Raw genomic sequence first — 112,016 nt, 5'->3', positions numbered from 1 at the left:
GGTGTCGTCGACATAGCCCACGCCCCGCTCGTCGGCCAGACGCGTGAAGTAGGCGGCTAGTTTGTCGGCCAGCTCGATCAGCCGCGGGTCGTCGGCGCGGTCAAGAGCCTGGCTCAGGGTGAGGTAGAAGTCGGCCAGCCGCGGATCGTCGAGCTGCTCCCGCTTGCGTGTCATCCACTCCGGGACTCGCTCGGGTGAGTGCGCGGCCAGCGGGATCCAGCCGTCACGCTCGGCCTGGACGATCCGCTCGTCGACCCCGAGCGCCCGCAGCCGGTCGAGGTACTCGACCACTTGCGGGGGCAGGACCAGGCTGTCCCCGGAGGCGAGCCGGGCGATTCGCTCGCGGTGCCGCTGCCTGTCCCGGATCTCCGCCTGCAGCCGCCTGTCGATGTCCGCGACCGCCGCGGCGAACTCCTCCTCCCCGGCTCGCAGCAGCTCCCGCACCCGCGCCAGCGGAACCCCGGCCTCGGCGAGGGTCCGGATCTTGATCAGTTCGATCACGGCGCCGGCGTCGTATCTCCGGTAGCCGGAGTGATCCCGATCGGGTTCCGGCAGCAGCCCCTTGGCGTGGTAGTGCCGCACTGCGCGCACCGTCACTCCCGCGTACGACGCCAGCTCGCCGATGGTCAGCATCAGACCAGTCTCCAGGAGTTGCTCAAGGAATCGCCCGACCGGCTGGGCCTGGTGCGTCCAGGATGATCTGGGCGATCTGCGGGGCATGGGTGCAGACCAGCTGATGATCGGCGTCGAGCCAGTGGGTGGCAATGTGCGGATGCTCGCGGACAAGCCGCTCGACGCCGGCCCGCCAGTTCTCGTTGAACCGCGGCGCAGGCCCTTCGCTGCTATCGCCGGCCATCGAGGTCGACATGATCATGGTGATGGGCCGGTCGATCTTCCTGTACCGGTCGAGGATCCCGGACCGGATCACGTCGATCTCGAGGTTCAGGTCGAGAATCTCCTGGGCGCTGAGCAGCACCTGACGCGCGGTGCCCCGCTGGGCCTCCTGCTGCGTCGCCAAGTCCTCCCACATGGCGCGGAACGCCGGCAGGACGGCCTCGGTGATGAACGGTTCGGGCACCGGGTTCGCCCCGTCGATGAGAACAAGCTCGGCGATGGTGTCAGGGTGATCGCAGGCGTAGTGCACGGCCAGGTCGGCGCCCAGCGAGTAGCCCACCAGCACGGGTGCCGTTGGGAGGCCGAGGTTTCCCAGCTCCGCCATCACTGCGGCGAGATCGTTGCGGAAGTCCTCGAAGGAGTAGCGGTCGGCGGCCGAGGCGAGGCCATGCCCGCGCAGGTCGAAGGTCACCACGTCGTGATCGCGCCTCAGCAGCTCGGTCAGCTCGCGCAGGTCGGCCTGCGTCGAGCTTAGGCCAGGGCACAGGACCAGCGGTCTTCCCTGACCGCCGCGAGACACTGGGATCGTGACGCCGTCGTGGTGGATCGTGAAGTGCCGGATCGTCCTGTCGCCTCTGTCCGCCCGCTCTCCATCATTGTCGTGCTGGGCGACCTCGATCGCCTTGGTTTCCGTGGTCATGCCACCATGCTGAAAGCTTGACCCTGCGTCAGGGTCAAGCGGCGCGGCGACATGACGCCCATACATCCGCGATCGCCGATTTCTGGGCCACGCCTGTGAGAGGCGCCGGCGGGGGTGTTGTAAACCGTTCGATTCTCAACACCCTGGCCGGAGTCCCTTTCACGAACTGCCGACAGCCCGCCGGAGTGTCGGAGAACGGACGCTCCCCGACGATCCGGCCCCCGCCGCGATGATCCGCCAGGTCGCCGACGACCTCCTTGGCGCCGAACCTGCAGTCCTCACCGGAGCGCTCGTCGGCTACGCCAGGGTCTCCACCCGCGATCAGCGCCTCGACCGACAGACCCGCGCGCTCGAAGCCGCCGGCTGCATCCGCATCTTCGCTGACAAGCTGAGCGGCAAGAACACCGACCGCGAAGAGCTCACCAAGGCCCTGGACTACCTACGGCCCGGCGACACCCTCGTCGTCCCCTCGCTCGACCGGCTCGCCCGCTCTCTGGCCGACCTCATCACGATCGTCGCCGATCTGCGTCGCCGCGGCGTCGGCTTCCGGTCCCTGAAGGAAGCCCTCGACACCACCACCCCCGGCGGCCGTCTCGTCTTCCACGTCTTCGCGCCCTCGCTGAGTTCATCCGCGAGCTGATCGTGGAGGGCACCCACGAGGGTTTGGCCGCCGCCAAGGCTCGCGGCGTGCGACTCGGCCGCCCGCCCGCGATGACCCCCGAGCAGGTCCGGCACGCCCGCGCCTTGCTCACCCAGCCCGATGCCACCGTGTCCTCGATCGCCGGGTTGCTGAACGTCAGCCGCTCCACGATCTACAAGTACGTGCCCGAACTCGCCACGGGCCGCCCTGTCGTCGAACCGCCGGCAGCGCAAGCCGAGCTGGAGACTGGCGGCTGATGGCGCGTTGGTTAACGGCACCCCGAATTGCGGTCGCCCAAGGGCGCTGGCGTGTCTGTACGTGCTTCCCTGCGCGCCCGATACGGCCGTCGGAGAAGGCCTCTCCCCGGCCATGCCGCCCCGAGGGGCCTTTCGGCTTCTGAGCCTCAAAGAGCTCCCGCCCGTACGGCTACAGACCACACCGCCCCATCCAGCCCCAAAACCCACCTCACCCCCCAAACCATGCCGCCCCCAGAGCGAATTACGGTCCTCCCCTATCCCCATCTTGCAGAGACCGTAACTCAGGGAAATTCCACTTGTCAGATCCCAAACCGGGTCCCAGGCAGGGGATTACTAGACACTCGCACAATTAGCGACCGCGAGAGCCTTCATATCCGCTGAGCCCCTGCGTAGACTCCCGGCACCGGCCAAGGTGATCCAGAGGAACGCGGATTCAACCGGAAGCGGCACCCACAACCCGGATGGTGCCGCAACACCCGCCGAGGAAAACTGCAGCACCGCCCGGGCAGGACGACCGGTCTTGCCGAGGAGAACGATGAGCAGGCACATGCTGGCATCGGAGCCAGCGTCCAATCTGGCCCTGAGCGGAAACAATCTCACCATCGTGATCGTGGTCGCCGCGGTCGCACTGATCGCGCTGGCCGTCGCAGGCGGCCTGGTGCGCGAGGTGCTGGCCGCCGGCCAGGGCACCGAACGCATGCAGAACATCGCGCGCGCCGTCCAAGAGGGCGCCGCCGCCTACCTCACGCGCCAGTTCCGCACGTTGGCGATCTTCGTCGTCGTGATCCCCTTCCTGTTGCTGTTGCTACCTGCGGAAACAGACGTACGCATCGGCCGCTCCATCTTCTTCGTGGTCGGCGCGGTGTTCTCCGCGCTGACCGGGTTCATGGGCATGTGGCTGGCCGTGCGCGGGAACGTCCGCGTCGCGGCCGCCGCCCGGGAGGGCGGGGAGAAGCGCGCGATGCGCATCGCGTTCCGCACCGGCGGTGTGGCCGGGATGTTCACCGTGGGCCTCGGCCTGCTGGGCGCTGCCGTGGTGGTGTTCGTCTACCAGGGCAACGCGCCTGGTGTGCTCGAAGGGTTCGGGTTCGGCGCGGCGCTGCTGGCCATGTTCATGCGAGTCGGCGGCGGGATCTTCACCAAGGCCGCCGACGTGGGCGCCGACCTGGTCGGCAAGGTCGAGCAGGGCATCCCCGAGGACGACCCGCGCAACGCCGCCACCATCGCCGACAACGTGGGCGACAACGTCGGCGACTGCGCCGGCATGGCGGCCGACCTGTTCGAGTCGTACGCGGTCATGCTCGTGGCGAGCCTCATCCTGGGCCGCGCGGCCTTCGGCGAGGAGGGGCTGGTCTTCCCCCTCATCGTCCCGATGATCGGTGTGATCACAGCGATCATCGGCATCTTCGTCACCAGGCTCCGCGACCGCGACCGCAACGGCATGGCCGCGATCAACCGCAGCTTCTTCATCTCGGCCGCCATCTCGGCGGTGCTGGTGACGGTCGCCGCGTTCCTCTACCTGCCGAGCAGCTTCGGTGAGCTGACCGGCTCGACGATCACCGGCTTCAACGCCGACCCGCGGCTGATCGCCATCGGCGCCGTTCTCATCGGCCTGGTGCTGGCCAGCGCCATCCAGCTGCTCACCGGGTACTTCACCGAGACCAACCGCCGCCCGGTCAGGGAGATCGGCGAGAGCTCGGTCACCGGCCCCGCCACCGTCATCCTGTCGGGCATCAGCGTCGGCCTGGAGTCGGCGGTCTACTCGGCGCTGATCATCGGCGGCGCGGTCTACGGCGCGTTCCTGCTGGGCTTCGGGAACGTGACGATCGCGCTGTTCGCGGTGGCGCTGGCGGGCACCGGCCTGCTCACCACCGTCGGCGTCATCGTCTCCATGGACACCTTCGGCCCCGTCTCCGACAACGCCCAGGGCATCGCGGAGATGTCCGGCGACGTCGAGGGCGAGGGCGCCCGCGTGCTGACCAGCCTGGACGCCGTCGGCAACACCACGAAGGCCATCACCAAGGGCATCGCCATCGCCACGGCCGTGCTGGCCGCCACAGCGCTGTTCGGCGCGTTCCGCACGGCGGTGGAGACCGAGCTGGCCACGGCCTCGCAGGCGGTCAAGGACGCTCTGGGCAGCTTCTCGTCCTTCTCGCTCAGCCTCGATCAGCCGAACGTCCTCGTCGGCCTGATCATCGGCGCCGCGGTCGTGTTCCTGTTCTCCGGCCTGGCGATCATGGCGGTCGGGCGCGCGGCGATGCGGGTCGTCTTCGAGGTACGCGACCAGTTCCGCAACAAGCCCGGCATCATGGACGGCACCGAGAAGCCCGAGTACGGCCGGGTCGTCGACATCTGCACCCGCGACTCGCTCCGCGAACTGGCCACGCCTGGCCTGCTGGCGGTCATGACGCCGATCGCGGTCGGGTTCGCGCTGGGGTACGCGCCGCTGGGCGCCTTCCTGGCCGGAGCCATCGCCTGCGGCACCCTGATGGCCGTCTTCCTGTCGAACTCGGGCGGCGCCTGGGACAACGCCAAGAAGCTGGTCGAGGACGGGCACCACGGCGGCAAGGGCTCCGAGGCGCACGCCGCCACCGTCATCGGTGACACGGTCGGCGACCCGTTCAAGGACACTGCCGGTCCTGCCATCAACCCGCTGATCAAGGTGATGAACCTGGTGGCGTTGCTGGTTGCGCCCGCGGTGGTGCTGTACGCGGCCAACCCGGTGGTGCGGATCGGCATCACGGTGGTGGCGGTGGCCGTGGTGGTCGTCGCGATCGTCGTGTCCAAGCGGCGCTCGGTGACCAGCGAGCCGGAGGCCAGCAACAACAACCGCGAGCACGAGCCTGTGGCTTCGTAGGCGGCATGACGGACGAGCGCGCCCGTTCCCTCACGAAGAGGGGGCGGGCGCGTTTCACGTGGAGCCACGGAGAGAGGGCTGAGGCGGAGCTGTGGACGCAGGAGAGGGGCGGGCGTGTTGCGGCGTGGAGTCGCGGGGAGAGGGCTGGCGCGTGCGATGTGAAAGTCGCGGGCGCAGGGAAAGGAGCGGGCGGGTGCGGCGTGGAGTTGCGGGCGCGCGGAGAGGGTGGGTGCGGTTGAGGTGGAGCTGCGGGCGCAGGGAAGGGGCGGGTGTGTTTCGGGCGAGGTGGACGGACGCGCTCGCGGCACCCGCCCCCCGCAATGGGAAACTGGGCGCGTGAACGACGAAAACCGGCCCAGCGGCGGCAAGACCCTGGGCCTGATTCTCCTGGCGATGATCGCGATCCTCGCAGTGATCATCGCGTTGTCCCTCTGGGCCTCGAAGACGGGATGACTCCGTTGCGTACCTTGATCGTGCTGCGCCACGCCAAAGCCGCCCAGGTCCCTGGCCTGGCCGACCGCGAGCGTCCCCTGACGGACCGGGGCGAGCGGGACGCCAAGCGGGTGGGCGACGAGATCAGAGCGGCGGGCCTGGAGCCCGACGCGGTGCTCTGCTCGCCTGCGGTCAGAACCAGGCGCACGGCCGAGCTGGCGTTCCCCGAGGTGGAGATCAGCTACGAGCGCGAGATCTACGAGGCCTACCCGGACGAGCTGCTGGAGCTGGTCCGCCGGACCGACCCCGGCCTGAGCACTGTGGTGCTGTGCGGCCACAACCCGGGCGTGCACGAGCTCGCGCTGGGGCTGGCCGGGGGCGACTACGTGTTCAGGCCAGGGGCGTTCGCGGTCATCGGGGTGGAGTCGCCGTGGGAGGAGCTCTGGCCGGGCCAGGGCCGCCTCATCACCCAATGGGACCCCAAGGCGCCGTAAGCCTGAAGCGCCGTGAAGGCTACAGCGCCGTGAGCACCTCGTCCTCGGCGTCCGCGGCCTCCACCTCGTCCCGCGAGATCCCCAGCAGGTAGAGGATCGAGTCGAGGTACGGCGTGTTGACCGCGGTGTCGGCGGCCTGCCGCACCACGGGCTTGGCGTTGAACGCGATGCCGAGCCCGGCCGCGGCGATCATGTCGAGGTCGTTGGCGCCGTCGCCGATGGCCACGGTCTGCGAGATCGGGAGCTTGGCGGCGCGGGCGAAGCGCTCCAGCGCCCGCGCCTTGCCCGGCCTGTCGACGATCTCGCCGACGACCCGCCCGGTGAGGCGGCCGTCGGCGACTTCGAGGACGTTCGCGGCGGAGTAGTCGATGCCGAGCTCCTCGACGAGCCCGTCGGTGATCTGGGTGAAGCCGCCGCTGACGATGGCGAAGCGGTAGTCGAGCCGCTTGAGCGTGCGCACCAGCGTACGGGCGCCGGGGGTGAGGACGACCTCCTTGCGCACGTCCTCGAACACCTCGGCGGGCAGCCCTTCGAGCAGCGCCACCCGGCGGCGCAGCGACTCGGCGAAGTCGAGCTCGCCGCGCATGGCCTCCTCGGTGACCCTGGCGACCTCTTCCAGGCAGCCGGCGTGCGCCGCGAGCAGCTCGATGACCTCGCCCTGGATGAGGGTGGAGTCGACGTCCATGACGATGAGGCGCTTGGCGCGGCGTGAGAGGCCGGTGCGCTGGACGGCCACGTCCACTTCCTGCGCGGCGGCCTCGGCGGCCAGCTCGACGCGGAGAGCGGCGGGGTCGGCGCCGGAGACGGACAGCTCGATGCAGGTGACGGGCCACTGGGCGAGGCGTTCGATGCGGTCGATGTTCGCCCCGGCGGCGGCGATGCGGCCGGCGATGCCGGCGATGGCGGCGGGCTGCAGGGTGGCGCCGAGGACGCTGACCGACAGCCGGCCGCGGCGGCGCTGCTCCTTGGCCTGCGATCCGGTGGAGAGCTCCACCTCCATGCCGAGGTCCTCGGCCACGCGTTCGACGGCGGTCCACATGGCGCCGAGGGTGGTGCCGGTGCCGGTCGAGGGGCCGCCCGCGTACGCGACGAGCACGCCTAGCGTGAGCCGGCCTCGGATGACGACCTGCTCGATGTCGGCGACCGTGACCGGAAAGCGCGACAGAACGGAGAAAAGACGCGAGGTGACGCCCGGACGGTCAGGGCCGGTCAGTGTGATCAGGAGGGTGCGCTGGTCCACATCCAGCCACGGTACTGCGCCCGGTCCGATGCTCGTGAAGCAGGTACGGCATTCGGCCCGGGCGCGGCGGGTGAACTTTCAGCGAACGACCTTGGTCTTGACCGTCTTGGCGAACGCGTACTCGGGGATGCCGAGCCGGTCCAGCTCCTCCTTGCTCATGTTCTCCATGCCCTGGTCCACGTTGTAGGTGACCACACCGAGCGTCGCCGTCTGGGTGCCCTTGGCCTTCTTCGTGGTCTTGGCCTCGAACTTCATGGTGACGGCCTCGCCCACCTCGACGACCCGCGGGATGAAGCAGTAGAAGGCACGCCCGTCAAGGAAGCACTCGGTGTCCTTCTCCGCCCAGTACTTGATCTTGCGCAGGTCGACACCCTTGGGGAACTGGCCGCCGACGAACCACGAGTCCGCGTAGTGCGGGCCCTTGTTGACCGCGTTGATCGTGTACGTGATCTTTCCGCCCGGCTTGACGGTCTTGCTGGCCTTCACCTTCACGTCGAAGGTGGAGAACGGCTCGGCGGCGGTGCTCGCCGCGGTGGCGGTGGCCGTGGCCGAGGCCGGGACGGCCGGGAGGAGCAGGGCGCCGGCCGCAATTGCCAGCGCGGCACCCTTGAGGAGGGAGTTTCGCATTCACGTCTCCGTTACGAAGGGACACGGGGACGTCACAGAACTAAGCCCCCGTAAATGTCGGCTTTTCCTATCACAAACCTAAAATCTTAGTAAAGTCTATTACTTCAGAATCAGGTGCGTGTCGCCGAACTCGTGCCACAGATATCCCTTTCGCAACGCTTCCTCGTACGCCCGCGCCAGCGCCGCCTCCCCCGCGATCGCGGTCAGCATGAGCAGGTGACTGGAACGCGGCTCGTGCAGCCCCGTGATCAGCCCCGTGACCGCCCGCACCCCGACCTCGGGCGTGACGACGTGCCCGGTCCAGCCCGCCGACGCGGCGACCCGCCCGCCGGGGCCCGCGGCCGTCTCCAGCGCCCGCACCACCGTGGTGCCCGCCGCCACCACGCGCCCGCCGTTCTCCCTGGTCAGGTTGACGAGCCGGGCCGTGGCCGCCGGCACCTCATACCGCTCGGCGTAGGGCGGCTCGTCCTTCTCCGCCGAGGCCACCCCCGTGTGCAGGGTGATCGGCGCGATCCCGATCCCGCGCGCCACCAGCGCCGTCACCAGATCGGTGGTGAACGGCCGCGCCGCGCTCGGCATCTCGGCGCTGCCCGGGACGGTCGCGAACACGGTCTGGTACGCCTCGATCGGCCAGTCCCGCTCCACGTACGAGTAGCGGATCGGCACCCCGTGCACCCGCAGGTACGCCTCCACGTCCCGATCGAGCACCGCCCGCCACAGCCGCGGTGTCTCGCGCCCGACCAGCCGCAACGTGGCCCGTCCCGGCATCGGCAGCCACTCGCCCGGCTCGCCCCCGCCGTACGGCTCTGACCCCTTGGCGGTACGGCGGCGCAGCTCCACCAGCCACGTGCCGTCCGGCCTGACGGTCGAGAAGTGCACCGCCAGGCGGTCCAGCCGGACGGCGGCGGGCAGGGTGGCCGAGTTGTTCACCACGATCAGGTCGCCGGGGTCCAGCAGGGCCGGCAGGTCGCTGAAGTGGTGATGGGTCGGCTCCAGGTCGCCGCGCGAGACCATCAGCCGCACCGCGTCCCTGGCCATGCCCTTGGCCTCCGGCGGCTCGTGGGCCGACAGGCCGGGTGGCAGCGAGAAGTCCAGCGCGGCGGTCATTGCAGGCTCACCTTCCCGCTCGCCGGGCGCGAGCCGACCAGGTCGTACAGGGCCGCCGCGACCTTGGCGGGGTCCGCGGCGGCGGACGCCTCCTCCTCGCCGACGGCGTCGGCGAGCATGCGGGTGTTCATCTCGCCGGGGTCCACCCACCAGACCCGCAGCTCGGGCTCCTCGGCGGACAGCACGTTCGAGAGCTGCTCCAGCGCGGCCTTGGTGGCGCCGTAGCCGCCCCAGCCCTCGTACGCGCCGGTCGCGGCGTCGGAGGTGATGTTCACGATCGAGCCGCGCGACGCGCGCAGCGCCGGCAGCGTGGCCTGGACGAGGGCGAGCGGAGCCGTCACGTTCGTCTCCAGCAGCGCCCTGAACGCCTCCAGAGGATAGATCGACAGCGGCGGCAGCGGCGTCACACCCAGGTCGCTGGCGTTGTTGACCAGCAGGTCCAGCTCGGGCGCCGCCTCGGCCAGCCGCCGCACGTGGGCGGGGTCCGTCACGTCGCCGGGGATCGCGGTGGCGCCGAGCTCGCCGGCGGCCCGCTCCAGGTCGTCGGAGCCGCGCGCGGTGAGTACGAGGTTCCAGCCCGCGCCGGCCAGCGACCTGGCCAGGGCGAGACCGAGTCCGCGGGAGGCGCCGGTGATGATCGCGGTGTTCGTCATGTATCCGACGGTAGGAACGCGACGCGCGCGGGACATCGGGCTGAGGACCGGTCCCGGCCTGGGCACTTCGTCCTAGGACCTTAGAGTGGGGGCCGTGACCTCCGACCGGGACGAGATTTTGCAGGCGGTGAGCTCCGCGGTGCTCGCGGTCACCCGCCATCTGTCGGTCCGCGAGGTGCTGCAGGTCATCGTACGCTCCGCGCAGCGGCTGCTCGACGCCCGCTACGCCGCGCTGGGCGTGCCCGACGAGGACGGCTCGTTCGCCGAGTTCGTCGCCGAGGGCCTGACCGACAAGCAGTGGGACGCGATCGGGCCGCTGCCCAGGCAGCACGGCATGCTCGGGGCGATGCTGCGCGACGGCACCCCGGTCAGGCTGCCCGACCTGCGCAAGGACGAGCGCTTCGAGTGGTGGCCGAAGGCGCACCCGGTGATGAAGGACTTCCTCGGGGTGCCGATCCGCGACCGCGAGCAGGTGCTCGGCATCATCTTCCTGGCGAACAAGCGCACGGGCGGCGGCTTCGACCAGGCGGACGAGGAACTGCTCACGCTGTTCGCCGCGCACGCCGCGATCGCGCTGATCAACGCCAGGCTGTACGAGAACGGTCGCGAGCTGGCCATGCTGGAGGAGCGCAACCGGATGGCCAGGGAGCTGCACGACGCGGTCACCCAGAAGCTGTTCTCGCTGCGCCTGTCCGCGCAGGCCGCGGGCGCCATGCTGGACAAGGCCCCCGACAAGGCCGCCGCCGAGCTCGAACGCGTCCAGCGGCTGGCCGGTGAGGCCCTGTCCGAGCTGCGGGCGGTGATCGTCGAGCTGCGGCCCGCCGAGCTCGACCGGCACGGGCTGTCCGAGACGCTGCGCAAGCACGTGCGCCTGCTCGACCGGCTCCATCCGGTCGCGGTCACGTTCGAGTGCGGTGAGCTGCCGCCGCTCGACGCTGCGGTGGAGGTGGCGGTGCTGCGGGTGGCGCAGGAGGCGCTGCACAACGCGTTGCGGCACTCGGGGGCCGAGGCGGTGACGGTGCGTCTGGCGTACGCGAAGGGGAGGCTGGAGCTGGTCGTGCGGGACGACGGGAGCGGGTTCGAGCAGACGGACTCGCGCGGGCTCGGGCTGGCGTCGATGCGCGACAGGGCCGAGGCGGTCGGTGGGCGGATGTCGGTGGAGTCGGCGCCCGGCGCGGGGACCACCGTACGCGTGGAGGTGAGCGTGTGATCCGGGTGCTGATCGCCGACGATCATCCGGTGGTGCGGCAGGGGCTGCGGACCTTCCTCGACCTCCAGGACGACATCACGGTCGTCGGCGAGGCGGGCGACGGGGCGCAGGCCGTCGAGCTGGTCGCCGAGCTGGCGCCCGACGTGCTGCTGCTCGACCTGAAGATGCCGGTCATGGACGGGCTCGGCGCGCTGCAGCGGCTGTCCGGCGTCACCACCAGGATCGTGGTGCTGACCTCGATGAGCGACCCGTCCGACGTGGGCCCCGCGATGCGGGCGGGCGCCGCCGGGTTCCTCTACAAGGACGTCGATCCGACCGCTCTCGTCCAGGCCGTGCGGGCCGTGCACGGCGGGCAGGTGCTGCTGGCCCCCGAGGCGGCGGAGGCGATGCTGGCCACGGCGGCGGCCCAGGCCGCCGTGCCCGCGCCGGTGCCGCTGACCGAGCGCGAGCGCGAGGTGCTCGCGCTGATCGCGGCCGGCCGCTCCAACAGGGAGATCGCGCGGAGCCTGGCCGTCGCGGAGAAGACCGTCAAGACGCACGTCTCGAACGTGCTGATGAAGCTGGGCGTGCAGGACCGCACCCAGGCCGCGCTGTACGCCGTACGGCACGGCCTGGGCTGAAGGACGCTCTAGGTGTCCTTCTTCGTGTTCGACTCCTCGTGGCTGGCGGGCGGGTTGTAGTCCTTGACCGGAGGCGGCGGCGTCCAGCCCCTGCCCGGGTTGCGCGGCGGGCTGACGATCGTCGTTTTGACCGTCTTGAGGTCGTAGTGGTGCTTGATGCCCAGGCGCTTGAGCTCGGCCTCGCTCATGTTCTCCATGCCCTGGTCGACGTCGAACGAGATGACGCCGAGCCGGGCGGTGGCCGTGCCCTTGGTGCCGCTCTTGAGGGTGAGCTGGAAGTTCAGCCAGTCGGTCTTGCCCTTCTCCAGTGCCAGCGGGCCCCAGCACCAGAACCAGCGGCCCGCCCACTCGCACTTGGTGCCCTTGGGGCCGCCCCAGCGCAGGGTCGGCTTGACGCCCTTGGGCAGTTGGCCGCCGATGTAGTAATAGTCGGCGTAGTGCGGGCCGAGATTCTTGGCTCGCACGTAATACGTCATCTTTCCGCCGCGTTTGGTCCTTTTCGTGTACTTCACGGAGATCTTGAAGTTCGAATAAGGCGCGGCGGTGGGCCCCGTGGTGGCCACCGTGCTGGCGGCGCTGGCCTGGCCCGTTACGGTCAGGGGTGCGGCGGCCAGTCCACCGGCTAACAACAGGCTGAAGCTTCTGCGCATGCGACGGCTCCCCGTACGGTGCTGGAAATCCCCGATCTTCTCCATGATTATTGCGTAGGGCAAATTTTTCGCAAAGAGCGATGATCTTTCGTGACCTGGGATGGCTTGCGGGCTTCTGTGCAGGTTCATCACGCTTGCGAGCGGGGGTCAAGCACAAGGGGGAGGACCAGGTGCCGCAAACGCACCCCTTACAGTCCAGTGATCCGGTCACGCTGGGCGACTACCGGTTGATCGGACGGCTGGGCAAGGGTGCGCAGGGAATCGTCTACAAGGCCGAGTCGCCCGACGGCCGGCTCGTGGCGATCAAGCTGCTCAACACCCGGCTGGACAAACCCGGCATCGACTCAGAACGCTTCCTGCGCGAGGTGGCCGCCGCCCGCCGCGTCGCCCAGTTCTGCACCGCGCAGGTGCTCGGGGCGAACCTCGACGGCGAGCAGCCGTACATCGTCAGCGAGCTGGTGGACGGGGTGTCGCTGCAGGTCGTGGTGCAGCGCGACGGGCCGCGCGAAGGCGGCGCCCTCCACCGGCTGGCCGTCGGGACCGTCACCGCGCTGGCCGCCATCCACCGGGCGGGGATCGTCCACCGGGACTTCAAACCGAGCAACGTGCTGCTGGGGACCGACGGGCCGCGGGTGATCGACTTCGGCATCGCCAGGGCGCTGGACTCGGCTATGACGATCAGCAGCGGGGTGGTGGGGACGCCTGCGTACATGTCGCCTGAGCAGATCTCGGGGGAGCGGGTGGGGCCCGCCGGCGACATGTTCAGCTGGGCTCTCACCATGCTGTACGCCGCCACGGGGCGGCCCGCCTTCGGGCAGGACAGCTTGCCGGCGGTCATCTACCGGGTGATGCACGAGGAGCCCGATCTTTCGGTGTTGCCGGATGAGTTGCGGGCCATTGTGCAGGGGTGTCTGCGGAAGCGGGGGGAGGAGCGGCCTGCGGCGGCCGAGGTTCTGTTCTCGTTGCTGGAGAACCAGGGGGAGGCGGCCGGCGATGATGAGTCGGCGCTGACCACGGGGTCGCAGGTGGCCGCCGAGGCTGCGGCTGGTGCTGCGGTTGGTGGTTGGATCGCGCCTGACGGTCGGCCGGGCTTGGGCGCGCCTGCCGCTTCGACCTGGGTCAGCCCCACGGGATGGGTCAGCCCGTCGGGCGACGGCTACACACCCCCACCGGGCCCACCCGCCGGGCCACCACCCGCCGCCCAAGCACCGCACCCGCCCGCGCCTTCGCCAGGGCCGCCCGCCGGGCACGTTGGCGCGTCGCCGCAGGGCCCGCCTGCCGGGCATGCTGGCGGGCCGCCTGCCGCCTACGCGCCGCGCCCACCCGCGCCTTCGCATGGGTCGCCAACTGGGCACGTTGGCGCGTCGCCGCAGGGCCCGCCCGCCCAAGCGCCGCACCCGCCCGCGCCGCCGCACGGGTCGCCAGCCGGACGTGCCGCCGCGCCTTCGCAAGGCCCGGCCGCTGGGACACCGCCCGCCCGCCCGCCTGCGCCGCCGCATGGGTCGCCTGCACAACGCACTGGTGCGCCGCCGCCGCGTGCCGGGCAGCCTGCTGTGTTGCCGCAGGGAGCGCCGGTGTCGCCTCGCCAGCGTCCCGCGCCGCAGCCCTCGCCTGCCCAGAGCCCACCGTACGACAGGCGCGGCGACAGGCCGGGGGACGGGAACGACGCGTTCTTCAGGCATGCCCCCGCCGAGGAGAAGCCCGACGAGGCGAGAGCCAGAAGAAGGCGCGCGGCCCTGGTGGCGGGAACGCTGGTGGTGGCGCTGACCCTGGCAGGCGGTGTCCTGTACTTCGGTCCGAGGATGCTGGGCACGGAAGACGGAACGGTGGCGCAGGTGACCACGTCCGTGACCCCGCCGACGACACCACCGACGACACCGCCACCCACACCCACCCCCACGGTGGTGACGCCGACGCCCGCTGAGGTGGAGCGGGCGACGGTCCCGGTGCTGGGCAAGCAGGACGGCAAGTCGCTCAAGGGCCACACCAAGGGCGTCCAGACGCTCTCAGCCGTCCGCAACGGCGACAAGACCTGGCTGGTGACGGGCGGTCAGGACGGCCGGGTGCGTCTGTGGGACCTGGCCGGGCACAAGCCGCTGGCCACGATGAGGGGCCACAGCGAGGAGGTCTACGCGGTCGCCTGCGTGATGATGGGCAAGACCCCGATGGCGGTCTCCGGCGGTTACGACGGCAGCGTCCGCCTGTGGAATCTCAAGACCCGCAAGGGCAGGGTGCTCGGCTGGCACGGGGACGCGGTCTACGCGGTGGCGTTGACGAAGGTCAAGGGCAGGTACGTGGCGGTGACGGGCGACGCCGACGGTTACCTGAGGTTCTGGGACCTGAGCAGGCGCAGGGCGACGGGCAAGCTGATCAGGGCGCACCGCAAGCCGGTGAACTGGCTGAGCGCGAGCCACGTCGGCGACCGCGCGGTGGCGGTCTCGGCGAGTGAGGACGAGACGCTGCGCATGTGGGACATGTCCTCGCGCAAGCGGTACGGCACGACGTACAAGGGCCATTCGAAGGGCGTGTACGCGGTCGCGGTGAGCAAGATCGACGGCAAGGCGGTCGTCGCATCGGGTGGTAAAGACGGAAAAATCAGGCTCTGGGAGGCGAAGAGCGGCAAGACGCTCGGCACCATGTCCGGCCACAAGAAGATCGTCTACTCGCTGTCCTTCGGCACCATGGGCGAGCGCACGGTGCTGCTGTCCGGCGGCACCGACGGCACCATCCGCCTGTGGGACCCGCGAACCCGCAAGGCGCTGGGCAAGCCGGTCAAGGCCCACAAGAGCGGCGTGTACGCCGTCGGCGTCGTCCCCCTGGACGAGGGCGTGGCGATCGTCTCCGCCGGCAAGGACAAGCTGGTCAGGATCTGGAAGGCCGGGGACGGCGCTATTGGTTCCTGACGGGCTCGAAGATCGCGTGGTGCGCCGCCACGAGCGCGCGGCGTACCGCGTGGTCGAGGTCGCGCAGCGCGGTGGCGCGGGCGGCGAGTTGCCCCGAGGTGAGGCCGCGCTCGTCGGCCAGGCGCAGCACCGCCCCCAGCCGGGTGGCCAGCGTGGAGACGCGGTGCGCGCGGCCGGGGTAGCCGGGCGCGAGCTCGCCGCCGCGTCCGAGGCGCTCCGGGCGGTCCTGGGCGGGCCCGTCGATCGAGGTCAGGACCTCGGTGGCGGCGCGCATCGCGCCGGACAGCTCGCGTTCGGCCTCGGCGAGGGACGGCAGGTCGTGGCGTACGGGGCCGGCGTCGTGCACCTCCAGCCGTACACCGACATAGGAGGACCCGCGCCGGTCGGGCAGGGGCACGAAGCCGAGGTTGCGCTCGCGCAGCACGGCGATGGCCGCCTGGCCGGCGTCCACGGCGGCCGAGTTGAACGGCGGCGGGCCGGACAGCCCGAGCGGGTCGCCGGGCGCGGGCAGGGCCAGCCGCAGCTCGCTCAGGCCCTCGGCGCGGAGGTTTGCGAGGTATTTACGCAGGGGCACGTCGCCCGCGACGGCGGGCCCGCCGACGGCTTCCACGTGGTCAGCCGCCTCGTCGAGCCCCACGTGACCGGACAGCCACGCGTTGCCCCAGGCGACCAGGGATGGACAGACAGGCGATTCAGGGCGCACCGATCCACGATAAGCGCTCGCCCTGCAATAGGTTTGTCCCGAGGGTGACTCCTAAGGAGGTATCGGGGATGGGTGGTCAGGTGCTGCGGCTCCAGGACGTCGCCGTCAGGCGCGACGGAGCGGCCCTGCTGCGCGGCATCGACTGGACGGTCAACGGGGACGAGCGCTGGGCCGTCATCGGTCCGAACGGCGCGGGCAAGACGACGTTGCTGCAGGTGGCGGGCACGTTGTTGTACCCGAGCGAGGGTGTCGTCGAGGTGCTGGGGGAGCGGCTGGGGCAGGCGGACGTGTTCGACCTGCGTCCCAGGATCGGGCTGGCGAGCGCCGCGCTGGCCGAGCGCATCCCACCGGAGGAGAAGGTCATCGACCTTGTCCTGACCGCCTCGTACGGGATCATGGGCCGCTGGACGGAGGAGTACGACTCCAACGACGTGACCAGGGCCGTCGAGCTGATCGACATGATGGGCGCGGCCCATCTGATCAGGCGGCGGTTCGGCACCCTGTCGGAGGGCGAGCGCAAGCGCGTCCAGATCGCCCGCGCGTTGATGCCGGACCCCGAGATGCTGCTGCTCGACGAGCCCGCGGCCGGCCTCGACCTGGGCGGCAGGGAGGATCTGGTGCGCCGCCTGTCGGTGCTGGCCGGCGACTACCGCTCGCCGACGCTGGTGCTGGTGACGCACCACGTGGAGGAGGTGCCGGCCGGGTTCACGCACGCGCTGCTGCTGCGGCACGGCTCGGTGGTGGCGCAGGGGCCGCTGGAGCACGTCATGACCGCCGACAACCTCTCGCAGACGTTCGGGGTGCCGCTGACGCTCGATCGCAGCGCGGAGGGCCGCTGGTACGCCCGTGCGCACTGAAACCAGCCCGCGCGCTCGCTAGATCGCCATTTATGGTGATAAAAGACGCCGATACCTAAAACCAAATAGGATCTACGAAGTCGGTTCCCTCGACTCCGGAGCGTCGCCATGTCCGTCGAGCAGCTCATCGTCGCCCTGGTCGTGGTCGCGGCGGTGGGCTTCGGGGTGGCCCGCACGATCCGCATCATCCCCCAGGCCACGGCCGCCATCGTCGAGCGCCTCGGGCGCTACCACCGCACGCTCACACCGGGGCTGAACCTGGTGGTGCCCTTCATCGACCGCATCAAGGACATGATCGACCTGCGCGAGCAGGTGGTGTCGTTCCCGCCGCAGCCGGTGATCACCTCCGACAACCTCGTGGTCTCCATCGACACCGTCATCTACTTCCAGGTCACCAACCCGAAGGCGGCCACGTACGAGATCGCGAACTTCCTGATCGGCGTCGAGCAGCTCACCGTCACGACGCTGCGCAACGTGGTCGGCGGCATGGACCTGGAGCACACGCTGACCTCCCGCGAGGACATCAACACCGCGCTGCGCGGCGTGCTGGACGAGACGACCGGCAAGTGGGGCATCCGGGTCAACCGGGTCGAGCTGAAGGCCATCGACCCGCCCGCCTCCATCCAGGACTCGATGGAGAAGCAGATGCGCGCCGACCGCGACAAGCGCGCCGCCGTGCTGACCGCCGAGGGGCAGCGCCAGGCGGCGATCCTGGCCGCCGAGGGCGAGAAGCAGGCCTCGGTGCTGCGGGCGCGCGGCGAGGCGGAGGCCGCCGTGCTGCGCGCGCAGGCGGAGGCGGAGGCGCAGGCCATGCGCGCCAAGGGGCAGGCGGACGCGATCGGCATGGTGTTCAAGGCCATCCACGAGGGCAACCCGGACCAGCACCTGCTCGCCTACCAGTACCTCCAGACCCTGCCCGAGATCGCCAAGGGCGACGCCAATAAGATCTGGATCGTCCCCTCTGAGATGGGCAAGGTCCTGGAGAACCTGGGCGGCCTGTTCACACCCCCCAAGGGACAGGACAACCCGTAGGAACCCCGCCGACGCCGCGGCCCCCGACGGGGGCACTGCGCGGCGGCTGCTTGGAGGGTTTCGTGACGGGCTGGGAGCTGGCCGCGGTGTGCGCCGCCGGTGTGGTGGCCGGGGCCATCAACGCGGTGGTCGGATCGGGATCCCTGATCACCTTCCCCACCCTGGTGGCGCTGGGCGTCGACCCCGTCACCGCGAACGTCTCCAACACCGTCGGCCTCGTCCCCGGCTCCTTCAGCGCCGCCTTCGGCTACCGCACCGAGTTGCAGGGTCAGCGCGACCGCCTGCTGCGGCTGGGCGCGGCCTCCGCGCTGGGCGCGCTGATCGGCGGGATCCTGCTGCTGTTCCTCGATCCCGACGTGTTCGAGATCGTGGTCGTCGCCCTCATCGCGCTGGCCTGCGTGCTCGTCGTGACGCAGCCCAGGCTCAACACGTGGGTGGCCGCGCGGCGGCGGCAGCCGCACCCGCACGGCGGCGCGGCCCTGTGGCTGGGCGTGCTGGGCGCGGGCGTCTACGGCGGCTACTTCGGCGCGGCGCAGGGGGTGCTGCTGATCGGGCTGCTCGGCATCTTCCTCGACGACGGCCTCCAGCGGGTGAACGCCGCCAAGAACGTGCTCGCGATGATCGTCAACGGGGTGGCGGCCGCGTTCTTCATCGTGGCCGCCGACGTGGACTGGCAGGCCGCCGCGGGCGTGGCGGCGGGGGCCACCGTGGGCGGCTTCCTGGGGGCCAGGCTGGGGCGGCGCATCCCCGCCCCGGTGCTGCGCGGGGTCATCGTGTGCGTGGGCGTCGTGGCCATTATCGTACTGGTGTACGGATAATCGCCGGTGGGTAGGAACCCGGTATGAAAGGTGACCGGGTGGAGATCGTCATCGACGCCGGAGGCACGTCGCCGCGCACCTACGAGATCACGGCCACCCGCGCGGGCAGGCGGGTGGAGGTGGCCAACCGGCGGGGGCTCGTGGAGGTGAGCGAGGTCACGCGCAGCGGCACGCCGGTGCGCACGGCCCGTTTCATGTCCAGCCGCATCCTCGCCCTCGTCGAGCACCCCGCCGACGAGACCCCTGACGGGCGCGCCGCCGGCCCCGGGTAGCGATCAGCGGAAGTCCGCCGCGTGGTCCTCGGCCCACTGGCGGAAGCTCAGCGCGGGCCGCCCCAGCAGCCGCCGCACGGTGTCGGTGGCCCGCTCAGGGCGCTCGACGAAGCTCCCCCAGGCCTCCAGCGCGCTCTGGACGAACGCCTCGTCCCCCCAAGCCGCCAGCAGCCGCTCACGCGCCTCCTCGGGCGGCTGCTCCTCCCACCGCACCTCACGTCCCACGGCCTCGCCGATCACCCGCACCTGCTCCGCCTGGGTCAGCTCAGCGGGGCCTGTCATGGCGTACGCGGCCCCGTTGTGCCCCGCCGAGGTGAGCACGTGCACGGCCACCGCCGCGATGTCCTTCTCGTGGATCAGCGCTCGCGACGCCTGCCCGTACGGCCAGCGCACCACGCCCTGCCTGATCTGGTCCGCCCACCCCAGCGTGTTGGCAGCGAAGCCGCCAGGCCGCAGGAACGTCCAGCCGAGCCCGGAGCGCCTGATCAGCCCTTCGATCTCGCCGTAGTGGCCGCCGGCGTCCTCGTCGCCGGGCACGAGCGCCGACAGGTACACCACCCGCCGCGCGTGCCCGGCGATCCTCTCCACCGCCTCGGCCGCGTTGCCCGTAGAGAAGCCGGGCCAGAGCAGGAACACGCTCTCCACGTCCTTCAGCGCCGGTTCGAGCGTCTCGGGGGCGGTCAGATCGCCCTGCACGGCCTCCACGCCCGCCTGGACCCGCTCGGGCCGCCTGGCGAAGGCCCGCACGTCGAGGCCCGCCGCGGCGAGCTGGGACACCACATGGCTGCCGACATTTCCGGTCGCACCGGTCACAAGAATCTTGCTCATGACCTCGACGGTAGGACCTCAACCAAACTTCAGGTCAACCCCGGGCGTACCTGGATGGTGCCGTCACGCCTGATCCGCGTCTCGAACACGGGCGCGGGCGCGGTCGCGGGCCCGTGCTTGACCGAACCGTCGGCCAGCCGGAACGTGCTGCTGTGCCACGGGCACACCACGCACGCCTCGCCGTCCTCCATGACCAGCCTGCCCTGGTGCAGCGGCCCCGCCAGGTGCGGGCAACGATCGGCCAGCACGGTGACGCCGTCGCCCTGGCGCAGCACGAAGAGCTGGATGTAGCCCAGCCGCCTGGCCACCGGACGCCCGTCGGGCAGGTCCTTGAGCGGGCACAGGTCGTGCCAGCCCAGCGGCACCAGATGCGTCACCTGCGGCGCGTGGTTGGCCCCCGCGGCCTGCCGGTAGGCCAGGTGCCCGCCGAGGTAGGCGCCGAGCCCGCCCACGGCCAGCCCCGCGTAGGAGAGCATCCGGCCGGGCCGCTCACGGCCGCGCATCCGGGCCATGAGGGAGGCGGTCAGGAGGCCGACCGCGGTCAGGTTCGCGGCCATGTGCACGAAACCCACCCGCTGCTGCTCGCGGTGCAGCGAGGACCAGTCGGTCAGCCCCGCCGCCACCGTGGGCAGGGCGTTGACCAGGCCGGTGGCCAGCAGCAGGCGGGCCGCCCGCGGGTCGGCCTTCGCCAGGTCCAGCACGGCGGTGGAGAGCCAGCAGCCCAGGCTGACCGTCGCCAGGGGCGGATGCACCGGCTCTCCGATGGGGACGCCGTGCAACAGGTCGCGCAGGCGGCCCTGGCGCAGCCGCTGCCGCACGGCCTTGGCCAGCCCCCTGATCGGCGTGTCCATGGCCTTCGACTTCTCGAGCCGATCGGCGATGGCGACCGGCCCGGCGAAACCCCGCAACTGCCGACGTCTCGCGCGTACTGTCTCTTTCACGACAAGTCCCCTACCCTGGCCATGTGGGGATCACTCGGACAGGTGTCCCCTGGCCACCGAGAGTTCGACCAGTTCCGACGCGTACGCGCCGAGCGAGGGCGAGCCCTCCTCGATGATCCGGATCTTCTCCTTCACCTGCCCGGCCGTCACCTTGAACAGCGGCCAGGTGCCGCCCTCGGTGTGATGGTTGGCCAGGATCGGGGCGAAACGGTCGAGCGCCTTGGCGAACCTCGACTCCGGCGTCTTCCTGGCCTCGAACTCGTCCCACAGCTCCCTCAGCCACACCCCCTGCTCGTCCGGCAGCAGGCCGAAGATGCGGTCGGCGGCGGCCCGCTCGGCCTCGGCCTGGGCCTCGACCGCCACCGTGTCGTAGACGAACGTGTCACCCGCGTCGATCTCCACCAGGTCGTGCACCAACAACATGGCCACCACCCGTTGGAGGTCCGTTCCGGGTGGGGCGTGCTCCCCGAGGACCATCGCCAGCGTGCCCACGTACCAGGAGTGCTCGGCGGAGTTCTCCCGCCGCGAACCGTCGATGAGATGGTTGCGACGGATGATCCGCTTCAACTTGTCGATCTCGATGGCGAAGGCGATCTGGGCGTTCAGGCGGTCCTCTTCTGGCGCGATAGTCACGCGCGACACCCTAATGTGCGATGATCACCCCGGTTGGTGAAATCGTGACCGGAACTCCGTTGAACACTGCGTTACCACTCGGAACGTCCAGGGTCGTCTCGTCGGTGAGCGTGTTCGCGCTGACGCCCGCGTGCTCGGCCGCCACGTTCTGGGCACTGCCCGCGTGACCCCATCCGTGCGGCAGGCTGACGACGCCCGGCATGATCGTGTCCGTCGCCTCGACGGGCACCGTGACCTGGCCCTTCGCCGAGCGCACCACGGCCTCGCCGTCCAGGCCCAGACGGGCCACGTCGGAGGGGTGGATCTGCAGCGTGCACCTGTTGCTGCCGCCCACCAGCGGGCCCACGTTGTGCATCCAGCTGTTGTTGGAGCGCAGGTGCCGCCGCCCGATGAGGACGATCTCCGGCGGCTCCTCCTCCAGCTTGCCGCGCAGCCGCTCGACGTCCTCCATGAGCTGCGGCGGCGCCAGCTCGATCAGCCCGGAGGCCGTCTTGAGCACCTCGCCCAGCCGGGGCTCCAGCGCGCCGAGGTCGAGGCCGTGCGGGTTGTCGAGCAGCTTGCGCAGCGACAGGTCGCCCTTGCCGGCCCATTCGCCGTACGGGCCGAGCCGCAGCATGAGGTCCAGCCGCCGCTCGCTGCCCGACTCGCCCTCCAGCAGGTCGCGCAGCTCCGCCACGTCCCGCCCCTCGACGCCCGAGCCCGGCGTCCCGGTGGCCTTGCGCAGCAGCTCGTCGATGACGAACGCGTCGAGGTCCCCCTCCAGGCCCGAGGCGATCATCGCCAGCCTGGCCAGGATCTGCGCCTCCGACGGCCGCTCGTCCAGCGGCAGCAGCGGCGGCGAGTAACGCGCGTAGTTGCGCACGGCGAACCCGAGCAGCGCGAAGTCGTAGTGCCCCGACTGCAGGACCCGCGGCGGAGGCAGGATGACGTTGGCGTGCCTGGTGGTCTCGTTCAGATATGGGTCCACGCTCACCATGAAGTCCAGCTCGCGGAAGGCCGCGTCGAGCCGGTCGCCGTGCGGCGCCGACAGCACGGGGTTGCCCGCGATCGTCAGCAGGAACCTGATCTGCCCCTCGCCCGGCGTCTCGATCTCGTCGGCCAGCGTGGCCACGGGCAGCTCGCCGTTCGTCTCGGGCAGGCCTCTGACGCGGCTCTTCCACCGGCCCACCGCGTACGGCCTGCGCCGCCCGGCGAACTCGGTCGCGGGCTTGGGGAACATCGCGCCACCGGGCCTGTCGAGGTTGCCGGTGAGCACGTTGAGCACGTCCACCAGCCACTGGGCCAGCGTGCCGAACTCGGCCGTGCACGTGCCGATCCTGGCGTAGACGGCGGCTGTGGGCGCCGCGGCCAGCTCCCTGGCCAGCCGGACGATCGTCTCGGCGGGCACGCCGGTGCGCCGCGCCACCACCTCGGGCGGGAACTGCTTGGCCGCCTGGCGCACCTCCTCCAGCCCGTTGAGCCCGTACCCGTCGGGGCTGGTCAGCCCCTCGGCGAACAGCGTGTGGACGAGGCCGAACAGCAGGTACGCGTCCGCGCCCGGCCGGATGAAGACGTGCTCGTCGGCCAGCGCGGCGGTGCGCGTGCGGCGCGGATCGACCACGACGAACCGGCCGCCGCGCCCGCGCAGGGCCTTGAGGCGGCCGGGGAAGTCGGGCGCGGTGCACAGGGAGCCGTTGGACTCCAGCGGGTTGGCGCCCAGCATCAGCAGGAAGTCGGTTCTGTCCAGGTCGGGCACCGGGATGGCCAGCGGATGGCCGAACATGAGCCCGCTGGCCACGTGCTTGGGCATCTGGTCGGCGGTGCTGGCGGAGAAGACGTTGCGGGTGCCCAGGGCCTTGATCAGCGGGGCGGCGTACAGGGCGCCCGCCATGGTGTGGGCGTTGGGGTTGCCGAGGTAGACGGCGGCCGAGCGGCGGTCGGCGAGCCGGTCGAGGCCGGCCCGCACGGCGGCGAACGCCTCGTCCCAGCCGACCTCGCGCCAGAGGTCGCCCTCCCTGATCAGCGGCTTGCGCAGCCGGTCGGGGTCCTCGTCGAGGCGGCCGAGGCTGGCCCCCTTGGGGCAGATGAACCCCTTGCTGAACGGGTCGTCCTTGTCGCCGCGGACGCCGGTCACGTGCCCGCCGTCGTCGAGGGTGAGAGTCAGGCCGCAGACGGCCTCGCACAGGGGACAGGTCCGGTGGACGGTCGACGTCATCACGACTCCTGAGTTCGTCAGATGAACTCATCTTGGCGCGGACCGGGCGCATGGGGAAGCCCCGGAGCCCCCGCGGTCTCCGGGGCTTGCACCCCTAGGGACGGCCCCGTTCCCTAGGTCTTCAGCCTGCCTGGGGCAGTGCCACCAGATCAGGCGGCTCCTCTAGCTCGGATCTCAGCGGGATCCAGGCTCTGCGGCCGTACAGGCGGTCCAGCCCGGGGGAGGTGGCGCCGGGCGCCTCGTCACGCCTGACGATCTCCACGGTGAGGAACTGGGCCCGCTTGCGGTGCCGGTAGACGTTCACGCTGCGGGCCCAGCAGGCCGCCGCGATCTCGTCGCCGAACGCCTCGAACGTCTCGGCGCTGATGCCCGCCCTGATCATGACCAGCGCCTTCTCGCCCGTGGTCGTCGGCGTGATCCAGAGCACCAGCGGGATGCGGCCCGCCCTCGTGTGCAGGGTGGTCTCCAGGCAGGTCCGCTGCAGGCGGTGCCGGGAGACCACGCACCAGAAGTGCGCCACGACCCAGTTGCGGCCGAACCTGGTGGCCGCGGGCACCGAGACGGCCCCGGCCACCAGGACGAAGGGCACCCACCGGCCCTGCTGCGCGGCGCCCAGCAGGGTCATGACGAGCAGCGCCAGCCCGCCGAGCAGCAGCAGCTCGGTGCGCGCCCGCCAGAGCCTGGCCAGGACGGATCCGCCACGCGCGGCGGGAAGGTCCTCACTGGCCGGGTACATCTGGTTGCGCGGGTTCCTCGCCATGTCAGGACACCTCCTCTGTCACCTTGCGCGGCTGGCGGAGCTGGTCGAACCGTGGGTCCCGGTACCTGCGCGAACCGAAGCCGGTCCTGGCGACGGTCCAGCCCATCCGGAAGGCGAATTCGTCGGGCTCCACACAGATTTCGTAGTCGGCGGAAGCGATGAGATCCTGGATCCAGGACTTGATTCGGCTGACCCCCTTGGTACCTTGTGAGTACATAGAAGACCCCTTTCGCGGCATTTAGAGGTGGCTTCTTGCCGGTCCGAAGGCTGGTGACCGAGTTTCGCCGCAGGGTGGCAGCCCGTATGCGGCGCTCGGTGATCAGCCTCGGCCCGGTTTTTTTCGTGCTCGAATGAGCGGATTCGCGCTGTGCGATTCAGGCGATGACGAGATCCTTCCGGCAAGTGGCCTCCCTGTTTCGGATGTTCTTTTCCGGGACGGCGACGTTGCCGGAGATGCGGCCCTCGTGCGGGCGCGCGACGGTGGGCGAAAGGCTCGTTGCGCTGGGCCGTATCGTCATGTCCGGCCTCCCTCGCGACTCGAGAACCCTCCTGGTTCTGATCGTCCCCCGCTGCCGTCAATGCTGCAAGACTTCCAGCAAGGGAAGATTTACTTTTCTTCGCTTCTTGCGGTGCAACTTGCACGACAACCGTCATGGGGCTGCTCAGGGCCGGAAGATCTCGCCCGTCTCCTGCCAGTTCACGGAGCTTGTCCTTGCTCCTACGCTCCACCCATGAAAGCCTTCTTGGCAAGGCTGTGCGGCACAACACATGCAACTTGCAGTGTAAGATTGGGCGAACGGCCCAAAAAGCCGGGCTCCAAACGGTCCCATCCGGCTACACCTTCATTCCTGAGAAGGAGCGTGGACGGTGCCATCGCAGCAGGGCAGTCCAACAGTTCGACGGCTCCGGCTGGGTCAGGAGCTACGCCTCCTCCGTGAGCGACGGAAGTACACCGGGGCCAAGGCCGCCAGAGAGCTGGGCTGGTCGGCGAGCAAGGTGAGCCGCATCGAGGCCGCCAAGACCATGCCGTCCGCCGAGGACATCAAGTCCATGGCGAAGTTGTACCGCGCCGACGGTGACAAACTTGACGAGCTCGTCGGCCTGTTGCGTGACGCGGAGCAGCGCGGGTGGTGGGAGGATTACGAGGACACCCTCCCCGAGGAGTACACAAGATTCCTCGGCCTGGAGGCGGAGGCCATCCACCAGCGCAACTGGGAACCCCAGGCTGTGCCGGGTCTCCTGCAGACCGAGGACTACGCCCGGGAGGTCATCCTCGCCACGCGGGGCATCGCGCGCATCACGCACAGCGGCGTCCGCAGCAGGGTCGAGGCCCGGCTCGACCGGCAGCAACGGGTGCTGCACAGACCCGACCCCTGCCGGATGAGCGTCATTCTGGACGAAGCAGCGCTTATGCGCCGTTTCGGGGAGCCTTCGGTCATGCGTGAGCAGATGGAACATCTGTTGGAGGTGTCCCTACTGTCACACGTCGGCGTTCAGGTCCTACCATTGGACTCGCTTCACCCGGTCAACACCGGTGCGTTCATTCATCTCAAGTTCGCGGAATTCGACGATGTGGTGTACCTGGAGCAGCTCTATTCGGCCCACTTCGTGGAAGACCTCGAGCGGGTGGCCGGCTACGAGACGGCCTTCGACCACATGAGGTCGGAGGCTCTGGACGAGGACGAATCTCGTGTGCTCATCCAGCGGAAGGCCATGCTCTGGCGGCGTTGACGACGTCGTCACCTCAATACACAGGCAACGGAGCCTAGGGAAGAAAATGCACAACGACATCACGAAGGTGGCCTGGCGCAAGGCCAGCTACTGCAACGGCGCAACGGCATGCGTCGAGGTGGCGCCTCTGGCGGACGGCAACGTCGCCCTGCGGGACAGCAAGCAGGAGGACGGCCCGGTCCTGGTGTTCACGCCGTCGGAGTGGGCAGCCTTTGTGGCGGGCGTCCAAGATCATCAGTTCGACCTGGCCACTCTCGCGGCCAGCGCCTGACGACTCCGGAAAATTGTCGGCACAGTTTTCCGGAGTCGTTCTCTTTTTTTCTGGCTCCGGTGCGCTGAGCCGTTTTTCTTGATATTCAGCATGGCAGAAGAACGCGGCGTGCCCGGGAGCCGGGCACGCCGCGTCCTGCTGGCTCAGGCCAGGCCCAGGCCCTGGGCGACGCCCTGGCCGAGGTCCTTGTGCACGTTGTTCCAGTACTGCACGACCCGCTGCTTCATCTCGGCGGTCACCTCGGGGGCCGAGGCGTGGCCGACGATGTTGCTCACCAGGTGGGCGCGGTCGGTGCCGGACAGCACGTTCTCCCACAGCGCGCGCGGCTGACGGTGGTCGTCGTCCTCGGCGTGCAGCGTGTACGCCGAGCGGATCACCTCGCCCGCCACGTGGTAGCTCTCGCCGGAGTACAGCGAGGGGTCGGCGGCCGGGCCGCCCACGGTGTTGGGCGTGTAGACCGGGTCCTGCGGGTTGCGGTAGGCCATCGGGCCGTCGAAGTTGTAGGAGTGGACCGGCACGCGCGGCTGGTTGATCGGGAGCTGCAGATAGTTGGGGCCGATCCGGTAGCGGTGCGCGTCGGGGTAGGAGAAGAGCCGGCCCTGGAGCATCTTGTCGGGTGAGGCGCCGATGCCGGGCACCAGGTTGGCCGGCTCGAAGCCCGACTGCTCGACCTCGGCGAAGTAGTTGGCCGGGTTGCGGTTCAGGACGAACTGGCCGATGGTGATCTCGGGGTAGTCGCTGTGCGGCCACACCTTGGTCAGGTCGAACGGGTTGAACCGGTAGTCGGCCGCCGCCTCGAACGGCATGATCTGCACGTTGACCGTCCACGACGGGTGCTCGCCGCGCTTGATCGCCTCGAACAGGTCGCGGGTGTGGTAGTCGGGGTCGGTGGCCGTGAGGGCCTGGGCCTCGGCGGCGGTGAAGTTCTGGATGCCCTGGTCGGTCTTGAAGTGGTACTTCACCCAGTACTTCTCGCCGGCGGCGTTGTACCACAGGAAGGTGTGGCTGCCGAAGCCGTGCATGTGCCGCCAGGAGGCGGGGGTGCCGCGGTCGGTCATCAGGAAGGTGACCTGGTGGGCCGACTCGGGCTGCAGGGTCCAGAAGTCCCACTGCATGTTGTGGTCGTGCAGGTGGTTGTCGGCGCGGCGCTTCTGGCTGTGGATGAAGTCGGAGAACTTCTGCGGGTCGCGGATGAAGAAGACCGGCGTGTTGTTGCCGACGATGTCGTAGTTGCCGTCCTCGGTGTAGAACTTCAGCGCGAAGCCGCGCGGGTCGCGGGCGGTGTCGGCGCTGCCGTTCTCGCCCGCGACCGTGGAGAAGCGCAGGAACAGCGGCGTCTCCGCGCCCTTCTGGAACAGCTTGGCCTTGGTGAACTGGCTGACGTCCTCGGTGATCCGCAGGAAGCCGTGGGCGCCGCCGCCCTTGGCGTGCACCACCCGCTCGGGCACGCGCTCCCGGTTGAAGTGGGCCATCTTCTGGATCAGGTAGTGGTCCTGAAGCAGCAGCGGGCCGTTCGGGCCGACGGAGAGCGAGTGGTGGTCGCTCGGCGCGGGGACGCCCGCGTCGTCGGTCGTGAAAGTCATGGCGCGATCCTTCGGTCGGTCGTGGGTGCCGAACTCAAGGTATGCGCTAAACCTGAATGATTCAAGTAAAGGAATTTCTCCAGTTCAGGCGGTGACCGGCACGCGCCGGCGTACCAGGAACAGCGAGCTCAGCCCGGCCAGGACGGCCAGGGACGCCATCGCGACGGACGTGGCCAGCGACGCGGAGGCCGAGGACGCGGCGCCCTGGTCGAGGGTGATGAACAGGGTGCCCACGGTGGAGACGCCGATGACCTGGCCGAGCTGCATCACGGTGAGCAGCGCGCCGCTGGCGTCGGCCGCGTACGCGCCGTCCACCTGCTCGGTGGCCATGTTCGTGACCGCGACCTGCACGCCGAGACCGGCGCCGATGAGGGCGCTCATGACCGCGTAGCCGGCGCCGCCGCCGGAGGCGAGGCCGAGGCCGAGGTAGGCGGGGGCGGCCACCACGTAGCCGAACGGCACCAGCGGCCGCTGCAGCCGCGCGGGCAGGCGCGGCCAGGCGAGCCCGACCAGGCCGAAGGCCAGGGCGCAGGGCACCATCATCATGCCGGAGGCCAGCGGCGACAGGTGCAGGTCGCCTTGCAGGTGCAGGGCGGAGGTGAACAGGAACGCGCCCCACGTGGCCGGGCCGAACAGCAGGATCGCCAGCCCGGGCCGCATGCCGGGCGCGCGCAGCACCCGGGCGTCCACCAGCGGGCGCCCGCCGCGCGCGGTGACCCAGCGCTCGACGCGGACGAACGCGACGAACGTCACCACGCTCAGCCCCATCGAGACCCAGCCCCACGCGGGCCAGCCGAGGTCGCGGCCGAGCACCAGCGGCACCACGAACAGCAGCACGGCCGCCGACAGGCTCACCAGGCCGAGCGGGTCGAGCCCGGTACGGCCGCCGCCCTGGTCGGCGGGCAGCACCCGGAGCCCGGCGATCAGCAGCAGCACGGCGATGGGCACCAGCGTCAGGAACACCACCCGCCAGCCCAGGCCGAGACCCAGCAGGATCCCGCCCAGCGCCTGGCCCACCACGATGCCACCGCTGATCACCAGCGACCACAGGCCGATCGCCCGGCCTCTGGCCGCGCCGTGGTAGTTGCGCTGGATCAACGTCAGCACCTGCGGCATCATCATCGCGGCCCCGGCGCCCTGCAGCAGCCGGGAGGCGACCAGCCAGGTCGTCGAGGGGGCCAAGCCGGCGGCGAGCGTGGTGATCGCGAAGACCGCCAGGCCGCCCAGGAAAGCCTTGCGATAGCCGAACAGGTCGCCGACCCTGGCCCCGGTGATGAGCAGGACGGCGTAGACGATCGTGTAACCGGCGACGATCATCTGCAGCCCGGCCCCCGACGAGTGCAGGTCGGCCTCGATGGTGGGGGTGGCCACGTTGACGATGTTGACGTTCAGGATGGCCAGGAACTGCCCCACGAGGATGATCGCCAGGAGCAGGCCGCTGACCTTGGGAACGGCTTCCTGCGGTTGGGTGTTCACAGGAGGGGAGAAAGCGGCAGTTTGCGACATGTCGTACAGTCTGCCGTCATCCTGATACCAGTAACGAGAGCCCCTTTATACTGGTACTGACGCTAACTGGCTAAGCCGTGCTCTGTGCCCCCATAGTGGAGAAATGACGGTGGCTGAGGGAAGACGTACCGATCTGTCGGCGTTCCTGCGCTCGCGGCGGGAGCGGATCACGCCGGACATGGTCGATCTGGCTCCCGGCCTGCGCAGGCGCACGCCGGGGCTGCGCCGCGAGGAGGTCGCCCAGCTCGCCGGGGTGGGCGTCACCTGGTACACGTGGCTGGAGCAGGGGCGGCCGATCAACGCCAGCCCGCAGGTGCTCGACGCGATCTCCCGCACGCTCAAGCTCGACACCGCCGAGCGCCACCACCTCTACCGGCTGGCCGGGCAGGCGGACGACCCGGTCCCCGTGGACTCCGGGCAGGTGACGCCCGAGATGCAGGGCATACTCGACCGGCTCGGCGACATGCCCGCCTGCGTGTCCAACAGCCGGTGCGACGTCCTGGCCTGGAACGACGCGTACGCCGCCGTGTTCCCCGAGCTGGTCGGGGCGCCCGAGGGGGAGCGCAACTCGCTCTGGCAGGCGTGCCTGTACCCGGCGCCCGTCACGCGGATGCTCGACCGCGACCACGAGCTGGGGCGGGCGGTGGCCGTCTTCAGAGGCGCCTACAGCCGGCACGCCGACTCGCCGTGCTGGCAGGACTTCGTCCGCAGGCTCAGCGCCGAGAGCGCCGAGTTCGCCCGGTTGTGGGCCCGCCAGGACGTGGCCGATCCGGGGCCGCGGGTGAAGCGGTACAAGCACCGCGAACTCGGCGCCATGCGCTTCAGCACGACCAGTCTGACGGCGATGCCGGAGATCCGGCTCATCGTCTACACCCCCATGGATGACAAGACTCGACTGGCTATGTCCAGGTTGATGAGCATGGAGGAGTCTGCGCGGTAGTCCGCCCTGCATGGCATGCTCGATCCCTGTAAGTCAGGTTTCGAGCGGAAGTGGCGGCAGATGAGACTCCCCCGTGCCCTTTCGGTGATCGCCGTCGCCGGGTTATTGGCCGCGTGCTCGGCTGCGCCCGAGCGGCAGCTCCAGAGCAAGGAGGTCGCCGCCACGCCGGACGAGCCGCAGGAGACGGCGAAGCCGACCCCGCAGCGTGAGCCGTTCACCATCGCCTTCGGCGGCGACGTGCACTTCGAGGGCATGCTGCGGCCCCGGCTGAACAACCCGCGCACGGCGCTCGGGCCGATCGCGAGCGTGCTGCGCAGGGCCGACCTGGCGATGGTGAACCTGGAGACGGCCATCACCACGGGAGGCACCCCCGCGCCCGGCAAGCAGTTCACCTTCAGGGCGCCGTCGAGCGCGCTGACGGCGTTGAAGGCCGCCGGGGTGGACGTCGCCTCCATGGCCAACAACCACGGCATGGACTACATGGAGACCGGGCTGGCCGACTCGCTGGCGGCGGTCAAGCGCGCCAAGTTCCCCGTGGTGGGGATCGGCGAGAACGCGACGGAGGCGTACCGGCCGTTCCGCAAGACGGTGAACGGCAACCGGGTGGCGATCATCGGGGCCACGCAGGTGCTGGACGCGGAGTTCATCCAGGCGTGGACGGCCACGGCCGACAAGGGCGGCCTCGCCTCGGCGAAGAACGAGACGGCCCTGCTGCGCGCGGTGCGCCAGGCCCGCAAGAACTCCGACACCGTGATCGTCCACCTGCACTGGGGCACCGAGATGCAGAAGTGCCCCAACGAGGCGCAGCTCTCGCTGGCGCCCAAGCTGGTCAAGGCGGGGGCGGACGTGGTGGTGGGCGGGCACGCGCACATCCTGCTCGGCTCCGGCTACCTCGACGACGCCTACGTCAACTACGGCATGGGCAACTTCGTCTTCTACAACTCCAACCCGGCCACCACCGGCCGGACGGGCGTGCTGACCCTGACCATCAACGGACGCAAGATCTTGAAGGACTCGTGGACTCCGGCCACGATCCAGGGGGGTATCCCCATACCGATGACGGGGTCGGCCAGAACCGGCGCGGTGGCCTCCTGGAAGGCGCTGCGCGGTTGCACGGGGCTGGCCGCTCGACCCTGATCGATCTATTCTACTGGACATCATGTCCAATAGGAGGTCGCGATGCGGATGGTCGAGTCCGGTGACGTGCGGCTGGCGGTGTTCGAGGAGGGCGATCCCGGCAGGCCGGCGGTGCTGCTCCTGCACGGGTACCCCGACACGCACCGCGTCTGGGACGAGGTGGCCGCGCTGCTGCGCGACCGCTTCCACGTGGTGCGCTACGACGTGCGCGGGGCCGGGGCGTCCACCGAGCCCGCGGACCGGCGCGACTACGGGTTCGACCGGCTGATGGCGGACCTGGGTGCCGTCCTCGACGCCGTGGGCAGGCCCCGGGTGCACCTCGTCGGGCACGACTGGGGCTCGCTGCAGGGCTGGGAGGCGCTCAGCCGGGCCGGCCTCAGTGACCGGCTGGCCTCGTTCACCAGCCTCGGCGGGCCCGGGCTGCGGCAGGCGGCGGACTTCACCCGGCACGGCCCGCGCCGCGACGTCGCGGCGCAGCGGCTCAAGTCCTGGTACATCGGCGCCTTCAGGCTCCCCGTGCTGCCCGAGCTGGCCTGGCGGTCCGTCATGCCGGGGCTGGTGACGCGCGCCCTGCGCGGCGACGGCATCGCCCCGCGCCCGGGGCATCCCGCCGGGACCCTGGTGAGGGACGGGGTCAACGGGCTCGCGCTCTACCGGTGCAACATGCCGGGCTCAGAGAGCGATCCGCGCCTGCCCGGCCTGCCCGTGCAGATCGTCGAGGCCACCGGGGACGCGTTCGTCACCCCCGCGCTGCTGGAGGCGGTGGGCCGGTGGGCGCCCAGGCTGTGGCACCGCAGGATCGCGGCCGGGCACTGGATGCACCGCAGCAGGCCGGAGACCGTGGCCGGGATGATCGCCGAGTTCGTCGAGCACGCCGAGGGCGGGCCGGCGAGCGGGGAGCTGCGGCGGGCGCGCGGGGAGGGGGCGTTCGGCGGGCGGCTGGTGGTGGTCACCGGCGCGGGGTCCGGGATCGGGCGGGCGACGGCGCGGGCGTTCGCGGCGCACGGGGCGGAAGTGGTGTGTGCGGATATCGACGGTGACGCGGCTCAGCGGGTGGCCGACGGAATTGCGAAAGACCTTCGTATTGCGGCGTACGGCGTGCAGGTCGATGTAGCGAATACGCAAGAGATGGAGGACTTTTCGCGAAATATCATCTCTGAATATGGCGTGCCGGACATTGTGGTCAACAATGCGGGGATCGCCGTCGCGGGGGGCTTCCTCGACCACACACTCGACGACTGGCGCAGGACCATCGACGTCAATCTGTGGGGCGTCATCCACGGCTGCCGCCTCTTCGGCGCCGCCATGGCCGAGCGCGGCGCCGGCGGGCACATCGTCAACGTCGCCTCCCTGGCCGCCTTCGTGCCCTCCAGGCTGCTGCCCGCGTACTCGACCTCCAAGGCCGCCGTGAAGATGCTCAGCGACTGTCTCAGGGCCGAACTGGCGGGCCACGGGATCGGGGTCAGCGCCATCTGCCCCGGATTCGTCTCCACGGGCATCGCGAGCCACGCCACGTACACGAAGGAGAGCCTGCGCGCGGACGCCGTCAGCGGGCTGGCGCGGCGCGGATACCCGCCGGAACGCGTGGCCGCGCACATTCTGCGAGCCGTGCACAGAAACCAGGCCGTCGTCCCCGTGAACGCCGAGGGAAAATCGGCTACGCGTTGTCCCGGATTTCGCCCCGCGCCATGCGAGGGCTGGCCCGATTGAGCAAATTGGCGGGTAACGATCGCCCATACAGGAGAAGATGAATCCGTGTCTTCGCCGCAAATGGACGACGAGTGCGTCCACCCCAAAGCCCTCAGGCGGCAGCCCGCACAGCGCCGCAGCGCCCGGCGCGTCGAGCGGATGCTCGACGCGTGTGCCGAGCTTCTCGACGAGTCCGGTGACGAGGCCCTGTCCACCACCCGCATAGCCGAACGGGCGGGCGTGGCCATCGGGTCGGTCTACCAGTTCTTCCCCGACAAACGAGCCATCACCCAGGAGCTCACCCGGCGCAACGTCGAGGAGTTCGTCCGCAGAGTCGATCGCAGGTTCCTCGATGAGGACTATCGCGGCTGGTGGGAGGCCGTCGATGCGATCATCGACATCTACGTCGACATGCACAGGACGGTCTCCGGGTTCAAGAGCCTGCACTTCGGCGACGCCGTCGACCTCAACCTGCTCGACTCCGACTCCGACAACAACACGGTGATCGCGGGGCGGCTGCGCGGCCTGTTCCTCAAGGAGTTCGGGCTGGCCGACAGCCCCGCGCTCGACCTGGCCGTGCTGGTGGCGGTCGAGGCGGGCGACGCCGTGCTGAAGATGGCCTTCCGCCGCGATCCCGAGGGGCAGCCCGAGATGATCGACGCGGCCAAACAGCTCATCAGAGGCTTCCTGACCCGTCAGCTCAGATCCTGGTCCCCGCTCTAGCGAGTGGCTTCGCGGACGACGACGGTCACGGTCGCCCGGCGGCCCGCGAGAAAGTTGCCCGCCCTACTGCTCCGCGGTGTCCTGCATCTCCCTGAGCGGCTCGGCCAGCCAGGCGGGCACGTCACGCAGCCAGCGCTTGTCGTGGTCGCCGAGCGCGGTCGCGGGCGCCTGGTGCAGGCGCGGCGGCGTCGTCGGCGTGCGCAGGCACGGGGCGGGCAGCGAGACCGGGCGCGCGTCTCTGGCCTCGCGCACGTTGAGCCGGGTCTCCAGCGCCCGCAGGTTGCGCTCGGCGGTCTCGATGGCCTCCAGACGGGCCGACAGGTAGCCGGCGACACCGGGCACGAGAGCCGACAGCACGACGGCACAGGCCAGCGTGAAGGTCGTCTGCTTGGACAAGCCCATCACAGTCCCTCCGCTCGCACGGCGGCAAAGTGACGGTTATATGCCCGATGAGCTGCGCTTACACGCGCACTGTGAGCAGGCTTGAACGGGACGTTACCGAATCCGAAGCTGACCGGCGATGCGAATTGACCGGGCAAAGGCCTGGGTGGCTCGGTAGTCTCGCGGTGTGGCGCATGTGACCCGTGAGCACCTTGATCGTCTGCTTGAGCAGGCGCTGTTGGCCGACGACCACGACTCCCTGGCCAGTCGGCTGTACGACGTCGCGCTCGACTATTCGTCCGGCGACGTGTCCAGGGCTTCGATCCTGGTTCTGGCCGCCGAGGAGTGGCGAGCGGCGGGGCAGCCCGCGCGCGCGATGGAGTGTTTCCAGCGCGCCGTCGAGGACGGTGGGGAGGCGGGTTTCGACCCGCGTGCCGGCATCGCCGACACGCTCTTCGAGCTCGACAGGCCTGACGAGGCGAGGGAGGTCATCGAGACGATACGCGCGGAGGGCAACGTCTCCACGGCGACCGCTCACACGATCGCCGAGACGCTGGTCGCCTACGGCGACCTCCAAGGGGGGCTCGACTGGGCCACCCAGGCCGCCCTGCGGTGTGACGAGAACGATCCTGAGCAGGTGGCGCTGCTGCGCACCCGCTATCGCATCAGGGTCGATCTCGGGCTGCCGGAGGACGAGCTCGACGAGCTCGTCTCCTAAGGGACGGCCGCGCGTCCGCCGAGCCCGCCCGATGGGGCAGGGCTCGCGTCGGCATGCCCGCACACCAAAACCCTCTCGCGGGAGGGGCCGCGGTCCCCCATGGTCCGTTCGCGGGGACCGCGACCCCTCCGCCAGGGGAAGCCGGGCGTGGCAGGCACGGTCCACGCCCGGACAGGGTGGCTCACTTCAGCCCGAGACCGCCCACGGCGTCGGCGAGGCCGGCCGCTCCCGACCCGCCGCCCGGCAGGATCGCGACGCCTTCGAGGCTGTCCATCGCCTTCGGCAGCACCTGGCCGACCAGCTCGGCGCTGACCTCGCTGACCGGCTTCTGCAGGCCGAGCGGGGTGTCGACCCCGGTGCCGACGACGCGGTTGTTGTACGGGCCGTCGCCGATCGTCATCTGGTCGGGCAGCCTGCTGTCCAGCGGCGTCCCCGGCACCTCGGGCAGCGCGGAGAGCGGCGGCAGCGGCGGCAGGTCCGCCATGGTCGCCAGCTCCGACACCCCCGCCGGGCCCGGCATCATCGGGAACAGCGCGGGAGAGGCCGAGAACAGCGACGCCAGGCCCCACGTGGCACCCACGCCGCTCAGGTCGGCCATGTTCAGCACCTCCTTGCCGGTCGCCAGGCCGGTGAAGCCGAAGTGCCTGGCCATCTCCCCGGCCGCCATGGCCACCTTGTTGCTCTCGCTGGTGATCATGCGGCTGCCGGCCGTGCCGTTCTCCTCGATGTGCAGCGAGGAGGGGTTGTCACAGCTCGCGACGGCCGAGGCGGGCGAGAGCACCGCCGTCTCCGCGCAGCTATCCGCCATGGAGGAGCCGGCGAACAGCCAGCTGACGCCCGCGGTCAGAGCAGCCACCGCGATCATGCTCCGGAACTTCTGGAATGACACCGCACGTCCCCCTGAGTCGATGTCGGTGATCTGACGAACGCTGAACGTAGTCGGCCGCCGGCGCCGGGGAGTGCGGCTTGTCCTAAGAGTGGGGCGAACCTTACCGAGCGGGCGGCCCGATGACCCAGCCATGACACGCCGGAGCCCGGGGATCGCCTGGATCCCCGGGCTCCTTCGGTGCGGGGCTCTCAGGCCGCCCGCTGGATGAGCAGCTCGTCGTCGCCCAGCTCGACCACGACCTTGTCGCCGTCGGCCACCTCGCCGGACAGCACCGCCTTGGCCAGCTTGTCGCCGATGGCCGACTGCACCAGGCGGCGCAGCGGGCGGGCGCCGTACAGCGGGTCGTAGCCCGTCAGCGCCAGCCACTCGCGGGCCGCGGCCGTGACCTCCAGCGTCAGCCTGCGGTCGGCCAGGCGCCTGGCCAGGCGCTCGACCTGCAGGTCGACGATCTGCGCCAGCTCCTCGGAGCCGAGCGCGTCGAAGAGGATCACGTCGTCGAGCCGGTTGAGGAACTCCGGCTTGAACGAGCTGCGCACCGCCCCCATGACCGCCTCGCGCTTGGCGCCGTTCTCCAGCGACGGATCGACGAGGAACTGCGAGCCGATGTTGGAGGTCAGGATCAGGATCGTGTTGCGGAAGTCGACCGTGCGGCCCTGCCCGTCGGTCAGCCGCCCGTCGTCGAGCACCTGCAGCAGGATGTCGAACACCTCGGGATGGGCCTTCTCGACCTCGTCGAGCAGCACCACGGTGTACGGGCGCCGCCTGACGGCCTCGGTGAGCTGGCCGCCCTCCTCGTAGCCGACGTAGCCGGGAGGCGCGCCGACGAGCCTGGCCACGCTGTGCTTCTCGGAGTACTCGCTCATGTCGATGCGGGTCATCGCCCGCTCGTCGTCGAACAGGAACTCCGCCAGCGCCTTGGCCAGCTCGGTCTTGCCCACCCCCGTGGGGCCGAGGAACAGGAACGAGCCCGTCGGCCTGTCGGGGTCGGCGATGCCCGCGCGGCTGCGGCGTACGGCGTCGGAGACCGCCTGTACGGCCTGCTGCTGGCCGATGAGGCGCCTGCCCAGCTCCTCCTCCATGCGCAGCAGCTTGGTCGTCTCCGCCTCCAGCAGGCGCCCGGCGGGGATGCCGGTCCACGACGAGATCACCTCGGCGATGTCGTCGGCCCCGACCTCCTCCTTGACCATGGCGTTGTCGGGCGGCGCGGCCTCGGAGGCGGCCTTGAGCGCCTGCTCCAGCTTGGGCACCTCGGCGTACATGAGCCGCGAGGCCGCCTCGAAGTCGCCGTCGCGCTGGGCCCGCTCGGCCGCGCCCCGCGTGTCGTCGAGCTGCTTCTTCAGCTCGCCGACCTTGTTGAGCCCGGCCTTCTCGTGCTCCCAGCGGCCGACGAGGGCGTTGAGCTCCTCCTGCCGGTCGGCCAGCTCCTGGCGGAGCCGTTCGAGGCGCTGGACGCTCGCCTCGTCGGTCTCCTTCGACAGGGCCAGCTCCTCCATCTTCATGCGGTCGACGTTGCGCTGGAGCTGGTCGATCTCCACAGGGCGGGAGTCGATCTCCATGCGCAGCCGCGAGGCGGCCTCGTCGACCAGGTCGATGGCCTTGTCGGGCAGGAAGCGGTTGGTGATGTAGCGATCGGACAGCGCGGCGGCGGCCACCAGCGCGCTGTCGGCGATCTGCACCTGGTGGTGGGCCTCGTAGCGGCCCTTGAGCCCGCGCAGGATCGCGATGGTGTCCTCGACGGTGGGCTCGCCGACGTACACCTGCTGGAAGCGGCGCTCCAGCGCCGGGTCCTTCTCGATGCGCTCGCGGTACTCGTCGAGCGTCGTCGCGCCGATCATGCGCAGCTCGCCGCGGGCCAGCATGGGCTTGAGCATGTTGCCGGCGTCCATCGCGCCCTCGGCGGCTCCCGCGCCGACGACGGTGTGCAGCTCGTCGATGAACGTGACGATCTGCCCGTTGCTCTCCTTGATCTCGGAGAGCACGGCCTTGAGCCGCTCCTCGAACTCGCCGCGGTACTTCGCGCCGGCCACCATCGCGCCCAGGTCGAGCGAGATGAGCCGCTTGTTGCGCAGCGACTCGGGCACGTCGCCGGCCACGATGCGCTGGGCCAGGCCCTCGACGACGGCGGTCTTGCCGACGCCGGGCTCGCCGATGAGCACCGGGTTGTTCTTGGTGCGGCGGCTGAGCACCTGGACCACGCGGCGGATCTCGGAGTCGCGGCCGATGACCGGGTCGAGCTTGCCCCCGCGCGCCCGCTCGGTCAGGTCGACGCCGTACTTCTCCAGCGCCTGGTAGGTGTCCTCAGGCGTCTCGCTGGTGACGCGGGCGTTGCCGCGCACCTTCTCGAACGCGTCGAGCAGCGCCTGCGGCGTCGCCCCCTGCGACTTGAGCAGCTCGGCCGACTGGCCCCCGTCGGCGGCCAGACCGACCAGCAGGTGCTCGGTCGAGACGTAGAGGTCTTCGAGGCGGTTGGCGTGCTGGGCGGCGGTGTTGAGCACCGTCAGGAGCTGGCGGGAGCTGGACGGCGCCCCCACCGTCGAGCCCTGCGCCTTCGGCAGCGCCGCGAGCTGCTCCTCGGTGCGCGCCCGCATCGTGCGCCAGTCGGCGCCGACGGCTTCGAGCAGCGGCACGGCGGTGCCGCCCGTCTGCGAGAGCAGCGTGGTCAGCAGGTGAGCCGGGGAGATCTCCGGGTTGCCCTCGGCGGCGGCGCGCCGCATGGCACCCGAGAGCGCTTCCTGGCTCTTCTGGGTGAGCTTGTAGTCCATGACTTTCTAGGCCCCCGGTGGCAGCTCGTAGCGGATCAAGGCTCTGACCATGCGCATCTCGGCGCGCAGGCGGTGAACCTCCTCACGCAGCCGCAGAGCTTCGTTCTCGAGCTCGAGAATCCGCTTGATCCCCGCGAGGTTGATGCCCTCTTCCTGGGAGAGCCGCTGCACCTCGCGGAGCTGGATGATGTCTCTGGTGGAGTAGAGGCGGCCGCGGCCCGCCGTGCGCCCAGGACTGACCAGGCCGAGCCGGTCGTACTGCCGCAACGTCTGCGGGTGGAGCCCGGAGAGCTGCGCGGCCACCGAGATCACATAGACAGGGGTGTCGTCTGAAAGGTCGAAATAGTTGGCGTCCATCGGCTACTCGCTTCTGGCTCGCTGAATGAGCTCTGCGCGCGGGTCGTCGCTCGCGTGCGCGGTGTTGAACTCGTTGAGCAGCTCACGCGACTTGTCGTCGAGCGTCTTGGGCACGACCACCTCGACGCTCGCGAGCAGGTCGCCCTTGCTGCCGTCCTTCCTCGTGACGCCCCTGCCGCGGACGCGGAACGTGCGCCCGTTGGGGGTGCCCGCGGGAATGCGCAGCGTGACCGGCATGCCCTTGAGGATCGGCACCTTGATCTCGGCCCCGAGCGCGGCCTCCGTGAACGTCACGGGAACCGTGATCGTGAGGTTGTCGGCCGCTCTGCCGAACACGGGGTGCGGCTTGACGTGCGTCTGGATGTAGAGATCGCCCGCCGGGCCGCCGTTCTCGCCCGGCGCCCCCTTGCCCTTGAGCTTGACCCGCTGGCCGTCGGCCACCCCCGCGGGAATGCGCGCCTGGATGGTGCGGGTGCTCTTGGCGCGGCCGCTGCCCTCGCACACGGGGCAGGGGTCGTCCACGATCAGCCCGCGGCCCTTGCAGTCGCGGCAGGGCTCGGAGAAGGCGAAGTTGCCGAGGTTGCGGCTGGCCGCGCCGGTGCCCTCACAGGTGGGGCAGACCCTGGGGGTCGTGCCCGCCTTGGCGCCGGTGCCGCTGCACGCGGTGCAGGCGGCGGAGCTGGTCAGCCTGAGTGACACGGTGGTGCCCTCGACGGCTTCGGTGAACGTCAGCGTCACCTCGGACTCGATGTCCTGGCCACGCCGCGGGCGGGTCGCGCCGGTGGTGCGGCCGGCGCCGCCGCTCCCGCGGTTGAACAGCCCGCCGAACAGGTCGCCGAGCCGCTCGCCCGCGCTGCCGCTCTGCCCGGTCTGCTGGCTGGTGCCGCCGAACAGGTCGCCGAAGTCGAACGGGAAACCGCCACCGCCGGGGCGCTGACCGCCCACCCCGGACCCGAACAGCGTGCGCGCGTCGTCGTACTCCTTGCGGCGCTTGCCGTCGGACAGGACGTCGTAGGCCTCGGAGACCTCCTTGAACTTGGTCTCCTTGGTGACGTCGCCCTGGTTGGTGTCCGGGTGGTACTGCCTGGCCAGCTTCCGGTACGCCTTCTTGATCTCGTCGGCGGTGGCGGTCTTGGGCACACCAAGGACGGCGTAGTAGTCCTTTTCCAGGTAGTCCTTGGTGCTCATCTACGGCCCTTCGTCCTTCGCTTAGTTTTCGTCGTCATCGGACGCGGCGGGGGCGTCCTCAGGCTCGGCGACGGCCACCCGCGCCGGGCGCAGCACCCTGTCACCCATCCGGTATCCAGGCTGCAACACTTCGACGGCCGTCGGCTCGGTGACGTCCGGCGAATAACTGTGCATCAGCGCCTCGTGGACGGTCGGGTCGAACGGCTCGCCCTTCTGCCCGAAGGCGCTGAGGCCCAGCTTGGTGAGAGCCGACTCCAGCGACTCGGCCACCTTCGCGAAGCCGCCCGTCAGCTCACCGTGGTCACGGGCCCTGCCGATGTCGTCGAGCACGGGCAGGAGCTCCGTCAGCGCCCCCGCGACGGCCTGCTCCCGCACCGCGGCGCGGTCGCGCTCGACCCGCCTGCGGTAGTTGACGTACTCGGCCTGGAGGCGCTGCAGGTCCGCGGTCCGCTCGGCGAGCTGGGCCTCCAGCTCGCCGTTGCCGGTGCCGGCAGGCGTCTCGGACGCCTGCTCGGCCCACTGGTCGGCGGGGACGGAGTCCCTGACCTGACCCGTCTCCGGGTCGATCTTGCGGTTGTCGCGGATCACCGGCTCCTCGTGCCCGTTGTCGCGCGGCGGCATCACTGGTCCTTCTTCGGCTGGTCGTCGTCGACGATCTCGGCCTCGACCACGTCGTCATCGGCCTTCTGGCCCTGCTGGTCGGTCGTGGCGTCCTGCGGGGCGCCCTCGCCGCCGGCCTGCTGGCCCTGGCTCTGCGCGTAGATGGCCGAGCCCATCTTCTGGCTGACCGTGGCGAGCTTCTCCGCGGAGGTGCGGATGACGTCGGTGTCGGTGCCCTCCAGAGCCTTCTTCAGCTCGGTCAGGGCGTCGTTGACCTCGGTCTTGATCTCGCCGGGGACCTTGTCGTCGTTCTCGCGGAGGAACTTCTCCGTCTGGTAGGCCAGACCGTCCGCGTTGTTGCGGACCTCGGCCTCCTCGCGGCGCTTCTTGTCCTCCTCGGCGTACGACTCCGCCTCGCGCATCATGCGCTCGATGTCGTCCTTCGGCAGCGCGGAGCCGCCGGTGATCGTCATCGTCTGCTCCTTGCCCGTGCCCAGGTCCTTGGCGGAGACGTTGACGATGCCGTTGGCGTCGATGTCGAAGGTGACCTCGATCTGCGGGATGCCGCGCGGGGCCGGCGCGATGCCGGTCAGCTCGAAGGTCGCCAGCTTCTTGTTGTACGAGGCGATCTCGCGCTCGCCCTGGTAGACCTGGATCTGCACCGACGGCTGGTTGTCCTCGGCCGTGGTGAAGACCTCGGAGCGCTTGGTCGGGATCGTCGTGTTGCGCTCGATGATCTTGGTGAAGATGCCGCCCTTGGTCTCGATGCCCAGCGACAGCGGGGTCACGTCGAGCAGCAGGACATCCTTGACCTCACCCTTGAGCACACCGGCCTGGAGCGCGGCGCCGATGGCCACGACCTCGTCCGGGTTGACGCCCTTGTTGGGCTCCTTGCCGCCGGTCAGCTCCTTGACGAGCTCGGAGACGGCGGGCATACGGGTCGAGCCGCCGACGAGCACCACGTGCGCGATGTCGGAGACCTTGATGCCGGCGTCCTTGATGACCTGGTGGAACGGGCCCTTGGTCCGCTCGAGCAGGTCGGCCGTCAGGCGCTGGAACTCCGAGCGCGTCAGCTTCTCGTCGAGGTGCAGCGGGCCCTCGGAGGAAGCCGTGATGTAGGGGAGGTTGATGTTGGTCTCGGACTGGCTGGACAGCTCGATCTTGGCCTTCTCGGCCGCCTCGCGCAGGCGCTGGAGCGCCATCTTGTCCTTGGCCAGGTCGACGCCGTGCGCGTTCTGGAAGCGCTTGACCAGCTCGTCCACGACGCGCTGGTCCCAGTCGTCGCCGCCGAGGTGGTTGTCACCGGAGGTGGCCTTGACCTCGACGAAGCCGTGGCCGTCCTCCTGGCCGACGTCGAGCAGCGACACGTCGAAGGTGCCGCCACCGAGGTCGAAGACCAGGATCGTCTGGTCCTGCTCCTTGTCGAGGCCGTAGGCGAGGGCCGCCGCGGTCGGCTCGTTGATGATGCGCAGCACGTTCAGGCCCGCGACCGTGCCGGCCTCCTTGGTGGCCTGGCGCTGGGCGTCGTTGAAGTAGGCCGGGACGGTGACCACCGCGTCGGTGATCTTCTCGCCCAGGTAGGCCTCGGCGTCCTGCTTGAGCTTCTGCAGCACGAAGGCGCTGATCTGCTGTGGCGAGAACTTCTTCCCGTCGATCTCCTGCGACCAGTTGGTGCCCATCTCGCGCTTGACGGAGCGGATCGTCCTGTCCACGTTGGTGACGGCCTGCCGCTTGGCGACCTCACCGACGAGGACCTCGCCGTTCTTCGCGAAGGCGACCACGGACGGCGTGGTCCGCGAGCCCTGCGCGTTGGCGATGACGGTGGGCTCACCGCCCTCGAGGATCGAGACGACGGAGTTGGTCGTCCCAAGGTCGATACCTACCGCACGTGCCATGAGTACGTCCTTGTAGTCAAAGTTGAGTCTGGTGGACTCAAGCTACGGATGCGTGTCGTCTTTGTCAAACGACTTGAGCCTACCCGACTCAACCTCAATGAGCGTGAAAGCATTCCCACCGAACGGGCAAGAACGGGCGAGAGATCGCACACCACGCGTAACGGACTCGGAGGGGCCGGGGTTCCTGCCCCGGACAGGCGCGGACCCCCGAGACGGTGGGCACGTCGCCGGGGGTCCGCCTTTCTGGGGATGGCTCAGAGCGGGGTGCTCATGTCGGTCTGGATCTCGGTGGCGTTGAGCGCGCGGTCGTAGATGCGGACTTCGTCGATGAGGCCGTTGAAGTACTCGCCCCAGAGGCTGTTGCCGCCGATGCGCAGGACGCCGTTGTCGGTGCGGATGGGTCCGCCCGCGGTGCGCTGGCTGGCGAGGGTGCCGTTGACGTAGAGGCGGAGTGTGGTGCCGTCGTAGGTGGCGGCGAGGTGTGACCAGGTGTTGAGGGGGAGCGATGCGGTGCCGCCGGTGCCGACCTCGCCGGTGGTGTGGATGACGGTGTAGGGGCGGTTGCTGTCGCTTCCCGCTGACAGCACGTAGGCGAGGTCGCCGGTGTACTGCTTCATGATCACGGTGCGCCAGCTCGTGACGTTGGCCGGGTTGACCCAGGCTTCCAACGTCATGCCGGTGGTCAGGCGGAGGCTGGGGGCGTCGTTGACGGTGACCCAGCTCGATGTGCCGTTGAAGGAGAGTGCCGGGCCGTACTTGCCGGTGGCCGTCCAGGCCGTGTTGGTGAGCGTGCCCGTGTTGCCCAGGACGTCGGCGACCGTGGAGCCCGCGTTCTCGTTCATCCCGTACGCCGCCACCAGGCCCGGGTTCGACGGGGGCGCGGTGACGGTGGCCGAGACCTCGGCCGAGGACGGGCTCTGATTGCTGGCCGCGTCGAACGCGCGGATCCGGTAGTAGTACGTCCCCGCCGCCAGGCCCGCGTCGGTGAACGAGGTGGCCTGCGCCGAGCCCACCTGGTTCGCCCCCGAGGGCGTGAACCCCGGCGTGGCGGACCGGTGCACCGTGTACCCCTCGACGCCGACGTTGTCCGTGGCGGCGGTCCAGGTGAGCTGCGCGCTGCCGGCGCCGCCGGTCGCGGCGGGCGAGCCGGGCGCGGTCGGGGCCTGCGTGTCGGGCTCCGGCGCCGCGCCGATCGGGGTGGTCATGTCGGTCTGGATCTGGACGGCGTTGAGCGCGCGGTCGTAGATGCGGACTTCGTCGATGAGGCCGTTGAAGTACTCGCCCCAGAGGCTGTTGCCGCCGATGCGCAGGACACCGTTGTCGGTGCGGATGGGTCCGCCCGCGGTGCGCTGGCTGGCGAGGGTGCCGTTGACGTAGAGGCGGAGTGTGGTGCCGTCGTAGGTGGCGGCGAGGTGTGACCAGGTGTTGAGGGGGAGCGAGGCGGTGCCGCCGGTGCCGACTTCGCCGGTGGTGTGGATGACGGTGTGCGGGCGGTTGCTGTCGCTTCCCGCGGACAGGGCGTAGGCGAGGTCGCCGGTGTACTGCTTCATGATGACCGTGCGCCAGCTCGTGACGTTGGCCGGGTTGACCCAGGCTTCCAACGTCATTCCGGTGGTGAGGCGGAGGCTGGGGGCGTCGGCCACGGTGACCCAGCTTGAGCTGCCGTTGAAGGAGAGGGCGGGGCCGTACTTGCCGGTGGCCGTCCAGGTGGTGTTGGTGAGGGTGCCGGTGTTGCCCAGGACGTCGGCGACCGTGGAGCCCGCGTTCTCGTTCATGCTGTAGGCGGCCACCAGGCCCGGCGGCGCCTGCACGGCCTCGTACGTGGCCGTGTACGTCGTCGCCGTGGCAGGCGCGACCAGGTTGTGCGTGGCCGCGCCGCCGTCCGACCAGGCCTCGAACGCGTGCTCACCCTGTGGCGACGGCGCCGTCACCGAGTTGCTCGAGCCCGCGATCACCGTCCTGGTGAACGGCGCCACCGTCTGCTCCTGGTCGAAGCCGAGCTGGAGGCCGGGAGGGTCGGTCTGGAAGGTGAGGTTCACGGTCCTCGGCTGCAGCAGCACGCTCTCGCTGTCGGTCAGGCCGTGCTCGTCCGTGACCGTCAGGCGCAGCTCCAGGTGCGACGGGTACTCGTGGTCGGGGGCCTGGAAGGAGCCGGACGCGCCGGTGTACCTGGTGATCTCGTGCTCGTGGCAGGCTCCCGGGCAGTGGTGCATGATCAGCGCCCAGGTCATGCGGGCGCCGGGGATCGCGCCCTCCTCGGGGTCGGCGCCGGTGCCGGAGAAGCCGATCGTGTCGCCGACCGCCCAGGTGGTGGCGGACGTCGGTGTGGTGATGGCCGCCGTGGGCGCGGTGTTGCCGACGTTGATGGTGACCGTGGCGTCTCCCTGGCCGCCCTTGTCGTCCTTGACGCGCAGCGCGACCACGTACGAGCCGATCTGCGTGTACGTGCGGGACGGCGTGGCCGAGGCGGAGTCGTCGAGCTCTCCGTCGCCGTCGAGGTCCCAGGCGTAGGTGAGGGGGTCGCCGTCGGCGTCCGTCGAGCCGGCGGCGGAGAAGCTCACCGCCAGCGGGGCGGCGCCCGAGGTGGGGGTGGCGCTGATGACGGCCGTGGGCGGCGCGTTGTTGTAGAGGTAGCGGACGATCGTGCCGTTGTCGTAGTCGACCGCGAACAGGTCGCCGTTCGGGCCGGTCTCCAGCTCGACCGTGCCGATGCCGGTGTCGAACGTGGTCAGCGTCGCCGGGTCGGGCTGGCCGTTCGCGCCCTCCGTCATCACCCAGACGCACTTGCGGCTGTAGTCGGAGAAGAACAGGGCGCCGTCGTACGACTCCGGGTACGTGCCGCCCTCGTAGAAGGCGACGCCGCTGGAGGAGGACTGGCCGCCGGGCGTGCAGGTGTCGCCGGGGTAGAGGCGCTGGCCGTGGTTCCAGGCGAAGAACGGCTGCGCGTGCGCGGCGGTCCCGGCCGTGTAGAGGTTCTCGCAGAGGGTCAGGTTGAGTGCGTCGTAGCCGTCTTCCCTGGTGGGGCCCTCGTAGCAGGGCCAGCCGAAGTTGGCCACGCCGCCGGTGGGGTTGGCGATCCTGTTGATCTCCTCGTAGGTGCCCCAGCCGACCTCGCCGGACCAGATCTCGTCGGTGCCGGGGCGGTGGGTGATGCGGAACGGGTTGCGCAGGCCGTGGGCGACGATCCTGGCGAGGTTGGGGTCGGCGCTGCCGGCGTTCGGGTTCCCGGCAGCAGCAGCCCCCGTGTCCGGATTTATCCGGATGATGGAGCCGGCGAGCCCGGCCGGGTCGCCGTTCGTCCGCACGTCCTGCGAGCGCAGCGCCCCGCCCTCGGCGGCGGGCGGGCTGAGCGCGGTGCCGACCGCGTTCGGCGGGTCGCCGCACGGGTTGTCCGGCACCACGTCCGAGCTGGTCAGGTTGTCCTGGCCGTAGTCGGCGAACTGGAAGCTGGCGCCGTCACCGGCCGAGGCGTACAGCGCGCCGTCGCGGCCGAACTGCAGGTCGCCCACCGAGTGGCTCGGATACTGCTGGCACCAGTCGGTGATCAGCGGCGTCTCCGCGCCCGAGGTGGAGATGACGGACAGGCGGCCGGTGATGCGGCAGCCGTCCCCGGTCGGCCCGGGCGGCGAGGGACACTCGTCAAAGTCGTCGTTGGCCAGACCCCAGCGCGGAGCGGCGCCGCCCGGCTCGGCGTCGTAGGAGTAGAGCACGTAGACGCGCGGGTCGGCGGGGAAGTCCGGGTGCAGCGCCAGGCCCAGCAGGCCGCGGTCCCAGAAGTCGTGCACCCGGGTGCGCAGGTCGGCGTAGACGGTGGGGGTGGTGTCCGTCAGCGAGTCGAACACCTTGATGTAGCCGCCCTTCTCGGCCACGAACACGCGGCCGTCGGCGGCGAACTCCACGTTGGTCGGGCTGGTCAGCCCGCTGAAGACGGTCTGCTTCTGGAAGCGCTGGGGCAGGGCCACCGCTTGGGGGGCCAGCGCGACGAGGCCGGTCAGGATCAGGGCAGCGGAAACTAGGCAGCGTAAGAGACGTCTCACGGGTTCCCCCATTGGAGCGTGACATCACCCGGGCGCCCCCACGCCTGTGGTGCTCTGATCGATGTATCGCAAGCCATCGATCATTTGTCACTGGGGTTGTCCGTTTGTGGACAGATCAGGACTTCGCGCCGTCCACGATCTTGCGCTTGCCCAGCGATTTCTTAAGCTTGACGGTCGTCGTCTTCTCGACCGCGATCATGATGCACGACACGTTCTTCGCCTTGGGCGAGGCGCCCTCGTACAGGGTGATCGTGACCTTCTTGGCGGTCTCCTTGACCTTGACGCGGTCCAGCACCGTGCACGGCTCCACCCCCGACCACCAGGTGAGCTGAACCTTCTTGCCCTTCGAGACCCCCTTGGCCTTGGTCCAGCGGATCTTGTGGACGTTGATGGCGTCGCCCGTCGGCTTGACCGGCTTCGGATCGCTGCCGGGAGTGTTGGTGACCGGGGCCGAGACCACCGGGTTCGCCGCCGGGGGCTTCTGCGGGACCGAGGTGGAGGCCCGCTCGGCCGGTGGGGCGTTCGTGCCGCAGCCCGTGGCGAGCACCAGACATCCGGCCAGGAGAGTCGCTGTCATTGTCCGCATACCCATACGACGGATCACAGCGCCCGGCGGTTCAGGTGACTAGTGTGGTGCGCGTGCTCCGACAGGCCATGCTCGCCCTTTCGAAGAGCCGGCGCGCCGAGCGGCTCGTCACCACCTCGCCGTTGACCGCCGACGTGGTCAGGCGCTACGTCGCCGACGACATCGGGGCCGTGGTCGGCGAGCTGACCCGTGACGGGCTGCTGGTCAGCGCCGATCACCTCGGCGAGGAGGTGAGCGACCCGGCCCAGGCCGAGACCGCCGTCGCCACCTACGTCTCGCTGCTCGACCTGCTGCCCGCCGGCTCCGACGTGTCGGTCAAGCTCACCGCGCTGGGGCTGCGGCAGTCGCAGCGGCTCGCGCTCACCCACGCCGCCACCATCTGCGCCGCCGCCGAGGGCAAGGGCGTCACGGTCACGCTCGACGCCGAGGAGCACGACACGATCCCCGGGCTGCACGCCGTGCACGCCGCCCTGCGCAAGGACCACCCCGAGGTGGGGGTGGTCGTGCAGGCGTACCTGCCCGACTCGCTCGACCGCTGCGACAAGCTCGGCGGGGCGCGCGTGCGGCTGTGCAAGGGCGCCTACACCGCGCCCGGCGCCTACGGCAGGCCCGCCGACATCGACCGCTCGTTCGTCCGCTGCCTGCGGGTCCTCATGGCCGGCACCGGCTACCCGATGGTCGCCACCCACGACCCGCGCCTGCTGCGCATCGCCTCCGCGCTCGCCGTGCTCGACGGCCGCGACCTGACCGGCTTCGAATACCAGATGCTGTACGGCGTGCGCCCCGACGAGCAGGCCCGCCTGGCCGGGCTCGGCGCCCGCGTGCGCGTCTACGTGCCCTTCGGCTCCGACTGGTACCCCTACCTGATGCGCCGCCTCGCCGAACGCCCCCGCAACCTGGCCTTCTTCCTGCGCTCGCTGATGTCGCGCCACTGATCGGCGGCTCCTCCCGGCCAGCCGATAGGCTGCCAGGCCAGCGTTGACTTCCTCCGAGGGGCCGAAATGATCGCGATTCTGGGCACCGGCAAGATGGGCGAGGCTCTGCTGTCCGGGCTGCTGCGCGCCGGTTTCAAACCGGGCGACATCATGGCGACCACCCGCAGGGCCGAGCGGGCCGAGGCGCTGCGCGAGACGTACGGCGTGCGCACCGTCTCCAACGCCGAGGCCGCCAAGGCCGCCGACACGCTCATCCTGGCGGTCAAACCGCAGGACATGGGGACGCTGCTGGCCGAGATCGCCCCCTACGTGCCCGCCGAGCGGCTGGTGATCTCCGCCGCGGCCGGCATCACCACGGCGTTCGTGGAGCAGCGGCTGGGGGTGGAGGTGCCGGTGGTGCGGGTCATGTCGAACACGCCCATCCGCTTCGACGAGGCGATGAGCGTGATCTCGGCGGGCGCGTACGCGGGCGAGGAGCACCTGAAGCTCACCGAGGGGCTGCTCAAGCCCGTCGGCAAGGTGCTGCGCATCCCCGAGTCGCAGCAGGACGCGGCCACCGCGCTGTCCGGCAGCGGGCCCGCCTACTTCTTCTACCTGGTCGAGGCCATGGTGGACGCCGGGATCCTGCTCGGCATGCCGCGGGCCGCCGCGCTCGACATGGTCACCCAGTCGATCGTGGGGGCGGCGGTGATGCTGCGCGACTCCGGTGAGCACCCCGTCATCCTGCGCGAGGCCGTCACCTCGCCGGGCGGCACGACGATCGCGGCCATCGCGGAGCTGGAGCGGCACAGCGTGCGCGCCGCCTTCCTGGCCGCCATCGAGGCCGCCCGCGACCGCGGCCGTCAGCTCGCCTCCGGCTGACTCCCGCCCCGCGTCGTCCGCTCGCCTCCGGGCGACTTCCGCCTGGGCCGCCCGCTCGCCTCCGGGTGACTTCCGCCTGGGCCGCCCGCTCGCCTCCGGGTGACTTCCGCCTGGGCCGTCCGCTCGCTCCCGGATGACTCCCGCCCAGGGGGTGCCTGCTCGCCTCCGCGTGATCCCGCCCCGAGGTGGACGGCCCGAGCGGGCGCTTGTGCGGGTGAGCGGGGTGGCTCCACGATGGGTCGGGTGACGATTCGTTACGGGGCCGCCCCGTTGCTCGTCCTTCTGGCTCTGACCGGCTGCACCTCCCAGGAGCCGCCGACCGTCCAGGTCGCCGACGTCCGGCGGGGCCCGGTCACCGAGGTCGTCGAGGCGCCCGCCACCATCGGCGCGCGGGCCTCCGCGACACTGCGCTCGCCCGCCACGGGCACCGTCGCCAAGCTGTACGTCCGCGACGGCGACCGCGTCCGCAAGGGGCAGATCGTCGCCAGGATCCGCTCGCCCCAGGCCGAGGATCAGCTCCGCCAGGCCCGCCAGGCGTCCGAGATGGCCACCCCCGCCCGCATCAGCGCCCCCAGCGTGCGGCTGCCGTCGCTCGACACCGGCGCCTTCGACCGCAAGGTCGCGCGGCACTTCGCCAAGGCCCGCGCGGAGGCCCGCAAGGTCGAGGACAAACGCACCCGCAAGCAACTGCTGAACGCCATCGACCTGGCCAGATCCCAGTACAGGGCCCAGACCAGGGCGCTGGCCTCCATCACCACCCAGCTCAACCGCTCGATCAGCGGCCTCGTGACCGGCGTCACCAGCGGACTGTCCAGCTCCATGGCCTCGCTGCAGGCCGCCTCGGCGTCGCAGGCCAAGGCCGCGGTCAAGACGGCCGAGCGGACGGTGACCTCGCTGACCGTCAAGGCGCCGTTCGCCGGGGTCGTCACGCTCGGCAGGGTGTCGGGCGGCGGCGGCGTGCCCGGCGGCGTCGAGAGCCTGCTCGGCCAGCTCCCCGGCGGCGGGCAGCAGCTCCCCTCCGTGCCCTCGGGCGGGTCCGGGCAGGGCACGCCCGTGGCGGCCGGGGTGCCGGTCTCGGCGGGAGACGCGATCGTCACCGTGACCGACGTGTCCGAGCTGACTCTGGACGCCGACGTGGACGAGACGGACGTGCTGCTCGTGGAGGAGGGCGTCGAGGCGGAGGTCGAGCTGGACGCGGTGCCCGGCGCCACGTACCAGGCCAAGGTGACCGGCATCGGCGTCACGCCCATGGAGGGCACCACCGGCGGCGTCAGCTATCCCGTACGGCTCAAGCTCGGCGACGGGACCTTCGACGACGGCTCGCAGGCCCCGACGCCCAAGCCCGGCATGAGCGCGGTCGCGCGGCTGACCGTGCGCGAGTCGCCGTCCGCCATCGCCGCGCCCGCCTCCGCCGTCGTCTCCAGCGGGCGCGAGAGCGTGGTGTGGGCCGTCAGGAACGGCGTGGCCCAGCGGCGCGTGGTCAAGCTCGGCGCCCAGGGGGACGCCGTGGTGGAGGTGCTGAGCGGGCTGTCCGTGGGGGAGCGGATCGTGGTGCGGGGCGCGGACTCCGTACGGGAAGGGCAGTCGCTGCCATGACGAGCCCCGCAGCCATGACAGGCCCGCAGCCGTGACGGGCCCCGCGGCCATCGAGGCGGTCGAGCTGACCCGCCGCTACCAGCTCGACGGCGTGGCCGTCGAGGCGTTGCGCGGGGTGTCGCTGCGGATCGGGCGGGGCGAGTTCGCGGCCGTCGTCGGGCCGTCGGGGTCCGGCAAATCCACGCTCATGCACCTGCTCGGCTGCCTTGACCGCCCCTCCTCCGGCGTGCTGAAGGTGAACGGGGTGGACATCTCGCGGCTGTCGGACGGGGAGCTGGCCGAGCTGCGTAACCGGACGATCGGGTTCGTCTTCCAGTCCTTCCACCTGCTGGCCAGGACGACCGCGCTGGACAACGTGGCGCTGCCGCTGGTCTACCGGGGGCTGGGCAGGGCCGAGCGGCGGGCCAGGGCGCGCGCGGCGCTGGAGTCCGTGGGGCTCGGGCACCGCCTGCACCACCGGCCGTCGCAGATGTCCGGCGGGGAGCAGCAGCGGGTGGCCATCGCCAGGGCGCTGGTCGGCGAGCCCAAGGTGCTGCTGGCCGACGAGCCCACCGGGAACCTCGACACCAGCAACGGGGCCGAGGTGATGGCCATACTCGACCGGCTGAACGAGGCGGGCGGCATGGCGGTGGTGCTGGTCACGCACGAGGCCGAGGTGGCCGCCCACGCCAGGCGGCAGATCCACGTACGGGACGGTGTGATCGAACGGGACGACGGCCCGAACGAGCGGGGTGGTGGCTCATGAGGGGTGGTGAGGCGCTGGCCATGGCGCTGGAGGCGCTGCGCGTGAACCGGCTGCGCAGCGTGCTGACCATGCTGGGCGTGATCATCGGGGTGCTGGCCGTCGTCATCCTGGTCGCCATCGGCACCGGCGCGAAGGACGAGATCGAGCGGCAGATCTCCGGCCTGGGCACCAACATCATCCTGGTCGTCCCCGGCCGCATCAGCCTCGGCGCCGCCCCCACGCAGAGCAAGCTGGGCCTGGCCGACGTGGCGTACGTGCGGCGGGTGGTGGGCGACCCGTCGAAGGTGACGGTGTCGCTGCAGTCGGGCGAGACCGTACGGGTGGGCAGGACCGAGGCGTTCGTCACCGTGATCGGCACCGACCAGAACCTGGTCAACATCTTCGAGCGGCCGGTCGGCAAGGGCCGCCCGCTGAGCGAGACCGACGTGGACACCCGGCGCAGGGTGGCGGTGCTCGGCTCGGAGGTGGCCGACCGGCTGTTCGGCGAGCTGGACCCGATCGGGCGGCAGGTGACGGTGGCGGGGGCGCGGTTCCGGGTGGTCGGCGTGTACGCGACGGTGGGGCAGACGTTCGGGCTCTCGCGCGACCAGGAGATCCACATCCCGGTGACGACCGCGCAGCGGCTGCTGGGGATCGAGCGGATCAACGGCCTGGCGGTGGGCGCGTCAGGGCCGGAGGAGATCGACCCGCTGTCGGACCGGGTGACGGCGGCGCTGCGGGACCGGTATCCGGGCGAGCAGTTCTCGGCGGTCACGCAGACCGCGCTGCTCGGGACCGTCGGCAGCGTGCTGGGCATGCTCACCGGCGTGCTGGCGGCCATCGCGGGCATCTCGTTGCTGGTCGGCGGGGTCGGCGTGTCGAACATCATGCTGGTCAGCGTGCGCGAGCGGACCAGGGAGATCGGGCTGCGCAAGGCGCTGGGGGCCAGGCAGCGCGACATCCTGGCGCAGTTCCTCATCGAGGCGGTGCTGCTGACGACGATCGGCGGGCTGATCGGGATCGTGCTGGGGGTGGGCGGCTCGCTGACGATCGCGGCGCTGACGGAGGTGCCGGCGTCGATCACGTGGTGGTCGATCGCGCTGGCGTTCGGGGTGTCGGCGGCGGTCGGGGTGTTCTTCGGCGTGGCGCCGGCGCGCAGGGCGGGCCGGTTGGACCCGGTCATCGCCCTGCGCGCCGAATAGGGGGCAGGACCTGCCGTCAGGCGTCGCGGCGCTGCATGAGGATCGCGCCGGCGATCGTGGCGACGGCGATCCAGGCCACGTACACGCCGAACCCGCCCCACGGCGACAGCGAGTCGCTGCTCTGCCCGGCGACCAGCAACTGGCCGGCGTTGGTGGTGAAGTGCTCGGCGACCGTCCGACCCCACTGCCCGGGAAGCTGGTTGACCACCTGGGGCAGCACCAGCATGAGCGCGATGGCCGCCACGATCGCGCCGGGCGTGTGCCGTACGAGCGTCCCGAGCCCCAGCCCGAAGACCCCGCAGGCGGTCAGGTACAGGGAGGACCCGATCAGCGCCCTGACGACCTCGCCCGCCGCGAGGTCCGGTGGCTGGGTGAAGGCGAGCCCGACGCCGATCGCGGCGGCGGAGGCGAGCGCGGAGACGACCAGCGACGTCGCGCCGAACACGACGAGCTTGCCGGTCAGCAGCCTCATCCGGCGGGGCACGCTCATCAGCGAGGTGCGGATGCCGCCGGTGCGGTACTCGCTGGAGATGACCAGCACGCCCAGCGTGGCGATGGCGAGCTGCGCGAACATGACCCCGAGCAGGCTCGCGGCGACCGCCTGCCCGGCCGGGACGGGCCCGTCGGCGGTGCCCTTGACGGAGGCGCTGAGCAGCGCGGACAGGCCCACCATCAGCACGACGGTGGCCGCCAGCGTCCACACCGTGGAGCGCACCGAGCGGATCTTGGTCCATTCGGACCTGAGGATGTCGATCATGCCGAGAACTCCAGACTGTCCTTGGTCAGCTCCATGTAGGCCGCCTCCAGCGAGGGCTGCACGAACGTCAGCTCCTCCAGCGGGATGCCGGCCCTGGCCGTCAGGTTGCCGATCTCCAGCGTGCTCATCGCGGTCACCCGCAGGTGGTCGGGGTGCAGCTCGCCGACCTTGACCAGCTCGGCCACCTCGGCCAGCCGGGGTGAGCGGACCCGCACGTACCCCTGGGAGCTGCGGCCGATGAACTCGCGCACGCTCGTGTCGGCGATCAGCCGTCCCTTGCCGATGACGATCAGGTGGTCGGCGGTCTGCGCCATCTCGCTCATCAGGTGGCTGGAGACGAACACCGTCCGCCCCTCGGCCGCCAGCTCGCGCATGAACGTGCGGATCCACAGGATGCCGTCGGGGTCGAGCCCGTTGACGGGCTCGTCGAACAGCAGGATCTCCGGGTCGCCGAGCAGCGCGGCGGCGATGCCGAGGCGCTGCGACATGCCCAGCGAGAAGCCGCCGACCCGCCGCCTGGCCACCTCGCGCAGCCCGACGACCTCCAGCACCTCCTCGACGCGGGAGGCCGGGATGCCGTTGCTCTGCGCGATGGCGAGCAGGTGGTTGCGCGCGCTGCGCCCGCCGTGCACGGCCTTGGCGTCCAGCAGCGCGCCCACCTTGCGCAGGGGGTGCCGCAGCTCCGCGTACGGGTGCCCGTCCACCAGCACGGACCCGCCGGAGGGGCGGTCGAGGCCGAGGATCATGCGCATGGTGGTCGACTTGCCCGCGCCGTTGGGGCCGAGGAAGCCGGTCACCTGACCGGGCTCGACGTCGAACGACAGGTCGGCGACGGCCGTGGTGCCGCCGTAGCGCTTGCTCAGGTTCGTTGCTCGAATCGCGGTCATGATCCCAGCGTGCCGCCGCGCGCGCCGGTTCTCTTCCTGCCAGGGAACCGTTCGCCGGGCGGCGGGGTAGGACCGTGGTCCTACTCTCCTGGGTGGATCAGCGCCGCCTCGTACGCGATGATCACGGCCTGCGCGCGGTCCCGGACACCGAGCTTGGCGAACAGGCTCGTCACGTGGTTCTTCACGGTGGAGGGGGAGACGGCCAGGCCGGCGGCGATCTCCGCGTTGGACCGGCCGCGGGCGATCAGCACGAGGATCTCCCGCTCGCGCTCCGTCAGCCCGGACAGCTCGGCGGGCGCCGTACGCGGCGGCGTGGTGCGGACGAACGTGCCGATGAGCCGGGTGAGCAGGCGCGGGGCGACGGCAGACTCGCCGCGGTGCACGACGCGGACGCCCTCGATCAGCTCCTCGGGGGAGACGTCCTTGGGCAGGAACCCGTCGGCGCCCGCCCGCAGCGCCGCCACCACGTTCTCGTCCAGGTCGAACGTGCTCAGCGCGAGCACCCGCACGCCGGGCAGCTCCGTGGTGATCAGCTCGGTCGCGCGGACCCCGTCCATGCCGGGCATGTGCAGGTCCATCAGCACCACGTCGGGGCGCAGCCGCCTGCTCAGCTCGACCGCCTGCTCGCCGTCCGCGGCCTCGCCGACGACGGCGAGGTCGGGCTGCGCGTCGAGCATCAGCTTGAAGCCCGTGCGCACGAGCGCGTGGTCGTCGGCCAGCAGGACTGCGATCATGCCTTCTCCAGTGGTAGCCGGGCGTGCACGCGAAATCCTCCCTCGGCGCGGGGGCCGGTGGAGAGCTGGCCGCCGCACAGCGCCACCCGCTCGGCCATGCCGCCGAGGCCGAAGCCCGGCGTGCCGCCGTCCTTGGGCACGCCGTCGTCGAGCACCTCCACCTCGACGGCGGAGCCCGCGTAGGCCAGGCGGACGCTGGCCCTGGCGCCGACGGCGTGCTTGCGGGTGTTGGTGAGGGCCTCCTGGACGATCCGGTAGACGGCGTGGTCCACGGCGGCGGGCAGCTCGACGGCCTCCCCCGTCACGGTCAGGTGGGCGGGCAGGCCCGCTGACCTGGCCTCCTTGATCAGCGCGGGCAGGCGGTCGGCGCCCACGCCGGTGGAGGCGTCGGGGCCGTCGTTGCCGTCGGCTCTGAGCACGTCCAGGAGGCGGCGCATCTCCGACATGGCCTGGCGGGCGGTCTGCTCGGCGCTCTCCAGGGCGTCCCTGGTGACCTGCTGCTCCGGCGGCAGCGTGGCGCGGGCGCCGCCGACCAGCGCGTTGATGACGGTGATGTGGTGCGCGACCACGTCGTGCAGCTCCCTGGCGATGCGCCGCCGCTCGTCGCGCACGGCGGCGTCGGCGGCCTCGCGCCTGCCGCGCTCGGCCAGTTCGGCCCTGAGCCTGACGACCTGGCCGAGGCCGACGGGCAGGACGACCATGAACAGGGCGGCCAGCCAGCCCGCCTGCATGGCGGCGCCGAGCTCCAGCAGGAGGGCGTAGAAGAGCCAGGCCGCCGCCGAGGCGACGGCGGTGGCGCGGCCGGGCGTGTAGCGGCTGAGGCTGTAGAGGGCGACGGTCGTGGCGACGTTGACACCGTCCACGAGGCCGGTCAGGATGCACACCGCGTCCACGGCCGCCACCAGGGCCATCGTGGCGATCGGCCGGCGGCGGCGCATGAGCAGGGGTAAGACGGTCAGCACGTAGTGCACGTTGCCGAGGGCGAGCCGCGCGTCGCCCAGGGTCATCACGCCGATGACGCCCACGATCGACGGGATGATGAGCACGATCACCAGCGTCCGGTCGGAGACCTTGGGACGCTGAAAGAAACGAACGATCTTCATGAAGGTCCGTGCCACGCGCACGCTCAAACCCTAGTTCAGGAAATGTCGGTGTTTGCGGCGCTGAGCCTGGGCTACAAGGAGGCGTCTGCCCTGCGGTAACGTCGGCGCAAGGCGAGGGACGCACGGAGGGGTTGGCATGAGCCGGTCGGCACGGGTGATCTGGGACGACGCTCTCACCTCCTACAACTTCGGCCCGAGCCATCCCCTGCACCCCGTGCGGGTGGAGCTCACCATGGCGCTGGCCCGCGACCTCGGCGTGCTCGACAAGGTCGAGATGAGCGGCTGCGACCCGGCGGGCGACGACGAGCTGGCCCTGGTGCACGACCGCGGCTACATCGAGGCCGTCAAGCGGGTCTCGGCCAGCGGCAGGCCCGACCTGTCGGCCGGGCTCGGCACCACCGACAATCCGGCGTTCGCGGGCGTGCACGAGGCGTCCGCGCTGATCGCCGGGGCCTCGCTGGCCGCCGCCCGCGCGGTGTGGGAGGGCGCGGCCGAGCACGCGATCAACGTCGCGGGCGGGCTGCACCACGCGATGCCCGCCGCGGCCAGCGGGTTCTGCGTCTACAACGACCCGGCGCTGGCCATCGCGTGGCTGCTGGAGCAGGGTGTGAGCCGCGTCGCGTACGTGGACGTGGACGTGCACCACGGCGACGGCGTCCAGACGGTCTTCTACGACGACCCCAGGGTGCTGACGATCAGCCTGCACGAGAGCCCGCGCACGCTGTTCCCCGGCACCGGCTTCCCCGAGGAGACCGGGGCCGACGGCACGGCCGTCAACGTGGCGCTCCCGGCCGGCACGGGCGACTCAGGCTGGCTGCGGGCCTTCCACGCGGTGGTGCCGCCGCTGCTGCACGAGTTCGGGCCGGAGATCCTGGTGACGCAGCACGGCTGCGACAGCCACGCGCTCGACCCGCTGGCCAACCTCATGCTCAGCGTGGACGGCCAGCGGGCCGCGTACGCGGCGCTGCACCGGCTGGCCCACGAGACGGCGGGCGGCCGGTGGATCGCCACCGGCGGCGGCGGTTACGAGCTGGTGCAGGTGGTGCCGCGGGCGTGGACGCACCTCATCGCCGAGGTGTCGGGGCACCCGGTCGATCCGGCCACGCCGACGGGGCAGAACTGGCGGCAGTTCGTCCGCGAGCGGACGGGCGAGACGCCCCCGCTGACCATGACGGACGGCCGAAACTCGGAATTTCGCGACCTGTCCGGTGGTTATGATCCAGCGGACCCCATTGACCGTGCGGTCATGGCGACCCGAAACGCGGTGTTCCCCCTGCACGGCCTCGATCCGATGCCCTGACTGAGGCCGCACGGCCTCGCTCCTGAAGCCTGACGAGGAAGAACCAGTGCTGAGCCGCGACGAACTCCGAGATCATCTTGTCTACAGCCGCATCGCCGGCGATGTCGCGACCCCCCGCGAGAACAACCTGGACCACTACAGCTCGCTGGCCAACGGTGATCCGTACTACGCGCTGGGCCTGACCTTCGACCAGCCGTGGCCGTACCGCGACATCCTGGCGCTGATGGCCAAGTCCGCGGGCGTGGTCGCCGATCCCGGCCACCGCTGGGGCCAGGACACCATCGACCCCGACCTGACGATCGACGCGATCGACGCGATGGCCGAGCGCATCGCCGCGGTGCTGTCGCGGCCCCAGCCGCGCGTTCTGTTCGCCACCGGGCACCCCACCGGCATCCTGGCCATCCACCTGCCGCTGGCCGCCTTCTGCGCGGCGCGGGGCGCGCGGCTGCTGTCGCCGGCCGAGGGATGGACGTACGCGGGGTCGGGTTTCGGCCGGGCCAGAAGGATCCGTTATCTCCAGGACGTCGCCATGCTCGACGACAGGGGCGCGCTGGTCCACACGCACGACGCCGCGCCGATGCGGCACATGCTGCACGAGTTGCACGACGAGCTTCCCGACCTCGTGATCGCCGACCACGGCTGGGCGGGAGCGGCGGGTGAGGCGGGTGTGCCTACGGTGGCGTTCGCCGACTGCAACGACCCCGGGCTGTTCGTCGGAGAGGCGGAAGGCAAGCTTGACGTGGTCGTGCCACTCGACGACAACGTGCTACCCCGCTACTACGCTCCGTTGACCGACAGATTGGTCACAGGAGTCTCACAAGCCCTTTGAGTCTAATTCGGTCATCCGCATACCGTCTTTTCGCGCCTGCATTCCAAGAGGCTCGCTGTCCCTTTGCCAACTTTTGATGGGGCTCCGGCGACTCTTATGTGTGGCAACTTGGACAGTTCCAACGTCCAGGTGCGGTGCTCGGCCAGGCTGCTAACCAGCGATTTCGCTGGTTCGGCTGACAGGTGGCTCCGTCGATTGAGAAACTAGGGGGTTTGCGCACTCGGAGTCCCGACTTACGCTGACGGCAGTACACGTGCGTGAGCAATGGCACCAGTGGGGATAACCCGGAAACACGTGCGGAAGAGGCGTCCGATGGGTGCAGGCGAAAGACCTCTCAGCGAGGTGAAGTTCCTGACCGTCGCAGAAGTGGCGACGGTCATGAGGGTGTCCAAGATGACGGTGTACCGGCTCGTCCACTCGGGTGAGCTGCCGGCCATCAGAGTCGGCCGATCGTTCAGGGTGCCTGAGCAGGCGGTACACGACTATCTGCGGGAGGCCTACATCGAGGCAGGTTGACGTAGCGACACGCCCAGGCGTGTCGTGAGTGCTCTCGCGGGAGAGGCCCGGTCGCCGCAGGTGCGACCGGGCTCTCACCCCCCGAGGGGCGATCCACAGTGGATCGCCGGTAGTCTGTGAGCCGGTGTGCGCTCGCACTCCGTTCATACTTGCTATCAGTACCTGGGGGTCCCGTGGGCTCTGTGATCAAGAAGCGCCGCAAGCGGATGGCTAAGAAGAAGCACCGCAAGCTGCTCAAGAAGACGCGCATCCAGCGGCGCAACAAGAAGTAATCGACGCAGCTGCGAGGCGCTGATGACCCACACCGTGCTTGTCACCGGGGTCTCGCGCCACATAGGCGCCCGGGTGGCGAGTGCCCTGGCGGCAGACCCGGACATCAGCCGTGTCATAGGAGTGGACACCGTGCCGCCCCCCTCGCTGACGCGAGACGGCGGCATCTCTCTCGGCCGGACGGAGTTCGTCCGGGTCGATCTGCGCAGCCCCGACATCGCTCAGGTGATCGCGGCCGCGGACATCGACACCGTTGTGCACATGAGCCTGGTCAGCGCTCCGACGAGGAGCGGTGGCAGGGCCGCCATGAAGGAGCACAACGTCATCGGCACCATGCAACTGCTCGGTGCCTGCCAGCGGTCGGCGACCGTGCGGCGCGTGGTGGTGCGCTCCACCACCGCCGTCTACGGCTCGTCGCCCCGCGACCCCGCGGTGTTCACCGAAGGCCTGGAGCCGCACGACGGCCCCATCCACGGCTACGCCAAGGACGCGGCCGAGGTCGAGGGCTACGTGCGGGGCTTCGCCCGGCGCCGCCCCGACGTGGTCGTCTCGCTGCTGCGCTTCGCCAACTTCATGGGCCCAGGCGTCGACTCGCCGCTGACCCGATACTTCACCCAGCCGGTGCTGCCGACCGTGTTCGGCTTCGACCCGCGGCTGCAGTTCGTCCACGAGGACGACGCGGTCGAGGTGCTGCGCCGGATGGCGACGGAGAACCACCCCGGCACGTACAACGTGGCCGGGTCAGGAGTGCTGCTCCTGTCGCAGTGCGCCAGGAGGGCCGGGCGGCCGACGCTGCCGCTCTTCTCGCCCGCGTTCAAGGTGCTGGGCGGCGCCGTGCGCCGGATCGGGCTCGTGGAGTACTCCCCTGAGCAGGTCCGCCTGATGTGCCACGGGCGCGCGGTCGACATCGCGATGCTGGAGGCAGAGCTGGGCTGGAAGCCCAAGTTCACCACCGGGGCGGCCTTCGACGACTTCCTGCGCTCTCGCGGCCTGCGGCCGCTCGGAGGTGTGCGCGCGTGAGCGTCCCCCACGAGGAAGAGGCCCGCGTGATCCCGATCAGCGCGGCCCCGTCCTTCGAACAACCCCCTTCGGCCGACGAGCTGGCCGACCACCTCGCCAGGCTGCTGTCCTTCCTGCGCAGGCGGATCGCCGGCGACTACGAGGTAGACGAGTTCGGCTACGACGCCGAGCTGACCGACAAGGTCGTGCTGGAGCTCATCAGGCCGCTCTACCACCACTGGTTCAGGGTCGAGACGGTCGCGCTGAAGAACATCCCCGACGACAGCGGCGCGCTGATGGTCGCCAACCACTCGGGCACGCTGCCGCTCGACGCGCTGATGCTGCAGGTGGCGCTGCACGACGAGGCCGGCAGGCCGCTGCGGCTGCTCGGCGCCGACCTGGTCTACCAGCTTCCGCTGCTCAGCCACCTGGCCCGCAAGACCGGCCACACGCTGGCCTGCCGCGAGGACGCCGACCGGCTGCTGCGCAAGGGCGAGCTGGTCGGGGTGTTCCCCGAGGGCTTCAAGGGCGTCGGCAAGCCGTTCTCCGAGCGCTACAAGCTGCAGCGCTTCGGCCGCGGCGGCTTCGTGGCCTCGGCCATCCGCGCGGGGGTGCCCATCGTGCCCACCGCGATCGTCGGGGCCGAGGAGATCTACCCCAAGATCGGCGACCTGAAGTTCGTGGCCAGGATGCTGGGGCTGCCCTACCTGCCGATCACCCCGTTCTTCCCGCTGCTGGGGCCGCTCGGGCTGGTGCCGCTGCCGTCCAAGTGGATGATCGAGTTCGGTGAGCCGATCCGCACCGACGAGTACGAGCCGTCCGCCGCCGACGACCCCATGCTGGTCTTCAACATCACCGACCACGTGCGCGAGGTCATCCAGCAGTTGCTCAACGAGCTGCGGCTGCGCAGAGGGCACGCCTTCCCGCCGTTCCTGTGACGATCGGGGTGCAACCACCCCGGGCCCGCCGGTGTTCTCCGCCCGGAACAACACCGAAGGGAAACTCATGGATCTGCAGCTTTCCGGCCGGGTCGCCGTCGTCACCGGCGCGTCCAAGGGCATCGGCCTGGCCGTCGCTCGCACCCTGGCCGACGAGGGCGCCCACGTGGTCGCCGCCTCCCGCACGCCCGCCGACGTCAAGGGGGTGCACGTGGCGGTGGACCTCATGGACCCCGGCGCGCCCGCTCAGGTCGTCGCGCGGGCGGTCGAGGAGTTCGGCGGGGTGGACATCCTGGTGAACAACGCCGGCGGCCCGCCCCCCGGGGTGACGCTGCCCCGCGCCGGGTTCATGGCGCCCGGCGACGCGGACTGGGCGTCGATGTTCGAGTTCAACGTGTTCGCGGTCGTCCGCATGGTCCGCGCCGCCGTGCCGGTCATGCTGGAGCGGGGCGGCGGCTCGATCGTCAACGTGTCCTCGACGATGGCCAGGCAGGCCGGCGCCGTGAACGTCGACTACAGCGCCGCCAAGGCGGCCGTGCTGGCCCTCGGCAAGTCGCTGTCCGAGGAGTACGGCCCGCAGGGCATCAGGGTCAACACCGTAACGCCCGGCGCGACGCTGACCGACTGGTGGACCAAGGACGGCGGCGCGGCCGACGTCTTCGCCGGCATGGTCGGCGCCGACAGGGACAAGGTCGTCGCCGAGGTGGCGCCTGCCATGATGGGCCTGGTCACCGGCCGGCTCGTCGAGCCGCAGGAGGTCGCCGACGCGATCGCCCTGCTCGTCTCGCCCCGCTCGGGCAGCACGACCGGCGCCGAGTTCGTCATCGACGGGGGTCAGCTCAAGGGCGTCTGAACCCATTCGGCGGGATGTGGCAAGACATCGGTGACCGATCCCCCACAGAAGGGCGGAGATGATCACGCAACCCGCCGTCAGGGGTGCGGACGCCGACCTCGTCAGGGCCTCGTGGACGGAACCCGAGGCCTTCGCCGAGCTCTTCGACCGCTACTCCGCCATGCTCTACAGGTACGTCTCCCGCCGCCTGGGCCCCGAGCCCGCCGAGGACCTCGTCGGCGAGACGTTCCTGGTGGCCTTCTCCCGCAGGAAGAGCTACGACCTGGCGTACACGGACGCCAGGCCGTGGCTCTTCGGCATTCTCACCAAGCTCGTCTCCCGCCACCACCGCACCGAGGCGGCCCGCTACCGGGCCCTGCTGCGCGCCCCTGTGGAGTCTGAGGTGGAGTCGCCCGCCGACCGGGTCGCGGCCGGGGTGACCGCCCAGGCCGTGCGCGGCGAGCTGGCCGGCGCCCTGGCCGCGCTGCCCGCCAAGGACCGCGACGTGCTGCTGCTGATCGCCTGGGGCGATCTGACGTACGAGGAGGCCGCGCGGGCGCTCGGCATCCCCGTGGGAACCGTGCGCTCCCGCCTCAACAGGGGCAGGCGGAAGGTACGTGCCGCGCTCGGCGACGCCAACCCGATGGAGGAGGAGTGACGATGGACGACCTGAAGCTGCTCCGCGACCTCGGGGCGCGACTGGAGCACCAGCCGCCGTCCACCCTGGTCAGGCAGCGGGAGCGCCTGCTGAGCGGCGCCCGCCCCCGGCGCAGGTGGTCGGCATGGTGGACGGCCGGTCTGGTGGCCGCCGCCACGGCCGCCGCCGTCGGGATGCCCATGGCGTTCGTCGCCGCCCAGTACACCGCCGCCCCGCCCGCCGGGACGGACACCGTGGACATGAGCGGCACCAGGAACGTGCTGGTGATCGGCTCCGACACGCGCGAGGGCGCGGGCAACGAGCAGTACGGCCCCGAGTCGGCCAGGCAGAACGTCGGCCAGCGGTCCGACACCATCATGATCGTGCACGTCCCCGCGGACCGGGGCAGGGCCACCGCGGTCAGCGTCTCGCGCGACACCATCGCCAGGATCCCGCGCTGCGGCTCGGAGCCCGCCAGGACCGACATGATCAACTCGGCGTACGCCAAGGGCGGCGCGTCCTGCCTCAGGGCGACGCTGGAGAAGCTGACGGGGCTGCGGCTGCACCACACGGTGGACGTGGACTTCACCGGGTTCAAGAAGATGGTGGACGCCATCGGCGGCGTGACCGTCAAGCTTCCACAGCCTGTGGACGACCCTGCCGCGAAGCTGAAGCTGCCCGCGGGCGAGAGCCTGCTCGACGGGGAGCAGGCGCTGGGCTACGTGCGCATGCGCCGCTACGGCGACGGCTCCGACTCCGCGCGGATCGAGCGGCAGCAGGAGGTGGTGCTGGCGATGCTGCGCAAGGCGCAGCAGCAGGTGACCGCCGACCCGGGGCGGCTCGGCGCCTTCCTGGACGAGCTGCGCCAGGGTGTGCGGACGGATCTGAGCCCTGAGGAGGTGTACGAGCTGGCCAGGCAGCTCCAGGAGGTCAGGATGACCGTGGTGGCGGTGCCGTGGGAGCCCTATCCGGGTGACCCCAACCGCGTCCGGTGGAAGCAGCCGGAGGCCGGGAAGCTCTTCGCCTCGCTGAAGTAGGGGCGTCTGCGGAGGTTCGCCGACCCCGTACAGCCCCGGCAGACGTCAGCGGCGGTAGTGGCGGCGCAGGGCGATGCCCGCCGCCACGCCGCCCGCCACTGCCCCCACGCCGGCCGCGATCGGCAGGGCCGTCATCGTGGCCTTGCGGCCGGTGCGGAAGTCCCTGATCTGCCAGTCGTGCTTCCTGGCGTGCTCGCGCAGCTCGCTGTCGGGGTTGATCGCCACGGCGGTGCCGACCAGCGACAGCATGGGCAAGTCGTTGGCGGAGTCGCTGTAGGCGGTGCAGCGGGTGAGGTCGAGGCCCTCCCTGCGGGCCAGCGCGCGCACCGCCTCGGCCTTGGCGGGCCCGTGGAGCAGGTCGCCGACCAGCCGCCCGGTGTAGACGCCGTTGCTGGTCTCGGCGACGGTGCCGAGCGCGCCGGTGAGGCCGAGCCGCTGCGCGATCACCCTGGCCAGCTCGATCGGGGTGGCGGTGACCAGCCAGACCCGCTGGCCGGCGTCGAGGTGGTGCTGGGCGAGCGCGCGGGTGCCGCCCCAGATGCGGTCGGCCATGACCTCGTCGTAGATCTCCTCGCCGAGGCGCACGACGTCGTCGACCTTGGCGCCGGCCACGAACGCCAGCGCCGTCTCCCTGGCCACCGCGATGTGCTCGGGGTTCTCGTTGCCGCGCAGCCGGAACACCGCCTGCCCCACCGCGAACTTGAACAGGTCGGAGGTGGTGAACAGCCCGCGCGTGGCCAGCCCCCTGGCGAAGTGGTAGATCGAGGCGCCGCGCATCATCGTGTTGTCGACGTCGAAGAAGGCCGCCGCGTCAAGATCCGGCTCGACGGGGGCGACGGTGACCGCAGCCTGCGCCGCGACCTCGCCGGCGACCTCCGGCTGTGTGTCCTGTCGTCGTCGCATAAGCCGCCACATGGGCTTCAGCTTACTTTCCTACTCAGGGGCGACCAGCCCCTCGATGTAGTCGAGATAGCCCTCGGCCTGGGCGAGCTGGTCGTCGTCGAGCTCCTGGAGCATGGGCGTGACGGCCTCCTCCTGCTCCCGTGCGAACTTCTTGATCTTCGGGGAGCGGGGCTCGGCCCGTTCGAGCCTGTCGATGCCCGCGCGAGTGGACTCCTCCATGTCCTTGAGCGTCTTGTTGACCAGCGGGCCGTCGGCGGAGGAGCCGAGCAGGCTGGCGACCTCCCTGGCCCGGGTCTTGGCGGAGTCCAGCTCGCGCTCGCCGCGTTCTGCCTCGTCGGAGCTGAGGTGCACGAGCGTGGTCTCCGCGGCGCGCTTGAGCGGGTACAGCGAGTCGCCGGGCACGGCCTGGTAGGTCGCGAAGGAGGAGATCATCAGCGCCGCAGCCAGCCCCACGGCGGCGAGCTGGGACAGCAGCGGCCGGTGCCGCGCCCGCCGCCGGCGACCGCGCGCGGGGGCGGGCTCCGCCTCGGCCTCCAGCGCGCCGGCCAGCAGCTCGGCGCGCAGCCGCTCCTTGAACGCGGTGCCCGGAGCGCCGCCGAGAGGCAGCTCCCGCAGCTCGGTGAGCTGCTCCAGCACGCGTTCGCGCCGCCTGCGCGCCCTACTCATGACGGCTCCCTGACCGACACGGCCATGACACCTGCTTAACGAGGGGCGGATGGTGGAGGTTACGCCAGGTCGTGCTTGAGAGCCCTGGCCAGCGCTCGTACGGCACGGAACTGCAGCGCTTTGATCGCTCCACTCTTCTTCCCCATGATCAGCGCGGTTTCCGCGAGCGAGAGGCCGTGCAGGAAGCGCAGGACGACGCATTCCTGTTGTTCGGGATTGAGGTCGCGCACGGCACGCAGGACCCGGTCGTTGATGATGGCCGTGACCACGGCGTTCTCGGGGATGTGCGAGCCGTCGAGCGGAACGTCGATGACCTCCCCCGTCGGGATCTCCAGCCGGTAGCGCCCCGACTTGAAGTGGTCGGTCACCAGGTTTCTGGCGATGGTCACCAGCCAGGCGCCGAAGTCGCGGCCCTGCCAGGTGAAGTCGCTGATCCTGCGCAGTGCCCGCAGGAACGTCTCGCTGGTGAGGTCCTCGGCCAGCGGGTGCGAGCCGACGCGGAAGTAGATGTAGCGGTAGACGAGGTCCACGTAGCGGTCGTAGAGCGTGCCAAAGGACTGCGTGCAGCCGTTCTTGGCGTGCATGACGAGCGTGCGGAGGTCGTCCTGGGCGTCTTCGTGCCCGGCGTCGCGCGCGTCTTCGCGCACGGCGAACTCGCCCGTCCGGGCAGGTCCAGCTACCGCTGGCGCCAGCAGCCCGGCGAACGGCGACGAGTCAGGCATCCGGTATCCCTAGGGGTAAGGGGTGCGGCGTGCTCGAACACTCTAGAAATCAACCGGAAAATCCACAATCCACGGAAGTCATGCATGACTAGGCGTAATCGGCGGATACCGTGGTGGACCGACCCGTTCCCTCTTCGGCTACCGGCTGGGAGGCATCGTCCGGCAGCATTGGAGTCACCATGGAGATCCTCGTTGCTGTCATAGCTCTCGCCGGTGCGCTCCTGGCCGCCGTCACGACCGTCGCCCTGATTCAACGACTGCGTGACGAGCCCGAGGGGTGGTTGATCGCCTGGACCGTTGCAGTCGTCGGCCTGTGCCTGTCACTGGCTGTGATCGCCATCGGCTACCTGCTCGGGTTCGGCGGCGTCACGTTCCGGATCTACCAGGTCACGGGAGCGCTGGTGGCGCCGCTCTGGCTGGCGATCGGCCTGGTGCAGCTCCTGTCGGAGAAGGTGCCGCCCAGGTTCCTGGCGTGGCTGCTCGGCATCGCGCTGACGTTCGTCTCCGTCGTCATCATGGTGTGGGACCCGCTGAAGTCGAACGACATGGGCAAGTCCCTGCCCTCGGCCTCGGCGCACTGGAACGTCTTCCCCGGCTACCTGCTGACCGGCGCGCACGTGGTCGCGCTGATCGTCATGCTGGCGATGCTGGTGGTGGCCGGGATCAAGTGGCGCAACGGCGACGAGTACGACACCGACAACCTGCACGCGACCGTGGTCATCGTCCCGTCGGGGCTGGCGCTCGTGGGCGCGATGAGGTTCTCCGTGCCGCCGCTGTTCACCACGGCGCTGCTGGCCGTGGCCGCCGCCGCGGTCTGGTACACCGTGCTGCGGCCGCTGGCGCCGTACGAGGACGACGACGAGGACGATTTCGACCACGACCGCGACGAGCGCCCCTCGCGCCGGGAGGAGCGCTCTCAGCGCCGCGAGGAGCGTCCGGCGGCGCTGGACGAGCGCCAGATGACGCCGGGCGGGGGCCCCATGGGTCCTGGCGGGGGCCGCATGGGGCCGGACGCGCGTCAGATGGCGCCGGCCGAGCGCCCGATGTTCCGCGACGAGCTGCCGCAGCAGGGCGGCCGCAGAGGCGAGCCGGTGCCCACCGCCGACCTGCCGCCCGCGCCGCGCCGCGCGTCGGGCCTCGGCGACCTCGTGGCCGAGTACCGGGCGGGCGACGAGGGCTTCCGCCAGCGGGAGGTCGACTACGCGGCCCGCATGTCGGGGCAGCTCGACGACGGCCCCTCGACCGGCTACATCATGAACGGCGCCCCCCCGATGAGCCCGCCGATGACGCCGCCCGCCCCCGCGACGGGCGCGGTCTTCCCCGGCGCCGACCTGTTCTCACCCGCCCAGCAGCAGCCGGGCTCCGGCCGGCCCTCGCCGACCATCTACGGCCTGCTCACCGTCTTCACGATCGTCGACGGCGCGGGCGACGCGTTCGACCGGCTGGCCGAGGCCACCGTCGAGGCCGTGCGCCGCGGCGAGCCCGACACGCTCGTCTACGCCTGCCACGCGGTCAAGTCGGCGCCGCTGCAGCGCATCGTCTACGAGCTCTACCGCGACGAGGTCGCCTACCGCGACCACCAGCGCCAGCCGCACGTGGAGCGGTTCGTCAACGAGCGTCAGGCGATGGTGCTGGCCACCAACGTCATCGAGCTCAACGTCAACGCCGCGAAGGTGGTGCCGCTGCCCACCGTCACGTACTGAGTGCGGCCCTCAGCCTGACCTCGTCCACTCGCCAGTAGTCGTGCTGCACCCCGTCGATCAGCGTGACGGGGATCATCTCCCAGTACTTGTCACGCAACTCGTCGGAGGACTCGATGCTGATCTCCTCCCACGGCACGCCGAGCTCGCCCGCGACCCTGGCGATGACCTCGCGCGCGTCGTCACACAAGTGACAGCCGGGTTTGCCGAGCAACGTGATGCGATGCATACCGCAACCGTACCCCGCCGACTTTGTGCATCGGTTCACAAAGGGATTAACCTGAAAGACGGTTCCATTCCGTATACGCGGTCCCCAAGCCGCCCCTACCCTGGAGCACCGGCACGTGAAGAGCCCGTCCCAGCCCCGTGACCGCGGTATCCCCGAGGCGACGGTCGCCAGGCTTCCGCTGTACCTCAGGGCGCTGCACGGGATGGCCGAGCGGGGCATCGCGACCGTCAGCTCCGAGGACCTGGCCGTCGCCGCCGGGGTCAATTCCGCGAAGTTGCGCAAGGACCTGTCACATCTCGGCTCGTACGGCACGCGCGGCGTAGGCTATGACGTCGAGTACCTCGTCTATCAGATCTCCCGTGAGCTCGGTCTGACGCAAGACTGGGCGGTCGCGATCGTCGGAGTCGGTAACCTCGGCCGTGCGCTGGCCAACTACGGCGGCTTCGTCTCCCGGGGCTTCCGGGTCGCGGCGCTCGTGGACGCCGACCCCGAAGTGGTGGGCGACACCATCGCGGGATTGAATGTGGAGCACATCGACGACCTGGAAGCCGTGATCAAACGGCGTGGAGTATCGATCGTGGTTCTGGCGACACCGGCGGCAGCGGCGCAGGAAGTGTGCGATCGCGTGATCGCCGTGGGCGTCACCAGCATCCTGAACTTCGCTCCCGTGGTGCTCACCGTGCCCGACGGCGTCGATGTCCGTAAGGTCGATCTATCCATAGAACTGCAGATTCTCGCGTTCCACGAGCAACGCAAAGCTGGGGGGCCACTCATGGCGGTGGACAGTCAATGAGTGTTCTGGCTATCGGACTGAGCCACCGCACCGCGCCGGTGGCGCTGCTGGAGCGCGTCTCGGTGACGGGCGACGCTCTCGTCAAGCTTCTGCACGACGTGCAGCAGGATCCCTGCGTCGCGGAGGCCATGGTGGTCTCGACCTGCAACCGGGTCGAGGTCTACGTCACGGTCGACCGCTTCCACGCCGCCGTCACGGCCATCAGCAACCTCCTGGGCGTGCACTCCGGCGTCCCGGTCGAGGAGCTGACGCCGCACTTCTACGTGCACTACGAGGAGCGGGCGGTCGAGCACCTGTTCTCCGTGGTGTGCGGGCTCGACTCGATGGTGGTCGGCGAGGGCCAGATCCTCGGCCAGGTCCGCCAGGCGCTCAAGCTGGCGCAGCGGCAGGGCACCGTCGGCGCCACCCTCAACGAGCTGGTCCAGCAGGCCCTGCGGGTCGGCAAGCGGGCCCAGACCGACACCGGCATCGACAAGCACGGCGCCTCCCTCGTCACCGCCGGCCTCGCGCTGGCGGGCGAGCTGGCCGGGCGGCGCGCCCTGGTGATCGGCGCGGGCTCGATGAGCTCGCTGGCCGCCGCCACGCTGGCGCGCGCGGGGGTGAGCGACATCGTCGTGGCCAACCGCACGTACGAGCGGGGCGCCCGGCTGGCCGAGTCCGTCGGCGGGCGGGCCGTCGAGTTCGCCGCCGTGGCCGACGAGCTGGCCGGCGCCGACCTCGTCATCACCTGCACAGGCGCCGGGCGGCACGTCATCACGCCCGGCATGCTCACCAGGCCCGCGTTCCTGCTCGACCTGGCGCTGCCGCACGACATCGACCCCGCCGTGCGCGCCGTGCCCGGCGTCACGCTGGTCGACCTGGAGACGATCCAGGAGTCCGGCATCGGCTTGCGCGAGGGCGACGCCGTGCAGTCCGTACGCGCCCTCGTCTCCGACGAGCTGCGCGCCTACCTCGACGCCGAGCGGGCCGCCAAGGTCACCCCGACCGTGGTGGCGCTGCGCAGCAAGGCGGCCGGCGTGGTCGAGTCCGAGCTGGGCCGCCTGCTGATGCGCGTGCCCGACCTCGACGAGCGGGCCAGGGACGAGGTCGCGATGACCGTCCAGCGGGTGGTCGACAAGCTGCTTCACGAGCCCACTGTGCGTGTCAAGCAGCTCGCCGCCTGCCCAGGGGGCGATCATTATGCGGAAGCCCTGCGTGAGCTGTTCGATCTGGATCCGAAGGTGCCCGAGGCCGTGAGGGAGGTGGAGCTGTGACGTCGCGGTCCGGCGCGCTGCGGCTCGGGACCCGCCGCAGCCTCCTGGCGACCACGCAGTCCGGGATGGTGGCCGACGCCTACGTCGCGCGCACCGGCCGGGCGGTCGAGCTCGTCGGCGTCACGACGTTCGGCGACGTCACCAAGGCGCACCTGGCGCAGCTCGGCGGCACGGGCGTGTTCGTCAGCGCGCTGCGCGACAAGCTCCTGGAGTACGAGGTCGACTTCGCCGTCCACTCGCTGAAGGACCTGCCGACCAAGCAGGACCCGCGCTTCACGCTGGCCGCCCTTCCGGCCCGCCACGACCACCGCGACGCGCTGGTGGGCACGCACAAGTTCGCCGACCTGGCCCCCGGGGCCAAGGTCGGCACCGGCTCGCCGCGCCGCGTCGCCATGCTCAGCGCGCTCCGTCCCGACCTCGAGTACGTCCCGATCCGCGGCAACGCCGACACGCGCATCGGCAAAGTCAATTCCGGCGAGCTCGACGCGGTCGTGCTGGCGACCGCCGGGCTCGACCGGCTCGGCCGCGACGCGGAGATCTCACAGATCTTCGAGGTCGACGAGCTGCTGCCCGCGCCAGGCCAGGGCGCGCTGGCCGTGGAGTGCCGCGCCGACCGCGCCGACGTCGTCGACTTCCTGCGCGTGCTCGACGACCCGCGGACCCGCTCCGCGGTGACCGCCGAACGGGCCCTGCTGGCCGCCCTGGAGGCCGGGTGCGCCGCTCCGGTGGGTGCGTTCGCGGTCGATGACGGGCAAACTCTGAACCTGACCGCCGTGGTCGTCTCCATCGACGGCCGCGAATCGGTCCGCAAGTCCGCCGCCGGCTCTCCTTCGGAGGCTGCGAACCTGGGCCGCCTCCTAGCGGCCGAGATGATCGCCGAAGGGGCCGACAGATTGATGGGGGAGCATTCCCATTGAGCTCCGATAGTCCAACCTCCGGTTTCGTCGCGTTCGTGGGCGCGGGTCCCGGCGACCCCAACCTGCTGACGCTCCGCGCCGCCGAGCTGCTCGCCAAGGCCGACGTGGTCGTGCTCGACGTCGAGACGCAATCCCCGCTGCTGCGCCACTGCCGTGAAGACGTCGAGGTCGCCGAGGCGCCCGGCGCCGACTACGTGCGGCGCGCCGCACAGGGGAAGCTCGTCGTGCGCCTGTGCGAGGGCGACCCGATGCTGTTCTCCTCGATCACGGAGGAGGCCGCGGCCTGCACCGCGGCGGAGGTGGACTTCGAGATCGTGCCCGGCGTGCCGCCCGCGACCGCGGTGCTCGCCTACGCGGGCATCCCGCCGGCGACGGCGGTGCCCGAGTTCCGCGTCGTGGACGCCGCCCAGGAGCAGGACTGGGCCGCCCACGCCGCCTGCCGCGGCACGCTGGTCGTCTACAACGGCATCGGCGACGCCGTGGCCATCGGCAAGGCGCTGATCGCCGGCGGCAAGCCCGACACCACGCCCGTCGCCGTCAGCAGCGGCGGCACCACCACCGAGCAGTACACCGTCGTGTCCTCGCTCGGCCGGCTCCAGGCCGACCTCAAGCACGCCGGCTTCACCGAGCCCGCGCTGATCGTGGTCGGCGACGCCGTGGGGCAGCGCGACAAGCTGTCGTGGTTCGAGACCAAGCCGCTGTTCGGCTGGCGGGTGCTGGTGCCCCGCACCAAGGAGCAGTCGCGCGCCATGTCCGAGCAGCTCGTCGCCTACGGCGCGGTGCCCGAGGAGGTGCCGACCATCTCGGTCGAGCCGCCCCGCACGCCGCAGCAGATGGACCGCGCGATCAAGGGCCTGGTCACGGGCCGCTACGAGTGGGTGGCCTTCACCAGCGCGAACGCGGTCAAGGCGGTGCGCGAGAAGTTCGAGGAGTACGGCCTCGACGCCCGCGCCTTCGCCGGGCTGAAGGTGGCCGCCGTGGGCGACGCCACCGCGCGGGCCCTGGTCGAGTTCGGCGTCAAGCCTGACCTGCTGCCCTCCGGCGAGCAGTCGTCCGAGGGGCTGGTGGCCGAGTGGCCGCCGTACGACTCGATGCTCGACCCGATCAACCGGGTGCTGCTCCCCAGGGCCGACATCTCCACCGACACGCTCGTGGCCGGGCTCACCGAGCTGGGCTGGGAGTGCGACGACGTCACCGCGTACCGCACCGTGCGGGCCGCCCCGCCGCCCGCGCCCATCCGCGAGGCCATCAAGGGCGGCGGCTTCGACGCCGTGCTCTTCACGTCCTCCTCCACGGTGCGCAACCTCGTGGGCATCGCGGGCAAGCCGCACAACGTCACCGTGATCGCGGTCATCGGGCCGCAGACGGCCAAGACGGCCGAGGAGTTCGGGCTCCGGGTGGACGTCATGGCCGACAAGCCCTCAGCCTCCGCCCTGGCCGCCGCGGTGGCCGAGTTCGGAGCCAAGCAGCGCCAGGCGGCCCTGGCGGCGGGAGACACCCCGCGCAGGCCCTCCCAGAACCGCCGCGGCGCCAGAAGGAGAGCCAAATGAGCGCGCAATTCCCGGTCGCCCGTCCCAGGCGGCTGCGCCGTGATCCCGCGCTGCGCCGGATGGTGGCGGGCACCAGGCTGCACGCCGCCGACCTGATCCTGCCGATGTTCGCCAAGGAAGGCATCACCGAGCCGCAGCCCGTGGCCTCGATGCCGGGGGTCTACCAGCACACCCGCGACTCGCTGCGCAAGGCCGCCCACGACGCCGCCGAGGCGGGCGTGGGCGGCGTCATCCTGTTCGGCATCCCGGCGGTGAAGGACGCCCGCGGCTCGGCCGCCGACGACCCCGACGGGGTGCTCCAGGTGGCGCTGCGCGACGTGGCCGCCGAGGTGGGCGACTCGATCGTGGTGATGGCCGACACGTGCCTCGACGAGTTCACCGACAACGGGCACTGCGGGATCCTCACCCCGTCCGGCGACGTGGACAACGACCTGACGCTGGAGCGCTACGCCTCGATCGCGGTCGCCCAGGTGGAGGCCGGGTCGCAGGTGGTGGCGCCGAGCGGGATGATGGACGGCCAGGTGGGCGCGATCAGGTCGGCGCTCGACGCCGCCGGTCACGGCGGCGTGCCCATCCTGGCCTACTCCGCCAAGTACGCCTCCGCCTTCTTCGGCCCGTTCCGCGACGCCGCCGAGTGCGCGCCGCAGTTCGGCGACCGCAGCACCCACCAGCAGGACCCGGCCGGGCCGCTGCGGGAGGCGCTGCGCGAGGTCCGCCTCGACCTGGCGGAGGGCGCCGACATGGTGATGGTCAAGCCGGCGCTGGCCTACCTGGACGTCATCGCCCAGTTCCGCGCCGAGGTGGACGTGCCGGTGGCCGCCTACCAGGTCAGCGGCGAGTACGCGATGGTCGAGGCCGCCGCGGCCAACGGCTGGGTGGACCGGGAGCGAATGATCATGGAGTCGCTGGTCGCGATCAAGCGGGCGGGCGCCGACATGATCTTGACATACTGGGCTACAGAAGTGGCACGACGGCTCTAACCAAGGGGTTTCCCGTCAACTCATGGGGCCCGTGGGTTAGAGTTGCATGACAAGTGCTGGTGTGTCCCGCGTGTGCGTAGGTGCTTGCGGCAGGCCGTTCGACGCGGCTGCCGTCCGTCCGGTGTCGGGGCCTCCTCAGGCGCTGTGAGTCGAACGGGAGACACCATGGTGGGGGTACCACTGGCTCGGCGTACCAAAAAGCGGGCCCAGAAGCAGGCACGGCCGACACGCATCACGGCCGTGCTGGAGTACGCCGCCCTGGGGTGGCCCGTCGTGCCGGGAGCCCATCCGCTGCGTCACGGGCCGCGCGCGTGCTCCTGTGACCGCGTCGGCTGTCCCGACCCCGGCGCTCATCCGCTCTCGCCCGCCTGGCACATGCAGGCCACCACCGACACCACGCTGCTCACGCGCTGGTGGCAGGCCGATCCGGATGCCAATGTGATCCTGCCCACGGGGCGCGTGTTCGACGTCTTCGACGTACCACTCACCTCCGGTCTGTCGGCCCTCACCCGGATCGACGCCGCCGACGCCCACTCAGGCCCGGTCGCCGCCAACGGCGACCGGGTCTTGTTCTACGTGGCCACCCGCGGCAACCCGGAGGACGAGGACGAGTGGTGGTCGTGCCAGCTCGACTGCGACCCCGCCACCATCGACGACACGCCGGGCCTGCGCTGGCACTGCCGCGACAGCTACGTCCTGGCCCCGCCCTCGACCCTGCCGAGCGGGCAGCCCGTCTCCTGGCTGCGCCCGCCGGACGGCCGCCCGCTGCCCGACCCGCTGCGCATCCTGGAGTGGCTGGCCGACTGAGCGGGGAGGCGTCCTGGAGTGGCTGGCCGACCGAGCGCGAACCCGGCCGGATAACCTGTTCCGGTGAGCCGTACGCAGACTTCTGAGGCCCTGTTCGCCCGCGCCCGCCAGATCGTGCCGGGAGGCGTCAACTCGCCGGTGCGCGCGTTCAACTCGGTGGGCGGCACGCCGCGTTTCATGGCCTCGGGGCAGGGGCCGTACATCACCGACGTCGACGGCAACCGCTACGTCGATCTCGTGTGCTCATGGGGCCCGATGATCCTCGGGCACCGCCATCCCGCCGTCGTGGAGGCCGTCGAGCGCGCCGTCGCCAGCGGGTTCTCCTACGGCACCGCCACGCGGGGCGAGGTGGAGCTGGCCGAGGAGCTCGTCTCGCGGGTGGCCCCTGTGGAGAAGGTGCGGCTGGTCAGCTCGGGCACCGAGGCGACGATGAGCGCGGTGCGGCTGGCCAGGGGGTTCACCGGCCGGTCCAAGGTGATCAAGTTCGCGGGCTGCTACCACGGGCACGTGGACGCGCTGCTGGCCTCGGCCGGGTCGGGGGTGGCGACGTTCGGGCTGCCCGACACGCCCGGGGTGACCGGGGCGTCGGCCGCCGACACGATCGTGCTGCCGTACAACGACCTCGCGGCCGTCGAGGAGGCGTTCGCCGCCGCGGAGATCGCCTGCGTGATCACCGAGGCGTGCCCCGCCAACATGGGCGTCGTGCCGCCGCGCGACGGCTTCAACGCGCGCCTGCGCGAGCTGTGCACCGCCAACGGCGCGCTGCTCATCGTGGACGAGGTGCTGACCGGCTTCCGGGTCTCCCCGGCGGGCTGGTACGGCCTCGACCCTGTCGACGCCGACCTGATGACGTTCGGCAAGGTCATGGGCGGCGGCCTGCCGGCGGCCGCGTTCGGCGGCCGGGCGGACGTGATGGCCAACCTCGCGCCCGAGGGGCCCGTCTACCAGGCGGGCACGCTGTCGGGCAACCCGCTGGCCTGCGCCGCCGGGCTGGCCACGCTGCGGGCGCTGGACGCCGAGGCGTACGCCCGCGTGGACGCGGCGGCGCTCAAGGTGGGCGACCTGGCCGCCGAGGCGCTGACCAAGGCGGGGGTGCCGCACCGGCTGCAGCGGGCGGGCAGCCTGTTCTCGATCTTCTTCACCGACACCGAGGTGACGAGCTTCGCCGAGGCCAAGACGCAGAACACCGCGGCCTTCACCGCGTTCTTCCACTCGATGCTCGACCAGGGCGTCTACCTGCCGCCGTCGGCGTACGAGGCGTGGTTCCTGTCGGCCTCGCACGATGACGAGGCGCTGGGCCTGGTGGCGGAGGCGCTGCCCGCCGCCGCGGAGGCGGCCGCCGCCACCCTGTGAACGACGAGGCGGGGACGTCGTCTCAGCGGGCGGGCTTCTGGTAACGGATGCGCTGCTCGCGAGCCTGCTCGGCAAGGGTCTTGAGGTACGACACGGAGCTGGTCTGCTGCTTCTTCGTCTTCAGGATTCTCATGCATCTATTTTCATCTGCTACACATTCAACGACAAGCGAGACTTTCTACGCTAAACCGTTTAGGCTGACTTACATGTTGGACCTGAACCGGCTCAAGGCTCTTCACGCCGTGCACGTCTACGGTTCGGTCGGCGCGGCGGCCGACGCTCTCATGGTCACGCCCTCGGCCGTCTCGCAGCAGATCGCCAAGCTGGAGCGCGAGACCGGGGCCCGCCTGATGGAGCGCAACGGGCGCGGCGTGCGCCTGACGGACGCCGCCGGCCTGCTGGCCGAGCACGCCGAGCGCATCCTCGCCCTGGTCGAGACCGCCGAGGCCGACTTCGAGGCGCTGCGCGGCGAGGTCGTCGGCCGCCTCAACGTCGCAGCCTTCGCCACCGCCACGCGCGGCCTCATGCCCGGCGCGCTGGTCTCGCTCAAGCAGCGCCATCCCGACCTGTGGGTGCAGCTCACCGAGCGCGAGCCCGAGCGGGTCGTGCGCGAGGTCGCCAGGGGCGAGCTGGACCTGGGCGTGATCCAGGACTGGATGAACCGCCCCATGGCCATCCCCGACGGCCTGTCCAAGGCCACTCTGCTCGACGACGTGGCCGACGTCGCCGTGCCTGCGGACCATCCGATGGCGGGCGAGCGGGAGATCGAGCTGTCCGCGCTGCGCGGCGAACAGTGGATCAGCGGCTCGCCCGGCACCGTCTGCCACGACTGGCTGGTCTTCACCCTTCGCAGCGCCTCGCTGGAGCCGGTGATCGCCTGCATGGCCGACGAGTACCCGACCCAGCTCGCGCTGGTCGCGGCCGGTCTCGGCTGCGCCATCGTGCCGCGGCTCGGCCGCGACTGCGTTCCCGACGGCGCGCGGCTCGTCCCGCTGCTGCCGCGCCAGTCGCGGCGCATCTACGCGGTGTGGCGCACGGACGCGGCCCGCCGCCCCGCCATCAGGGCCATGGTGGAGGCGCTGGTGGAGTCGAGCAGGAAACAGGAGAACGCCTGGGCGGTCAACTGAGCGACCGGGGGCGTCACGCCGCACGGCTCGGGCGAGCGGATAGGCTGTGCCCACCATGGCTGAAACCACCGTCGTCCACCTGCTGCGCCACGGTGAGGTGCACAATCCCGGCGGCATCCTGTACGGCAGGCTGCCCGATTTCCACCTGTCCGAGACAGGTCAGCTCATGGCCGAGACGGTCGCCAAGGCCGTCGGCGGTCGCGACATCGTCAAGCTGTTCAGCTCGCCGCTCGAACGCGCCCTGGAGACGGCGGCGCCGCTCGCCGACAAGCTCGGCCTGGAGATCGTCCAGGACACCCGCCTGATCGAGGCCGGCAACCTGCTGCAGGGCCGCACCGTGGGCCAGGGCCTGGGCGTGCTGCGCGACTGGCGCAACTACCGCTACTTCTGGAACCCGCTGCGCCCGTCGTGGGGCGAGGCGTACCCGATCATCGTCAGGCGGATGAAGTCGATGATCGACGAGGCCAGGGCGGCGGCGCGCGGGCACGAGACCGTGCTCGTCAGCCACCAGCTGCCCATCTGGGCCATCAGGTGCGCCGCCGAGGGCCGCAGGCTCTGGCACGACCCGCGGCGCAGGCAGTGCGCGCTGGCCAGCCTGACCACCCTCACCTTCGACGGCGACCGGCTGATCAGCATCGGCTACAGCGAGCCCGCCGGATCACTGGAGACGGGGCCCTCGCTCCCCGGGGCCTGATGTCCGGAGCGTGGGGTCACCCCGGTAGAGTTGCAAGCTCTACCGGTTGTAGTACAAGGAGATCTTCCTCCGTGCGCGCCAAGTCCATCTCCCTCCTTCTCCCGCTGGCCGTACTGGTCGCGGGCTGCGCCGGCAACCAGGGCGGTCAGCCCCAGGCAGGCGACACCCGGTTCGTCGCGGGCGACGGGAAGATGCAGGTCTTCGAGGCCGCCGCGCGCAAGCCCGCGCCCGCCGTCGAAGGGCCGACCCTCGACGGGGCCACCGCCTCGCTGGCCGCGCACAAGGGCAAGGTCGTCGTGCTGAACTTCTGGGCCTCCTGGTGCGGCCCCTGCCGGGCCGAGGCGCCCGTGCTCAAGGAGGTCGCCGCCAAGACCAAGGACACCGGCGTGCAGTTCCTCGGCGTCGACTTCAAGGACCGCCAGGCCGACGCCAAGGCGTTCGAGCGCACCGAGCAGACCGGCTACCCGCACATCTTCGACCAGCCCGGCAAGGTCGCACTGGCCTTCCAGGGCACGGTGCCGCCCGCGGCCATCCCGTCCACGCTGATCATCGACAAGCAGGGCAGGATCGCGGCCAGGGCGCTGGGCGCCGTCAAGTACACCGACCTGATGAACACGGTGACCAAGGTGCGCGATGAGTGACGTCGTCGCCTCCGGCTCGCTGCTGCTGGCCGTGCCGATCGCGGTGCTGGCAGGGGTGGTGTCGTTCCTGTCGCCGTGCGTGCTGCCGCTCGTGCCGGGCTACCTGTCGTACGTCACGGGCATGAGCGCCGACCCCAAGCGGGGGCGGCTGGTGCTCGGGACCTCGCTGTTCGTGGCCGGGTTCGGGCTGGTGTTCCTGCTCAGCGGAGCGCTGTTCGGCAGCATCGGCTACGTCCTGCTGGGCAACGCCGAGGTCATCACGCGCGTGCTGGGCGCGCTCACCATCGTGCTCGGGCTCGCCTTCCTGGGCGTGCTGCCCGGCCTGATGCGCGACGTGCGCATCCACCGCCTGCCGGCCGCGGGTCTGGCGGGCGCGCCCCTGCTCGGGGTGGTGTTCGGCCTCGGCTGGACGCCGTGCATCGGCCCCACGCTGGCCGTGGTCCTGATGCTCGGGGCCAACGAAGGCAGCGCCGGCCGCGGCGCCCTCCTGGCCGTCGCGTACGCCCTCGGCCTCGGCCTGCCCTTCGTGGGCGCGGCGCTGGCCTACAGCAGGGCGCTGCGCACGTTCCGGGCCATCCGCAAGCACTCGCGCCTGATCACCAGGATCGGCGGCGGCATGCTGGTGGCCGTCGGCGTGCTGCTGGTGACCGGGCTCTGGGGAGAGATGATCGCCGCCATGCAGGGTTTGATCGGCGCTTTCGAGCCGGTGATCTGATGAGCGTCCAGGAGCTGGAGAAGGAGCAGGCGCCCAAGCAGGGCGGCTTCGGCCTGGTCGCCTGGGTGCGCTGGGCCTGGCGCACGCTCACCTCGATGAAGACGGCGCTCATCCTGCTGTTCCTGCTGGCCCTGGGCTCGGTGCCCGGCTCGCTGGTGCCGCAGCGCAGCGTCGAGCCCGACAAGGTCGCCCAGATCTACGAGCAGAGCCCGGCCCTGGCCGAGTGGTACGACCGCCTCCAGCTCTTCGAGGTGTTCAGCTCGACCTGGTTCGCGGCCGTCTACCTGCTGCTGTTCACCTCGCTGATCGGCTGCATCATCCCGCGCACCGCCACCTACCTGCGCGAGCTGCGCCGCAAGCCGCCCGCCGCCCCCAAGAACCTGTCCCGCCTGCCCCACTCCGCCTCCTTCGAGAGCGAGCTGAGTGTGGACGAGGCCGCCGCGAAGCTGCGCAAGCTGCGCTTCCGCGTCGTGACCGGCGACGGCTGGGTGTCGGCGGAGAAGGGCTTCCTGCGCGAGACCGGCAACCTGTTCTTCCACGTCGCCCTGCTCGGCGTCCTGCTCGCCATCGGCGCGGGCTCCCTGTTCGGCTACCGCGGCAACGTGCTGGTCGTCGAGGGCGACGGGTTCGCCAACACCGTGGCCGCCTACGACCGGTTCATGCCGGGCAACCAGGTGTCGGCCGAGTCGCTGGAGCCGTTCTCCTTCACGCTGTCGGAGTTCAAGGTGGCCTACCAGCTCGCCGGCGACAAGCGCGGGCAGGCGCTCGACTACTCCGCGCACCTCAAGGTGAGCGACACGCCCACCTCCGCGCCCCGCGACTACGAGCTCAAGGTCAACGAGCCGCTGGAGGTCGACGGCACGCAGCTCTACCTGATCGGCAACGGCTACGCGCCCGTCTTCAAGGTCACCGACGGCAAGGGGCAGGTGGCCTTCGAAGGGCCCGTGCCCTGCCTGATCGAGCAGAAGACCACGATGACCTCGGGCTGCGTCGTCAAGGTGCCCGACGCGCAGCCGTCGCAGCTCGGGTTCCTGCTGCGGTTCCTGCCGACCAGCGTGCCGCTGACCAACGGCGACTACGCCTCCGCCTTCCCCGGCGAGCTCAACCCCGAGGTGAAGCTCCTCGGTGCCTTCTCCGGCGACCTGGGCGTGCGCTCCGGCAAGCCGCAGTCGGTCTACGAGCTGGCCGAGCCCGAGGTGCTGAAGAAGCTCAAGCCTCTCGTCATGGGCACCGCCGCGCCCAAGCCGCTGGCCGTGGGGCAGTCGGTGGAGCTGCCCGACGGGCTGGGCAAGCTCGAGTTCACCGGGGTCAAGGAGTGGATCACGCTCCAGACGTCCTACGACCCGGGGCGCTTCCCCGCGCTGCTGGCCGCCGGCACCGCCGTCGTCGCCATCGCGCTCTCGCTCATGATCCGCCGCCGGCGGGTCTTCGTACGGATCTCCGGGGGCAGGGTCGAGGTGGGCGGCCTGACCCGTACCGAGGGCTCCGCGGCGGGCTTCGCCGAGGAGTTCTCCGACATCGTCAAGGTTCTATCAGCAGGAGAGAGAGATGTCCGCTGAGCAACTCGCCGAGCTGAGCGACCTTTTCGTCGTCGCAGCCGTCCTGCTCTACGTGGTGGCCATGGTGGGCTTCGCGATAGAGCTGGCCTTCGGCCGGGCCAGGCCCGGCAAGGCGGAGGCCGTCAAACCGGTGGAGGCCAAGCAGCCGGTCACGGTCGGGGCCACGGCCTCCGGCGCGGTGTCCGGTGCCGAGGCCACCTCTGAGGCCGTCACAGCGACCGTCTCAGGGGCCGACGCAGCGACCGCCTCAGAGACCGCCTCGGCCGGAGGCGCCGCCGACGCGGCGGCCATGCCTTCCGGGCCCGTCAAGCCGTCGGGTCCCGCCGAGTCTTCCGGCAAGGCGTCGAGCAGCGGCAGCGTCAAGGCGGGCACGGTGGCTCTGGTGCTCGCCTGGCTCGGCTGGGCCGCCAACTTCGGCGCCATCGTCACCCGTGGCCTGGCCGTCGACCGGTGGCCGTGGGGCAACATGTACGAGTTCGTGGTGGCGATCTGCTTCGCCGCCGTCACCGCGTTCCTCGGCACCCAGCTCCGCCACAACGTGCGTTTCCTGGGCGGCTTCGTCATGGTGACGGCCGCGCTCGGGCTGGGGCTGGCCGTCAAGGTCTTCTACACGGCCGCGGGGCCGGTGGTTCCGGCGCTGGACTCGTACTGGATCGCCATCCACGTCACCGCGGCGATCATCGCCAGCGGCCTGCTGACGCTGGCCGGCGTCTCCGGTGTGCTCTACCTGATTCGCGGTGACGGGGTCTCGCGCCTGCCGTCGCGCGACGACCTGGAGAAGGTGGCGCACCGGGCGATCGTGTTCGCCTTTCCGCTGTGGACGTTCGCCGTGATCGCGGGCGCGCTCTGGGCCGACAGGGCGTGGGGCCGCTACTGGGGCTGGGACCCCAAGGAGGTGTGGTCGTTCATCACGTGGGTGGCCTACGCCGCCTACCTGCACGCGAAGGTGACGGCGGGCTGGCGGGGGAGGGCCGCGACGATCGTGCAGCTCGTGGCGTTCGGCTGCCTCCTGTTCAACCTGATCGGGGTCAACATCTTCATCGACGGTCTGCACAGCTACGCCGACGTGGACTAGAGGGGTCAGGCGACGTCGTCGCCGCGCATCCGCCGGTCGAGGTCACGCAGGAAGTCGGGGTCGTCGTCCGGCCCCTTCGGCACGCCCGGGCCCGGGGGGACGGGCCAGGCCGCCCTCGGCGCGCGCGGACGGCCGCGCGCCATCCACACCACGCCGCCGAGCAGCGGGATGAGCACGACGATGATGATCCAAAGAGGCTTTGGTACGTTCCGTACCTCGTCTTCGGGTGTGGTGACCACGTCGAACAGTGAGAAGAGCCAGAAGGCCAGCAGCGCCAGGCCGATCAGAACACCTGCCATGTCCCGAACTGTAAGCCATGTTTCGGCGTGATCGTGCTGCCTGATGTCCCATTTCGGGTGACTAGCGGAAGATCGGCGTCGTACGGTGGAACCCGATGCGTCGGTGTCCATGGGGCTCCACGTGGCGTTGAGGGGTGCGATGGCCTTTTCTTCCGACAGGGGACCCAACGACAGAGGACGGCATCGGCGTGGCCGTTGGTGGCGGCGCGGCTCGTACCTCTTCTCGCGCCGTGGTGAGGCGCACCCCGACGCTGATCGTTCCTTCTGGTCCGACACCCGCACCGACGGCGGTGAGCCGCGCAGGGCGGGGCGGCGCGGTGAGACGGGGAGGCCGTCCGGAGCGCAGGACAGGATGATGTGGCCCGGAGGTGACGGGCTGGAGCGCCCGATGTGGCCGCTCGACGGCCGCCTGAGCCCTCACACGGACGGGCCTCACGACGGCAGACGCGCGAACGGGTCGTCCGGCGGTCGCCCGGGCACGCGCCGGGACGGGCCGGGAGCACGCACGGACGGCCCGGGCGCACGCATGGACGGTCCGGCCGGACACGCGGATGGGCTGGGCGGCTACGCGAACGGACCCGGTGGGTACGCGGATGGGCCGAGCGGCTACGCGAACGGGCCGGGTACACGTGCGGAGGGGCGAGCGGTGAGCTGGGACGCCTTCACGGTGCGCGAGCGCGGCGAACGCCTGCCCGCCGCCGTGGTGGTGGACCGCCCCCGCTACACCTGGGACGACTTCGAACTGATCGACGACCCCCTCAGAGCCCGCCCCCACCGCCCCGACGCCCCCTCGCTGGGCGACGGCCTGCGGCACTGCGGCAGGCTGGAGACGATCCTGCACCGTCAGTGGGACGCCAGGCTGGGCCCGCCGCCGGCGGACGTCATCAGGGCGGTGGAGAGCCTGGCCAGGCTGCCCGAGCGGCTGAAGGAACTGCTCGTGTCGGGCCTGGAGGGCATCTACGTCGGCCCGGGCGGCGTGCCCGACCTCGACGACATGGGCTACCTGCGCGGGGCGCCGCTCCCGTCGAGCCGGGCGACGTGGGACATCTGCGCCGGCGCGTACGGCGACAGGAAGATCGTGGTGGGCGACCGGCCCTCACCCACTCCCGACGTGATGATGCACGAGGTCGGCCACGCCATCGACGACATCGACTCGCCGTACGGCGACTGGGTGTCGGACTCGCCGGAGTTCGTGCGCCTGTACGACTGCGCCGTGCCGCTCCTGGCCTCCACCTTCCACCGTCAGGACGGCGGGCTGGGCCGCAAGGAGTTCTTCGCCGACGCCTTCGCCGCCATCGCCTCGCGTCAGCGCCCGGCTCTGGTGGACATGCTCGGGGGCGATACGCGGGCGGCGCTCGACATCATGCTGTTCTTCAACCGGCGCTACGGAATCTAGGTGATCGGCCATGTACGTGATCCGGCTCGCGGACGGGACCTTGCGCGTACCGCAGAGCCTGACCAGCCAGGACGGGCGGCTGCTGGGCAACGCCTACGTGGAGGTCCAGCCTGGTGATCCCGACTACGAGCAGTGGCTGACGGAGTCGCTGACCGAGGAGGAGGCGCAGTCGCGCCGCCGGCGCTGGGAAGAGGAGAACGACGAGCTGGAGCGGGAGTTCCTGGCCTTCAAGGCGCGGCAGGAAGACGCCTGACGACGGGCCCGGTCCGGTGAGCAGGCAAGGTCCGGACGGACGGACAGGCGCCAGCCACGGTCGGCGGTTGGCGCCGCCCCGTGCCTTCCCCGTACGGAAGTGTGGCCGGGAGGGCACGCGAAACAGTGGGTTCCGCCAGCGGTGATCCTGGCGGGAAGGACCGCTGTTCAGGCGGCCTGCCGTGCAGGATCACCGACTAGACGGAACGTCAGACGCGCGGGGACTCACCTGCTGGCCTGTCGGCCGTGAGAACGTCCTCGCCTCGGAGAAGGGCGTGGACTTCCGACTCGCGGAAGCGCCGGTGCCCTCCGGGGGTGCGGATACTGCTGATGCGGCCTGCCGCTGCCCAGCGTGTAACCGTCTTTGGGTCTACCCGGAAGAGGGCGGCAACCTCTCCTGGGGTCAGCAGACGCTCGCTGCTACTCTCCACCAATCTCTCCCCCTCGCATCCCGCTTCCTGCCAGCGGGCGGACAGGTAACCAGTGTGTCGAGCGAAGCCTGATTTATCCGTGGTTTTCTAAGAAGATCACGGGTTGTTATCAGCTGACTGCCCGATTGTTATATGATAGAGCCTCTTTGGGGCTCTCGTGGGTGTTTCTTTACGAAACTCCCTAACTGGGAACAGTAGCAGTGCTCGCGCCCGATGCGAAGAGCGACCGCTGTGCAGGTCCGAGTAACCTCGAACCTGTGCGTCCCGTTCTCGTTTACACCGCGTCGCGGATCGGCTTGTTTCTCGTGACCCTGGGTGTCCTGTACCTGCTCGGACTCCAAAACCCACTGATCCTCATCGCCGCTGCTTTCTTGATCAGCGGCATAGCGAGCTACGTCTTGCTGTCCAAGCAGCGTGACGCCGTCAGTGCGCGTCTCAGCGACAGGATCGACCGGCCGAAGCCGCACAACGACTAGGGCAGGGGGAACATGCCAATCCGGGCATGGTACTCCCGTCCGAGTCTCGTTGTGTCGCTACCGACAAGTAGTCCACTGGCGTGCGCGTAAAACGCCTTCACCCCGATCCCGCGCTCCCGCGTGGGATTCCAACTGAGGGCCTTTCCGGTGCTCGGATGAATGGCGCCGATCCCCGGCCGTGACACCGCGCCGGGGCCCGCCGAGTCACGGCCGCGCGGATTGTCCAGCCAGCGCTGGTGCCCGCCCACGTACACCGCCGCGCCGGTCACCGCGACCGCGTAGAGAGAGTCGCCTCCGGTACTGTTCACCCAGGTCGGAGCGACGGCGGAGCCCCTGGCCCAGGTCTCGAACCTGGCCGCCGTGTCGCAGATGCCGCCCCTGGCGCCGCCCGTGGTCACCACCACGAAGTAGCGGCCGTCGGGGGAGAAGTCGAGGCCGCGTACGTAGGAGGGGAAGGCGCTGCTGCACCGGCGCGCGTACGCGTCCGTCCGCCACGGGGCCACTCTGGCGCTCGCCCCGCCGACGTCGATCAGCCCGAGCTGCGGCCGGGAATGGCCGTCGAGCGTGGTGAACGAGCCGTCCACCGCGAGCCTGCGGCCGGAGACGGCCAGCGCGTACACCTTCACCCGCGACGTCAGCGGCGCGCCCGGCTCGATGGCGAAGCCCGCGTCGGGCGCGCCGGTGGTGGCGTCCAGCCGGGCCAGCGCCGTGCGCGGGCTGCTGAAGTCGCCGCCGACGTAGAGGTGGGAGCCCTGCCTGGCCAGCGAGGTCACCATGCCGCCGCCGATGCGCGGCTGGAAGCCGGGCACCAGCGCGCCGTCGGCCAGGTTGAGCCTGGCCAGGCCGCGCGCCCTGCGGTTGTCCACGCCGTGGAACTCGCCGCCGGCGTAGACGGTGCCGTGGTCGCCGGCCGTCAGCCCGTAGACGGGGCCGGCCACGCTGGGCGCGAAGCCCGGCAGGATGCGTCCGGTCACCAGGTCGTAGGCGAACAGGTTGTCGCGCGCGTGGACCGTGGACCTGGACGCGTCGCTGACTTCGCTGAACGACCCGCCGACGACGACGGTGCGGCCGACGACGGTGATGGCGTTGACGATGCCGTCGAGCACGTGCGGGGTGTTGTCGACCGGGTCGGCCGCCACGACGCGCTGCTGCGCGACGGGGGACGAGGCGATGATCGCCGCAAGGGCGACACGGGCAAGCATTCGCCAATATCTAGCAGACTGTGGGTAGCACTGTGGCTACTTTCCGTTGATTGTCCTGGATGGGCATGACCGCGTACCCGCAGGCCGGGCCCAATAAGGTGTGAGCATGACGCGCGCTCAGTTGGACAAACAGCCGGACGAGGTCGCCGCGATGTTCGATCGCACCGCCCGGCGCTACGACCTGGTCAATGACGTGATCTCCTTGGGGCAGGTGCGGCTCTGGCGCAAGGCGGTGGCCGCCGCCGTGGACGCCGGGCCCGGGGAGCTGGTGCTCGACCTGGGGGCGGGCACGGGCACGTCCACCGACGCGTTCACCACGCTGGGCGCGCGGGCGATCGCCTCCGATTTCTCCTTCGGCATGCTCAGCACAGGGGTGCGGCGGCACGGCGGCAACGCGTTGTCGGGGCCGGGGGTGCCGTTCATCGCGGGTGACGCGCTGCGGCTGCCGTTCGCCGACGACGCCTTCGACGCGGTGACGATCTCGGTGGCGTTGCGCAACGTGCACGACACCGCGCAGGCGCTGCGGGAGATGCTGCGGGTGACCAAGCCGGGCGGGCGCCTGGTGATCCTGGAGTTCTCGCACGTGACGGTCGGCGCGTTCGACGTGGTCTACCGCGAGTACCTGATGCGGCTGCTGCCGAAGGTGGCCAGGGTGTTCGGCTCCAACGACGACTCCTACGAGTATCTCGCCGAGTCGATCAGAGACTGGCCCGACCAGCCGACGCTGGCCCGGACGATCCAGGACGCCGGCTGGGAACGGGTGGCCTGGCGCAATCTCACGATGGGGATCGTCGCCATGCACAGGGGGTTCAAGCCCGCCTGAGCTCGATGGTCAGCAGGTGGGCCCAGTGGGGATGGCGGTGCAGTGTGACCTCCTTGACGAAGCAGGCGACCCTGATCTCGGGGATGTAGTCCTCGAACAGCTCGGGGCTCATGCCCGACCTGCACCAGATCACGATCGCGGTCCCGCCGGGGATCGACTGGGTGCGGATGACGAGGGGCAGGCGCCCCTCCGGGGTGCGCATCGAGGTGCGCAGGCAGAGCCCCTGGAAACGGTGACGGACGACCAGCCGCCCCGCGGCCCTGCGTACGGCCGGGATCGCGCCGCCGGCGAGCACCGCCCCCGCGAGCAGCAGTGCCGCCACCGGCCCTTGCCAGGCGACCCCTTGCCAGACCAGCAGCGTGACCGTGCCGGCGAGCGCGGCCTCGCTGCGCCATCGCCAGGCCAGCCCCATGACGGCGGCGGGCCCGTGCGCTCTGGCGATCTTCGGATGTTTCCTGGGGAACCCGTCCCCTGGGCTGAACTTGCGCGGCGGCGGCTCGGTGACCGGCTCATCCTGGGGCGGCGACTCCAGGATCTCCTTCTTGCGCTGCTCGAACCGGGGGTCGCGGTACGTCCGCCCGCCCCAGGCCGACCTGTCGATCTCCCAGCCGTGCTCCTTCGCGAAACCGTTGGGCCGGCGCCAGAACCACCTGTTGACGGCGACGGCTAATCGCCGCCATCCGCCCTTGCGATCTCCGGCGCCACGTGTAGCGTCGTTCATGCCGCGGCTCCCAATTTCCGCTCTTCGGTCAGAGTCGGGTGCTGCGCGGTTCCGGGCGGATGGGTCCCACCATCCGCCCGCTCGCGTCTGGCGAAAACCTCATTTCGATCTGGCCCGCTTTCTCCGCTGCGGGCTACCCTGAGGGTGTGCCATCGGGCGGCCCCGTGCAATTCCCGCTGGGATGAGTGAAGGGATTCCTCGCGGAACGTGAGTCATTCTTCCCGGCGACGATTGCGCGGAAGCGGGGCGGGCATATTCAGAAGAATGTCCGAGAGGAGGCTGAGTGATCGGGGAGATCAATCCGACACTCCGCCGCCGGAAACTCGCCTCTGAGCTGCGGCGGCTCCGCGAAGAGGCGGGGCTCAACGGGGTCCAGGTGTCGCAGGCGCTGCACTGGTCGACCTCCAAGCTCTCCCGGCTGGAGACCGGGCAGGTCGCTCCGTCGGCCAAGGACGTGGCCAGGTTGCTCAAGCACTACGACGCGCTGGGCGAGGAGTCCGACCTGCTGCTGGAGCTGGCCGGCAACCATGTGCCCAAGGGCTGGTGGGAGTCCTACTCCGACATTCTGGCCGAGGTGGCGCTGGAGTACATCGGCCTGGAGGACGGCGCCCGGGTGATCAGCGCGTGGCACAACAACGTGGTGCCCGGTCTGCTGCAGACGCGGGCGTACGCCATGGAGCTGGCGCGGCTGTACCGCGCGGTGGAGCTGGCCACGCCGACCCAGATCGAGCGCAGGACCCGGGTGCGGATGCGCCGCCAGCAACTGCTCACCGACGACCGGGTGACCTACACGGCGGTGGTGGAGGAGGCCACTCTGCGCCGCCGCTTCGGCGAGGCCGACGCGGCGATGATGCGCGAGCAGTTACGCCATCTTCTGGAGCTTTCCGACCTGCCGAATATCACGATTCACGTGATGTTGCTGGAGCAGCAGCATCCGATCGACTTATCGAGTTTCGTGCATCTGAGATTTCCCTCGATGCGGCTGCTCGGCCCGATCTCCGGCGACGTGGTCTACACCGAGGACTATCCGGGGCTGGAGCTGATCGAGGCGGAGGAGCGGGTCTACCGGTATTCGCTGCTGTTCGACGTGCTGCGGGAGGCGGCGCTCGACGAGCAAGCGTCTCGAGACTGCATCGCCTCACTGGCCGGGCTCTGACCGCCCGGGGGCCTGCTGCTAGCGTGACGATCATGACTGCGCGGCCCCAGGCGACACGCCGTCCTCATGGATCACAGAACCGCACCCCGACTGCCACTATGTACAGGAAAAGCAGTAGACTGCGGGCCGGTAAGTTTGTGAAGGGGTTCACAAAGGAACGAAGGCGCGACACCCCACGGCCTTCGAGCGTGTAGGGACAGGATCAGTCCAGTGACCGTGCCAACAGCCAATCAGGCTGACGCCGACATCATTGTGGTCGGCGCCGGTCCCGCCGGTTCCGCAACCGCCTTTTATCTCGCTCAGGCCGGCCTCGACGTGTTGCTCCTGGAGAAGACCAGGTTCCCCCGCGAGAAGGTCTGCGGCGACGGCCTGACCCCGCGAGCGGTCAAGCAGTTGCAGAACATGGGCGTCGACATCGACGCACCCGGCTGGGTCAGGAACAAGGGCCTGCGCGTCGTCGGCGGCGGCCTGCGCTTCGAGCTCGACTGGCCGCAGCTGGAGCGCTTCCCCGACTTCGGGCTCGTCCGCACCCGCCAGGACTTCGACCAGATCGTCGCCGCCAACGCCGTCAAGAACGGCGTGCGCCTCATGGAGGGCGTCAACGTCACCGGTCCCATCCTTGACGACCGCAGCGGCCACATCGTCGGCGTGACCACCAAGGACGGCCGGGAGTTCCGCAGCCGCGTGGTCGTGGCGGCCGACGGCAACAGCACCCGCCTGGCCCTGGGCATGGGCCTGCACAAGCGGGAGGACCGCCCGATGGGCGTGGCCGTGCGGACCTACTTCCAGAGCCCGCGCCACGACGACGACTACCTCGAGACCTGGCTGGAGCTGTGGGACGAGGACACGCTGCTGCCCGGCTACGGCTGGGTGTTCGGCGTCGGCGACGGCACGTCCAACGTGGGGCTCGGCCTGCTCAACACCAGCTCACAGTTCGGCAACATCGACTACCGCGACCTCCTGCGCCGCTGGTGCCGTTCGATGCCGCAGGACTGGGGCTTCACCGAGGAGAACATGACGGCCCCGATCCGCGGCGCCGCGCTCCCGATGGCCTTCAACAGGCAGCCCCACTACACCCGCGGCCTGCTGCTCGTGGGAGACTCCGGCGGGTCGATCAACCCGTTCAACGGCGAGGGCATCGCGTACGCCATGGAGACAGGGGAGATCGCCGCCGAGATCATCGCCAAGGCCTTAAGGGGCACCACCCCCGCGCAACGCGAGCGGATCCTGCGGACCTATCCTCAGGTGCTGAAGGACGCCTACGGCGGTTATTTCACGCTCGGGAGGTTGTTCGTCGAGGCGATTGGGAAGCCGGGTGTGATGAGCTTCGGCACCAGGCACGGGCTCCCTCACCCGAGGCTGATGCGCTTCGCGCTCAAACTCCTTGGTAATCTCACCGACCGGCGAGGCGATGCGTCAGACATGATCATCAACGCACTCTCAAAGGTCGCGCCATCAGCATGAATCTCGCAATCAACAGATCCGGCTGCGCGCCCGCGCGCGCGGCGACTCCAGAGGAGGCGTAGCGATGGACCTTTACGTGCCCATCCTGGTGCTCGCCGTTCTCGCGGGGGGCTTCGCGATCTTCTCGGTCGCCATCGCTCCCTTCACCGGTCCCAAGCGCTGGAACCGCGCCAAGCTCGACGCCTACGAATGCGGCATCGAGCCCACGCCCCAGCCTGTCGGTGGTGGACGGTTCCCGCTCAAATACATGATCACGGCGATGCTCTTCATCGTCTTCGACATCGAGATCATCTTCCTATACCCGTGGGCCGTCTCGTTCGCTCCGCAGACGGACGACCTCGGCCGCGTGCTCTCCTCGGGCCTCGGCCTGTTCGCGCTCGTCGAGATGCTGCTGTTCATCGTCACCGTGCTCGTCGCCTACGCGTACGTGTGGCGCCGCAAGGGTCTGGACTGGGACTGAAAATGGGACTTGAAGAGAAACTCCCCAGCGGGTTCATCCTCAGCACGGTCGAAGCGGCCGCGGGATGGGCGCGGAAGAACTCCGTGTGGCCGGCCACGTTCGGCCTCGCGTGTTGCGCCATCGAGCTGATGGCCACCGGTGGCCCCCACTACGACCTGGCGCGCTTCGGTATGGAGCGCGCTTCGGCGTCTCCCCGGCAGGCCGACCTGATGATCGTGGCCGGCCGCGTGTCGCAGAAGATGGCGCCCGTCCTGCGCCAGATCTACGACCAGATGGCCGAGCCCAAGTGGGTCATCTCCATGGGCGTGTGCGCCTCCAGCGGCGGCATGTTCAACAACTACGCCATCGTGCAGGGCGTCGACCACGTCGTCCCGGTGGACATCTACCTGCCGGGCTGCCCGCCGCGGCCCGAGATGCTGATCGACGCGATCGTGAAGCTGCACGACAAGATTCAGAACATGAAGTTCGGCGCGCACCGTGCCAAGCAGATCGAGGAGCTCGAGCTGCAGGCGCTGCGCACGCTGCCGCTGATCGACCAGGGGGCCGGAAAGTGACCTCGCCCGACAACCTGCCCGAGGTCCCCGACGCGCAGGTCCCCGAGACGCCCATGGCGCAGGAGCCGCCGGTCGCCCGCCTCGGCATGTTCGGCGCCCACGACAGCGGCGACACCTCCGGTTACGGCGGCCTCGTCGTGCGCCGGGCGCCGCAGATCTCGACGCCGCGCCCGTACGGGAGCTACTTCGACGAGATCGTCGACGCCCTCGCGCTCGACGACGCGATCGAGCGCGTGGTCGTGGACCGCGGCGAGCTGACCCTGCACGTCAAGCGGGAGCGGCTGGTCGAGGTCGCGCAGAAGCTGCGCGACGACCCCGCCCTGCGCTTCGAACTGTCGACCGGCGTGTCGGGCGTGCACTACCCGCACCTGGCGGGCGAGGAGCTGCACGTGGTCATGCACCTGGTCTCGCTCACCTACAACCGGCGCGTGCGCGTCGAGGTGAGCGCGCCGGACTCCGACCCGCACATCCCCTCCACGGTCGGCGTTTACCCTGGTCACGACTGGCACGAGCGCGAGACGTACGACTTCTTCGGGATCATCTTCGACGGTCACCCCGCGCTCACCCGGATCATGATGCCGGACGACTGGGACGGTCACCCGCAGCGGAAGGACTACCCGCTCGGCGGCATCCCGGTCGAGTACCGCGGCGCCACCATCCCCTCGCCTGACCAGAGAAGGAGCTACTCATGAGCACCGCTTATGACGAGGCGACCGAGGGCAAGGTCTATTCGGTCAACGGTGCTGACTGGGACCAGGTCGTCACCGGCGTGCGCGACTCCGAGGAGGAGCGCCTGGTCGTCAACATGGGCCCGCAGCACCCCTCCACGCACGGCGTGCTCCGGCTGGTGCTGACGCTCGACGGCGAGACGGTGACCGAGGCGCGCGGCGTCATCGGCTACCTGCACACCGGCATCGAGAAGAACATGGAGTACCGGACGTGGACCCAGGGGACCACGTTCGTGACCCGCATGGACTACCTCTCGCCGATCTTCAACGAGACCGCGTACTGCCTCGGCGTGGAGAAGCTGCTCGGCATCACCGACCGCGTGCCCGAGCGGGCGCAGGCCATCCGCGTGATGATGATGGAGCTCAACCGCATCGCCTCGCACCTGGTAGCGATGGGCACGTTCGGCATGGAGCTGGGCGCGACCACGCCGTTCCTGTTCGGGTACCGCGATCGTGAAATGATCATGGACCTGTTCGAGTACATCACCGGCCTGCGCATGAACCACGCCTACATCCGCCCCGGCGGCGTCAGCGTGGACCTGCCCGCCGGCGCGGTGGACAAGGTCGGCGAGTTCCTCAAGGAGATGCCCAAGCGGATCAAGGACATCCGCAAGCTTCTCGACGAGAACCCCGTCTACACCCGCCGCACCAAGGACGTGGCCTACCTCGACCTGACCGGCTGCATGGCGCTCGGCGTCACCGGCCCGATCCTGCGCGCCGCCGGCCTCCCGTGGGACCTGCGCAAGTCGCAGCCCTACTGCGGTTACGAGACCTACGAGTTCGACGTCGCCACCGAGCGCGGCTGCGACGTGTTCTCGCGCTACCTCGTCCGCATGAAGGAGATGGAGGAGTCCCTCAAGATCATCGAGCAGGCGCTGGACCGCATCGCCGGTCCGCTCAAGGGCGACCCTGTCATGATCGAGGACAAGAAGATCGGCTGGCCCGCGCAGCTCGCGCTCGGCCCCGACGGGTTCGGCAACTCGCCCGACCACATCGCCCACATCATGGGCACCTCCATGGAGGCCCTCATCCACCACTTCAAGCTGGTGACCGAGGGCTTCAGGGTGCCGGCCGGCCAGGCGTACGCCAGCATCGAGTCGCCCAAGGGCGAGCTCGGCGCGCACGTGGTCAGCGACGGCGGCACGAGGCCGTACCGCGTGCACTTCCGCGAGCCGTCCTTCTGCAACCTGCAGAGCTTCCCCGCGATGGCGGAGGGCGGCCAGATCGCCGACGTGATCGCCGCGGTGGCTTCTATCGACCCCGTCATGGGAGGTGTGGACCGGTGACATATTCACCGGAGATCCGTGAGCGTCTGGAGCGGGACGCCAAGGAGATCATCGGGCGGTACCCCAAGACCCGCTCTGCCCTGCTCCCGCTGCTCCACCTCGTGCAGTCCGAGGACGGCTACGTCTCGGACGACGGGCAGGAGTTCTGCGCGGAGCTGCTCGGCATCAGCAAGGCCGAGGTCACGGGCGTCGCGACCTTCTACACCATGTACAAGCGCAAGCCCGCCGGCGAGTACCACGTCGGCGTGTGCATCAACGCGCTGTGCGCGGTCATGGGCGGCGACCAGATCTGGGAGGAGCTCTCCGAGCACGTCGGCGTCGGTCACGAAGAGGCGACCGCCGACGGCAAGATCTCGCTGGAGCGCCTGGAGTGCAACGCGGCCTGCGACTTCGCCCCCGTCATGATGGTCAACTGGGAGTTCTTCGACAACCAGACCCCCGCGTCGGCCAAGCAGCTCGTGGACGACCTGCGTGACGGCAAGGACGTGGCGCCCACGCGCGGCCCGAAGAAGCTGTGCACGTTCAAGCAGGCCTCGCGGGTGCTCTCCGGCCTGCCCGACGAGCTCGCGGGCGAGGGCCCGTCGGCCGCCGGCGCCTCGCTGGAGGGCCTGAAGGTCGCCAAGGCCAAGGGATGGAAGGCACCGGAGGCATGAGCACGACTTTGACACCGGTCCTGACCGCGAACTGGGACCAGCCCAACTCCTTCACCCTCGACTCCTACGGTGAGTACGAGGCGGCCAAGAAGGCGCTGGGCATGGACCCCGACGCGGTCATCCAGGCCGTCAAGGACTCGGGCCTGCGCGGCCGCGGCGGCGCGGGCTTCCCCACCGGCATGAAGTGGGGCTTCATCCCGCAGGGCGACGGCAAGCCGCACTACCTCGTCGTCAACGCCGACGAGTCGGAGCCGGGCACCTGCAAGGACATCCCGCTCATGATGGCCAACCCGCACGCGCTGGTCGAGGGCATCATCATCACCTCGTACGCGATCCGGGCCAACCACGCCTTCATCTACGTGCGGGGCGAGGTGCTGCACGTCATCCGGCGGCTGCACGCGGCCGTGCGCGAGGCGTACGAGAAGGGCTACCTGGGCACGGACGTCTTCGGCTCCGGCTACGACCTGGAACTCGTCGTGCACAGCGGCGCGGGCGCCTACATCTGCGGCGAGGAGACGGCACTGCTGGACTCGCTCGAAGGCTTCAGAGGTCAACCGCGGCTCAAGCCCCCGTTCCCGGCCGTGGCGGGCCTGTACGCCTCGCCTACTGTGGTCAACAACGTCGAGTCGATCGCGTCTGTTCCCTCGATCATCGCCAACGGCGCCGAGTGGTTCGCCGGGATGGGCACCGAGAAGTCCAAGGGCTTCGGCATCTTCTCCCTCAGCGGCCACGTCACCAGGCCCGGCCAGTACGAGGCTCCGCTCGGCATCACGCTGCGCGAGCTGCTCGACATGGCCGGCGGCATCCGCGAGGGGCACCAGCTCAAGTTCTGGACCCCGGGCGGCTCCTCCACGCCGATCTTCACCGACGAGCACCTCGACGTGCCGCTCGACTTCGAGGCGGTCGGCGCCAAGGGCTCCATGCTCGGCACCCGCGCGCTGCAGATCTTCGACGAGACCACCTGCGTGGTCCGCACGGTGCTGCGCTGGACCGAGTTCTACGCCCACGAGTCCTGCGGCAAGTGCACGCCCTGCCGCGAGGGCACGTACTGGCTCAAGCAGGTGCTCAAGCGCCTGGACAAGGGCCAGGGCACCGAGGAGGACCTGGCCACGATCACCGACATCGCGGACAACATCCTGGGCCGCTCGTTCTGCGCGCTGGGTGACGGCGCGACGAGCCCGATCCACTCCTCGGTGAAGTACTTCCGCGAGGAGTACCTCAAGCACTTCGAGATCGGCGGTTGTCCGTTCGACCCGAAGAAGTCCACTCTCTGGGGTGAGCAGTGACCGTCGTAGAGACAGAAGTGAACCTGGTGACCCTGACCATCGACGGGTTCCAGGTCAGTGTCCCCAAGGGCACGTTGATCATCAGGGCCGCCGAGCTGCTGGGCATCCAGATCCCCAGGTTCTGCGACCACCCGCTGCTCGACCCGGCCGCCAACTGCCGGCAGTGCCTGGTCGACATCCCCGACGCGGGCAACGGCCGCGGCTTCCCCAAGCCGCAGCCGTCGTGCGCGATCGAGGTCGCCGAGGGCATGGTGGTGCAGACCCAGCTCACCTCGCCGGTCGCCGAGAAGGCGCAGCGCGGGGCCATGGAGCTGCTGCTCATGAACCACCCGCTGGACTGCCCGGTCTGCGACAAGGGCGGCGAGTGCCCCCTGCAGAACCAGGCCATGTCCAACGGCCAGGGCGAGTCCCGCTTCCAGGAGCAGAAGCGCACCTTCCCCAAGCCGCTGCCGCTGTCGACGCAGGTGCTGCTCGACCGCGAGCGCTGCGTCCAGTGCGCCCGCTGCATCCGCTTCTCCGACCAGATCGCCGGTGACCCGCTCATCGAGTTCTTCGAGCGCGGCGCCAAGGAGCAGGTGCGGACGGCCGACGGCAAGCCGTTCAACTCCTACTTCTCCGGCAACACGGTGCAGATCTGCCCGGTCGGCGCGCTCACCGGCGCCGCCTACCGCTTCCGCGCCCGCCCGTTCGACCTGGTCTCCACGCCCAGTTCGTGCGAGCACTGCGCCGGCGGCTGCGCCCTGCGCACCGACCACCGGCGCGGCCGGGTCACCCGCCGCCTGGCGGGCAACGACCCGCAGGTGAACGAGGAGTGGAACTGCGACAAGGGCCGCTGGGCGTTCACCTACGCGCAGCAGCCCGACCGCCTCAAGCAGCCGCTGGTCCGCAACGAGGAGGGCGTGCTCGTGCCCGCCTCGTGGCCGGAGGCGCTGACGGTGGCAGCGGAGGGCCTGGCCAGGGCGCGCGGCAAGGCGGGCGTGCTGGTCGGCGGCCGGGTCACGGTCGAGGACTCCTACGCCTACGCCAAGTTCGCCAGGCTCGCGCTCGGCACCAACGACGTCGACTTCCGCTCCAGGCCGCACTCCGCCGAGGAGGCGCAGTTCCTGGCCCACGCGGTGGCCGGCAAGGGCATCGAGATCAGCTACACCGACCTCGAGAACGCCCCGCACGTGCTGCTCGTCGGGTTGGAGCCCGAGGACGAGTCGCCGAGCGTCTTCCTGCGCCTGCGCAAGGCGTGGCGGAAGAAGGGCCTCAAGGTCTCCGCCATCGCGCCGTTCGCGTCCCTGGGCCTGACGAAGATGGGCGGCACGCTCATCCGCACCGCCCCCGGCGGCGAGGCCGACGCGATCGGCGACCTGGTCGGCACGCTGGCCGAGGGCACGATCGTGCTGGCCGGCGAGCGCCTGGCCACCGTGCCCGGCGCGCTGTCCGCGCTGGTCAGGCTGGCCGCCGCCTCCTCCGGCGTGCGGATCGCCTGGATCCCGCGCAGGGCCGGTGAGCGCGGCGCCGTCGAGGCGGGCGCGCTGCCCAACCTGCTGCCGATCGGCCGCCCCGTGGACGACGAGAGCGCCAGGGCCGAGGTCGCCAGGGCGTGGAACGTGGCCTCGCTGCCCGCCACGCCCGGCCGCGACACCTCCGGCATCCTCGCCGCCGCCCGCGACGGCGAGCTGGAAGCGCTGGTCGTCGCGGGCGTCGACCCCTACGACCTGCCCGACCCGGCGGCGGCGCTCGACGCTCTGGAGCACACGCCGTTCATCGTCAGCCTGGAGATCCGCGCCAGCGCCGTCACCGACCGCGCCGACGTGGTCCTGCCCGTCGCGGCGGTGCAGGAGAAGGGCGGCACGTTCGTCAACTGGGAGGGCAGGGGCCGCTCGTTCGAGGCGCCGCTCAAGGTGCCCGGCCTGCAGTCCGACCTCGCCGTGATCGGTAACCTGGCCGACCGCATGGACGTGCACCTGGGCCTGCCGGACGCCAAGTCCGCCCGGCGCGAGCTGTCCAGCCTCGGCTCCTGGCGCGGCAGCCGCATCAGCGCGCCGGTCGCCCTGGCCCGCGCGGTGGACCTGCCGGCGCAGGGCCAGGCGCTGCTGGCCACCTGGCACCTGCTGCTCGACGAGGGCAGGCTGCAGGACGGCGAGCCGTACCTCGCGGGCACCGCCCGCCCCGCCGAAGCACTGGTCTCCGAGAGCACCGCCGCCGAGCTGGGCGTCGCGGACGGCGACAAGCTCGTCGTCGGTGAGAACGTCACCCTGCCGGTGCGCGTCGCCGACCTGCCCGACCGCGTGGTCTGGGTGCCGGCGAACTCCGGCGGCTGCTCGGTCACGCGTGACCTGCGCGCGGTGGCCGGCGACATCGTCACCATCGGGAGCGCCTCATGAGTCCCACCCTGGAGAACTTCGGCCACGATCCGCTGTGGATCACCATCATCAAGGCCGTCATGCTGTTCGTCTTCCTGATGCTGGGCGTCCTGTTCGGTGTCTGGTTCGAGCGCAAGCTGATCTCGCGGATGCAGAACCGGTACGGCCCCAACCGGGCCGGCAAGTTCGGTCTGCTGCAGTCGGTCGCCGACGGCCTGAAGATGGGCCTGAAGGAGGACCTCTTCCCGCGGACCGTGGACAAGGTGCTCTACCTGCTGGCCCCGATCATCATGGTGGTGCCGGCCTTCCTGGCCTTCTCCATCGTGCCGTTCGGGCCGGTGGTCAACCTGTTCGGCGTGCAGACGCCGCTGCAGCTCGTGGACCTGCCGGTGGCGGTGCTGTTCATGCTGGCCATGGGCGCGGTGTCGGTGTACGGCGTGGTGCTGGCCGGGTGGTCGTCGCGCTCGCCGTACGCGCTGCTGGGCGGGCTGCGCTCGGCCGCCCAGGTGGTCTCCTACGAGATCGCGATGGGCCTGTCGTTCGTGGCCATCTTCCTGTTCGCCGGCACGCTGTCCACCTCCGAGATCGTCAAGGCGCAGGAGCAGACCTGGTTCGCGGTGCTGCTCATCCCGTCCTTCCTGGTCTACGTGGTGTGCATGTTCGGCGAGGCCGCGCGCATCCCGTTCGACCTGCCCGAGGGCGAGGGCGAGCTGGTCGGCGGCTTCCAGACCGAGTACTCCTCCTCGCTGAAGTTCGCGCTCATCATGATGGGCGAGTACCTGCACACCTTCACCGCCTCGGGCATCGCGGTCACCCTGTTCCTGGGCGGCTGGCGGGCTCCGGCGCCGATCTCCACGTTCTGGGAGGGCGCCAACCAGGGCTGGTGGCCGGTGCTGTGGTTCTTCATCAAGTTCGTGCTGACGTTCTGCTTCATCGTGTGGGTGCGCGCCTCGCTGCCCCGGGTGCGCTACGACCAGCTCATGTCGCTGGGCTGGAAGGTGCTCATCCCGGTCAACCTGGCCTGGATCCTGCTGGTCGCCGCGGTGCGCAACGTGGTGGTCAACCCGGAGAACCGGACGATCGGCATCGGGCTCGGCGTGGTCATCGTGATCGGCGCGCTGGCCATCTGGATGCGCTTCGACACCGTGAACCAGCGGCGCAAGGAAGCGAAGAAGGCTCAGGTGGAGGCCGAGTTCGAGCAACTGTCCGAGGAGCCGGCGGCCGGTGGCTTCCCTGTCCCGCCGCTCGACCTGCCGCACTACCACGGGGTGCAGCACAAGGAGATTCCCAGTGGGACTAACTGATTGGCTGAACCCCGTCAAGGGCTTCGGGGTCACCTTCCACACGATGTTCAAAAAGCCCGTCACGACGAACTACCCGGAGGAGAAGAAGCCCACGGCTCCTCGCTTCCACGGGCGTCACCAGCTCAACCGCTGGCCGGACGGGCTGGAGAAGTGCGTCGGGTGCGAGCTGTGCGCCTGGGCGTGTCCGGCCGACGCGATCTACGTCGAAGGCGCGGACAACACCGAGGAGGAGCGCTTCTCACCCGGTGAGCGCTACGGGCGCACGTACCAGATCAACTATCTGCGGTGCATCCTGTGCGGCCTGTGCATCGAGGCCTGCCCGACCCGCGCGCTCACCATGACCAACGAGTACGAGCTCGCCGACACCAACCGCGAGAGCCTCATCTACACCAAGGAGATGCTGCTCGCGCCGTTGACCCAGGGCATGGAGCAGCCGCCGCACCCCATGCGCCTCGGTGAGACCGAAGAGGATTACTACCGGCTGGGGCGGACCAATGGGTGAGACCATCACTTTCTGGGTGCTCGCCGTCGTCTCCGTCGGCGCCGCGCTCGCCATGGTCTTCAACCGCAAGGCCGTGTACTCCGCGCTGATGCTCGGCACCGTGATGCTCTGCCTGGCCGTCCTGTACGCCGTGCAGGACGCGCCCTTCCTGGCCGCGGTGCAGATCATCGTCTACACCGGCGCGATCATGATGCTGTTCCTGTTCGTGCTGATGCTCGTGGGCGTCGACTCCTCCGACTCCTTCGTGGAGACGCTCAAGGGCCAGCGCTTCTGGGCGATCATCGCGGGCCTCGGCTTCCTGGTGCTCATCGTGGTGGCCGTCGGCAACGCGATCTTCGCCCCGGAGGTCGGCCTGGCGCAGGCCACCGGGCAGGGCGGCTACATCCGCTCGATCGCGCTGCTGCTGTTCACCAAGTACGTGTTCGCGTTCGAGATCACCTCGGCGCTGCTCATCACGGCCGCGCTGGCCGCCATGGTGCTCGCGCACCGCGAGAAGCTCACCGAGAAGGTCACGCAGAAGGACCTGTCCCGCGCCCGCTTCCTCAGCGACCGCCCCTCGCCGCTGCCGGGCCCCGGCACGTACGCCAGGAGCAACGCCATCGACATGCCGGCGCTGCTGCCCGACGGCTCCGTCGCGGAGGACTCGGTCAACCGCTACATCGCGCGCTACGACGTCGAGCACGACCACCTGCCCGAGGACCCCAAGCTCGCCGAGGCGATCAAGCACACCGCCGAGATCGACGAGGCCCCGACCGAGGCGGAGAAGGACGCCGAGACCAATGAGGTGACCAAGTGACCACGCACTACCTCGTCCTGTCCGGCATCCTCTTCGCCATCGGCGCCATCGGCGTGCTGATCAGGCGCAACGCGATCGTGGTGTTCATGTGCGTCGAGCTCATGCTCAACGCCTGCAACCTCGCCTTCGTCACCTTCTCCAGGCAGGTCGGCAACCTGGAAGGCCAGATCATCGCGTTCTTCGTGATGGTGGTGGCCGCGGCCGAGGTCGTGGTCGGCCTGGCCATCATCGTGACGATCTTCCGAACCCGCAGGTCCGCGTCGGTCGACGACGCCAACCTGCTGAAGTACTAAGAGGTGACTGGTGGAATCTCATATCGCTGAGATCGTCCAGCACACCGGTGGAGTGATCGGCAACGCCTGGCTGATGATCGCCTTCCCGCTCGTCGGGGCGTTCATCCTGCTGGTGTTCGGCCGGTTCACCAACCGCTGGGGCCATCTGCTGGGCGTGGCCATGTCCCTCGCCTCGTTCGTCGTGGCGGTGCTGGCGTTCTTCGAGCTGATCGGGTTCGGGGCGGAGGAGCGCCGCCGGGCGGTGCACCTCTACGAGTTCATCCCCGGCATGGTGGACATGGGGCTGCTCATCGACCCCCTGTCCATCAGCTTCGCGCTGCTGATCACCGGTGTGGGCTCGCTGATCCACATCTACTCGATCGGCTACATGGCTCACGACGAGCACCGCCGCAGGTTCTTCGCCTACCTGAACCTGTTCGTGGCCGCGATGCTCCTGCTGGTGCTGGCCGACAACTACGTCGGGCTGTTCATCGGCTGGGAGGGCGTCGGCCTGGCCTCGTACCTGCTGATCGGCTTCTGGCAGTTCAAGCCGTCGGCGGCGGTCGCCGCCAAGAAGGCGTTCGTCGTCAACCGCGTCGGTGACTTCGGCCTGCTGGTCGGCATGTTCGTCATCTGGACCACGTTCGGCTCGCTCGCCTTCAAGGACATCCCGGTCAACGGCGCCGAGAGCGGCACCACGCTCGCCATCGGCCTGCTGCTGCTCCTCGGCGCGTGCGGCAAGTCGGCGCAGCTCCCGCTGCAGTCCTGGCTCCTGGACGCCATGGAGGGCCCGACCCCGGTCTCGGCGCTCATCCACGCCGCGACCATGGTCACCGCCGGCGTCTACCTGGTCGTCCGCTCCGGGGCGTTCTTCTTCCCCGAGGGCTCGGGCGCCGCGCTCGCCGTCGCCATCGTCGGCGCGGCCACGCTGCTCGCCGGTGCGATCATCGGTTGCGCCAAGGACGACATCAAGAAGGGCCTGGCCGGCTCGACGATGTCGCAGATCGGCTACATGATGCTCGGCGCGGGCCTCGGCCCCGCGGGGTACGCCTTCGCGATCGGCCACCTGATCACGCACGGCTTCTTCAAGGCCGACATGTTCCTCGGCGCCGGTTCCGTCATGCACGGCATGAACGACGAAGTGGACATGCGCAAGTACGGCGCGCTCCGCAAGGTCATGCCGATCACGTTCATCACGTTCTTCATCGGCTACCTGGCGATCATCGGGTTCCCGCTGCTGTCCGGCTACTTCACCAAGGACGGCATCATCGAGACCGCGGTGCACCACCAGCCGATCCTGGGCTGGCTGGCCGTGCTGGGCGCCGGGCTCACCGGCTTCTACATGTCGCGGATGGTCTTCATGACCTTCTTCGGGCAGAAGCGGTGGGCCGACGACGCCCACCCGCACGAGTCGCCGCTGGTCATGACGGTGCCGCTGATGATCCTTTCGCTCGGTGCGCTGGGCCTGGGCGCCTACCTCGTCCTGAGCAACCGGCTCCTGCTGTTCCTCGCGCCGGCCGTCGGCCAGCCTGAGGAGCTGCCGCACTTCGCCCCGTTCGCCCCGTCCGGCCTGGCGACGCTGGGGCTGGTCGCGGTCGGTGCGATCATCGCCTGGATGAGGTACGGCAGGGCCGAGGTGCCGTCGGTGCAGCCGCGCGGCTCCTTCCTCACCACGTTCGCCCGGCGCGACCTCTACGGTGACGCGCTCAACGAGTCGCTCTTCATGCGTCCCGGCCAGTGGCTCACCCGCCTCGCGGTGTTCTTCGACAACCGCGGCATCGACGGGATCGTCAACGGCCTGGCGGCGGGCATCGGCGGCAGCTCCGGGCGCCTTCGGCGGGTCCAGACGGGCTTCGCCAGAACGTACGCGCTGTCCATCTTCATCGGTGCCGCCCTGCTGACCGGCGCCCTGCTCCTCGTTGGGAACATCTGATGTCACCCTGGCTTCCGATACTCATGGCGGTGCCCGTGGTGGGCGCCATCGTGGTGGCCCTGCTTCCCAAGGGCAGTGACAAGCTGGCCAAGCAGGTAGCGCTGCTCGTCTCGCTGGTGGTGCTGGTCCTCACGGGCATCGTGGCGGCCGGGTTCTCGCCGTCCGGCGAGCGCTTCCAGTTCCGCGCCGAGTACAACTGGATCCCGAGCTTCGGCGTGAAGTTCGGGGTCGGCGTGGACGGCGTGGCGCTGGTGCTCATCGCCCTGTCTGCGGTGCTGGTGCCGATCGTGATCCTGGCCTCGTGGCACGACGCCGACGGGGTCAAGACGGCTGACGGCACGGTCATCGCGCCGAAGCGGTCGGTGAAGACGTACTTCTCGCTGCTGCTCGTCCTGGAAGCGATGATGATCGGCGTCTTCGCGGCGACCGACATCTTCCTGTTCTACGTCTTCTTCGAAGCCATGCTGATCCCGATGTACTTCATGATCGGGTCGTACGGCGGCGCCCAGCGGTCCTACGCGGCCGTCAAGTTCCTGCTGTACTCGCTGTTCGGCGGCCTGCTCATGCTGGTCGCGGTCATCGGGCTGTACTTCGTCGCGGGCAAGCAGACGTTCATGTTCCCCGAGCTCGTCGGGGCCATCCAGGACCCGACGATGCAGAAGTGGCTCTTCGGCGGCTTCTTCATCGCCTTCGCCATCAAGGCGCCGCTGTGGCCGGTGCACACCTGGCTGCCCGACGCCGCCGCGCAAGCCCCGGCCGGCGCCGCGGTGCTGCTGGTGGGCGTGCTGGACAAGGTCGGCACGTTCGGCATGCTGCGCTTCTGCCTGGAGCTGTTCCCGGACGCCGCCAAGGCGTTCACGATGCCGATCGTCGTCCTGGCGGTCATCAGCATCATCTACGGCGCCATCGTGGCGATCGGCCAGACCGACATGAAGCGGCTCATCGCCTACACGTCGATCTCGCACTTCGGCTTCATCGTGCTGGGCGTGTTCGCCATGTCGTCCGTCGCCCAGTCCGGGGCGGCGCTTTACATGGTCAACCACGGCTTCGCCACCGGCGCGCTGTTCCTGGCGGCGGGCTTCCTCATCGCCAGGCGCGGGTCGCCGTTCATCTCCGACTACGGAGGCGTGCAGAAGGTCGCCCCGCTGCTCGCGGGCTTCTTCCTGGTCGCCGGTCTGGCCGGGCTCTCGCTGCCGGGCCTGTCGTCCTTCGTCAGCGAGTTCATGGTGATGATCGGCACGTACTCCAGCACCGCCCACGGCTCGGGCGCGCTGACCGTGGCCGCGATCGTCTCCGCGGTGGCCGTGATCCTCGCGGCCGTCTACATCCTGTGGATGGTCCAGCGGACCATCAACGGGCCGACGGCCGAGCCGGTCAAGGCGTTCAAGGACCTGAACGCCCGCGAGGTCTGGGTGCTGGCTCCGCTGGTCGCCCTCATCATCGGCTTCGGCTTCTTCCCCAAGCCGCTGCTCGATGTGATCAACCCGTCTGTGCAACAGACGCTGACCAACGTGAAGGTGCCCACCTCCACCATCGCTGAGAAGGGGACAGGTCAGTGAACCCCGCCATCGAAGCGCCGACGATCGAGTACGGCACGCTGGCGCCGCTGCTGATCATCTTCGGCGCGGCCTGCATCGGCGTGCTCGTCGAGGCGTTCGCGCCGCGCTACCTGCGCAAGTCCATCCACGTGCCGCTCACGCTGCTGAGCCTGGCCGGCGCGTTCGCGCTGGTCCTGGTGCAGACGCTGCGCGGCCAGGTGTCCACCACGGCCTCCGCCATGGGCGCGGTCGCCGTGGACGGTCCCGCCCTGTTCATCTGGGGCATCATCCTCGTCCTGTCGTTCGTCTGCGTGCTGCTGATCAACGACGAGGGGCACTTCGTGGCCTCCGCCGCGGCCGTACCGGGCAGCGCCGACGAGGAGGAGGCCGAGGCGCACGACAACGGCACCGGCCACACCGAGGTCTACCCGCTGGTCCTGTTCGCCGTGGGCGGCATGCTGCTCTTCCCGGCCGCGCACGACCTGCTGATGATGTTCGTGGCCCTAGAGGTCATGTCGCTGCCGCTGTACCTGCTGTGCGGCCTGGCCCGCAGGCGCCGCCTCCTGTCGCAGGAGGCTTCCATGAAGTACTTCCTGCTGGGCGCGTTCTCCTCGGCCTTCTTCCTGTACGGCACCGCCATGGTGTACGGCTTCGCGGGCACCGTCTCGCTGCCCGGCATCAACCAGGCCATGGCCGCGGGCAACACGCTCGACCCGCTGCTGCTGGTCGGGTTCGCGCTGCTCGGCGTGGGCCTGCTGTTCAAGATCGGCGCCGCGCCGTTCCAGGCCTGGAAGCCGGACGTCTACCAGGGCGCGCCGACCCCGATCACCGCCCTCATGGCCTCCGGCACGCTGGTGGCGGCCGTCGGCGCCGTGCTGCGGGTGTTCTGGGTGGGTCTGGGCAACCTCGACTGGGAGTGGCGGCCGGTCATCTGGGCTGTTGCCGCGCTCACGATGATCGTCGGCTCGATCCTGGCGATCACGCAGACCGAGATCAAGCGGATGCTGGCGTACTCGTCCATCGCGCACGCCGGCTTCCTGCTGGTCGGCGTGATGGCCACGTACGGCAGCGGCGAGCAGAACGCGGGCTCGCTCAAGGCGATCCTGTTCTACCTGGCGGTCTACGGCATCGCCACGGTCGGCGCGTTCGCCGTGCTGACGCTGGTGCGCGACCCGGGCGGCGAGGCGGGGCACCTGTCGCGCTGGGCCGGTCTCGGCAAGCGCGCGCCGGTCCTGTCCGGGGTGTTCGCCTTCTTCCTGCTCGCGTTCGCCGGCATCCCGCTGACCAGCGGTTTCATGGGCAAGTACGCCGTGTTCGCCGCCGCGCTGAACAGCGGCACGCAGCCCGGCGACTCCATGGGCGGCTGGATGGCCGGCCTGGTCGTCGTGGGTGTCGTCGCCTCGGCGGTCGCCGCGTTCTTCTACGTCCGCGTGATCGTGCTGATGTTCTTCAGCGAGCCGGCGGCCGACGGCCCGGCGATCGCGGTGCCCAGTATGGGGACCGTGGCCGTCATCGCGGTTTCGCTGCTGGTTACCGTAGGGGTGGGGCTCTACCCGGAGTCCGTGCTCGGTGTTGCCAACGACGCTGCTAGCAGCCTGTTCATCAGATAAGGGGATCTCGTATGTCTGCGCCTCCCGTGGTTGACCTTCCCATTGCGGACGAGCGGTTGGCGCAGGACGTGGCCAACGGACTGGCCGCAGTCGAGAAGCTCCTGCGCTCGTCGGTGGAGACGGAGGACGCCTTCGTCACCGAGGTGTCCAAGCACCTCATCGAGGCGGGCGGCAAGCGGTTCCGTACCTTGATGGTGCTGCTCGCCGCCCAGTTCGGAGACCCGTCGGCGCCGGGCGTGGTGCCCGGCGCCGTGGTCATCGAGCTGACCCACCTCGGCTCGCTCTACCACGACGACGTCATGGACGAGGCCCCGGTCCGCCGGGGCTCACCGTCCGCCAACGCCCGGTGGGACAACACCGTGGCGATCCTCACCGGCGACTACCTGTTCGCCCAGGCCTCGGACCTGCTCGCCGACCTCGGCCCCGAGCTGATCCGCATCCAGGCCCAGACATTCTCCCGGCTCGTCCAGGGCCAGATCCGCGAGACCGTCGGCCCGCGCGCCGACGAGGACCCGATCGCCCACTACCTGGGCGTCCTGGCCGACAAGACCGGCTCGCTCATCGCCGCCTCCGGCCGCTTCGGCGCGCTGCTGTCCGGCTCGCCCGCGGACGTCGAGGAGCGCCTCAGCCGGGCCTGCGAGGCGATCGGCGTGGCCTGGCAGCTCGGCGACGACCTGCTGGACGTGGCCTCAACCGGCGCCCAGTCGGGCAAGACACAGGGCACGGACCTGCGCGAGGGCATCAAGACGCTCCCCGTCCTGTACGCGCTGGCCGCCGACGACTCCCCGCGCCTGACGGCCCTGCTGTCGGGCCCCGTGGCCGAGGAGGACGTCGAGGAGGCCCTGACCCTGCTGCGCGCCCACCCCGGCATGGCGCGGGCGCGGGCGGAGCTGGAGGCGTGGGTGAACCGCGCCAGGGCCGACATCTCGGGCCTGCCCGACATCCCGGCCAAGGACGCGTTCCTGTCGCTCTGCGACTACGTGGTCGAGCGCTCCGGCTGAAGCAGCCGTGCCTGCATCCTGCGGGCGGTACGGGTCTTCCGTGCCGCCCGCAGGCTGTCGTAGGTGAACACGGCCAGCGCCAGCCACACGATCGAGAACCCGATCCACCGGCTCGACGGCATGACCTCCCCGGCGACCAGCACCCCGCACGCGAACTGCAGGATCGGCGCGATGTACTGCAGCAGCCCGATCGTGCTCAGCGGCACGCTGATGGCCGCCGCCCCGAAGCAGATCAACGGCACCGCCGTCAGCAGCCCCGTCCCGACCATCAGCAGCACATGCCCGGAGCCCTCCTGCCCGAACGTCGCCTCCCCGCCCACCTGCAGAAACCCCAGGTATCCCAGGGCGGGCAACAACATGATCAGATTCTCGACGGCCAGGCTCTCGGTCCCCGCCACCCCGGCCCGCTTCTTCACCAGCCCGTAGATCCCGAAACTCAACGCCAGCGTCAGCGCCACCCACGGCAGCCGTCCATAGTCGAACGTCAGCACCAGCACCGCCAGGGCCCCGAACCCCACCGCCACCCACTGCAGCGGCCGCAGCCGCTCCCGCAGCAACACCACCCCGAACAGCACGTTCACCAGCGGGTTGATGAAGTACCCCAGCGAGCCTTCCACGATCTGATTCGAGTTGACCGCGTAGATGTAGACACCCCAGTTGACGGTCACGAACAGCGCGGCGACCGCGAGCAGGCCGAGCTTGCGCGGCTGCCGCACGATCTCCTTGATCCATGCCCAGTGCCTGCGTATGGCCAGCACCACCAGGACCGTCACCAGCGACCACACCATGCGGTGCGCGAGGATCTCGACGGCGCCGGAAGGCTTCAGCAGCGGCCAGTACAGGGGGAAGAGGCCCCACATGATGTAGGCGGCGATCCCGAACAGGACGCCACGGCGGAGGTCAGGCATGTAACTGATTGTCGGGCCTTACCACCCTTAAATACAAATTCGTCCCACTAAGCGGAAATGTGTAGATGTTCTTAAGTGTTGGCGTGTGTGCCCGGCCTATGGAGCAGCGCTATGGGCTGGCTGTTCGGTGGCAACAAGACATCGATGGTCCGGCCCGAGGACCGTGCGCTGACCGGCATCGCGGTTCTGTGCAGAAAGATATACAGTTAAGGCATGACTGTCCTGCGCGACGCTACTGAGCTGAGCGTCACGGAAGCGGCCCAGCGAGGGGTTGCCCGCCTGGTGGCCGATGCGGAGCAGGGGACAGATCTGGTGGTCACCCGTCGGCATCAGCCGGTGGCGGCTGTGGTAAGCATCCGCCGGCTCAACGAGTTGGAGGAGGCTGCGGCCGACCTGCGTGATCTGGCGCTTGTGCTTGCCCGGTCGGTCACGGACACGGGAGAGCGAGTCTCGCTCGATGAGGTGCTCGTCGCTTTCGGGCATACTCGTGAATCCCTGGCCGCCATCCCCGATGACGAGTGATACATGTCCGACGTCGTCTTCACGGCGCCGGCGGTTGATGACCTCCGACGCATCGGCCCGGACGCGGTGCCCAAGGTGCTCAAAGAGATCCTTCTCCTGCTGGATGAACCCGAGGCCGGCTACCCGCTTGGCGGGGAACTGACAGGTTTCCGGAAGCTCGTCGTCGGTCGCTACACCTGGCGCGTCGTCTATCGCATCACCGAGGACAAGTCGGTGGAGATCTGTGAAGTGTGGGCCGTAGGTGAGCGGGCCGACGCGGAAGTCTATGCCGAGGCTACGGCGAGGGTTCGCGAGGCGGGTGCCGATCGCCCGGAGATTGTCCAGCTCGGTCAGGTGATCGAGCGTCTTGGCACGATCGCCGATCACATTCGCGTGGAGACGACGCCGCCCAGAGAACCGGTTCCCGATTGGCTCGCGGACCGGTTGATCTACACGGTAGGGATGGCTCGCGAGGACGTCGCCGCTCTTGATCTCCAAGAGGCGGTCGACTTGTGGGCTGAGTTCCGATCGAAGCCGCGTTAGGTCGCACATCTATGGCCTGAAGTGAAGCACTACCACCAGCCAAGGTGCCCAACGGGTGCTGCGGGGATCGGTGGCACGGGTGTCTCCCGTGCTGCCCCCGTAGGTATCGCGCTGCTGGCGAGTGATCTGTCCCTTCCGGCGATCCCTCTTGTGCGGATCGCCGGGATGCGGTGTTAAGAGAGTGTCGGCTCCGCGGACAGGGTGACGGTCATGGGCACTCCTTGATGGACGAGACGTTCACCAGTTGGGTGATTGGCTACCATTTGGGATGATTTCCTACCGCGCGGTCGCCCCCACGGAACTCGACCGAGTAACCGCCTGGACCGTCACCGAGCCCGTCGGCTGGATCCCCGCCGACCGCTACCTCGCAGAGCTGGCCGACCACATGTACCGCCCGGAATGGACCTGGATAGCCGAAGCCGGCGACCGGATGGTCGGGCGGGCGTTGTGGTGGGGGCCGAAGGACAGCGCCCAGCCGGTGGCACTCGACTGCCTGGACGTGGATCCGAGCGTGGAGAAGCGGGCAGAGGTCGCCGCGGAGCTGATCAAAGCAGCGCTGGCCGGGTTCCCGGAGCCGGTGCAGTACGCGATCAAGGCGGGCGGCGGATGGCGGGACGATCCGGTGGTGGCGGCGGCTGTGGAGTGGCGGCGGGCGGCCGGGCGTGCGGCGGGGCTGACGCAGGAGGTGGAGCGGCTGCAGTTCGAGTGGACACCGGGCGCCGGGGTGCCCAAGGCGGCCGGGGGGTTGCGGTTCGCGCAGGCGTCCGATGAGGAGTTTCTCGCGGTGTTCGCGAGGATCGCCGAGGGGAGCCTGGACGCTCAGACGCGGGCGAGCCTGGCGGCGAAGGGGGCGGAGGCCACCGCGCGTGCGGAGATGGACTTCTACCTGGGGGCGCCGGGAGAGCGGGAGTGGTGGCGGATCGCCTATACGCCCGACGGGGACGTGGCCGGGATGGCGATCCCGTCGGCGACGCCGTACAGCGTGAATGTGGGGTATCTCGGGGTGGTGCCTGAGCTGCGCGGGCGAGGGCTTGTGGACGAGTTGCTCGGCGAGATCACCCGCATTCACGTGACGAACGGAGCGAGCCGGATCACCGCCACCACCGACGTGGGGAACGCGCCGATGGCGGACGCGTTCCGGCGGGCCGGATACCGCAACACGGAGATCCGGATCAATCTCTCCAACGAGTTCGAGGGGTGAGGGCGGCGCGGTGATCAGCAGACGCCCGGTAGCCCGCACACCTTGGCGGCCATTTTTCTGGCGTTCTTGGTTAGTCTGCCCGGGTCGTAGAAGCCCTCGTCGCCCGCCTTGGCCTTGCTCGTCCGCCACTGGATCTTCAGGCGTGGCTCAGCGGGGTCGCTCTTGCGCGCGCACCGCTTGGCGTCGGCGCGCAGGCGGGCGAGGGCGGAGTGGGCGGCGCGCGGGGTCCTGTAGAGGATGAGCTGTTCGGAGGAGCCGCTCGGGGCGCTCGTCCAGTGCGTGATCGTGCGGGCCGCCTGCCGGTCGCGGTCGGTGGGGCGTCTGTGCAGGCAGGGGTTGAGTGTCAGCGGGGCGGTCAGCTTGTCGCTGATCGTGTAGCCCTCTTCGAGGTTCGGCTTTCGGCGTGCGTCCGGTTCCGTGAGGAGGAAGTTCGCCGGGAGCTGGGGCGCGGGGGTGAGGGTCAGCAGCAAGGCGAGCGTCACACTGATCATGGTGGGTTGGACGCCCGGGTGAAGGGCTTGGTTCGGGTGACGGCCCTGGCCCGGTCCGGTGGCGTGCGTGAGCGGGTGGAGGGGCGCGGTGCCCGGGAGCCTGCGGGACCTGGAGACGTTGCGGGCGGCGGCCGGCGCCGTGGTGCACACGGCCGTCGACTACGAGCTGCCTGAGATGGGCGAGGTGGAGGACGGCGATGCTGGGCGGGATGAGCGCCGGGAGCACGTTGCTCTACACCAGCACCGGGCTGGTCTACCCGGACACCCGGGGCGTCCTCGTGGACGAGGAGCCGGCGCTCGACCCGGCCACGTCGCCGCAGCCGTACAAGATGCTGGCCGCCGACCGGGTGGCGGGCGCGGTGATCAGGGCGGGGCTGGTGTACGGGCGGGGCGGGTCGAAGCTGCCGCAGGGGCTGATCGCCGACGGACCGTCGTGAACGCCGTCTCGCCGCTGACGGACGTCAGCGCTTGGCGGCGTCCAGGTCGGCCCGGATGCGCTCGGCGCCGGCCGGGACGCCCGGCGATTCCCAGAAGTTCGCGCTGTCGCCCGCGTACGCGTCGCCATACACCGGCGTTCCCGGCTGGAACCGCCACCCCTCCGCCAGCGGGCCCGCGTCCACGGCGTCGTAGCCGATCGCGTCCAGGAACGCGCTGGCCTCCTGCTTGGCGGCGGCGTCGTCACCGGCGATCGGCAGAGCGCTGCGGTCGGACGCGCCGGCGGGGCGGGGCAGCGCCTTCAGATGCTCGGAGTAGATGTTGTTGAACACCTTGACGACCGCAGACGCGGGAAGGTGCTGCTGCAGCAGCTCGCTCGACGTGGTCGAGCTGTCGTCGAGCTGCGGGAAGTCCCCGTCGCGCTGTGAGTAGTAGTTGTTCGTGTCGAGGACGGTCTTGCCGGCGAGCGGCTCCACCGGCACGTCACGATAAGCCCGCAGCGGAATGCTGACGACGACCAGGTCTCCGGCCGCCGCGGCTTCGGCCGGGGTCGCCGCGCGGGCCTTGGGCCCCAGCTCGGCCACCAGGTCCTGGAGCGTCTCGGGCCCCCGGGAGTTGCTGAGCACGACGTCGTAGCCGGCCGCGACGGAGAGCCGGGCGACGGTGCCGCCGATGTGTCCGCTGCCGATGAAGGCGATTGTCGTCATGACGGCCCCAACTGCGGGGGAGGGTGCGGCATTCCCGCTGGAACCGATGGCCGGAGCGTGGTCGTGTCGGCCAGGTGGCGCAGCCTGGCCTCCGACTCCGAGCCCGCCTCGGCGGCGAACAGGTCCATGCCCTGCAGCTCCGGGTCGCCTGGCAGGGTGACGAGTTCCGCCGACAGCCGCAGCTCGCCCACGTCCGGGTGGTCGAGGACGTAGTCGCGGTGCGTCGCGGCGGCCACCTGGTGCTCCCGCCACAGCTCGCGGAACTCGGCGCTCTCCTGGAGCAGGGCCTCGACGTGGGCTTTGACGTGCGGGTTCGCCGGGTAGCGGGCGGTCAGGACGCGTAGCTGCGCCACGTGCTCGCCGGCCAGGCGCGGCCAGCGTTCGCCGTGCAGGCGTTTGATCCCGTCGTCCGTGAAGATCAGGTGGGCGATCGTCCTGCGTTCGTCGGGGATCGCGGCGAAGTCGGCGAAGACCGCGGCGGCGAGCCTGTTCCAGGCCACGATGTTGGCGTGGCGGCCCAGGACGAACGCCGGAGTCAGCACGAGCGAGTCGAGCAGCCGCTGCAACCCCGGCCGCACCGCCGCCTGCGGGACGTCGCGGCAGCGGTGCGCCGGATGGGCCAGCGCGTGCAGGTACGCCCGCTCGTCTGCGGTCAGGCGCAGCACGTCGGCGATGGCGTCCAGCACCTCGGTGGAGACGTTCTGGCTGCGTCCCTGCTCAAGGCGGGTGTAGTGGGTGACGCTCACGCCGGCCAGCAGCGCCAGCTCCTCGCGGCGCAGGCCGCGCACCCGGCGGGTGTTGCTGCTCGGGAACGGCACGCCGACGTCCTCCGGGCGCAGCCGAGCCCGGCGGGACTTCAGGAACTCGCTCAGCTCCACGCTTCGATCCGACATCCCGCTCAGCCTAGGCAACATTTGACTAGCCAAGACGCGGGGCTGGTTGCTGTTCCGGGGCTCCCGCAGGCTGTCCGGCATGCGATTCGTCATTCCTCTTGTCCTGCTGGGGCTGGGCAGCATGATCACTGCCCTCGACTTCACCATCGTGTACGTGGCCTTGCCGGAGATCGGCCGTGAGGTGGGGTTCTCGTCCGGTGATCTGCAGTGGGTGGTCAGCGCGTATGCCGTGCCGTTCGGGGGGTTCCTGCTGCTCGGTGGGCGATTGTCGGATCTGCTCGGCAGGCGGCGGATGTTCGTGCTCGGGATGATTCTGTACGGGGCCGCCTCGTTGCTCGGCGGGCTGGCCGATGGGGCCGGGGTGTTGATCGGGGCCCGGGCGTTGCAGGGGGTGGGGGGTGCGATCTTGATGCCGGCCACCTTGGCGTTGGTGGTGACCATGTTCGAGGAGGGACGGGCGCGTAATCGGGCCATGACCGTGTGGGCGGTCTGCGGGGCCAGTGGGATGAGTCTGGGGGCGTTGCTCGGGGGTGTGCTGACTGGGGCGTTCGGGTGGGAGGCGGTCTTCTTCGTGAATGTGCCGTTGGCTGTGGTCGCCGTTGTGGGGGCGTTCGGGGTGTTGGCGCCGGATGAGGTGGGGCGCGGTCGGCGGCTTCTGGGTGGGTTTGACCTTCCTGGGGCGTTGACCGGGACCGCCGGGGTGACCGGGCTGGTGTTCGCGATCTCGCGCGGCGCCGAATGGGG

At 70.1% G+C, this 112,016-nt stretch carries 114 protein-coding genes (2 of these 114 cut by a window edge); 72 read left to right on the top strand and 42 right to left on the bottom strand.

Annotation, left to right across the window (positions count from 1 at the left end; all coding sequences use genetic code 11):
• A protein-coding gene (locus ABD331_RS41005; RefSeq protein WP_344487658.1) for a MerR family transcriptional regulator crosses the window boundary here: on the bottom strand, positions 1-633 show its 5' portion. Its footprint begins 156 nt before the window's first position; only the first 633 of its 789 coding nucleotides appear in the window; the start codon lies at positions 631-633; its stop codon lies off the left edge, out of view.
• Positions 634-655: 22 nt separating this feature from the next.
• On the bottom strand, positions 656-1,534 hold the full coding sequence (locus ABD331_RS41000) for an alpha/beta fold hydrolase (protein WP_344487656.1): 879 nt from the start codon (positions 1,532-1,534) through the stop codon (positions 656-658).
• A gap of 229 nt (positions 1,535-1,763) precedes the next feature.
• On the opposite strand from ABD331_RS41000, the gene ABD331_RS61120 reads away from it, so the two are divergent.
• The 4 genes from ABD331_RS61120 (at position 1,764) to ABD331_RS40985 (ending at position 6,214) form a co-directional block, all read left to right on the top strand.
• On the top strand, positions 1,764-2,174 hold the full coding sequence (locus ABD331_RS61120; protein WP_425566176.1) for a recombinase family protein: 411 nt from the start codon (positions 1,764-1,766) through the stop codon (positions 2,172-2,174).
• Between the two features lie 2 nt (positions 2,175-2,176).
• Entirely contained in the window at positions 2,177-2,431 is a 255-nt protein-coding gene (locus ABD331_RS61115; protein WP_425566175.1) for a helix-turn-helix domain-containing protein, read from the top strand.
• A 535-nt stretch (positions 2,432-2,966) separates the two neighbouring features.
• Entirely contained in the window at positions 2,967-5,288 is a 2,322-nt protein-coding gene (locus ABD331_RS40990) for a sodium-translocating pyrophosphatase (RefSeq protein WP_344487654.1), read from the top strand.
• 449 nt (positions 5,289-5,737) lie between these two features.
• Positions 5,738-6,214, top strand: coding sequence for a SixA phosphatase family protein (locus ABD331_RS40985; protein WP_411268434.1), 477 nt, complete (start codon positions 5,738-5,740; stop codon positions 6,212-6,214).
• A 19-nt stretch (positions 6,215-6,233) separates the two neighbouring features.
• On the opposite strand, the gene serB is transcribed toward ABD331_RS40985, so the two are convergent.
• From serB to ABD331_RS40965, 4 genes are all read right to left on the bottom strand, one after another.
• Positions 6,234-7,454 carry a phosphoserine phosphatase SerB gene (serB, locus tag ABD331_RS40980; protein WP_344487651.1) on the bottom strand — a complete coding sequence of 407 codons (1,221 nt, stop codon included), beginning with the start codon at positions 7,452-7,454 and terminating at the stop codon, positions 6,234-6,236.
• Positions 7,455-7,532: 78 nt separating this feature from the next.
• Positions 7,533-8,081, bottom strand: coding sequence for a hypothetical protein (locus ABD331_RS40975; protein WP_344487649.1), 549 nt, complete (start codon positions 8,079-8,081; stop codon positions 7,533-7,535).
• A 99-nt stretch (positions 8,082-8,180) separates the two neighbouring features.
• Positions 8,181-9,188 carry an S-adenosylmethionine:tRNA ribosyltransferase-isomerase gene (locus ABD331_RS40970; protein WP_344487647.1) on the bottom strand — a complete coding sequence of 336 codons (1,008 nt, stop codon included), beginning with the start codon at positions 9,186-9,188 and terminating at the stop codon, positions 8,181-8,183.
• Positions 9,185-9,841, bottom strand: coding sequence for an SDR family oxidoreductase (locus ABD331_RS40965; protein WP_344487645.1), 657 nt, complete (start codon positions 9,839-9,841; stop codon positions 9,185-9,187). Before ABD331_RS40965 ends, ABD331_RS40970 begins: the two co-directional genes overlap by 4 nt.
• A 94-nt stretch (positions 9,842-9,935) precedes the next feature.
• Between ABD331_RS40965 and ABD331_RS40960 the strand changes: the two genes are divergently transcribed.
• Together ABD331_RS40960 and ABD331_RS40955 are read left to right on the top strand one after the other, a co-directional pair.
• Positions 9,936-11,051, top strand: a complete 1,116-nt coding sequence (locus ABD331_RS40960; RefSeq protein ID WP_344487643.1) for a GAF domain-containing sensor histidine kinase — start codon at positions 9,936-9,938, stop codon at positions 11,049-11,051.
• On the top strand, positions 11,048-11,671 hold the full coding sequence (locus ABD331_RS40955) for a response regulator (protein WP_344487641.1): 624 nt from the start codon (positions 11,048-11,050) through the stop codon (positions 11,669-11,671). The genes ABD331_RS40960 and ABD331_RS40955 overlap by 4 nt, the downstream gene beginning before the upstream one ends.
• 8 nt (positions 11,672-11,679) lie before the next feature.
• On the opposite strand, the gene ABD331_RS40950 is transcribed toward ABD331_RS40955, so the two are convergent.
• Positions 11,680-12,321: a hypothetical protein gene (locus ABD331_RS40950; protein WP_344487639.1), complete on the bottom strand. Its 642-nt coding sequence runs from the start codon at positions 12,319-12,321 to the stop codon at positions 11,680-11,682.
• Between the two features lie 170 nt (positions 12,322-12,491).
• Between ABD331_RS40950 and ABD331_RS40945 the strand changes: the two genes are divergently transcribed.
• Positions 12,492-15,224 carry a protein kinase domain-containing protein gene (locus ABD331_RS40945; protein WP_344487637.1) on the top strand — a complete coding sequence of 911 codons (2,733 nt, stop codon included), beginning with the start codon at positions 12,492-12,494 and terminating at the stop codon, positions 15,222-15,224.
• Here ABD331_RS40945 and ABD331_RS40940 read toward each other — a convergent pair.
• Positions 15,211-15,927, bottom strand: a complete 717-nt coding sequence (locus ABD331_RS40940) for a hypothetical protein (RefSeq protein ID WP_344487635.1) — start codon at positions 15,925-15,927, stop codon at positions 15,211-15,213. The genes ABD331_RS40945 and ABD331_RS40940 overlap by 14 nt on opposite strands.
• 68 nt (positions 15,928-15,995) lie before the next feature.
• On the opposite strand from ABD331_RS40940, the gene ABD331_RS40935 reads away from it, so the two are divergent.
• The 4 genes from ABD331_RS40935 to ABD331_RS40920 all read left to right on the top strand — a co-directional run bounded on the left by ABD331_RS40935 (position 15,996) and on the right by ABD331_RS40920 (position 18,906).
• Entirely contained in the window at positions 15,996-16,784 is a 789-nt protein-coding gene (locus ABD331_RS40935; RefSeq protein ID WP_148441709.1) for an ABC transporter ATP-binding protein, read from the top strand.
• Positions 16,785-16,892: 108 nt separating this feature from the next.
• Positions 16,893-17,816: an SPFH domain-containing protein gene (locus ABD331_RS40930; protein WP_344487633.1), complete on the top strand. Its 924-nt coding sequence runs from the start codon at positions 16,893-16,895 to the stop codon at positions 17,814-17,816.
• 62 nt (positions 17,817-17,878) lie between these two features.
• On the top strand, positions 17,879-18,634 hold the full coding sequence (locus ABD331_RS40925) for a sulfite exporter TauE/SafE family protein (protein WP_344487631.1): 756 nt from the start codon (positions 17,879-17,881) through the stop codon (positions 18,632-18,634).
• Between the two features lie 38 nt (positions 18,635-18,672).
• Positions 18,673-18,906 carry a hypothetical protein gene (locus ABD331_RS40920; protein WP_344487629.1) on the top strand — a complete coding sequence of 78 codons (234 nt, stop codon included), beginning with the start codon at positions 18,673-18,675 and terminating at the stop codon, positions 18,904-18,906.
• A gap of 3 nt (positions 18,907-18,909) precedes the next feature.
• On the opposite strand, the gene ABD331_RS40915 is transcribed toward ABD331_RS40920, so the two are convergent.
• From ABD331_RS40915 to ABD331_RS40885, 7 genes are all read right to left on the bottom strand, one after another.
• Positions 18,910-19,734, bottom strand: a complete 825-nt coding sequence (locus tag ABD331_RS40915; protein ID WP_344487627.1) for an NAD(P)H-binding protein — start codon at positions 19,732-19,734, stop codon at positions 18,910-18,912.
• Positions 19,735-19,763: 29 nt separating this feature from the next.
• A complete protein-coding gene (locus ABD331_RS40910) occupies positions 19,764-20,675 on the bottom strand; it encodes a Rieske 2Fe-2S domain-containing protein (protein WP_344487625.1) in 912 nt (303 codons plus the stop codon).
• A 30-nt stretch (positions 20,676-20,705) separates the two neighbouring features.
• Positions 20,706-21,317: an HD domain-containing protein gene (locus ABD331_RS40905; RefSeq protein ID WP_344487623.1), complete on the bottom strand. Its 612-nt coding sequence runs from the start codon at positions 21,315-21,317 to the stop codon at positions 20,706-20,708.
• A gap of 1 nt (position 21,318) precedes the next feature.
• Positions 21,319-23,502, bottom strand: coding sequence for a molybdopterin-dependent oxidoreductase (locus ABD331_RS40900; RefSeq protein WP_344487621.1), 2,184 nt, complete (start codon positions 23,500-23,502; stop codon positions 21,319-21,321).
• Between the two features lie 121 nt (positions 23,503-23,623).
• On the bottom strand, positions 23,624-24,262 hold the full coding sequence (locus tag ABD331_RS40895; protein ID WP_344487619.1) for a hypothetical protein: 639 nt from the start codon (positions 24,260-24,262) through the stop codon (positions 23,624-23,626).
• A gap of 1 nt (position 24,263) precedes the next feature.
• The gene (locus ABD331_RS40890) at positions 24,264-24,479 is read right to left on the bottom strand and encodes a hypothetical protein (protein WP_344487617.1); all 216 of its coding nucleotides are present in this window, start codon (positions 24,477-24,479) and stop codon (positions 24,264-24,266) included.
• A 157-nt stretch (positions 24,480-24,636) separates the two neighbouring features.
• Positions 24,637-24,780, bottom strand: a complete 144-nt coding sequence (locus ABD331_RS40885) for a hypothetical protein (RefSeq protein ID WP_187414996.1) — start codon at positions 24,778-24,780, stop codon at positions 24,637-24,639.
• A 349-nt stretch (positions 24,781-25,129) separates the two neighbouring features.
• Here ABD331_RS40885 and ABD331_RS40880 point away from each other — a divergent pair, with 349 nt between their 5' ends.
• Positions 25,130-25,993, top strand: coding sequence for a helix-turn-helix domain-containing protein (locus ABD331_RS40880; protein ID WP_344487613.1), 864 nt, complete (start codon positions 25,130-25,132; stop codon positions 25,991-25,993).
• A 46-nt stretch (positions 25,994-26,039) separates the two neighbouring features.
• Complete coding sequence (locus ABD331_RS40875; protein ID WP_344487611.1) at positions 26,040-26,264, top strand: DUF397 domain-containing protein; 225 nt, start codon at positions 26,040-26,042, stop codon at positions 26,262-26,264.
• 143 nt (positions 26,265-26,407) lie between these two features.
• Here ABD331_RS40875 and ABD331_RS40870 read toward each other — a convergent pair whose 3' ends face one another.
• Entirely contained in the window at positions 26,408-27,847 is a 1,440-nt protein-coding gene (locus ABD331_RS40870) for a catalase (protein ID WP_344487609.1), read from the bottom strand.
• A gap of 84 nt (positions 27,848-27,931) precedes the next feature.
• Positions 27,932-29,323: an MFS transporter gene (locus ABD331_RS40865; protein ID WP_344487607.1), complete on the bottom strand. Its 1,392-nt coding sequence runs from the start codon at positions 29,321-29,323 to the stop codon at positions 27,932-27,934.
• A gap of 133 nt (positions 29,324-29,456) precedes the next feature.
• Here ABD331_RS40865 and ABD331_RS40860 point away from each other — a divergent pair, with 133 nt between their 5' ends.
• The 4 genes from ABD331_RS40860 to ABD331_RS40845 are packed head-to-tail and all read left to right on the top strand — an operon-like array spanning position 29,457 to position 33,842.
• Positions 29,457-30,293, top strand: a complete 837-nt coding sequence (locus ABD331_RS40860) for a helix-turn-helix transcriptional regulator (protein WP_344487605.1) — start codon at positions 29,457-29,459, stop codon at positions 30,291-30,293.
• A gap of 60 nt (positions 30,294-30,353) precedes the next feature.
• The gene (locus ABD331_RS40855; RefSeq protein ID WP_344487603.1) at positions 30,354-31,430 is read left to right on the top strand and encodes a CapA family protein; all 1,077 of its coding nucleotides are present in this window, start codon (positions 30,354-30,356) and stop codon (positions 31,428-31,430) included.
• 42 nt (positions 31,431-31,472) lie between these two features.
• A complete protein-coding gene (locus ABD331_RS40850; protein ID WP_344487601.1) occupies positions 31,473-33,140 on the top strand; it encodes an SDR family oxidoreductase in 1,668 nt (555 codons plus the stop codon).
• A gap of 60 nt (positions 33,141-33,200) precedes the next feature.
• Positions 33,201-33,842 (top strand): TetR/AcrR family transcriptional regulator, encoded by a 642-nt coding sequence (locus ABD331_RS40845; RefSeq protein WP_425566178.1) that lies wholly within the window; start codon positions 33,201-33,203, stop codon positions 33,840-33,842.
• Positions 33,843-33,905: 63 nt separating this feature from the next.
• Here ABD331_RS40845 and ABD331_RS40840 read toward each other — a convergent pair whose 3' ends face one another.
• Positions 33,906-34,238: a hypothetical protein gene (locus ABD331_RS40840; RefSeq protein ID WP_344487597.1), complete on the bottom strand. Its 333-nt coding sequence runs from the start codon at positions 34,236-34,238 to the stop codon at positions 33,906-33,908.
• Positions 34,239-34,410: 172 nt separating this feature from the next.
• On the opposite strand from ABD331_RS40840, the gene ABD331_RS40835 reads away from it, so the two are divergent.
• Positions 34,411-34,941 (top strand): tetratricopeptide repeat protein, encoded by a 531-nt coding sequence (locus ABD331_RS40835; RefSeq protein ID WP_253753840.1) that lies wholly within the window; start codon positions 34,411-34,413, stop codon positions 34,939-34,941.
• A gap of 181 nt (positions 34,942-35,122) precedes the next feature.
• Here ABD331_RS40835 and ABD331_RS40830 read toward each other — a convergent pair whose 3' ends face one another.
• The 8 genes from ABD331_RS40830 to ABD331_RS40795 form a co-directional block, all read right to left on the bottom strand.
• Complete coding sequence (locus ABD331_RS40830) at positions 35,123-35,797, bottom strand: hypothetical protein (protein ID WP_344487593.1); 675 nt, start codon at positions 35,795-35,797, stop codon at positions 35,123-35,125.
• A gap of 221 nt (positions 35,798-36,018) precedes the next feature.
• Positions 36,019-38,592 carry an ATP-dependent chaperone ClpB gene (clpB, locus tag ABD331_RS40825; protein ID WP_344487591.1) on the bottom strand — a complete coding sequence of 858 codons (2,574 nt, stop codon included), beginning with the start codon at positions 38,590-38,592 and terminating at the stop codon, positions 36,019-36,021.
• 6 nt (positions 38,593-38,598) lie between these two features.
• The gene (locus tag ABD331_RS40820) at positions 38,599-38,949 is read right to left on the bottom strand and encodes a heat shock protein transcriptional repressor HspR (protein ID WP_043629776.1); all 351 of its coding nucleotides are present in this window, start codon (positions 38,947-38,949) and stop codon (positions 38,599-38,601) included.
• 3 nt (positions 38,950-38,952) lie between these two features.
• Positions 38,953-40,137, bottom strand: a complete 1,185-nt coding sequence (gene dnaJ, locus ABD331_RS40815) for a molecular chaperone DnaJ (protein ID WP_344487589.1) — start codon at positions 40,135-40,137, stop codon at positions 38,953-38,955.
• 21 nt (positions 40,138-40,158) lie between these two features.
• Positions 40,159-40,758: a nucleotide exchange factor GrpE gene (grpE, locus tag ABD331_RS40810; RefSeq protein WP_344487587.1), complete on the bottom strand. Its 600-nt coding sequence runs from the start codon at positions 40,756-40,758 to the stop codon at positions 40,159-40,161.
• Positions 40,758-42,632 (bottom strand): molecular chaperone DnaK, encoded by a 1,875-nt coding sequence (gene dnaK, locus ABD331_RS40805; protein WP_148441686.1) that lies wholly within the window; start codon positions 42,630-42,632, stop codon positions 40,758-40,760. Before dnaK ends, grpE begins: the two co-directional genes overlap by 1 nt.
• A gap of 254 nt (positions 42,633-42,886) precedes the next feature.
• Positions 42,887-46,669, bottom strand: coding sequence for a LamG-like jellyroll fold domain-containing protein (locus tag ABD331_RS40800; RefSeq protein ID WP_344487584.1), 3,783 nt, complete (start codon positions 46,667-46,669; stop codon positions 42,887-42,889).
• Positions 46,670-46,784: 115 nt separating this feature from the next.
• Positions 46,785-47,246, bottom strand: a complete 462-nt coding sequence (locus ABD331_RS40795) for a hypothetical protein (protein ID WP_344487582.1) — start codon at positions 47,244-47,246, stop codon at positions 46,785-46,787.
• A 62-nt stretch (positions 47,247-47,308) separates the two neighbouring features.
• On the opposite strand from ABD331_RS40795, the gene ABD331_RS40790 reads away from it, so the two are divergent.
• From ABD331_RS40790 to ABD331_RS40770, 5 genes are all read left to right on the top strand, one after another.
• A complete protein-coding gene (locus ABD331_RS40790; protein WP_344487580.1) occupies positions 47,309-48,190 on the top strand; it encodes a proline dehydrogenase family protein in 882 nt (293 codons plus the stop codon).
• A 66-nt stretch (positions 48,191-48,256) separates the two neighbouring features.
• A complete protein-coding gene (proC, locus tag ABD331_RS40785; RefSeq protein ID WP_344487578.1) occupies positions 48,257-49,051 on the top strand; it encodes a pyrroline-5-carboxylate reductase in 795 nt (264 codons plus the stop codon).
• Positions 49,052-49,294: 243 nt separating this feature from the next.
• Positions 49,295-50,647: an efflux RND transporter periplasmic adaptor subunit gene (locus ABD331_RS40780; protein ID WP_344487576.1), complete on the top strand. Its 1,353-nt coding sequence runs from the start codon at positions 49,295-49,297 to the stop codon at positions 50,645-50,647.
• 31 nt (positions 50,648-50,678) lie between these two features.
• Positions 50,679-51,392: an ABC transporter ATP-binding protein gene (locus ABD331_RS40775; protein ID WP_344487574.1), complete on the top strand. Its 714-nt coding sequence runs from the start codon at positions 50,679-50,681 to the stop codon at positions 51,390-51,392.
• A complete protein-coding gene (locus ABD331_RS40770; protein WP_344487572.1) occupies positions 51,389-52,573 on the top strand; it encodes an ABC transporter permease in 1,185 nt (394 codons plus the stop codon). The genes ABD331_RS40775 and ABD331_RS40770 overlap by 4 nt, the downstream gene beginning before the upstream one ends.
• Before the next feature lie 16 nt (positions 52,574-52,589).
• On the opposite strand, the gene ABD331_RS40765 is transcribed toward ABD331_RS40770, so the two are convergent.
• From ABD331_RS40765 to ABD331_RS40750, 4 genes are all read right to left on the bottom strand, one after another.
• Entirely contained in the window at positions 52,590-53,330 is a 741-nt protein-coding gene (locus tag ABD331_RS40765) for an ABC transporter permease (RefSeq protein ID WP_344487570.1), read from the bottom strand.
• Positions 53,327-54,217 (bottom strand): ABC transporter ATP-binding protein, encoded by an 891-nt coding sequence (locus tag ABD331_RS40760; protein ID WP_344487568.1) that lies wholly within the window; start codon positions 54,215-54,217, stop codon positions 53,327-53,329. The genes ABD331_RS40765 and ABD331_RS40760 overlap by 4 nt, the downstream gene beginning before the upstream one ends.
• Before the next feature lie 80 nt (positions 54,218-54,297).
• Complete coding sequence (locus tag ABD331_RS40755; RefSeq protein ID WP_344487566.1) at positions 54,298-54,951, bottom strand: response regulator; 654 nt, start codon at positions 54,949-54,951, stop codon at positions 54,298-54,300.
• A complete protein-coding gene (locus ABD331_RS40750; protein ID WP_344487564.1) occupies positions 54,948-56,054 on the bottom strand; it encodes a sensor histidine kinase in 1,107 nt (368 codons plus the stop codon). The genes ABD331_RS40755 and ABD331_RS40750 overlap by 4 nt, the downstream gene beginning before the upstream one ends.
• Positions 56,055-56,190: 136 nt before the next feature.
• On the opposite strand from ABD331_RS40750, the gene ABD331_RS40745 reads away from it, so the two are divergent.
• The 9 genes from ABD331_RS40745 (at position 56,191) to ABD331_RS40705 (ending at position 63,412) form a co-directional block, all read left to right on the top strand.
• Positions 56,191-57,354 (top strand): acetoin utilization protein AcuC, encoded by a 1,164-nt coding sequence (locus tag ABD331_RS40745; RefSeq protein ID WP_344487562.1) that lies wholly within the window; start codon positions 56,191-56,193, stop codon positions 57,352-57,354.
• A gap of 46 nt (positions 57,355-57,400) precedes the next feature.
• Entirely contained in the window at positions 57,401-58,183 is a 783-nt protein-coding gene (locus ABD331_RS40740) for a phosphatase (protein WP_344487560.1), read from the top strand.
• Positions 58,184-58,495: 312 nt separating this feature from the next.
• The gene (locus ABD331_RS40735) at positions 58,496-58,699 is read left to right on the top strand and encodes a helix-turn-helix domain-containing protein (RefSeq protein WP_026214222.1); all 204 of its coding nucleotides are present in this window, start codon (positions 58,496-58,498) and stop codon (positions 58,697-58,699) included.
• 173 nt (positions 58,700-58,872) lie between these two features.
• Complete coding sequence (locus tag ABD331_RS40730; protein WP_018654693.1) at positions 58,873-58,971, top strand: 30S ribosomal protein bS22; 99 nt, start codon at positions 58,873-58,875, stop codon at positions 58,969-58,971.
• Between the two features lie 22 nt (positions 58,972-58,993).
• A complete protein-coding gene (locus ABD331_RS40725) occupies positions 58,994-59,989 on the top strand; it encodes an NAD-dependent epimerase/dehydratase family protein (RefSeq protein ID WP_148441675.1) in 996 nt (331 codons plus the stop codon).
• Complete coding sequence (locus tag ABD331_RS40720; protein WP_344487557.1) at positions 59,986-60,906, top strand: lysophospholipid acyltransferase family protein; 921 nt, start codon at positions 59,986-59,988, stop codon at positions 60,904-60,906. Before ABD331_RS40725 ends, ABD331_RS40720 begins: the two co-directional genes overlap by 4 nt.
• A gap of 67 nt (positions 60,907-60,973) precedes the next feature.
• Positions 60,974-61,759: an SDR family NAD(P)-dependent oxidoreductase gene (locus ABD331_RS40715; RefSeq protein ID WP_344487555.1), complete on the top strand. Its 786-nt coding sequence runs from the start codon at positions 60,974-60,976 to the stop codon at positions 61,757-61,759.
• A gap of 58 nt (positions 61,760-61,817) precedes the next feature.
• Positions 61,818-62,396 carry an RNA polymerase sigma factor gene (locus tag ABD331_RS40710; RefSeq protein ID WP_148441673.1) on the top strand — a complete coding sequence of 193 codons (579 nt, stop codon included), beginning with the start codon at positions 61,818-61,820 and terminating at the stop codon, positions 62,394-62,396.
• Between the two features lie 2 nt (positions 62,397-62,398).
• Positions 62,399-63,412, top strand: coding sequence for an LCP family protein (locus ABD331_RS40705; protein ID WP_344487553.1), 1,014 nt, complete (start codon positions 62,399-62,401; stop codon positions 63,410-63,412).
• Between the two features lie 45 nt (positions 63,413-63,457).
• Here the strand turns inward: ABD331_RS40705 and ABD331_RS40700 are convergent, their stop codons facing one another.
• Genes ABD331_RS40700 through ABD331_RS40690 form a run of 3 tightly spaced genes read right to left on the bottom strand, consistent with a single transcriptional unit; the run spans position 63,458 to position 65,703 of the window.
• Complete coding sequence (locus ABD331_RS40700; RefSeq protein ID WP_344487551.1) at positions 63,458-64,315, bottom strand: HAD family hydrolase; 858 nt, start codon at positions 64,313-64,315, stop codon at positions 63,458-63,460.
• Positions 64,316-64,345: 30 nt separating this feature from the next.
• Positions 64,346-64,981 carry a DUF5667 domain-containing protein gene (locus tag ABD331_RS40695; RefSeq protein ID WP_344487549.1) on the bottom strand — a complete coding sequence of 212 codons (636 nt, stop codon included), beginning with the start codon at positions 64,979-64,981 and terminating at the stop codon, positions 64,346-64,348.
• Positions 64,982-65,040: 59 nt separating this feature from the next.
• Positions 65,041-65,703 carry a sigma-70 family RNA polymerase sigma factor gene (locus tag ABD331_RS40690; protein WP_344487547.1) on the bottom strand — a complete coding sequence of 221 codons (663 nt, stop codon included), beginning with the start codon at positions 65,701-65,703 and terminating at the stop codon, positions 65,041-65,043.
• A 179-nt stretch (positions 65,704-65,882) separates the two neighbouring features.
• On the opposite strand from ABD331_RS40690, the gene ABD331_RS40685 reads away from it, so the two are divergent.
• Positions 65,883-67,406 (top strand): putative quinol monooxygenase, encoded by a 1,524-nt coding sequence (locus ABD331_RS40685; RefSeq protein ID WP_344487545.1) that lies wholly within the window; start codon positions 65,883-65,885, stop codon positions 67,404-67,406.
• Here the strand turns inward: ABD331_RS40685 and ABD331_RS40680 are convergent.
• On the bottom strand, positions 67,396-67,632 hold the full coding sequence (locus ABD331_RS40680) for a glutaredoxin family protein (RefSeq protein WP_344487543.1): 237 nt from the start codon (positions 67,630-67,632) through the stop codon (positions 67,396-67,398). The genes ABD331_RS40685 and ABD331_RS40680 overlap by 11 nt on opposite strands.
• Before the next feature lie 115 nt (positions 67,633-67,747).
• Between ABD331_RS40680 and ABD331_RS40675 the strand changes: the two genes are divergently transcribed.
• From ABD331_RS40675 to ccsB, 13 genes are all read left to right on the top strand, one after another.
• On the top strand, positions 67,748-68,425 hold the full coding sequence (locus ABD331_RS40675; protein WP_344487541.1) for a redox-sensing transcriptional repressor Rex: 678 nt from the start codon (positions 67,748-67,750) through the stop codon (positions 68,423-68,425).
• Positions 68,422-69,678 (top strand): glutamyl-tRNA reductase, encoded by a 1,257-nt coding sequence (locus ABD331_RS40670; protein ID WP_344487539.1) that lies wholly within the window; start codon positions 68,422-68,424, stop codon positions 69,676-69,678. Before ABD331_RS40675 ends, ABD331_RS40670 begins: the two co-directional genes overlap by 4 nt.
• Positions 69,675-70,595 (top strand): hydroxymethylbilane synthase, encoded by a 921-nt coding sequence (gene hemC, locus ABD331_RS40665; RefSeq protein ID WP_344487537.1) that lies wholly within the window; start codon positions 69,675-69,677, stop codon positions 70,593-70,595. The genes ABD331_RS40670 and hemC overlap by 4 nt, the downstream gene beginning before the upstream one ends.
• 35 nt (positions 70,596-70,630) lie before the next feature.
• Entirely contained in the window at positions 70,631-72,145 is a 1,515-nt protein-coding gene (locus ABD331_RS40660; protein WP_344487535.1) for a bifunctional uroporphyrinogen-III C-methyltransferase/uroporphyrinogen-III synthase, read from the top strand.
• Positions 72,142-73,125, top strand: a complete 984-nt coding sequence (hemB, locus tag ABD331_RS40655; RefSeq protein ID WP_344487533.1) for a porphobilinogen synthase — start codon at positions 72,142-72,144, stop codon at positions 73,123-73,125. The genes ABD331_RS40660 and hemB overlap by 4 nt, the downstream gene beginning before the upstream one ends.
• Before the next feature lie 165 nt (positions 73,126-73,290).
• Positions 73,291-73,932, top strand: a complete 642-nt coding sequence (locus ABD331_RS40650; protein ID WP_344487531.1) for a bifunctional DNA primase/polymerase — start codon at positions 73,291-73,293, stop codon at positions 73,930-73,932.
• Between the two features lie 63 nt (positions 73,933-73,995).
• A complete protein-coding gene (hemL, locus tag ABD331_RS40645) occupies positions 73,996-75,285 on the top strand; it encodes a glutamate-1-semialdehyde 2,1-aminomutase (protein ID WP_344487529.1) in 1,290 nt (429 codons plus the stop codon).
• Positions 75,286-75,491: 206 nt separating this feature from the next.
• Complete coding sequence (locus tag ABD331_RS40640) at positions 75,492-76,412, top strand: LysR family transcriptional regulator (protein ID WP_344487527.1); 921 nt, start codon at positions 75,492-75,494, stop codon at positions 76,410-76,412.
• A gap of 55 nt (positions 76,413-76,467) precedes the next feature.
• A complete protein-coding gene (locus ABD331_RS40635) occupies positions 76,468-77,106 on the top strand; it encodes a histidine phosphatase family protein (RefSeq protein ID WP_148441658.1) in 639 nt (212 codons plus the stop codon).
• A 71-nt stretch (positions 77,107-77,177) separates the two neighbouring features.
• Positions 77,178-77,747 (top strand): TlpA family protein disulfide reductase, encoded by a 570-nt coding sequence (locus tag ABD331_RS40630; RefSeq protein WP_344487525.1) that lies wholly within the window; start codon positions 77,178-77,180, stop codon positions 77,745-77,747.
• The gene (locus ABD331_RS40625) at positions 77,740-78,462 is read left to right on the top strand and encodes a cytochrome c biogenesis CcdA family protein (RefSeq protein WP_344487523.1); all 723 of its coding nucleotides are present in this window, start codon (positions 77,740-77,742) and stop codon (positions 78,460-78,462) included. The genes ABD331_RS40630 and ABD331_RS40625 overlap by 8 nt, the downstream gene beginning before the upstream one ends.
• On the top strand, positions 78,462-80,021 hold the full coding sequence (resB, locus tag ABD331_RS40620; RefSeq protein WP_344487521.1) for a cytochrome c biogenesis protein ResB: 1,560 nt from the start codon (positions 78,462-78,464) through the stop codon (positions 80,019-80,021). Before ABD331_RS40625 ends, resB begins: the two co-directional genes overlap by 1 nt.
• A complete protein-coding gene (gene ccsB / locus ABD331_RS40615; RefSeq protein WP_344487519.1) occupies positions 80,011-81,096 on the top strand; it encodes a c-type cytochrome biogenesis protein CcsB in 1,086 nt (361 codons plus the stop codon). Before resB ends, ccsB begins: the two co-directional genes overlap by 11 nt.
• A gap of 5 nt (positions 81,097-81,101) precedes the next feature.
• Here the strand turns inward: ccsB and ABD331_RS40610 are convergent, their stop codons facing one another.
• A complete protein-coding gene (locus tag ABD331_RS40610; RefSeq protein ID WP_344487517.1) occupies positions 81,102-81,395 on the bottom strand; it encodes a PLDc N-terminal domain-containing protein in 294 nt (97 codons plus the stop codon).
• Between the two features lie 646 nt (positions 81,396-82,041).
• On the opposite strand from ABD331_RS40610, the gene ABD331_RS40605 reads away from it, so the two are divergent.
• Positions 82,042-82,791 carry a hypothetical protein gene (locus ABD331_RS40605; protein ID WP_344487515.1) on the top strand — a complete coding sequence of 250 codons (750 nt, stop codon included), beginning with the start codon at positions 82,042-82,044 and terminating at the stop codon, positions 82,789-82,791.
• 10 nt (positions 82,792-82,801) lie between these two features.
• Positions 82,802-83,044, top strand: coding sequence for a hypothetical protein (locus tag ABD331_RS40600; protein ID WP_344487513.1), 243 nt, complete (start codon positions 82,802-82,804; stop codon positions 83,042-83,044).
• Between the two features lie 208 nt (positions 83,045-83,252).
• Here ABD331_RS40600 and ABD331_RS40595 read toward each other — a convergent pair whose 3' ends face one another.
• Entirely contained in the window at positions 83,253-83,474 is a 222-nt protein-coding gene (locus ABD331_RS40595; protein ID WP_026214226.1) for a BldC family transcriptional regulator, read from the bottom strand.
• Positions 83,475-83,731: 257 nt separating this feature from the next.
• Here ABD331_RS40595 and ABD331_RS40590 point away from each other — a divergent pair, with 257 nt between their 5' ends.
• Positions 83,732-83,950 carry a DUF4229 domain-containing protein gene (locus ABD331_RS40590; protein ID WP_148441651.1) on the top strand — a complete coding sequence of 73 codons (219 nt, stop codon included), beginning with the start codon at positions 83,732-83,734 and terminating at the stop codon, positions 83,948-83,950.
• Here ABD331_RS40590 and ABD331_RS40585 read toward each other — a convergent pair.
• A complete protein-coding gene (locus tag ABD331_RS40585; RefSeq protein WP_344487509.1) occupies positions 83,947-85,152 on the bottom strand; it encodes a hypothetical protein in 1,206 nt (401 codons plus the stop codon). The two genes, ABD331_RS40590 and ABD331_RS40585, sit on opposite strands and share 4 nt — an antisense overlap.
• A 106-nt stretch (positions 85,153-85,258) precedes the next feature.
• Between ABD331_RS40585 and ABD331_RS40580 the strand changes: the two genes are divergently transcribed.
• Positions 85,259-85,975 carry a demethylmenaquinone methyltransferase gene (locus tag ABD331_RS40580; protein WP_344487506.1) on the top strand — a complete coding sequence of 239 codons (717 nt, stop codon included), beginning with the start codon at positions 85,259-85,261 and terminating at the stop codon, positions 85,973-85,975.
• Here the strand turns inward: ABD331_RS40580 and ABD331_RS40575 are convergent.
• A complete protein-coding gene (locus ABD331_RS40575) occupies positions 85,962-86,696 on the bottom strand; it encodes a hypothetical protein (RefSeq protein WP_344487504.1) in 735 nt (244 codons plus the stop codon). The two genes, ABD331_RS40580 and ABD331_RS40575, sit on opposite strands and share 14 nt — an antisense overlap.
• A 283-nt stretch (positions 86,697-86,979) precedes the next feature.
• Here ABD331_RS40575 and ABD331_RS40570 point away from each other — a divergent pair, with 283 nt between their 5' ends.
• From ABD331_RS40570 to ABD331_RS40490, 17 genes are all read left to right on the top strand, one after another.
• The gene (locus tag ABD331_RS40570; RefSeq protein WP_344487502.1) at positions 86,980-87,852 is read left to right on the top strand and encodes a helix-turn-helix domain-containing protein; all 873 of its coding nucleotides are present in this window, start codon (positions 86,980-86,982) and stop codon (positions 87,850-87,852) included.
• Positions 87,853-88,062: 210 nt separating this feature from the next.
• Positions 88,063-89,316, top strand: a complete 1,254-nt coding sequence (locus tag ABD331_RS40565; RefSeq protein WP_344487500.1) for a geranylgeranyl reductase family protein — start codon at positions 88,063-88,065, stop codon at positions 89,314-89,316.
• 64 nt (positions 89,317-89,380) lie between these two features.
• Positions 89,381-89,776, top strand: a complete 396-nt coding sequence (locus ABD331_RS40560; protein ID WP_080043646.1) for an NADH-quinone oxidoreductase subunit A — start codon at positions 89,381-89,383, stop codon at positions 89,774-89,776.
• Between the two features lie 2 nt (positions 89,777-89,778).
• On the top strand, positions 89,779-90,330 hold the full coding sequence (locus tag ABD331_RS40555; RefSeq protein ID WP_148441645.1) for a NuoB/complex I 20 kDa subunit family protein: 552 nt from the start codon (positions 89,779-89,781) through the stop codon (positions 90,328-90,330).
• 53 nt (positions 90,331-90,383) lie between these two features.
• Complete coding sequence (locus tag ABD331_RS40550; protein ID WP_344487680.1) at positions 90,384-91,022, top strand: NADH-quinone oxidoreductase subunit C; 639 nt, start codon at positions 90,384-90,386, stop codon at positions 91,020-91,022.
• Entirely contained in the window at positions 91,019-92,344 is a 1,326-nt protein-coding gene (locus tag ABD331_RS40545; protein WP_344487495.1) for an NADH-quinone oxidoreductase subunit D, read from the top strand. Before ABD331_RS40550 ends, ABD331_RS40545 begins: the two co-directional genes overlap by 4 nt.
• Positions 92,341-92,997, top strand: a complete 657-nt coding sequence (gene nuoE / locus ABD331_RS40540; protein WP_344487493.1) for an NADH-quinone oxidoreductase subunit NuoE — start codon at positions 92,341-92,343, stop codon at positions 92,995-92,997. The genes ABD331_RS40545 and nuoE overlap by 4 nt, the downstream gene beginning before the upstream one ends.
• Complete coding sequence (nuoF, locus tag ABD331_RS40535) at positions 92,994-94,283, top strand: NADH-quinone oxidoreductase subunit NuoF (RefSeq protein WP_148441641.1); 1,290 nt, start codon at positions 92,994-92,996, stop codon at positions 94,281-94,283. Before nuoE ends, nuoF begins: the two co-directional genes overlap by 4 nt.
• The gene (locus ABD331_RS40530) at positions 94,280-96,658 is read left to right on the top strand and encodes an NADH-quinone oxidoreductase subunit G (protein WP_344487491.1); all 2,379 of its coding nucleotides are present in this window, start codon (positions 94,280-94,282) and stop codon (positions 96,656-96,658) included. The genes nuoF and ABD331_RS40530 overlap by 4 nt, the downstream gene beginning before the upstream one ends.
• Positions 96,655-97,941, top strand: coding sequence for an NADH-quinone oxidoreductase subunit NuoH (gene nuoH / locus ABD331_RS40525; protein WP_344487489.1), 1,287 nt, complete (start codon positions 96,655-96,657; stop codon positions 97,939-97,941). The genes ABD331_RS40530 and nuoH overlap by 4 nt, the downstream gene beginning before the upstream one ends.
• A complete protein-coding gene (gene nuoI, locus ABD331_RS40520; protein ID WP_148433094.1) occupies positions 97,928-98,443 on the top strand; it encodes an NADH-quinone oxidoreductase subunit NuoI in 516 nt (171 codons plus the stop codon). The genes nuoH and nuoI overlap by 14 nt, the downstream gene beginning before the upstream one ends.
• Positions 98,436-99,239: an NADH-quinone oxidoreductase subunit J gene (locus tag ABD331_RS40515; RefSeq protein WP_344487486.1), complete on the top strand. Its 804-nt coding sequence runs from the start codon at positions 98,436-98,438 to the stop codon at positions 99,237-99,239. The genes nuoI and ABD331_RS40515 overlap by 8 nt, the downstream gene beginning before the upstream one ends.
• Positions 99,236-99,532, top strand: coding sequence for an NADH-quinone oxidoreductase subunit NuoK (gene nuoK, locus ABD331_RS40510; RefSeq protein WP_344487484.1), 297 nt, complete (start codon positions 99,236-99,238; stop codon positions 99,530-99,532). The genes ABD331_RS40515 and nuoK overlap by 4 nt, the downstream gene beginning before the upstream one ends.
• 73 nt (positions 99,533-99,605) lie before the next feature.
• Positions 99,606-101,444, top strand: a complete 1,839-nt coding sequence (gene nuoL, locus ABD331_RS40505; protein ID WP_344487678.1) for an NADH-quinone oxidoreductase subunit L — start codon at positions 99,606-99,608, stop codon at positions 101,442-101,444.
• Positions 101,444-103,003, top strand: coding sequence for an NADH-quinone oxidoreductase subunit M (locus ABD331_RS40500; protein ID WP_344487482.1), 1,560 nt, complete (start codon positions 101,444-101,446; stop codon positions 103,001-103,003). The genes nuoL and ABD331_RS40500 overlap by 1 nt, the downstream gene beginning before the upstream one ends.
• The gene (gene nuoN, locus ABD331_RS40495; protein ID WP_344487480.1) at positions 103,000-104,592 is read left to right on the top strand and encodes an NADH-quinone oxidoreductase subunit NuoN; all 1,593 of its coding nucleotides are present in this window, start codon (positions 103,000-103,002) and stop codon (positions 104,590-104,592) included. Before ABD331_RS40500 ends, nuoN begins: the two co-directional genes overlap by 4 nt.
• Before the next feature lie 11 nt (positions 104,593-104,603).
• On the top strand, positions 104,604-105,593 hold the full coding sequence (locus ABD331_RS40490; protein ID WP_344487478.1) for a polyprenyl synthetase family protein: 990 nt from the start codon (positions 104,604-104,606) through the stop codon (positions 105,591-105,593).
• Here the strand turns inward: ABD331_RS40490 and rarD are convergent.
• Complete coding sequence (gene rarD, locus ABD331_RS40485) at positions 105,569-106,501, bottom strand: EamA family transporter RarD (protein WP_344487476.1); 933 nt, start codon at positions 106,499-106,501, stop codon at positions 105,569-105,571. The two genes, ABD331_RS40490 and rarD, sit on opposite strands and share 25 nt — an antisense overlap.
• A 213-nt stretch (positions 106,502-106,714) precedes the next feature.
• On the opposite strand from rarD, the gene ABD331_RS40480 reads away from it, so the two are divergent.
• The 3 genes from ABD331_RS40480 to ABD331_RS40470 all read left to right on the top strand — a co-directional run bounded on the left by ABD331_RS40480 (position 106,715) and on the right by ABD331_RS40470 (position 108,746).
• Positions 106,715-107,023 (top strand): type II toxin-antitoxin system prevent-host-death family antitoxin, encoded by a 309-nt coding sequence (locus ABD331_RS40480; protein WP_344487474.1) that lies wholly within the window; start codon positions 106,715-106,717, stop codon positions 107,021-107,023.
• A gap of 3 nt (positions 107,024-107,026) precedes the next feature.
• A complete protein-coding gene (locus tag ABD331_RS40475; protein ID WP_344487472.1) occupies positions 107,027-107,545 on the top strand; it encodes a type II toxin-antitoxin system RelE family toxin in 519 nt (172 codons plus the stop codon).
• Between the two features lie 268 nt (positions 107,546-107,813).
• Entirely contained in the window at positions 107,814-108,746 is a 933-nt protein-coding gene (locus ABD331_RS40470; protein ID WP_344487470.1) for a GNAT family N-acetyltransferase, read from the top strand.
• Between the two features lie 14 nt (positions 108,747-108,760).
• On the opposite strand, the gene ABD331_RS40465 is transcribed toward ABD331_RS40470, so the two are convergent.
• On the bottom strand, positions 108,761-109,228 hold the full coding sequence (locus tag ABD331_RS40465; protein WP_344487468.1) for a hypothetical protein: 468 nt from the start codon (positions 109,226-109,228) through the stop codon (positions 108,761-108,763).
• A gap of 218 nt (positions 109,229-109,446) precedes the next feature.
• Between ABD331_RS40465 and ABD331_RS40460 the strand changes: the two genes are divergently transcribed.
• Complete coding sequence (locus tag ABD331_RS40460) at positions 109,447-109,674, top strand: Rossmann-fold NAD(P)-binding domain-containing protein (protein ID WP_344487466.1); 228 nt, start codon at positions 109,447-109,449, stop codon at positions 109,672-109,674.
• A 24-nt stretch (positions 109,675-109,698) separates the two neighbouring features.
• Here the strand turns inward: ABD331_RS40460 and ABD331_RS40455 are convergent, their stop codons facing one another.
• Both ABD331_RS40455 and ABD331_RS40450 read right to left on the bottom strand, forming a co-directional pair.
• Positions 109,699-110,379 carry an NADPH-dependent F420 reductase gene (locus ABD331_RS40455; protein WP_344487464.1) on the bottom strand — a complete coding sequence of 227 codons (681 nt, stop codon included), beginning with the start codon at positions 110,377-110,379 and terminating at the stop codon, positions 109,699-109,701.
• The gene (locus ABD331_RS40450; RefSeq protein WP_344487462.1) at positions 110,376-111,272 is read right to left on the bottom strand and encodes a helix-turn-helix domain-containing protein; all 897 of its coding nucleotides are present in this window, start codon (positions 111,270-111,272) and stop codon (positions 110,376-110,378) included. Before ABD331_RS40450 ends, ABD331_RS40455 begins: the two co-directional genes overlap by 4 nt.
• A gap of 79 nt (positions 111,273-111,351) precedes the next feature.
• Here ABD331_RS40450 and ABD331_RS40445 point away from each other — a divergent pair, with 79 nt between their 5' ends.
• On the top strand, positions 111,352-112,016 hold the 5' end (the start) of the coding sequence (locus tag ABD331_RS40445; RefSeq protein WP_344487460.1) for an MFS transporter. Its footprint extends 733 nt past the window's final position; the window shows 665 of its 1,398 coding nt (coding positions 1-665); it begins with the start codon at positions 111,352-111,354; its stop codon lies beyond the right edge, outside the window.

Source organism: Nonomuraea monospora, assembly GCF_039531895.1.
Taxonomy (GTDB): Bacteria; Actinomycetota; Actinomycetes; order Streptosporangiales; family Streptosporangiaceae; genus Nonomuraea; species Nonomuraea monospora.
This window is presented reverse-complemented; position numbering and strand designations above follow the sequence as displayed.

Bases quoted from the DNA above. Each gene is read 5' to 3' on its own strand.
- ABD331_RS40950 (WP_344487639.1), bottom strand. From the start codon at position 12,321: ATGCGCAGAAGCTTCAGCCTGTTGTTAGCCGGTGGACTGGCCGCCGCA.
- ABD331_RS40700 (WP_344487551.1), bottom strand. From the start codon at position 64,315: ATGCGACGACGACAGGACACACAGCCGGAGGTCGCCGGCGAGGTCGCG.
- ABD331_RS40820 (WP_043629776.1), bottom strand. From the start codon at position 38,949: ATGGACGCCAACTATTTCGACCTTTCAGACGACACCCCTGTCTATGTG.
- rarD (WP_344487476.1), bottom strand. From the start codon at position 106,501: ATGCCTGACCTCCGCCGTGGCGTCCTGTTCGGGATCGCCGCCTACATC.
- ABD331_RS40455 (WP_344487464.1), bottom strand. From the start codon at position 110,379: ATGACGACAATCGCCTTCATCGGCAGCGGACACATCGGCGGCACCGTC.
- ABD331_RS40490 (WP_344487478.1), top strand. From the start codon at position 104,604: ATGTCTGCGCCTCCCGTGGTTGACCTTCCCATTGCGGACGAGCGGTTG.
- ABD331_RS40515 (WP_344487486.1), top strand. From the start codon at position 98,436: ATGGGTGAGACCATCACTTTCTGGGTGCTCGCCGTCGTCTCCGTCGGC.
- clpB (WP_344487591.1), bottom strand. From the start codon at position 38,592: ATGGACTACAAGCTCACCCAGAAGAGCCAGGAAGCGCTCTCGGGTGCC.
- ABD331_RS40725 (WP_148441675.1), top strand. From the start codon at position 58,994: ATGACCCACACCGTGCTTGTCACCGGGGTCTCGCGCCACATAGGCGCC.
- ABD331_RS40930 (WP_344487633.1), top strand. From the start codon at position 16,893: ATGTCCGTCGAGCAGCTCATCGTCGCCCTGGTCGTGGTCGCGGCGGTG.
- ABD331_RS40470 (WP_344487470.1), top strand. From the start codon at position 107,814: ATGATTTCCTACCGCGCGGTCGCCCCCACGGAACTCGACCGAGTAACC.
- ABD331_RS40550 (WP_344487680.1), top strand. From the start codon at position 90,384: ATGGCGCAGGAGCCGCCGGTCGCCCGCCTCGGCATGTTCGGCGCCCAC.
- ABD331_RS40885 (WP_187414996.1), bottom strand. From the start codon at position 24,780: ATGACGATACGGCCCAGCGCAACGAGCCTTTCGCCCACCGTCGCGCGC.
- ABD331_RS40575 (WP_344487504.1), bottom strand. From the start codon at position 86,696: ATGAACGACGCTACACGTGGCGCCGGAGATCGCAAGGGCGGATGGCGG.
- ABD331_RS40580 (WP_344487506.1), top strand. From the start codon at position 85,259: ATGACGCGCGCTCAGTTGGACAAACAGCCGGACGAGGTCGCCGCGATG.
- nuoF (WP_148441641.1), top strand. From the start codon at position 92,994: ATGAGCACGACTTTGACACCGGTCCTGACCGCGAACTGGGACCAGCCC.
- ABD331_RS40845 (WP_425566178.1), top strand. From the start codon at position 33,201: ATGGACGACGAGTGCGTCCACCCCAAAGCCCTCAGGCGGCAGCCCGCA.
- ABD331_RS40480 (WP_344487474.1), top strand. From the start codon at position 106,715: ATGACTGTCCTGCGCGACGCTACTGAGCTGAGCGTCACGGAAGCGGCC.
- ABD331_RS40640 (WP_344487527.1), top strand. From the start codon at position 75,492: ATGTTGGACCTGAACCGGCTCAAGGCTCTTCACGCCGTGCACGTCTAC.
- ABD331_RS40795 (WP_344487582.1), bottom strand. From the start codon at position 47,246: ATGACAGCGACTCTCCTGGCCGGATGTCTGGTGCTCGCCACGGGCTGC.
- ABD331_RS41000 (WP_344487656.1), bottom strand. From the start codon at position 1,534: ATGACCACGGAAACCAAGGCGATCGAGGTCGCCCAGCACGACAATGAT.
- ABD331_RS40875 (WP_344487611.1), top strand. From the start codon at position 26,040: ATGCACAACGACATCACGAAGGTGGCCTGGCGCAAGGCCAGCTACTGC.
- ABD331_RS40690 (WP_344487547.1), bottom strand. From the start codon at position 65,703: ATGCCTGACTCGTCGCCGTTCGCCGGGCTGCTGGCGCCAGCGGTAGCT.
- ABD331_RS40850 (WP_344487601.1), top strand. From the start codon at position 31,473: ATGCGGATGGTCGAGTCCGGTGACGTGCGGCTGGCGGTGTTCGAGGAG.
- ABD331_RS40545 (WP_344487495.1), top strand. From the start codon at position 91,019: ATGAGCACCGCTTATGACGAGGCGACCGAGGGCAAGGTCTATTCGGTC.
- ABD331_RS40860 (WP_344487605.1), top strand. From the start codon at position 29,457: ATGACGGTGGCTGAGGGAAGACGTACCGATCTGTCGGCGTTCCTGCGC.
- ABD331_RS40915 (WP_344487627.1), bottom strand. From the start codon at position 19,734: ATGAGCAAGATTCTTGTGACCGGTGCGACCGGAAATGTCGGCAGCCAT.
- nuoH (WP_344487489.1), top strand. From the start codon at position 96,655: ATGAGTCCCACCCTGGAGAACTTCGGCCACGATCCGCTGTGGATCACC.
- ABD331_RS40870 (WP_344487609.1), bottom strand. From the start codon at position 27,847: ATGACTTTCACGACCGACGACGCGGGCGTCCCCGCGCCGAGCGACCAC.
- ABD331_RS40985 (WP_411268434.1), top strand. From the start codon at position 5,738: ATGACTCCGTTGCGTACCTTGATCGTGCTGCGCCACGCCAAAGCCGCC.
- ABD331_RS40650 (WP_344487531.1), top strand. From the start codon at position 73,291: ATGGTGGGGGTACCACTGGCTCGGCGTACCAAAAAGCGGGCCCAGAAG.
- ABD331_RS40460 (WP_344487466.1), top strand. From the start codon at position 109,447: ATGAGCGCCGGGAGCACGTTGCTCTACACCAGCACCGGGCTGGTCTAC.
- ABD331_RS40935 (WP_148441709.1), top strand. From the start codon at position 15,996: ATGGGTGGTCAGGTGCTGCGGCTCCAGGACGTCGCCGTCAGGCGCGAC.
- ABD331_RS40750 (WP_344487564.1), bottom strand. From the start codon at position 56,054: ATGAAGATCGTTCGTTTCTTTCAGCGTCCCAAGGTCTCCGACCGGACG.
- ABD331_RS40765 (WP_344487570.1), bottom strand. From the start codon at position 53,330: ATGATCGACATCCTCAGGTCCGAATGGACCAAGATCCGCTCGGTGCGC.
- ABD331_RS40990 (WP_344487654.1), top strand. From the start codon at position 2,967: ATGAGCAGGCACATGCTGGCATCGGAGCCAGCGTCCAATCTGGCCCTG.
- ABD331_RS61120 (WP_425566176.1), top strand. From the start codon at position 1,764: ATGATCCGCCAGGTCGCCGACGACCTCCTTGGCGCCGAACCTGCAGTC.
- ABD331_RS40710 (WP_148441673.1), top strand. From the start codon at position 61,818: ATGATCACGCAACCCGCCGTCAGGGGTGCGGACGCCGACCTCGTCAGG.
- ABD331_RS40755 (WP_344487566.1), bottom strand. From the start codon at position 54,951: ATGATCGCAGTCCTGCTGGCCGACGACCACGCGCTCGTGCGCACGGGC.
- grpE (WP_344487587.1), bottom strand. From the start codon at position 40,758: ATGCCGCCGCGCGACAACGGGCACGAGGAGCCGGTGATCCGCGACAAC.
- resB (WP_344487521.1), top strand. From the start codon at position 78,462: ATGAGCGTCCAGGAGCTGGAGAAGGAGCAGGCGCCCAAGCAGGGCGGC.
- ccsB (WP_344487519.1), top strand. From the start codon at position 80,011: ATGTCCGCTGAGCAACTCGCCGAGCTGAGCGACCTTTTCGTCGTCGCA.
- ABD331_RS40715 (WP_344487555.1), top strand. From the start codon at position 60,974: ATGGATCTGCAGCTTTCCGGCCGGGTCGCCGTCGTCACCGGCGCGTCC.
- ABD331_RS40560 (WP_080043646.1), top strand. From the start codon at position 89,381: ATGGACCTTTACGTGCCCATCCTGGTGCTCGCCGTTCTCGCGGGGGGC.
- proC (WP_344487578.1), top strand. From the start codon at position 48,257: ATGATCGCGATTCTGGGCACCGGCAAGATGGGCGAGGCTCTGCTGTCC.
- ABD331_RS40475 (WP_344487472.1), top strand. From the start codon at position 107,027: ATGTCCGACGTCGTCTTCACGGCGCCGGCGGTTGATGACCTCCGACGC.
- ABD331_RS40895 (WP_344487619.1), bottom strand. From the start codon at position 24,262: ATGGCGAGGAACCCGCGCAACCAGATGTACCCGGCCAGTGAGGACCTT.
- ABD331_RS40670 (WP_344487539.1), top strand. From the start codon at position 68,422: ATGAGTGTTCTGGCTATCGGACTGAGCCACCGCACCGCGCCGGTGGCG.
- ABD331_RS40625 (WP_344487523.1), top strand. From the start codon at position 77,740: ATGAGTGACGTCGTCGCCTCCGGCTCGCTGCTGCTGGCCGTGCCGATC.
- ABD331_RS40635 (WP_148441658.1), top strand. From the start codon at position 76,468: ATGGCTGAAACCACCGTCGTCCACCTGCTGCGCCACGGTGAGGTGCAC.
- dnaJ (WP_344487589.1), bottom strand. From the start codon at position 40,137: ATGAGCACCAAGGACTACCTGGAAAAGGACTACTACGCCGTCCTTGGT.
- ABD331_RS40735 (WP_026214222.1), top strand. From the start codon at position 58,496: ATGGGTGCAGGCGAAAGACCTCTCAGCGAGGTGAAGTTCCTGACCGTC.
- ABD331_RS40585 (WP_344487509.1), bottom strand. From the start codon at position 85,152: ATGCTTGCCCGTGTCGCCCTTGCGGCGATCATCGCCTCGTCCCCCGTC.
- ABD331_RS40855 (WP_344487603.1), top strand. From the start codon at position 30,354: ATGAGACTCCCCCGTGCCCTTTCGGTGATCGCCGTCGCCGGGTTATTG.
- ABD331_RS40600 (WP_344487513.1), top strand. From the start codon at position 82,802: ATGTACGTGATCCGGCTCGCGGACGGGACCTTGCGCGTACCGCAGAGC.
- ABD331_RS40685 (WP_344487545.1), top strand. From the start codon at position 65,883: ATGGAGATCCTCGTTGCTGTCATAGCTCTCGCCGGTGCGCTCCTGGCC.
- ABD331_RS40760 (WP_344487568.1), bottom strand. From the start codon at position 54,217: ATGACCGCGATTCGAGCAACGAACCTGAGCAAGCGCTACGGCGGCACC.
- ABD331_RS40555 (WP_148441645.1), top strand. From the start codon at position 89,779: ATGGGACTTGAAGAGAAACTCCCCAGCGGGTTCATCCTCAGCACGGTC.
- ABD331_RS40745 (WP_344487562.1), top strand. From the start codon at position 56,191: ATGAGCCGGTCGGCACGGGTGATCTGGGACGACGCTCTCACCTCCTAC.
- ABD331_RS40890 (WP_344487617.1), bottom strand. From the start codon at position 24,479: ATGTACTCACAAGGTACCAAGGGGGTCAGCCGAATCAAGTCCTGGATC.
- hemB (WP_344487533.1), top strand. From the start codon at position 72,142: ATGAGCGCGCAATTCCCGGTCGCCCGTCCCAGGCGGCTGCGCCGTGAT.
- ABD331_RS40975 (WP_344487649.1), bottom strand. From the start codon at position 8,081: ATGCGAAACTCCCTCCTCAAGGGTGCCGCGCTGGCAATTGCGGCCGGC.
- ABD331_RS40695 (WP_344487549.1), bottom strand. From the start codon at position 64,981: ATGAGTAGGGCGCGCAGGCGGCGCGAACGCGTGCTGGAGCAGCTCACC.
- ABD331_RS40900 (WP_344487621.1), bottom strand. From the start codon at position 23,502: ATGACGTCGACCGTCCACCGGACCTGTCCCCTGTGCGAGGCCGTCTGC.
- ABD331_RS40610 (WP_344487517.1), bottom strand. From the start codon at position 81,395: ATGGCAGGTGTTCTGATCGGCCTGGCGCTGCTGGCCTTCTGGCTCTTC.
- ABD331_RS40965 (WP_344487645.1), bottom strand. From the start codon at position 9,841: ATGACGAACACCGCGATCATCACCGGCGCCTCCCGCGGACTCGGTCTC.
- ABD331_RS40770 (WP_344487572.1), top strand. From the start codon at position 51,389: ATGAGGGGTGGTGAGGCGCTGGCCATGGCGCTGGAGGCGCTGCGCGTG.
- ABD331_RS40970 (WP_344487647.1), bottom strand. From the start codon at position 9,188: ATGACCGCCGCGCTGGACTTCTCGCTGCCACCCGGCCTGTCGGCCCAC.
- ABD331_RS40500 (WP_344487482.1), top strand. From the start codon at position 101,444: ATGTCACCCTGGCTTCCGATACTCATGGCGGTGCCCGTGGTGGGCGCC.
- dnaK (WP_148441686.1), bottom strand. From the start codon at position 42,632: ATGGCACGTGCGGTAGGTATCGACCTTGGGACGACCAACTCCGTCGTC.
- ABD331_RS40680 (WP_344487543.1), bottom strand. From the start codon at position 67,632: ATGCATCGCATCACGTTGCTCGGCAAACCCGGCTGTCACTTGTGTGAC.
- ABD331_RS40450 (WP_344487462.1), bottom strand. From the start codon at position 111,272: ATGTCGGATCGAAGCGTGGAGCTGAGCGAGTTCCTGAAGTCCCGCCGG.
- ABD331_RS40705 (WP_344487553.1), top strand. From the start codon at position 62,399: ATGGACGACCTGAAGCTGCTCCGCGACCTCGGGGCGCGACTGGAGCAC.
- nuoL (WP_344487678.1), top strand. From the start codon at position 99,606: ATGATCGCCTTCCCGCTCGTCGGGGCGTTCATCCTGCTGGTGTTCGGC.